Below are 105,062 nucleotides of genomic sequence, written 5' to 3'. Positions count from 1 at the left end.
GGCTGAGGTCGCGGCCGTAGGTGACATTGCCGAAGAAGCGGATGTCCCCGCGGTCCAGCACCTTGTGCAGGGCGTTCACAATGCCCTTGATGCGGGGATGGTCCGGGGCCACGCCGTAGCGGATCAACCCGTAGGGGGCCGGGTGGGCCTCAAAAATGTCAATGCTGACTTCTACGTCGCCGCCCTGGACCTCCTGGGATTTTGTCAAAATATCCGCGGCATAGACACCCGCCGGACCGGAACCAATGATGGCAACACGGAACGGGCGGGTGAGTATCGAGTTAGGCAAGAAGAAGTCCTTCCGAACTGTGAAGCGTGACACCAAGGCGGCCGGCGGTCACGGGCGGGAAAGCAATTTAGGTGCCACTTAGCCAGTCTAAATGCCCCGGCGCCACGCCGGTAAGGGCCAGCCGTAGAAAGTGACCAAGCACTCAAGACGCCCTTGACAGGGCCGGAGCAATCCAGTGGTTCCAAGGTGGTCATGGAATAATGCCCCGATCCCCGTTGTTATGGGCTTGTGCCAAGTAGCGAAACCTCCGTAGACAATATCCCGCAAACTTCCGGCACGGAACGCACAGGGCCCGTCCGGTCGGAGACCGCCACCGGCATCGTGTATGGATTTAGCGCGTACGGCCTGTGGGGCCTGCTGCCCATCTACTTCATCTGGCTCATGCCGGCCAACAGCATCGAGATTGTGGCCAACCGGGTGGTGTGGTCCGTCATCTTCTGCCTCCTGGTCATTACCGTGACCCGGGGCTGGGCCAAGGTCGGCGACGCCGTGCGGAACCCCCGCATCCTGGGGGTCCTGGCCGTGGCCGGCGCGCTCATTGTGGTCAATTGGCTCACGTACGTCTTCGCCGTGACCACCGGCAGCGCCATCGAGGCGTCCCTGGGCTACTTCATCAACCCGCTGGTTTCGGTCCTGCTCGGGGTGATCGCCCTGAAGGAAAAACTGCGGCCCCTCCAATGGGTGGCCGTCGGCGTGGGGTTCGTGGCCGTCGTCGTGCTGACCGTCAGCTACGGGAAACTGCCGTGGATCGCCCTGGTTTTGGCGCTCAGTTTCGGCTTGTACGGGTTCGTGAAGAACCGGGTGGGCGGGAAGGTCGACGCCATCACCAGCCTGAGCGTGGAAACGGCCGTGCTGACCCCGTTTGCGCTGGCCGCCATGGTGGTGCTGACCGCCATGGGCCAGGCCACGCTGACCGGTTTGGGCGCCGGGCATTTCTGGCTCCTGGCCTCCACCGGCGTGGTCACGGCCGTGCCGCTGCTCTTCTTCGGGGCCTCCGCCCGGCGCCTGCCGATGACCATGATCGGGCTGATGCAATACGTGGCACCGCTGCTGCAGTTCATCGTGGCCATCACGCTGCTGGGCGAACACATGGGGCTCGACCGGTGGATCGGTTTCGGCATAGTCTGGCTGGCGTTGGTGGTTTTGACCTTCGATTCGCTGCGCAGCCACCGCCACCTCGCCCGGCTGCGCAAGCGCGCCCTGGCGGCCGCCTAGTTTCCGCCGGTTTTCTCAGGAAGGCAATCCATGGCCATCGAAGAATTCGACCTCGTGGTGATCGGCGGGGGCAAGGCCGGAAAGTCCCTGGCCATGGACCTGGCCGCGGCCGGGCAGCGGGTGGCCATGGTGGAGCGCGGCATGATCGGCGGCACGTGCATCAATGTGGCGTGCATTCCCACCAAGACCCTCGTCAACAGCGCCCGCCTGCTCGCCGTCACCCGCCGCGCCGGAGAATTCGGCATCACCGGCGCCGACGCCCCGGCCATTGACGTGAACCTGCTGCGCGCCCGCAAGGAAGAGGTGGTCGCCACCATGGTGGCCGGCCAGCGGAAGTCGTTCCTGGCCTCGGGCATGGACCTGCTCATTGGCCGGGCCCGCTTTGTCGCACCCCGCACCGTGGAGGCAACGGACGACGACGGCGCCCGACGCTTGCTGCGCGGCACCAATGTTGTGGTCAACACCGGCATGGTCCCGTTTGTCCCGGACATTCCCGGGCTGCGCGCGGCCGGGCCCCTGACGAGCACCTCGATTTTGGCGTTGCCGACCCTGCCCGCCAGCATTGCCATCGTGGGCGGCGGCTACATCGGCTGCGAATTTGCCGGCATGCTGGCCATCATGGGCGTGGCGGTGACGCTCATCCAGCGCGGCGCCGCCCTGCTGCCGCGGGAGGACGCGGACGTCTCCGCCGCCGTCGCGGAATCCTTTGCGGCCGACGGCGTGTCCGTCCGCTTGGGCGCGGCCGTCACCGCGGTCTCCCGTGCCGAGGGCACCGCCGGAACCGTGACCGTGGAGTTGTCCGACGGCAGTTCCGTCATTGCCGAGGACATCCTGGTGGCCGTGGGGCGGAGCCCGGTCACGGCCGGGCTGGAGCTGGGCGCCGCCGGCATTGGCGTGACCGACCGCGGCACCGTGCAGGTGGACGAATTCCTGCGCACCACCGCCGACGGCGTGTGGGCGGCCGGCGACGTGGCGGGCACACCCCAGTTCACCCACGCCTCCTGGAACGACTACCGGATCCTCAAGGCCAACCTGGCCGGCGGTTCCCGGAGCACCAGGAACCGGCTCATCCCCTACTGCGTGTTCACCACGCCCGAACTGGGCCGGGTGGGCCTCTCCGAGGCGGCTGCCCGGCACGCCGGGTTGGACGTACGGATCGCCCGGATGCCCGTGGCCGCCATCCCCCGGGCCCGGACGGTGGGCCACCTGGACGGGCTGTGGAAGGCCGTGGTGGAGCGCGGCACCGACCGCATCCTGGGCGTGTCCCTGCTCGGCCACGAGTCCAGCGAGGTGATCGCCGTGGTGCAGATGGCCATGCTCGGCAACCTGAGCTACCAGCAAGTGCGCGACGCCGTCATCACCCACCCCACCATGGCCGAGGGCCTGCAGCTGCTCTTCAGCGCCGCCTTCCTGGAGCCGTAGCCCGCGAACCGGCGGCGGGTGGCATTTTCTCGGCGACTTCCCGGCCCGTTGGCCGCGGGCGGCCTGTGGGGCCTCCTTGACGTCGCCTCCGAAAACGCCACCCGCCGCCGGGACGTGCCCGGGGCCTAGATGCCTTGGCGCTGGAAGTCGCGCGGGACCACCACCATGGGAACCGGCAGCGAGCGCAGGATCTTGTTGGCGGTGGAACCGAGGAAGATCTTGCTGTTCTCGGCCAGGCGGCTGGATCCGACCACAACGAGTTCACCGGATTTCCAGCCAATGCCGTCCACGGCTTCTTCAATGTTGCGGCCGTGGGCCAGCGTCACCGTGACCTTGTTCCTGGGCAGCTTTGCCGCGGCCTCGGCGAGCACGGTGTTCACGTGTTGCCGGGCGGGGCTCAAGGCGTTGTCCAGGTCAAAGTCCTGCTGTTCGTGTTGGTCCATCTCCACGACCGAGACCAGCCGCAGCGGCACGTGGCGGCGCCCGGCGGCGGTGGTGCCGACGTCGAGCACGGCCTGCCAGCCCTCCCGCATGCCGGTCATCACGGTCAACCGGGTCAGCGGATCCTTGCGGTTGTACCCGCGCGGGGCCAAGGCGACGGGGACGGGTGAGGCATGCAGGAGCCCGTTGGCTACCGCGCCGACCGTGAAGCGCTTGAAGAGGCCGTTGCTGGCGGCACCGACCACGATCAGGGCGGCGTCGTCCTCGCGGGCCGTTTCCATGAGGCCGTTGGCGAAGGACTCCGCGATGCGCACCGAAAACGTGGCGTCGACCCCGGAGGGGACCAGGCCCAGGGCTGCGCGTTCGAGCTCGGCGGCGTCGCCGGCCTGCCTGGCGCTGTGCACCACGGTCACCAGGTGGAGGGTCGCGCCCTGCGTCTTCGCGATGACCCCGGCCAGGGCAACGGCATCGGCGCCCCGGTCGTCCGGACGGTAGCCAACCACATATGTCGTCATGGATTCAACCCTTCGCTGGGCCGGGCGGGCTCCATGGCGTGTGGAGCCCGCCGGGCCGCGGACATTTGTAGCACTGACTGTACAGCCGAAGGCGGCGGCCGCAACAGAGTCGGGGCCCGGCCCGGCCGGTGCTAGGCTGCCTTGCGGACCGCGGCGACCAGCACGTCCAGGCCGTCGTTCAGGAGTTCGTCGCTGATGACCAGCGGCGGCAGCAGGCGGATGACGTTGCCGTAGGTGCCACAGGTCAAGATGATGACCCCGACCTGCAAACACGCCGCGGCGATGGCCTTGGCGGCTTCCGGGTTCACTTCCTTGGTGGTGGCGGCGGTGCCGGGCTTGACGAGCTCAATGGCCATCATGGCGCCGCGCCCGCGGATCTCGCCGATGATGCCGGCCTCGCCGAGTTCCTCAACCAGTGCCGTGAATCGTTTCGTGACGATCTTTTCAATGTTGGCGGCGCGGGCATTGAGGTCGAGTTCCTTCATGGTGCGGATGGCCGCCAGGGACGCCGCGCAGGCGACCGGGTTGCCACCGTAGGTGCCGCCCAGCCCGCCGGGGTGCACGGCGTCCATCAGATCGGCGCGGCCGGTAATGGCGCTTAGCGGCAGCCCGCCGCCGATGCCCTTGGCCATGGTGATGATGTCCGGCACCAGGCCCTCGTGCTGGGAGGCGAACCATTCGCCGGTGCGGCAGAAGCCGGACTGGACCTCGTCGGCGATGAACACGACGCCGTTTTCCTTGGCCCAGGCGGCCAGGGTGGGCAGGAAGCCGTCGGCGGGGACGATGAAGCCGCCCTCGCCCTGGATCGGTTCGATCAGGATCGCGGCAACGCTGGACGCGCCGATCTGCTTCTCGATCATGGTGATGGCGCGGCGGGCGGCGTCCTCACCCTTGATCTCGGTTTCCTCACGGTAGGGGTAGCTCATGGGGACCCGGTAGATCTCCGGGGCGAACGGGCCGAAGTTCGTCTTGTACGGCATGGCCTTGGCGGTCAATGCCATGGTCAGGTTGGTGCGCCCGTGGTACGCGTGGTCAAAGGCCACAATGGCGTCGCGGCCGGTGGCCAGGCGCGCCACCTTGACCGCGTTCTCGACGGCTTCGGCGCCGGAGTTAAAGAGCACGGTGCGCTTCTCGTGCGTGCCCGGGGTGAGTGCGTTGAGTTCCTCGGCAACGGCGACATAGCTTTCGTAGGGACTCACCATGAAACACGTGTGGGTGAAGTGGGCCACCTGTTCCTGCACGGCGGCGACCACGTTTTGGTCCGAGGCGCCCACGGTCGTGACGGCGATGCCGGAGCCCAGGTCGATGAACGAGTTGCCATCCACGTCGGTGATGATGCCGCCGTCGGCGTCGGCAACGTACACCGGCACGCTGGAGGCGACGCCGCCGGCAACAACGGCCTTGCGGCGGGCGTCCAGCGCCACCGACTTCGGCCCGGGGAGGGAGCCCATGAGGTGCCGTTTTTGCTCGATCCGGTAGTGGATTTCAGACATGGAATTACCTTTCAAAATGTGATTGCAAAATTCTTGGGTGCGGCCSGGGCCGGCGGGGCTACGCGTCGAGGCTGCTCATGACGTGCTTGATCCGGGTGTAATCCTCCACTCCGTACATGGACAGGTCCTTGCCGTAGCCGGACTGCTTGAACCCGCCGTGCGGCATCTCGGCGGTGAGCATGATGTGGGTGTTGATCCAGACGGCGCCGAAGTCCAGGTCGCGGGAGACACGCATGGCCACGCCGTGGTTGGACGTCCACACGCTGGAGGCCAGGGCGTAGTCGACGTCGTTGGCCATCTCCACGGCCTCTTCCTCGGTCCGGAACGTTTGGACGGTGATGACCGGGCCAAACGTTTCCTTCTGCACGATGTCATCGGTTTGCCTCACCCCGTCCACCACCGTGGCCTCAAAGAAGAAGCCCTTGGTCCCGGCACGCTTTCCGCCGGTGACGACCGTGGCATAGTCGGGAATGCCTGCCACGACCTTGCTGACGGCATTGAAGTGGTTGATGTTGTTCAGCGGGCCAAAGTAGTTCTTGGAGTCGTCCTCGTGGCCGGTCTCCAGGCCCTTGGTCGCGGTGGCCAGCGCGGCGAGAAATTCGTCGTGGGCGGATTCCTCCACCAGCACCCGGGTGATGGCGGTGCAGTCCTGGCCGGCGTTGAAGAAGGAGAATTCCGCGATGGACCCGGCCGTCTTGCCCAGGTCGGCGTCGGCAAAGACGATGGCGGGCGCCTTGCCTCCCAGCTCCAGGTGGGCGCGCTTGAGCCCGGCCGCGGCACCGGTGGCCACGGCAATGCCGGCCCGCACGGAACCGGTGATGGAGACCATGGCGGGGGTCTTGTGCTCGACCATGGAGGCGCCCGTGGCCCCATTGCCGAGAATGATGTTCAGGACGCCGGCGGGGATGATGTCCCGGGCGATCCTGGCGAAGGCGAGGGTGCTTTCGGGTGTGGTGTCGCTGGGCTTGAGCACAATGGTGTTGCCGGCGGCCAGGGCCGGGCCGATCTTCCAGACCAGCATCAGGAACGGGTAGTTCCAGGGGGTCACCTGGGCCACGACGCCCACCGGCTCGCGGCGCACATAGGAGGTGAAGTTTTCCATGTATTCCCCGGCCGACCGGCCCTCCAGCAGGCGGGCGGCGCCGGCAAAGAAGCGGAACTGGTCGGCGCCGGCAGCCACCTCCTCATCGGCGATCATTTGCTTGACCTGGCCGGTGTTGCGGTGCTGCGCCTCGACGATCTCCTCGCTGTGGGCCTCGATGGCATCGGCCAGGCGCAGCAGGACGCTCTGGCGCTGTGCGGGGGTGGCGCGCTTCCAGCTCTTGAACGCGGCGGCGGCGGCGCTCATGGCGGCGTCCACATCGGCTTGGCTGGAAATCGGCGCCGTGGCGACGACTTCGCCGTTGGTGGGATTGATGATGTCCAGGGACTCGGTCCCGGTGACGGGGACAAATTCGCCGTTGATGAAGTTCTGCAAGGTTTGGACCACGGTGTTCAACCTCTTTTGGTTCGATGTGCGGGACGCGGCACCGTTTGCCGCCCAAGGTCGCTCCTGCGAGCTCGCTTAAGCTGTGTCGCTTAAGGAGAGCCTAAGCCCCGCGGCCGCCGGCGAGAATGGCCGTTTGCACACCGGGGCTCGCAATGCGTAGTGCGTTTGTATAGTTAATGCATGGCGCTTTCCCTGGCGGACCTGATCATGGTCCCGAATCTCCTGCTCAAGAACATGGGGTCAAGCCGCACGCCGCTAAATACGCCCATCGACTGGGTGGCCGTGACGGAGCTGGAAAATCCGCAGGCATTTCTTAGCGGCGGCGAGCTTGTCCTGACCACCGGGGCTCGTCAGGGCACCGCCGACGCCCAGCGGTCCTTTGTGCGCCAGATTCGTCGGGCGGGCGCGGTCGGGATCGGCTTTGGCGTGGGTTTTGAGCATGACCAGGTGCCGGCCGCGCTCATCGCCGAGGCCAACCGGTGGGCGGTCCCCGTGGTGGAGGTCCCCTACAGCACCCCCTTCATCGCCATCGGCAAGCTGGTCGCCGATGCCCGGTCATCGGATCACTATGCCAAGCTGGAGCGGCTGCTGAGCCAGCACCAAATCCTGGCCCGCTCCCTCCTGACCGGCGGCGGCCTGCCGACACTCTTGCGCAAGCTGGCGGCCATGGTCGGTTCGGACCTGGTCATCAGCCAGTACGGCGGCGAGGTTTTTGCCACCTCGCCCGGATCCGCCTTCAACGACGACGGCTGGCATGCGGTGGCGCTGTCCACCGGAAAGCGCGATGCCAGCACGCTGTGGCTGCGCAAACCGTTCCACGACGACGGCATCGTGGACTACGCCCGCGGCCTGATCAGCATTGAGCTGAACAACCTGCTGCAGCGCCGCCACACGGGACGCCAAATAGCCGGGCAGGTCCTGGCCGACGTGGTCCGCGGGACGCTGGACGCCCCGGATGCGGCCGCCCGGCTGGAAAGCCTCAACATCAATCCGGCCGCGAAGAACCTTGTGCTGCTCATCGCGGCCGAAGAGGCCAAGTTCCCCACCCTCTCCACCATGACGCTGCCGGCCGAGCTGGAGACGGCCACCGCCGCCGTCATGAAGACCGAGGACCACAACGAACTGCTGGTCATCGCCCCGGCGACGCTCGGTGACCCCGCCGTCCTGGGCCGGGCGCTAAGCCGCCGGATGAACGACGTCGGCATCACCGGTTCGGTGGGCATCGGCGGCGCGTACTCGCAGGCGAACGGGCTGCGCTGGAGCTATTTTGAGGCACGCGAGGCGGCCTCCCGCGGCCTGGACGTCAACGTGCCGGAGCGGTTGAGCCTGACCTCCCTGCTGTTGGCCAGCGAGGACGTGCCGATGGCGGACATGGCGCAGGAGGCCCTGGGTCCGCTGGTGTCCTTTGACAAGGCGCACGGGGCCGAACTGGTGGACACGTTGGATTCCTACCTGCGCCTGAACGGGTCGGTCGCCGCCGTGGCCGAGGCCCTGACGCTGCACCGCAACACCGTCCGCTACCGGCTCACCCAGATTGCCGAACTGACCGGCTATGACCCGGCGCTGACCCCCGACCGGGTCCAGCTGTGGCTGGCCCTGGCCGTGCGCCGGCTGTCCCCGCCGGCGTAGCCCGTTGGGGTCCACGCCGGCGGGGTCCGCCTATGGTTCGACGCCGGCAGCGGCCGCCGCGGGAATTCCGGCACCCGGGGCCTTGCTGCGCAGGCGCAGCAAGAGTCCGAGGCCGATCAGGAGCATCACCGCCGCGCCCTGGTAGATGGGCCAGATGCCGGTGCCGGTGTACGCCAACCGGGCCGGGCCCGCCACCGGGACTGCCACCTCACCGCCGGATGCCTGCACCGTCACCGCCTGCCCAAGGGCCACGGTGGCGGCAGGGGTGGGCACCGGGGAACCCGGCGCGGCGCCGGGCCCCGTGGGGACGCCGGGAGTCACCGGCGCGGCCGGAACGCCCGGGACGACCGGCGCGGCCGGGATGCCCGGGGTCACCACGCTGCTTTCCGGCAAGACGGCGGTGATCGCGAGGGTTGCCAGCCCGTTGGGCAAGGCGTTGAGCCCGGTCGCCGGGAGCGTGCCCAACCCGTCGCCAACGACGTCGCCCAACAGGCTGCCGGTGCCGGCCGGAGCCGGCGCCAGGAGCGCCCCGGGCACGGCCACCCGCACCGTGCCGACGGCACCGCCATCCACGCCGCCGGGCAGATAGCCGCCCAGCGTGGGCAGTGCCGGCGAAGCCGACGCCAACACGGGGACGGCTGCCGCGGGCGTTGCCTGCGCCAACACGGGGACGGCTGCCGACGGCGAAGCCTGCGCCAACACGGGGACGGCTGCCGCGGGCGTTGCCTGTGCCAACACGGTGATGGCTGCGGCCGGCTTGGCGGCCGGTGCGGCATTCACCGCGACGGCAAGTGCGGCCCGTTGTGCCGAGCCGCCAGGATTGCCGGCAACGCCGGTGGTGCCGGCGGCCTTGGCCGGGACCGGCGCCCCGAGAACCGCCGTTACGTTCGCGGTTGGCGCCTCAGCTGCGCCCGTGGCGGGCGGCATCGAATCGACGGCGCCGCCCAGGACGCCGGCAACGTTTCCGAGGATATTGCCGGGGACGGTCACCGAAACGGTGGCTTCGAGCCCTGACAAGGCGTCCGCCGCACCTGGCGTGGACTGGTCGGCGGCATTGGCCGCCCCTGCGCCGAGGGCCAAAAGGCCGCCGGCAAAGACCGCTCCATAAAGCGATCGCCGAATAATGGCATRCATGATGAATTGCTCCTGACTGGAATTTTTGACCCGTTCCGCGACTGCGGAACGGGAAATACCGTTGCCCGCGGTCCGCCGGCAGGGAGATTCCTGCTCGGGAGGACGGGGCAAACGGTCTTCTAGCCGGGGCTTGCCCCTGGATCCTCGGGCATGGACGCGGGCAGGGGCCAGTCGACATCCCCCACCGCCGCACCAGCCCCTGCCGCCTTGAACGTCCCGGGCAGGCATTCATCGGCCGCCGCGGCGCCCGACGGTCCGCCCGGACCGGCGGTCTGGCCGGACGGTGGTGCCGCCTCGGCAGCGGGCGCGCAGGTGCCGCCCGGCGCGGGTGCGGGGACAAGAATGCAGGTCACGGCGGGCGTATCCGGGTTGGCTGCGGTGGCGAGGGCCCGGCCGGCTGACCAGCCGGGCATGTCACCGCCGGCGAGCCACGAATCGGGCGCAACGCCAGATGCGTGCGCGGCGCCTGCGGGGACCGGCGCGGCAAGCCCGGGCGAGCCGGGCACGGCCGGCACCGCGGGCACCGGGGGTGTGGCAGGCACCGGGCGTGTGGCGGGGATGCTCGCCGCGCCGGGAAGGTGCGGCACGGGCGGAAGCACCGGCCGGATGATACCGCCGACGGCTCCGTCAACGCCGCCGACCACTGTATCCACATTCACCACGGGCCGAAGAATGTCTTTTACCGGATCGAGCAGCGGGGCTGCGGCGTCCGTCACCGGCTGGGCGATCCGCTCAATGGTGGCGAGCACCGGCGCCGTCGCCGCCAGGGCGGCGGTGGCTGTCGGGGTGACGACCGTGGCGGCTATGGCCCGGACCGGCGCGGCGGCAACACCGAGCCCGGCAGCCGCCACGGGAACACGCTCGATTGCCGAGTCCGCGCGGGCGGCCGGTTCGGCCAGCCGCGGCACCGCCCGCACGACGGTGTTCTCGGTTGCCCGGGCAACGGGTTTCACTAGTTGGGCCACCAGGGCGTTGCCGGCGGCGGCGCCCGGACGGGACGGGTGGCCCGGGTCCGACGATGCCGCAAAGGCACCCGTCGCACCGACCACCAGGAGGAACAGGGCCAGCAGTGAGATTCCCAGCGCCAGGCGGACGGCCCGCATGACCGGGTTGTTCGGCGGCAGCACCGAGCCGTCATTACTCACCGCCGTCACCCCCCGACGCCAACGTTGAGCCTCCAGTTGAGACCTTGGCCACACTGTACGGGGTCGCGCGGCGAACCGCCAGTGTTAAAACCAAATTCCGGTTTTTGGCAGGGAGCTAACGCACCACGGACTCTGCCCCGCGCGAGACGCTCACCATTTCCTCGCGTGCCACCACCTTCACCCGCTCGCGCCGGACGGGGCCGTTCTCGGACGCCGCGGCCCCCAACGCCCGCTCGAAGGCATCCAGCTCGTGCCAGCCCTCCCACGTGGTGAAGGCCACCCCGCGCCCGGCCAGAACGTCCACGATGGCGTCGGCGTCATGGACCGCGGCCGCCGGCAGCTCGGCGCGATCACTGAGCAGGTGCGTGACGGTCTCCAGGGCGTCGCCCTTGGTGCTGCCGATCAGGCCGACGGGGCCGCGCTTGATCCAGCCCGTCGCGTACAGGCCCGGCACCCGGGTGCCGTCGGCGCCGAGCACGCGTCCGCCGGCGTTGGTCACGACACCGCGGCGGTGGTCAAACTCCACCTCCGGCAGGGCCGAGCCGAAATAGCCCACCGAGCGGTAGACGGCCTGCACAGGGTAGGTGAGCAGCTCGCCGGTGCCGCGGGCGTTGCCGGTGCCGTCCAGCTCATTGCGCTCAAAGGTGATGGCGCTGACCTTCCCGTTTTGGCCCAGGATTTTAGAGCACGATGTCCACGTCGCGTGAATGGGACAGCTCCCSCAATTCCAGCGGCGTGAACTTCACCTGGGCGGGGCCGCGGCGGCCAAAGATGTGCACATCGGTGACGGGCGACGCCTTCAGCCCGGCGTACACGTTCTCCGGGATCTCGGTGACCAGSAGGTCATCGGCATGCTTGGACAGCACCCGCGCCACGTCCARGGCCACGTTGCCGTTGCCGATGACGGCGACCTCCGTGGCATGCAGCGGCCACTCCCGCGGCACGTCCGGGTTGCCGTCGTACCAGGCCACAAAGTCCGCCCCGCCGTAGGAGCCCTCCAGCTCGACGCCGGGAATGTTCAGATCGGCGTCCTTGASGGCRCCGGTGGCGAAGATGACGGCGTCATAGTGGGTTTGCAGATCCTCCAGCGAGAGGTCGCGGCCGTAGGTGACGTTGCCGAAGAAGCGGATGTCCCCGCGGTCCAGCACCTTGTGCAGGGCGTTCACAATGCCCTTGATGCGGGGATGGTCCGGGGCCACGCCGTAGCGGATCAACCCATAGGGGGCCGGGTAGCGGTCAAAGAGGTCGATGGCCAGGACCAGGCCGTTGCGCACGTCCTCGCTCTTGGTCAGCATGTCGGCGGCATAGACGCCGGCCGGGCCGGAGCCGATGACGGCCACGCGCAGCGGCCGCCCTTGCGTTCCGCGCGGTGAGGGGTTCGCTGCAGTCGCGGGGGTGTTCATAGACACGGCTGTGCTCATTTCTGGGTTGGTCAAGCGGGGCTTGGTACTAGTTTACGAGGGCGCGCGTGCCGCAGCGGGCGCCGGCGAATTCCGCCGGTGCCAGCGGGCTTACGCGCACCACGTCGCCGACGACGACGACCGCCGGGTTGCGCACCCGGCCGGCCTGGGCCTGGGCCACGATGGTGCCCAGGGTACCGATGGTGACGCGCTGCTCCGGGGCAAAGCCGTTTTCGATGATGGCCACCGGGCAGTCGGTGCCGCGGCCGGCCGCCGCAAGGATCGGCACGGAGCGGTTCAGGGTACCGACACCCATCAGCAGCACCACGGTGTGGTCGCTCCCGGCCGGGACGTTGTCCAGTTCCTCGTGGCCGCTGATCACGGTGAAGGCCTTCGCCAGGCCGCGGTGGGTGACCGGGATGCCGGCGGCCGCCGGGACACTGACGGCACTCGTGACGCCCGGCACCACTTCCACATCCACGCCGTTCTCGCGGCAGGCGATGGCCTCCTCGCCGCCGCGGCCCAGCACATAGGGGTCCCCGCCCTTGAGCCGGACCACGCGGTGGCCGGCCCGGGCCTCACGGACCAGGATGGCGTTGATGTCCGTTTGCGGGACGGGGTGGTGGCCGGGGGTCTTGCCCACGTCGATGACCTTCACGTCCCCGGCCAGGTCCGCCAGCAGGCCGCGCGGGCCGAGCCGGTCCGCGACCACGACGTCCGCCTCGGCCAGGAGCCGGCGGCCCCGCACCGTCATGAGATCCTCGGCCCCGGGCCCGCCGCCGACCAGGGCAACCCTGCCCCGCCGCCCGTCGGAGTCGCTGCGGTACCGGCGCAGGGGCAGGTCCCCGGTCTCCAGCGCGGCGGCCACGGCGTTGCGGACGGCGGCGGCGCGCCGCGGGTCTCCCCCGGCGTTGACCGCGATTCTCACGTCGGCGACCGTGGCGACGGCCGGCGTCCAGGCGGTCGAGTCCGCGGCATCGGAATGGTTGACGCACCACACGTGGTGGGCTTCAGCGTCGGCGGCCACCCGGGCATCGACGGCGGGGTCGTCGGTGGCCGCGACGACGAACCAGGCGCCGGCGATGTCCGTTGATTCGTAGGCCCGCGGCCGCCAGGAAAGGAGCCCGGCGATCTCCCGGGCCGGTCCGCCGAGCGCGGGAGCCACGAGCGTGACCCGGGCTCCGGCGTCGAGCAGGGCCTTGGCACGACGGGCCGCAACGGTGCCCCCGCCCACCACCAGGGCGGGGCGGCCCAGCAGCCGGAGCGAGATGGGGTAAAGATCTGCAATTTCCATGGCTTGACCTTAGGGAGGGGGAATATTCGGGTTCAAGGGGTTCGTTACCCCCGTTCACGGGGCGTCATGCGCGGACACATACGCGCCCGGCAGACCCCGGCCCGCGAGAGAGGTGCTGCCCACCGCCTTTTTCGCGGCCGCGGGTCTGCCGTGCGGGGGAGGGTCTGTTTCGGGTTAGCGCGTGCTGCCCGAAAGCAGGCCGCGGCCGCGCAGCAGCCGGCGTTCCACCGGGGCGAAGACCAGCAGTTCCACGGTGATGCCCACGAACAGGATGGTCAGGATGGCGGACATGACGATGCCCATGTCGGCGAGCTGGCGGCCCTGTTCGAGCATGGAACCCAGGCCGAAGCCGAGCGTGCCGCCCATGGCGATGATTTCCGCGGCCATGAGCGAGCGCCACGAGAACGCCCAGCCCTGCTTCAGCCCGGCCACGTAGCCCGGCAGCGCTGCGGGCAACACCACGTGCACCGCCATTTCCCACCGGGACGCGCCCAGGACCTGGCCCACGCTTCGGTATTGGGGCGGTATCTGGTCGACGCCGGCCACCAGCCCGTTGATGATCGAGGGAATGGCGCCCATGAGCACCACAAAATACACGGTGGCGTCGGTGAGCCCGAACCAGATGAYGGCCGCCGGCACCCAGGCCACGGACGGGAGCACCTGCAGTCCCGAGACCAGGGGCCCGAAGGCCCGGCGCAGCAGCCGCACCTGGGCCAGCAGCAGTCCGACCGGCGTGGCCACCGTGACACTGATGGCGAAGCCGATCAGGCCGCGCTGCAGCGACGTTGCCACCGCACCCTGGACGGTGCCGTCGTGCCACAGCCCGCCAAGCGCGCCCAGCACGTCCAGCGGCCCGGGCACCAGGTCCCGGCGGCGGAAGCCAAGGGACACGTAGACCTGCCAGGCGAGCAAAAGCACGGTGAATGCGGCCAGCGGCAACAGCACACGGGAGCCGTCAATGCCGCGCCGCGGCGGCGCCTGCGACTGCAGCGAGTCCAGGCCGGCCTCCAGCGAGCGGAGCGCGTCCGTCCCGCCATCCGGGCGGGCCGGGGTGGTGACGGGATCAGGCATGCCGGCGGATCTCCTCTCGCAGCCGGGCCGTGATGGCGCCGGTCAACTCGCCCGCGGTGGTGCGCTGCGCCTCGGACACGTCCCATTGGGCCACCACGCTCCCGGGCCGGGAGGAGAGCAGCAGCACGCGCTGGCCCAGCCGCACCGCCTCGCGGACATTGTGGGTGACAAAAATGATGGTGCGTCCCGTTTCCCGCCACACGCGCTCCAATTCATCGTGCAGCAGGTCCCGGGTGATGGCATCCAGTGCCGCAAACGGCTCATCCATCAGCAGCAGCGGCCGGTCCTGCGCCAGCGCCCGCGCCAGCGCCACGCGCTGGCGCATGCCGCCGGAGAGTTCATGCGGGCGCTTGTGCGCGGCCTGGCCCAGGTGCACCAGCTCCAGCAGCTGCGCGGCGCGGGCCCGGCGCGCCGCCCGCCCCACGCCGCGCAGCTTCAGCGCCAGCTCAACATTGCCGCGCGCGCTCAGCCACGGGAACAGCGCGGAGTCCTGGAACATGACCGCGGCGCCGTCCGCCGGCACCTCCAACGCGCCGGCGGAGGGTGTGTCCAGTCCCGCGATGACGTTCAGCAGCGTCGACTTCCCGCAGCCCGACGCCCCCAGCAGCGCCACGAATTCGCCCCGGCGCACGGTGGCGTTGACGCCCTCGAGCACCGGCGCGCCGGCCCCGAAGCGCTTGCCCACGTTTTCCAGGACGACGGCGGACTCCGGCCGCGGGTGCCCGGCGCTCCTGTCGTGCTGGTCCGGATCGGCCGTGGCCGGCCGCGTGTCGCCGAACGTTTTCGTCATTGCGTCCCCAGTCCCGCGGCCGCCACGGGATGGCGGCCGGCGGCCCGCAACACGGTGTTGAGCGGGCCCAGGTCAAAGATGCCGGCAATGTCCGCTTGTTTTGTCACCCCGACCGCCACTCCGTGGGCGAGCAGCCTGGGGAACGTGGCGGCCAGCGGGTCCGGGGAAAACGTCAGTTCGGTCAGCGAGCGCTCGATCACCTCGTGTGCCAGCGGCTTGCCGGCGGCCACCGACAACCCGGCGTTGATGACGGCGGCCTCCTGGCTTTTGTGGGCGGCGAGCCAGTCAAGGGACGCGACATGTCCCTTCAACAGGGCCCGGACGGTTTCCGGATGCGCGTCTAGGAACGACTTGTTCACAACAAGCACGGTTGTGCTAAATGCGCCGCGGTCCCAGAGGTCGGCCTCGTTGACCAGCACCCTGGCCCCGGCCTGGAGCACCAACCGGGACGCCCAGGGCTCGGGCAGCCAGGCGCCGTCGAGCTTGCCGTCCTGGAACAGCTTCAGGGTCTGGGCGTTGTCGGTGGGGTTGATGGTGACGTCGCCGCCGCCGTCGGGGGTGGTCTGGTAGCCCCGGCCGGCCAGCCACGAGCGCAGGGCAACGTCCTGCGTGCCGCCGAGCTGCGGGGTGGCCAGCACCTTTCCGCGCAGCTGGGCGGCGGAGGTGATGGACGCCTTGACGACCAGTTGGGCCCCGCCGCTGGTTGCCCCGGCCACAATCCGAAGGGACGCCCCGCGGCTCTTGACGTAGGAGTTGAGGGCCGGGTTGGGGCCCACGTACGCGGCGTCGATGGCTCCGGCGTTCAGGGCCTCGATGGCGGACGGCCCGGCGTTGAACACCTGGGTGCTCAACGCCGTGCCGGCCAGGTCCCGGGCGAAGATGCCCTCCTCCAGGCCGATAAGGGCCGGGGCGTGGGTGACGTTGCCGAAGTAGCCCAGCCTCAGCTGCGCGGCGGCGCGGGGCGGCGCGGGGGTATCGTGCTGCGCCTGGTTGCCTGCCGTGACGGAGGCGACGGCGGCACCGGCGCCAATGAGCGCCACCAGCGCCGCGACGGAGACCAGCTCCACGCCGCGCCGCCGGGGCTTCTCCCCGGCGACAATCCGGATGCTCGGGCGCTTTAACGGGTCTTGGGGATGCTGTGGCATGGTTGACGTCCTTTGGTGGGGTGAGGGGCGGCGGTCAAGCGTGCGCGAGACATCGCGGCATCCCCGCTTCGGGACTCATGCGGGGCCTCATTGCGGGCCGGACCGGGACGCCGGCGGGCCCTGCCAAAGTACTCATGGGTAAACGCTAGGGACCGCGGCGGGCGCGGCTCAACGGTTCGGACACCTTGGGTCACGGGGGTTCACGCGGCGTCACACAACGCCGGCCGCCCGGGCGTTCGGGCCCTGGATGCCGCTGCGTTTCCGGGGGTTCCGGGTCAGCCTTGTTCGTTCCGCAGCCGGCTCAGGCGGGAGCGGAGCTTGCCTTCCCGGTTGGAGTCGTTGCCCACGGCCCGGGTGGCCGTCACGTAGGACTCGCCAAGGCTCTTCAACAGGAGGTCGTCGGCTACGCGGACCTGGCCCGGGGTGAAGCGGTACCCCATCATGCGGGCCACGGTGTCCTGGTCCACGCTGGTGAGCCAGTCCTCGGCGGCGCTGACGGTGGTGACCCCGTTGGCGGCCAGGATGTCCACCAGCCAGTCATATTGGGCGGCCTTGCTGCGCGGGTATTCCGGGAACACCCGGTCCAGGACCAGTTGGAGCGAATAGGAATCCAGGACCTGCTGTTCGGCGGCCGCCCCGGCCGCGCTCTCGGATTGCAGCCGCTTGAGGATGTCGCTGATATTGACGAATTGCTGGTCCGCCAGCTCAATCAAGGTGGACGCCATGGTGAAGGCGCGGCTAATTTCGGCGTTGTCGCCACTGGTTCCCTTGAAGCGGATGTCGTGCTCAAATTCGGCCCAGGCATGTTGGAGCACGGTGCGGATCTGCACCTCAAAGCGCTGGCCCCCGTACGCCTCGCAGCCAACCGGGGGGTTGTCCGCGGGGACTTCCAGGGTCAGGTGCCGCCCGGCGTAGCCGATGCCGCCGATCTTGCGGATCACCGCCGTCTTGTCCTCGTCGTCATGGCAGATGAACTGGCTGGTGAGCGCGATCGCCACGGCGTTGATGTCGCTTTCGACGAAAAGTATGACGCGCTCACCGACCAGGTCATCAAGGTTTTCGGGGCCGCCCGGGTAGCGGCGGTTGCCATCCTCGTCCAGGCGGTCCAGCTTCTCCTGCACCGACTTGGGCGTCTTGACCCGGTGCCGGACGTCGTGGTGATTGAGGCCGTCGTCGCGCAATCGGGCGAGGATGGTGTTGCGGATGGCCTCCGCGGCGGCTTCATAGCGGGGGATGTGCCGCGAAAATTCCGCCACGTCCTGACTGAGATCAACGCTGGCCTGCCGCATGGTCACAACCCTCTTCTGGTGAGCTTGGGTATAACTCTACTGATCCCGGGAAGTGTTGTCCCGTTCTCGGCTCGCCGAAAGCACGGTGCGCCCCGCATGGAAAGCACGCATAAAGAGCACGCATAAAGAGCACGCATAAAAAGGGAAGGGCGATGAAGGGTGCTTCCTTCATCGCCCTTCGCTCATGAGAAGCGTGGGTTAGCGCAGCGTGATGACAAACGTCTTGTCCGCTCCGATGTACCACATGTCTTCCGTGCCGATGGCGTAGTCGCCAAAGCGCCAGGGGATTTCCGCCGCGCCCAGGGACCCGACGTGCAGGACGTTGTCATATCCGGGCCGGAGCTCGTTGGCGAAGGATTCCTGCTTGCCCATGAGGTGTCCGACATTTCGCTTCTTGTATTCCGAAACAAAATCCACGCCTTCGGCCAACATCCCCAGAGCTTCGAGCTGCGGGCGGATGGCGGTGAGGGCGACCATGGTCTGGGCGTGAACGTCCGAGCAAACCGCCCCCGGCCGGAGCGCCCCGACAATGTCCTCGCGGACGACCTGCGTCAGCAGGTCGTAGGCTTCCTTGCCTTCCGGCGTCAACAACAAGGAGCGGGCCATGTCCGATGTCGCCAGGACCACGCCACCGGCAGTCACCTTGACTCCGGCATCCAATTGGATGCATTTGGTGTCGAAGTCCAAGGGGAAATCGGTCGGCGGACCGGGGAATAGCATCCGGGTGGAGGAATGCAGATTCGTGAAATACGGTTCGATGCAAAAGGGAATCTGGTGCCGGTCACGGAACGATTGAATGGCCTCCAGATACTTGCGGTAGACGTCATTCTCGGTCAGCGGATTGCCGGAGCTGATTTGCACCTGGGCATATTCGAGGGCCTCTTCGATGCAGGTGACGCTCGCGCGTGCCGCAATGAATTGGAAGGACAGGTCCTCCTGGTCGCGAATGTCTCGCCAATGGCCCAGGGGAATGGAAGCATTGACCGTCTGCAGGCCGATCCCCTGCAGCTCGAGCCCAAAGCGGGCACTGATCCACTGCTCCTCAACGCCGACCGGGGCCCCGTGGAGGAAATGCGCCACCGCGTGGGCCGCCGAGTCGAAGACGCCCAGGGGGGCCCCCGGCGTATTGGTCGCCTCGGCCGGGGCAATGATCAAGACGGCATCCGAGTCGCGACGCCAGAGCGCAAAGGACTCTTCGTCCCCCGGATAGCCCGCCACCTCCGAGAAGTTGGGCGGCGAGGCGAGGATGAAGCCGGCCACCTCGAGCCGGCCGGCCAGCGCGTCCAGTCCGGTGAAGCGGGTGTCGGTCTCTGCATCGAATTCCGCATCCAGTCCCGCGAGATGCTTGATGTCGCCGGCCAGGGTGCGGGCCACCGCAACTCCGGCCTCCCGCAGTGCACGGAACTGGGCCAGGACGCCGGCGTTCTCGATCTGGTACACCCGCACCTTCTGCTGCGCAGCCGGTGGGATCGTAACCTCCACCCTGCCCGCAAGCGCGTGCAGGTGAACCAGCGGAATGCCGTCGTCAAATTCGACCGGGCCGTCCCCCGCCAGGTCCGCGACGACGTCGGCGAACTTGGGCAAGACGTCAATGCCTGCGGTGATGCGCTTGTCGATGGTGACCCAGGGTTCATACAGTTTGAGGTCGGCCAGGCGAACTCCCGCGGAGAGCAGGTTTCCCAACTCCTGTTGCCGCGCCATCAGGAAGGGCCCGGAGTCGGTCTCGACAAGGAACGGGGTGACCATTTTCCGCGAGTCGAGGCGAATGTTGGTGAAGAGTAGTTGCTTGACCGGATCCAAGCCGTACCGGTCCTGGATTGTTTCGCTGTTGCTGATCAATCGCATTGTGGTGCCTTTCAGTTCATCATGGCTGTTCAGAGGGGCGATCCCGCCTAGCTCAGGGGGCCCTGCGTGCCAATCAATGCCTCGATTTGGCGCTCGTAGGCGCCAAATTCCGCTGAGTATCGGTGTTCCCGGGTTCGCAGGCGGGGAATATCAATCTTGATATCGGCGACGATCCTCCCGGGCCGGTCGCCCACGACGATCACCCGGTCCGCCAACCAAATTGCCTCCGGAATACTGTGCGTGACAAAGAGAACGCTTTGTTTCGTCTCATGCCAAATGCGTTGGAGTTCGAAGTTGAGCGTGTCCCGGGTCATTGCGTCCAGTGCCCCGAAGGGCTCATCCATCAGCAGAATGTCCGGCCGGGAAACCAGCGCCCGGCAGATGGCCACGCGCTGTTGCATGCCGCCGCTGAGCTCGTAGGAGTACTTGGTGGCCTGGTCGCCAAGGCCCGCCATCTCCAACAATTCCAGGGCATAGGCGCGCACCTGGGGGGTAACGCTCTTGCGGAATTCCATGGGCAAGAGAACATTGTCCAAATTGTTGCGCCACGGCAGGAGCACGGGGGCCTGAAAGACCATGGCGAGCTCGCGCAGGGAGGACGATACGTCCTGGCCCTTCAGGAGCACCTGGCCGGAGGTGTTTGATATCAGGCCGGAGATGATCCGCAGCAGCGTGGTCTTGCCGCTGCCGGACTGCCCGACGACCGAAACGAACTCGCGCGGCGCGACGTCGAAGCTGCAGCCTTCCAGCGCTGCATGCGAGCGGCCATCCCTGGACTTGTAGGTCATCCCTACATCTTTGACTTCAATTACCGCGTTGGTGCCCATCACGCGTCCTTCCGGGTATTCTCAGCGATTCTCATAGGATTTTGGATCGTTTCCGCCATGGTTAGGACTGCTTGGCCGGGAGCGCAATGACGGTGCCCTTTTTGATGGGTTCAACAAATTCGTTGGTGTAGACATCGGAGGGCTTCAGGCTCTCCGGGTTCTTCAGGCCGAGGTACTTGCCGGCAAGGTCGATGGCGTGGGCCACGCCCTTATCGCTCATGGTCCCGTAGCCCTGGGCTTCGTTCTCCTGCGACCACGCCAGGCTGCATTGGCCTTCCAAGGCATTCTTCACGGCTGCCGGCTTGAAGCCGGTGATCTCCTTGAGCAGATCGGCGGCGGCCTGCTCCTGGTTCTGGCAGGACCAGAGGAAGCCCTTGGTTATGGCACGGTTGAAGCGCTTGACCAGTTCGGGATCCTTGGCAAGCTTCGCGTCGCTGGCTACGATCCCGTTCCCGTAGAGGTGGAACCCGAGGTCGGCCCACTTGAGGATGACCGGGTCTTTGTCCAAGCCGACCAGGACCGGGCCGTCGGAAACGAACAGGGCGAGGTTGGCGTCCCATTGACGGGCCAGCAGGCCGGGGATCTTTGCTTCGCCCGCGGCGTGGACGATCTTGACGTCCGACTCGGCAAATCCGAGGTGCTTCATGGCGAGGGGCCACATGGCCGTCATCGCACCGGCGCCCTCGGTCGCCACCGTCTTGCCCTTCAGGTCATCCCACTTCTTGATGCCGCTTTCCGGCAGTGCCACCGTCGCATAGGCGTCCGATGCCTGGACCAGGGCCACCTGCTTGACCCCGACGCCCTTGCCGCGGTTCAAGACGGTGACGCCGTAGTCGGCCCAGCCGAAGTCCACCTTGCCGGAGTTGACGGCCACGACGGTGTTGTTGGAGCCGGTTCCCGGCAGCAATTCAAGGTCGATTCCTTCGGCTTTGAAGAAACCCTGTTCGATCGCTGAAAAGAATGGTGCGTGCTTGGGCAGGAAGGCGACATCCGTCATAAGTGTGACTTTCTGCAGCTTCTCGCCGTCACCGCCCGCCTGGGTCGAGGGTCCACAGGCGGTCATGCCCAGCGTCATGCCCAGCACTGCAGAGACGGCAAGCCCACGGCTGATTACTTTTTTGATGCGCTTATTCGAGATCATGATGAAAGCCTTTCTGGTTCGCAGCCGAGGGCTGCAGTGAATTTCAAACGGTTAATACATCGGATGGGATTCCGCGCTACTTGCCGGCGTCGCGCCAGGGCAGCAGTTTCTTGCCTAGTCGATCAATGAAGAGGAACAGCAGCAGTGATATCGCGGCCAGGACCATAAAGGCCGCGAACATGGAGGCAAGATTCACCTGGCTGTTGGCCAACAGCACCACGTGGCCAAGTCCGGAGGAACCGGCAATGAATTCACCGACGACGGCTCCGCCGACGGCCATCGAGATGGAGATCTTCATGCCGGTAAAAAGGCTGGGCAAAGCGTAGATGAATTCAATCTTGGTCATCTGCATGAAACGGCTGGCCTTGTTGATCTTTGCCAGTTCCCTGAGCTCATTGGGGACCGATGCCAGACCGTCAAAGGTGTTGATGACCAGGGGGAAGAATGCAATGGCCATAGAAACGAATGCCTTGGATTCAAATCCAAACCCGAACCACACGATAAACAGCGGTGCCAGCGCTACCTTGGGAATCGTGTCAATGGCAATAAGTGACGGGTAAAGGAAATGGCGGATAAACGGCAGGTAGAACAGCACGGCGCCGCAAATGATGCCCAGTGCGGCACCGAGCGCAAACCCGGCCAGGGCTTCCTGGATGGTTATCCAGCTGTTCTCCAGGTAGAACAGGGGTCGCGTCGACAGCTCGGCAAAGGCCTCAATCGGGCCCACCAGCAGGTATCGGGGCATCTGGAAGATGCGCACCACGCTCTCCCAGAGCGTGAGCATGACCACCAGGCCCACGACGGCCTTGACCGCCGGGCTCAAGAGAATGTTCGATGCCGAGAATCGTTTTGCGGCCGCGGGGCGGCCGGCATTCCTTGCTGGTTCACGCATTTTTAGGTCGTCATTGACGGTTGCTTGTTTCATGGTTTTCCTCTCACACAAGACGGGGAACTCTCCCTTGCCGATAACGGCACCGCATCGTGCCGGACCACCTGGCTGGGAAAGTGTGACGTTCACCTTGGAACAGTATTGGGGACATTTCGATACCTGTCTAGAACCTATTTGGCATTCATCATGACCCAAAAGGTATTGATAAATCGACCGCAGGGGCGACTCCGACAGGCTTTTGGCGGCTACGCCAGGAGGGCGAACACGGCCTCGACCTCGACGAGGGAATTGGCGGGCAGCATGCCGACGCCCAGCGCCGTCCGGGCGTGCTTGCCCCGCTCCCCCAACACCGCTTGGAAGAGTTTGGATGCGCCGTCGATCACGACGGGCTGGCGGAAGAAGTCGGGAGCGCTGGCCACGTAGCCGTTGACCTTGAGCAAGCGGTCCACCCGCTCCAGCCCAACTGCGTTTTCCACGTGGGCAAGCACATTCAACGCGCAAAGCTCCGCGGCCCGGATCCCCTCGTCCATGTCCCGCCCGTCATCCATGGAACCGGTGAAGTCAATGACCCCGTCGCGACGGGGAATTTGTCCGGACACAAACAAAAGCGAGCCCCACTGCGTTGTGGCCTCATAGGCAAAATTGGGTGCGGTGGCGTCCGGCAGTTCAAGTCCGCGCTCTGATAAACGGGCGGAGATGTCGTCATTCATTGATTTATTCCAATGCTGTTAAGGGTGGGTTGTGGCGCGGCGACGGCCAAGATCGTAGATAAGGGAAGGACCACCCGGGTCCGGCGAGCCGATGCTGCGCCTGGCGCATGCGGGGTCGACGAGGATAGCTAAACATCAGATGGCCCGCTTGTCCAACGCGAAGCGCCCCCTGGCGGGCCCAATCCAAAGGCCGGTGATAGGGTGACTGACACTATGTATTCACTGGATCAGCTGCGCTCCTTCGTGGCTGTGGCGGAGGAACTTCACTTCGGCCGCGCCGCAGAACGACTCAACATGACGCAGCCGCCGCTCAGCCGGCAAATTCAAAAGCTGGAAAAGGACATCAAGGTCCAGCTATTCACCAGGGACAACCGTCGGGTGACCCTCACCCCGGCAGGCAGCGCATTTCTGGGCGAGGCCAAGAGCCTGCTGGCACACGCGGCCAGCGCGCCCGAGTTGGCGCGGCGCATTTCGGCTGGTTCCGTGGGCCTGATTCGCATCGGCTTTACCGCCGGATCCAGTTTCGGGCTGCTGGGCAAGCTCCTCGCCGAGATCTCCGCCGAACTGGTCGGCATCTCCATCGACCTGCGCGAAATGGTCACCAGCGAACAGCTCAAGGCCCTGGACATGGGGGAAATCGATTTGGGGTTGGGGCGCCCGCCCGCCGACGAGCATGTGTTCCAAACCCTGACGGTCGGGCGGGAGGAACTGGTCGTCGCCGTCCCTGAGGGTCATGCGCTGTGCTCCCTCCAGCGGCCGTTGACGCCGCAGGACCTCGGCACGGAGTCGATGATCATGCACTCACCCATCAAGGCCAAGTACTTTTACGACCTGACCGTCAGGGCGGTGCCCTCGAGCAGCCATAAGGTGGCCCACTCGGCCAGCCAGATCCTGACCATCATCGCCTTGGTGGCCGGCGGGCACGGCATTGCGATGGTCCCGGAATCGACGAAGATCATGGGTTATCACGGCGTCCGCTTCCTGGCGTTCAAGGGTGACGTGCAGACTCCCGTCGAGTTGCAGGCCGTGTGGAAGAAGGAGTCCGAGAATCCCGCCCTGGAACGGGTCCTGGATCTGCTCGGTCGTCGCTTCCACAGCGCTTCGGCCTTCTGAGGGCGCCCGAGGACCCATGATACCTTCCTTGCATCAATCCATACAATAATAACGTTGGACAAGCATCGAAAGCCTTAATACGGTGGGGAATAGTCAATCCCCCAATTGCCCTGACGGGCAGCAACCGCGAAGGAAGATGCAAAGTGGCGCAGTACACACCTGAGGAACTCTCGAACAAGCTCAAGGACGGCCTGCTGTCCTTCCCCGTGACGGCCTTCGATGCCGAATACAAGGTCGACGAGGCAAAGTACCGAGAGCACCTGGACTGGCAGTCCAGCTTCGATGTGGCCGGGCTCTTTGCCGCCGGCGGCACCGGAGAGGGCTTCAGCCTGTCCGTGGAGGAAGCGGCCCACGTGGTCCGCATGGCCGTGGAAGAGGCCGGGGACCGGGTTCCGGTTTTGGCCTCCGCCGGCGGCGCCACCGTGCAGGCCATCCAGAATGCCCAGGATGCGCAGGCGGCCGGCGCCGAAGGCCTGCTGCTGCTGCCCCCGTACCTCACCGAATGCGACCAGCTGGGCCTGGAGCGCCACGTCTCGGCCGTGTGTGAGAGCACCGACATCGGCGTCATTGTCTACAACCGCGCCAACGCCATCTACTCTGCCGATACCGTGGCCCGCCTCTCGGAGCGCCACACGAACTTCATCGGGTTCAAGGACGCGACCGGAGACATCGAGCACCTGACGAAGGTTTACTCCAAGAACGGCGACCGCCTGTTCTACCTCGGCGGCCTTCCCACGGCCGAGACGTTTGCCCTGCCCCTGCTGCAGCTGGGCATGAGCACCTACTCCTCGGCCATGTACAACTTCGTGCCCGAATTCGCGCTGGACTTCTACCGCGACGTCCGCCGGCAGGACCATGCCGCCGTCACCGAAAAGCTGAACCGCTTCGTCCTGCCGTACCTGGAGATCCGTGACCGGGTCAAGGGCTACGGGGTGTCCATCGTCAAGGGCGGCCTGAAGGCGGTGGGGCGCGACGGCGGCCTGGTCCGCCCGCCGTTGCAGGACCTCACCGAGCAGGACGTCGCGGACCTCGCGGACCTGATTGCCGCTGCCGGCATCCAGTCCCCAGCCCCCGCGCTGTCCGTCTAGCTGTCCACCGGGCGGCCGCCACTACGGCGGCCGCCTGTGACTTTCCCGCGGCACCCGCTGCCAAGCAAGCGGCCGGCCCCACCCCACGATGAGAAGGAGCACCCTCATGCCCACGCACCACCCAACTCTTAGCGGACACTCGATCATCGCCGGTTCCGTTGTTCCCGGCAACGGCGGAACCGTCAACGGCCACAACCCGGCCGACAATTCGTCCCTGTCGCCGGCGTATTCGCTGATCGACGCGAAGCAGCTGGCCGACGCGACCGCGGCAGCCGAAGCGGCCGTCGAGTCCTTCAGCGCCCTGGAACCGGAAACCCATGCACGGTTCCTGGAGAGGATCGCGGACAACATCGAGGCCGTCGGGGACGAACTCACCGAGCGGGCCATGCTGGAAACCGGATTGCCCAGGGCACGCCTGACGGGTGAGCGGGGCCGCACGGTCGGCCAGCTGCGCCTCTTTGCCGCCGTCGTGCGCCAGGGTGATTTCCGCGGGGTGCGGATCGACCCGGCACTTCCGGACCGCAGCCCGATGCCGCGGGCGGACATCCGCCAGCGCCGCATCCCCGTGGGGCCGGTGGCGGTGTTCGGCGCCAGTAACTTCCCGCTGGCCTTCTCCACCGCCGGCGGGGATACGGCGTCGGCGTTGGCCGCCGGGTGCCCCGTGGTCTTCAAGGCCCACAATGCGCACCCGGGCACCAGCGAGATCGTGGGGCGCGCCATCACGGAGGCGATCAGCGCGCTGGGGCTGCATCCGGGGATCTTCTCGCTGATCTACGGTCCCGGGGCCAGCATCGGACAGGCCCTGGTTTCGGACCCTGCGATCAAGGCAGTCGGCTTCACCGGGTCCCGCGCGGCCGGCACGGCCCTGGTCGCCACCGCCGGCGCGCGCCCCGAGCCGATCCCGGTCTACGCCGAAATGAGCTCCGTCAACCCGGTGTTCTTCTTCCCGGGGGCCCTGGAGGACGATGTGGCGGGGGTGGCCGCCGCCTACGCGGCGTCCGTGACCGGCTCCAGCGGCCAGCTGTGCACGGCCCCGGGACTGGTTTTCGTTCCGGAAGGTGACGCGGGGGACTCCTTCGTGGAGTCGGTGGCCCGCGCCCTGGAATCCGTCGCCGGAACAACCATGCTCACGCGCGGCATTGCGGACTCGTGGATCTCCGGGGTCGAGGCGCTCGGCGCCCAGGCGGACGTCGAACGGGTGGCCCGCGGGCAGGAGGGAGACACCGAAAACGCCCCTGCCCCGGTCATCTTCAGCGCCTCGGTTGAGACGTTCCTGCGCAACCCTGTCCTGCATGAGGAGATTTTCGGGGCGGCCTCGCTGGTGGTCAGGTATGCCGGCTTCACGGACCTCATCGACGCCGCCCGCCGCCTCGAAGGCCAGCTCACCGCCACCATGCACCTGACCGAGGCGGATCATCCCGCCGCGGCCCGGCTGCTGCCCGTCCTTGAACGCAAGGCCGGGCGCATCCTGGCCAATGCGTGGCCCACCGGTGTTGAGGTTGGGCATGCGATGGTCCACGGCGGACCCTTCCCGGCGACGTCCGATTCCCGGACCACGTCCGTCGGCACCCGGGCCATGGAACGCTTCCTGCGCCCCGTTGCCTATCAGGACATCCCCGCCGGGCTGCTGCCGGCGGCATTGCGGCCGGAAAACCCGTGGAAGCTGAACCGCCGCATCGACGGCACCCTGGAAAGCGCCGGGAGCCGCCCGCTCGCCTGATTAATCCGACGGAAAGAGGATCTTGTGTATGGGGTTTTGCTCGGCTTCGGTGTCGTCCTGGTACTCGTCTCCATTGGCTTCGCCGTCGCGAGCATGGTTCCGTCCCGGGCCCATGCGATGCAAAGCGGCCTGACCCCGGCAATCTACTACATCACCAACCCGGCACTGATGTTGATGTTGCTGGCGGAAACCGATTTGGGCTCCGTCATGGGCGTCTATACGCCGATCGCCTTGATGACGGCCGCCGCCTCGGGTGCCGCCTATGCCCTGCTGAGCTCCCTGGTGTTCCGTCGCAAGGCAGCGCAGACGGCAGTCGGGGCCATGGCCTCCTCCTATGTGAACGCCGGCAACATCGGACTGCCCATCGCCTTGTACGCGGTGGGCAGTCCGGCCCCCGTCGTCGCGGTGCTGCTGGCCCAACTATTGGTGGTCGCGCCATCCTATTTGGTCGTCTTCGCGTGGTGCCAGCGCCGCCGGGCCGCTCCCGCGGGGGCCCTGCCGCTGACCCTGATCCGATCCGTCGCCAATCCCTCGACCATGGCAACCTTTGCCGGTGCGACCCTGTCGCTGACCGGTTTCCATCTGCCCGAAGTCCTCTGGGCGCCGGTACAAATGCTCGGCAAGGCATCCATCCCGCTGCTGTTGCTGGTCTTCGGCATCAGCTTCTACGGTCAGCGGCCGTTCAAGGAGCGCGGCCTGGTCCCCGATGTGGTCCTGGCGACCACGATCAAGTTATGCCTCATGCCCGTCGTTGCCTGGGCCGCCGCGCACTTCGTGTTCCGGTTGGAGGGCGTGGAGCTTTTCGGGGTCGTCGTCATGGCCGCCCTGCCCACCGCGCAAAACGTCTTCTTGTTCTCGCAGCAGTTCGACATGCCCACCGCCGCGGCCCGAGATGTCATTTTCCTCACTTCGCTGCTGGCCTTGCCGGTGATTCTGGCGGCCTCCATCCTTTTGCAGTGACCATCCACGCCCGGCCATGCCGCCGGCATGGCAAGCCTGTTACGACGTGGTGAAGGCCTCCGGGCCCTGGGCCGCCGCCACGGGGTCCATCCACAGTGCGCTGAACAAGTTGCCGTCCGGGTCCTCAAAGTCGCGGGAGTACATGAAGCCAAGGTCCTGGGCCGCGCGGGGTTCCCTGCCGCCGGAGGCCAACGCCCTCTCGGCCAGCTCGTCCACCGCGGCCCGGCTCTCCCGGCTCACCGCCGTTTGCACCTGGATGGCCGTGGCGGGGTCAACAATGGGCTTGTCCGTGAACGTGGCCAGAAACGTCGGGGTGAGCACCATGACGTAAATGTTTTCGTCGATCAGGACGCAGGCGGCATTCTCATCGGTGAAATTTTGCTGAATCTGCCATCCGAGCCCCTCAAAGAAGGCCTTGGAACGGTTGAGGTCGTTGGTGGGAAGACTGATGAATACTTGCGTGGCCATGGTTGCTCCCTCATTCGGGCATTGCGGTGGCCGGGGTTCTTCCGGCACGTTCATGCTTTCGAACGCCGTGGCGGGTGTCAATGGATTGGGCCCGGAAAAATGCCGTCGTCCCCGGGGTGGTCCCCGACCAGGCCCGCGGCGAGGGTGTTGCCGTCCTGCGGGTCGATCACCAAGAACGCCCCGGTCCTGCGGTGGCGGGCGTATGGCTCCAGCGGCAGCGGGCTCGCCAGGCGGATCTGGGCCGAACCGATGTCGTTCAGGCCCAGGCTCGACGCCGGTGCCTGGGCAAACGTCTCCGGGTCCAGTTTGCCCGTCACGGCGCGGACCAGGCCCTGCACGGTCTTGCTGCCGTGCTTGATGCTCACCTTGGAGCCCTCGCGCAGCGGCGTGCTGGAGAGCCAGCAAAGTTCGGCAGACAGGTCCTGGCTGACCCGGCCGAACGTGCCGCTGGCGGCAATGACGTCGCCGCGGGCAATGTCAATCTCCTCGCTCAGGCGCAGCGAGACCGACTGCGGGGCCACGGCCGTCTCGAGCGAGCGCCCGGCAAAGTCAATGCCCACCACGGAGGCGGTGCGCCCGGCGGGCAGCACCGTGATCGCGTCCCCCACCGTCACCGCCCCGGAGGACACCTGCCCGGCATAGGCGCGGTAATCGCGGAAGGAGGCGCCGGCGTCGTCCGCCAGCGCCAGCCCGGGAGCCAGCGCCCCCTGTGGGCGGATCACCAGCTGCACCGGGAAGCGGAACGGCTCCAGCCCGCGCTCCAGCTCGTCGGTGGTGGGCAGGGATTCGAGGATGTCCAGCAGGCTCGGCCCCGCGTACCAGGGGGTGTGGGCGGAGCGGTCCACCACGTTGTCGCCCTCCAGCGCGGATACCGGCACCACCAGCACACCGGCGACGCCAATCCGCGCGGCCACGCCCCGGACGTCCGTCTCGATGGCGCGGAAGGCGTCCTCCCGGAAACCGACCAGGTCGATCTTGTTCACCGCGACCACCACGTTGGGCACCCGCAGCAGGCGCAGCACGGACAGGTGTCGGCGCGTCTGCTCCAGCACGCCCTTGCGTGCGTCGATCAGCACGACGACGGCATCCGCGGTGGATGCGCCGGTCACCGTGTTCCTGGTGTACTGCACATGCCCGGGGCAGTCCGCCAGGATGAAGCTGCGCCGGTCCGTGGCGAAGTAGCGGTAGGCGACGTCGATGGTGATGCCCTGCTCGCGCTCGGCCCGCAGGCCGTCGGTCAGCAGCGCCAGGTCAATTCTGGGCGCGCCGCCGTTGTCCCCGCCAAAGCCGCGCGCGGCCGAGGTGCGGGTTACGGCGTCCAGGGTGTCCGCCAGGATGGCCTTGGAGTCGTGCAGCAGGCGCCCCACCAGGGTGGACTTGCCGTCGTCAACGGAGCCGGCCGTGGCGAAGCGAAACAAGGTCCCCGCCGGCTCCCCCGCCTCGGACGGGGAACCCTGCCGGCGTGGGCCCACATTCTTCTCGGTGATCGTCATCAGAAGTAGCCGTCCTTTTTGCGGTCTTCCATGGCCGCCTCGGAGATGCGGTCATCGGCCCGGGTGGCGCCCCGTTCGGTCAGGGTGGAGGCGGCCACCTCGCGCACCACCGCGTGGGCGGTGGCGGCGTCGGAGGCCACGGCCCCGGTGCAGGACATGTCCCCGACCGTGCGGTAGCGGACCTGCTTGAGGACCACGTCCTCGCCCGGGCGGGGTTGGGAGACGGGCCCCACGGCCCGCCACATGCCGTCGCGGGCAAACACCGCCCGCTCATGGGCGAAGTACAGGCCGGGCAGCTCGATGTTTTCGCGGGCAATGTAGCGCCACACGTCCAGCTCGGTCCAATTGCTGATGGGGAACGCGCGCACATGCTGGCCCACGGTGTGGCGGCCGTTGTACAGGTTCCACAGCTCGGGGCGCTGGTTGCGCGGATCCCATTGGCCAAACTCGTCGCGCAGGGACAGGATGCGCTCCTTGGCGCGGGCCTTGTCCTCGTCCCGGCGCCCGCCGCCGAAGACGGCGTCGAAGCCGTTCCGGGAGATCGCATCCAGCAGGGGCGCCGTCTGCAGCGGGTTGCGGGTGCCGTCGGCCCGTTCAACCAGTTCGCCGGCGTCGATGAACTCCTGCACGGAGCCCACCTCCAGGCGCAGGCCCAGGCGCTCCACCGTGCGGTCGCGGAACTCGATGACCTCCGGAAAGTTGTGTCCGGTGTCCACATGCAGCACCGGGAACGGGACCCTGCCCGGCCAGAACGCCTTCGTGGCCAGGTGCAGCATCAGCACCGAGTCCTTGCCGCCGGAGAACAACAGGGCGGGCCGTTCAAACTCGGCCACCACCTCGCGGATGATGTGGATGGCCTCGGATTCGAGCAGGTCAAGGGAGCTCAGGGCGGCGTCGCGCGTCGTTTGGGTGCTCATGTGTGCAGTCCGCATTCCGTCTTGGAGGATCCGGCCCAGCGCCCGGACCGGGGGTCGGCCCCGGGGGCCACCTTTGTGGTGCAGGGGGCGCAGCCGATGGACGGGTAGCCCCGGCGCAGTAGCGGGTTGACGGGCAGCAGATTCTCCTCCGCGTGGCTCATGAGCTGCTCGTGGCTCCAGGCGGCGACCGGGTTGACCTTGACCAGCCCGTTCTTCCCGTCCCAGCCCACCAGCGGCGTGTTGGTCCGGGTGGGCGCCTCGTCGCGGCGGACCCCGGTGAACCACAGCTCGTATGCGGCGAGGGCCCGGCGCAGCGGCTCCACCTTGCGCAGCGCGCAGCACCGGCCGGGGTCGCGGGCAAAGAGGTCCCCGCCCAGCAGCGCATCCTGTTCGGCCACGGTGTGTTCGGGCACAACGTCCACGACGTTCACGCGCAGGTTCGCGGCCACCTCCCCGCGCGTGGCATATGTTTCCTCGAAGTGGTAGCCGGTGTCCAGGAACAGCACGTCGACGCCGGGCAGCTGCTCGGCCACCAGGGCCGGCAGCACGGCGTCGGCCATGGACGCGGCGACGGCGGTCGCGTGCGTGTCAAAGTTCCGCGCCACCCAGGCGATGACGTCCCGGGCGGACGCGTCCGGGGCCAGTTCGGCGGCACCGGCGGCGGCGAGGGTCCGCAGTTCGGCGCGGGTGCGGAGGCTTGGAGAGGGGCCACGGCCGCGAGGGGTCCTGGCCGAGCTTGCCGGGTTGGGGAGCGGTTGGGGATTCATTGGAGCAGCTCCTCATCGGCCCGGTGGGCAAACTCGGCAAACGTCTCACCCTCCGCGCGGTGGGCCACGTAGCTGCGGATCACGCGCTCCACGTAGTCGGGCAGGTCCGTAACCGCCACCTTCAGCCCGCGGATGGTGCGGCCCAGGCCGGCTTCCTCACGTTCCACCGAGGCCAGCCCGCCGCCCAGGTGCACCTGGAATCCTCCGGTGGTGCCGCCGTCGTCCGTGGGGACAACGATGCCTTTCAGGCCGATGTCCGCGGTCTGGATGCGGGCGCAGGAGTTGGGGCAGCCGTTGATGTACAGCCCGATCGGGTTGACCAGCGCGCCGGAGTCGATGAGGTCGGCGAGCCGGACCTCCAGTTCGGCGACCGCGTGGGCGGCCGTGTCCTTCGTATTGACGATGGCCAGCTTGCAGAACTCGATCCCGGTGCAGGCCATGGTGGCGCGGCGGAAGATGGACGGGCGGGCCGAGAGGCCGATCGCCGCCAGCTCGCCGATCGCCGCCTCCACGTCGGCGGCCGGGATGTCCAGGGCGAGGATCTTCTGGTGCGGGGTGGTGCGCAGCCGGCGGGAGCCGTGGGACTCCAGCACCCCGGCCAGGGCCAGGAGCGTGGTGCCGGAGAGCCGGCCCACGATGGGGCTGGTGCCGATGAAGAACTTGCCGTCCTTTTGCTCGTGGACGCCAATGTGGTCCCCGAGCGCCTTGGCCTGCGGCGGCACGATGCCCTCCGGGAGGGTTCGCCCCAGGTACTCGTCCTGGAGGATCCGGCGGAATTTTTCCGTGCCCCAGTCCTCGATCAAAAACTTCATGCGCGCCTTGTTGCGCATGCGCCGGTACCCGTAGTCGCGGAAGATGCCGGTGACGGCCTCCCAGACGGCCGGGCCGTCCTCCGGCGGGACGAACACGCCCACGCGCTGGGCCAGGCGGGGTGCGGTGGAAAGCCCGCCGCCCACCCAGAGGTCGTAGCCGGGGCCCAGATCCGGGTGCAGCACGCCCACGAAGGAGACGTCGTTGATCTCGTGCACCGTGTCCTGGTCCGGGTGGCCGGTGATGGAGGTCTTGTACTTGCGCGGCAGATTGGAAAAGTCCGGGTTGCCGATGAAGCGCCGGTTGAGTTCCTGGATGAAGCCGGACGGGTCCAGGATCTCATCCTTGGCGATCCCGGCCACCGGGGAGCCCAGGATCACCCGGGGCACGTCGCCGCACGCCTCGGTGGTCGAGAGCCCCACGGCCTCCAGGCGGCGCCAGATCTCCGGCACGCTTTCAATCTCCACCCAGTGCAGCTGGATGTTTTGGCGGTCGGTCAGATCGGCGGTGCCGCGGGCAAAGTCGTTGGAGATGCCGGCGATGACGCGCAGCTGCGCGGTGGAGAGCACGCCGCCGTCGATGCGCACGCGCAGCATGAGGTATTTGTCCTCGAGCTCGGCCGGCTCCAGCTGCGCGGTCCGTCCCCCGTCGATCCCCTGCTTGCGCTGCGTGTACAGCCCCCACCAGCGGAACCGGCCGTGGAGGTCGTCGTCGGCGATCGAGTCAAACCCCTTCTTGGCGTAGATCGTCTCGATCCGTTGGCGCACGCTCAGGCCGTCGTCGTCCTGCTTCCACACCTCCACCGGATTCAGCGGGGCCCGCCCGTCCACCTTCCATTGGCCGTGCGGCTTGGCCGCCGGGCGGGCGGGGCGGGGCTTCCCGGGCGCGGTGTCGGCGGTGGCCGCGGCGGTCGCTCCGGCTAGGTCTGTCTGTGTCATGAAGCGAGCCTAGGATGCCCCGCGGACCCGGTAAACGGCCGCTGCAACGCGGCTTCACCGCGGGCAATATTTCGTCACACGCCCCGTTGTGGTGGCGGGTGTGCCCTAGTTCGCCCGGGCCACGGCGGCGTCGAAATGTTCCAGCGCCAGCTGCGCCACCAGCGGGGACGGCAGCAGCGGCCCGCTCACCACGTCCGCCCCGGCCGCAGCCAGCCGGTCATGGAAGTGGCCCGGCGCCAGCAGGTACGAGGCAATGGCCACGCCGGCGGCACCCTGGGACCGCAACTGCGCCACGGCGGCCGGGACGGACGGCTCGGCGCCGGCACAATAGGCGGCCAGCACGCGCTGGGGCCGGCGCACGGCCAGGTCCGCGGCCAGTACCTCAATCTGTTCGGCGGCCTCCGGCCGGGAGGATCCCGCCGCGGCCAGCACGATGCCCCACTTCGCCGGCAGTTCCCCCAACCGCTCATGCAGCAGCCCGGCCAGGCGCGGGTCCGGGCCCAGCGGCACCGCGGCCAGGGCGCCGGGGCGGTCCGCCACGGCACCGGCGATGTCGACCCGCACGTGATGGCCGACCGTCAGCAGGAGCGGCACCACCACGGCCCGCATCCCGGCGGGCACGCCGGCCACCACATCGGCCAGCGCCGGGGCCTGCACGTCAACGTAGGCCTCCAGCACCGCCAGCCCGGGGCGCAGCGCGGCAATGTCGGCCCGGACCTGGTTGATCCGGGCCCGGCCCTCCGCGTTGCCGGTCCCGTGCGCGCAGGCGATCAGGACCGATTCCGGCCCGGTCCCCCTCTCGGCATCACTCATGTTCCCTGCTCCCACTAGTCGGTTTGTCTCCTGCGCGCATGTACGGCACTCACAAAATGGTGGGCAACGGGCCCGGGCCGCCGGGTGTCTGGCGGTCCTGGCCGCCGGGGGCCGCCGCGGCAGGCGCCACGGCCTTCGGGGCCGCCTTGTTGGTGATGCCGACCGCGGAAATGAGCCCGCCGGCCAAGAACAGCAGGGCCGTGACGGCCAGGATGCGCCGGAAGGAATCGAAGTCCAGCACGCCGCCGAGGATCACCCCGGCCAGGGCGACGGCGATCAGGCCGGCGACGCGGGCCACGGCGTTGTTGATGGCCGAGCCGATGCCGCTTTCCTCTTGCGGCACGGCCCCGAGGATGGCGGCGGTCAGCGGCGCCACGGTAATGGACAGGCCCACGGCGAAGGTGATCAGCCCCGGCAAGAGCTGGAGCCAAAAGTTGAACGGCTCGGTGGCGGTGGTCATGAGCCAAAAGCCGCCGCCGGCCACGATCGGGCCCACCGCCATGAACAGCCGGGGCCCGTGCTTGCCGGCCAGGGTGCCGAACGTGCCGGCCAGCAGCAGGGAGATGACGGCGACCGGCATGGACGCCAGCCCCGCCGCGGCGGCCGTGAAGCCGGCAATCTCCTGCAGGAACAGCGTCACCATGAGCGTGCCCAGGGACACCCCGGCGTAAATGAACGCGGTGGCCAGGTTCCCCACGCCAAAGTTCCTGATGCGGAACAGGCGCAGCGGCATCATGGGGTGGCGGCTGCGCGTCTCCCACCACACGAACGCGGCCAACGTTGCCATGCCCACGACGAACGGGATGCCGACGGCGGGGTGCCGCCAGCCCAGGCGGTTCAGTTCGATCAGGGCAAAGACGGTGCCGGCCAGGCCCACGGCGGCCAGGGCGGCCCCGGGGACATCGATCGCGGGCCGGCGGGCGGCGGCCGCCGGTGAACCGGCTGGTGAGCCGGGCGCGGCGGCCGCCACGCCGTCGTCGTCGTGCCCGACAGCGGCCCCCACAGCGTCGGCCGACTGAGGCAACAACAGGCCCCGGAGCATCCACAGCGTGACCGCGATGGGCAGGACATTGATGGCGAAGATCAGCCGCCAGGTGACCAGGTCCACGAGGAGGCCGCCCACCAGCGGCCCGGCCAGGAACGCCGTCCCCGTCCAGGCCGTCCACGAGCCGATGGCCTTGCCCTGCGCCGGGCCGCTGAACGTGGAGGTGATCAGCGCCAGCGAGCTGGGCACCAGAAGCGCCGCCCCCGTCCCCTGCACCCCGCGCGCCACGATCAACAGCAGCCCGCTGGGCGCCACGGCGCAGGCCACCGATGCCAGCCCGAAAATGAACAGCCCGGCGCGCAGGATCCGCACCCGGCCAAAGGTGTCCGACAGGGAGCCGGCGATCAGGATCAGCGACCCCAACGCCAGCAGGTAGGCGTCGACCACCCACTGCTGCGTGGTGATGCCCCCACCCAATTCCCGGATCATGGCCGGCAGGGCCACGTTGACGATGGCCCCGTCCAGGAAGGCGACGAAGGATGCCAGGATCGCCACCGCCAGGACGCGGCGCTGCACGGACGTCACCGGGCCCGCCTTTCGGGCAGGACTTTCCAGCCAAAGACGCTGCGCAGCGAAAGCTTGCGCGAGTACTCGATGGAACCGTACCGGAACAGGTGGACGGCCAGGCGCAGCGCCACGAAGCCCAGGAGGAACAGCTCGGCAATGACCAGGGCCGCCGCCCCGCCGTTGAGCGAGCCGAACCCGTTGCGCAGCATGGCCGTCACGGGTGCCGTGAACGGAAAGTAGGTGAAGATCTGGACGATGACGGAGCCGGGATCGCTGACCACCATGGTCACGATGTAAAACGGGATGAACATCATGATCATCACGGGCGCGAACACGGTGCTCGCATCCTTGGCCGTGGGCATGACCGCGCCGATCCCCACCAGCACGCCGGTGAACAGGATGAATCCGCCGATGAACAGCAGGGCGCCGACGGCCATCGGCCAGAACTGCGGCGTCAGGTGGGAGATGTCAAAGTTGGGCATGGCGAGCTGGTCGTGGAAGAAGACATAGCCAATCACCATGGGCGCCGCGAACACCGTTGCCTGCACGGCGCCGATAAGGAACAGCGAGATCACCTTGCCGACCACCAGCGTCGTGGGGTTCAGCGTGGTCAGGATCATTTCCGTGACCCGATTCTCCTTTTCCTCCAGCGTGGAGGCGAGCATCTGGTTGGCCAGCAGGATGATCGCGACGTAGAAAAGCACCAGGAACAGCAGCGGCGGGATCACCGTTTCCAGCCCGCCGGACGCCCGACCGTTCAAGAACGTCCGCGCCTCGGTGCTGAAATCCCCTTGCACGGCCGCGGACAGTTCCGCCGAACCTACCTTTCCCTGCGCCGACAACACCAGCAGCTGCTTTGCCACGGCGTCATACGTGCCGTTCTTGAAGATCCCCTGGTCCTGCCCGAAAACGCGCACGGGCTCCTTTTGCAGGTCGGCCGGAAAGGCAAAGTAGGCGTTCAGGGTGCCTTCCTGGACGCGTGCGACGGCGGTGCCCGGCTCGGTCTCCGGCTCGCCTCCCATGGCCTTGGCGATCGCGGGGTTCACCAGGTGCGAGGCATCCGAGTAGCTAAAGGCCAGCTTGTCGTTCTTTTGCGCCGCGGCCAGGGTGGACGTGGAGGAATTGCTGATGAACACGAGCCCGAAGATCACCGCCAACAGCACCGGAATGGCCAGCGTGGCGATCCAAAAGCGCCGCTTCTTCACGGTCCGGGTGAACTCGAACTGCACCACCGTGCCCAGGTTGTGCCGTGCCATCCTCAATGCACCCCCGTCCCGGCCGTGGCCGCGGCGCCATAGACCTGGAGGAAGATGTCATCCAGGCTCCGCTTGGCGGCCACAAAGCCGCGCACCACCAGCCCGTTGCCGACCAGCTCGCGCAGCACCTCCGCCTCGTCCACCGTGTCATCCAGGGCCAGTTCGGCGTAGTTGTTCTCCCGCAGGGTCACCCGGTAAAGCCGGGATTCCGGGACGGTGCCGCTGAACTTGAGCCGCACGGTTCGCCCGCCGAACTGGTTTTGCACCTCGTCAATGGTGCCGTAGGCCTCGGCCCGGCCGTCCTTGAGCAGCACGATCCGGTCGCAAAGCCGCTCCACCTCTTCCATTTGGTGGGTCACCATCATCACCGTGGCCCCGGCCCGCTTGCGTTCCTCGATGAGGTCCATGAGCAGGCGGCGGTTCACCGGGTCAAAGCCCTTGGTGGGTTCGTCCAGGATCAGCAGTTCCGGATCGTTCATGATGGTCACGCCCAGCTGGATCTTTTGCTGCTGCCCCGCGGAGAGTTTGTCGACCCGCGTGTCCGCCTTGTCCGCCAGTTCCACCCGGTCCAGGTAGGCCCGCGAAAATGCCTGGGCCTGCGCCCGGGACAGCCCCTTGAGCCGGCCAAAGTAGGTCATGACGTCCAGCACGGACTCTTTCTTATAGAGGCCGCGCTCCTCCGGCAGGTAGCCGAGCCGGGCCCCGTAGTCGTCGCTGAACACCCGGCCGTTGATTTCCAGGACGCCCGACGTCGGCCGGTAGATGCCCAGCAGGGCGCGGATCGTCGTCGTTTTTCCACTGCCGTTGCTGCCCAGGAAGCCAAACGTCTCCCCGCGGGCCACATCAAAGGAGAGCCCGTCGATGACCTGCTTCTCGCCAAATCGCATGTGGAAGTCCTCGATGTGGATCAGCGGGGGTGCAACCGCGGCGGCGATGGTCATGGTGCCAGCCTAGCCACAAATGCCCGCCGCGGCGGTGGGAATTCGCCCGCCGCCTCCCGGCCGCCGTACGCTGGAGGCGGCCCTGCCCCTGACCACAGAATGCGCCCCATGACCCTTGACGTTGCCCTGATGCTGGACCTGTTGGGCGTCTTTTTCTTTGCCGTGTCCGGATCGCTGCTGGCCGCGCGCCAGGGATTCGACCTGGTCGGCTCCCTGCTGCTGGGCTCCCTGGTGGGCCTGGGCGGGGGCGTGCTGCGCGACGTCATCCTCAACAGCGGCCCGCCGGCGGCGTTCAGCAACCCGATCTACTTCGCCCCGCCGCTGCTGGCCGCGGCCGTGGTGTACTTCTTGGCCGGCAAGGTCGAGCGCGGCAGCCGGCTGATCCTCACGTTCGACGCCGGCGGGCTGGCCTTGTTTTGCATCACCGGCACGCTCAAGGCGCTGGAATCGGGGATGAATCCGGTGGCCGCGCTGCTGCTGGGCGTCACCACGGCCGTGGGCGGGGGCGTTTTGCGTGATGTGACGGCCAACCAGACCCCGCGCCTCTTCGATCCCCGGGACCTGTACGCCATCCCGGCCCTCCTCGGCGCCGGGATCACCGCCGCGCTGTGGTATTTGGGCTGGCTGGACCTGGCCACCGGCACCGTCGCCGCCGTCCTGGTGTTCGCGCTGCGCATGCTGGGCCTGCGGTTTGGCTGGCATGCCCCGCTGGCCGCCCGGAGCTGGGCGCGCCCACGATTCCGGCGCGGCTAGGATTGACCCTGATGCCGTTGCCGAGCTGGGAGAAATGAATGTCCGACATGTTCTTGGAGAAGTTCCGCGCCCTGGTGCCCCTTTACCTGCAGGAACCATGGCAGGAGGCCGACGGGATCGCCTTGGCGGACCTCGAGGCGATCTTTGCCGAGCTGCACCTAAGCGTTCCGCAGGCGCTGCGCGAATTCCTGCACGCCCTGGGCAACTGCGAGGAACTCATGGAGGCGTACTACTACTTCTGGGATCCGGAGGAGCTGGAAATCCAGGACGGCTACCTGCTGTTCCTGGAGGACGAGGACGAGGCCTACACCTGGGGCGTCCGCGCCGACCAGGCCGACATCCCGGACCCGATCGTCTGGCGCCGCAACAACGCCACGGGTGCCTGGGTCAACGAGGAAGGCACGTTCAGCGAGTTCGTCTTCGACATGCTCGACTGGGTCTTCAACGACGACGAAGAAGACTAGCCCCGCCGCCTCAACCAACCCGCCATACCCGCCGCCATGTGACCCGCAATAGATGTCGAGAATTCCCGATTTTCGCCCATTTTTCGACATCTATCGCGGGTCAGTTGCGGCTGCGGCGGATTGTCCATGGACATCGGCGAACCGGGAATCTACCCTGAGCTAAAAGGGCTCCGACCAGGCGGCCACAAACAGGTGCGGCCCGCCCGGGGCTCCGGGGTCTAAGTGAAGACAACCCGCGATCCGTAGGATGTGATGGACGTGTTTGAACTGTTCACCGACGCCGCCGAAGCAGTCGTGCTCCGCGGCCATGAAGAGGCGTTGGGCGTGAACGCCGACCAAATCGAACCCGTCCACCTGCTGCTGAGCATCATGGACGCCGACGACGGCATCGCCGCGACGGTGCTGCAGGGCGAAGGGGTGAGCCGGCAGTCCGTCATCCGCGAACTGGGGCTCTCGGAAACTCCGCCGACCGCGCAGCGCCGCGGCAGTCTGCGCAGCCGGCTCAAGGGCAACGCCATGCAGTTCTCCGGCGCATCCCAGCAGGCGCTCACGGCGGCCGAACAGCGGGCCCGGGAACTGCAAAGCCCGGCCATCACCGCCGAACACCTGTTGCTGGGGTTGCTCGAGGCCGACGAAATGCGGGAACTGCTGGCGGCCCTGGGCGCCGGCGCCGACTCGATCACCCGCACGGTCACTGAGCGGCTCAAGAGCGCCGGCTGACACACCCGATCCCCAGCCGTACCGACGGGGCTCAGACGTCGCGGGCAACCACTGCTTCGGCAAAGCTGGCCAGGGCCGTCTTGACCATGCCCTCGGGCAGCGGGGCGAGCGAGGCGATGGCGTCGGCGGACCATTCGCGGGCCACCTGCCACGATGTCGCCGTCACGGGGTGCTCGCGCAGCGCGGCCACGGCCTCGGCCAGGCTCTCGTCGCTGCTCAGGTCCCCGTCCACCAACGCCAGCACACCGGCGGCGGAGGCGTCCCCGTCGGCGGCGGCCTTGCGCAGCAGCAGCACCGGCAGCGTGGGCACGCCCTCGCGCAGGTCCGTGCCGGGCGACTTCCCGGACACCTGCTTGAGCCCGGTGACGTCAATGACGTCGTCGGCCAGTTGGAAGGCGACGCCCACCTTCTCCCCGTACTGGATCAGCACGTCCACGATCTCCTCGGAGACCCCGGCGAAAATGGCCCCGAGTTGCCCGGAGGCGGCCACGAGCGAGCCGGTCTTGTCGGCGATGACGGACAGGTAGTGCTCCACCGGGTCCTCGTCCTCGCGCGGGCCGACCGTCTCGTGCAGCTGCCCCAGGCAGAGGCGCTCAAAGGTGCGGGCCTGGATGCCCAGCGCCTTGGCGCCCAGTTCGGAGACCAGGATGGATGCGCGGGCAAAGATCAGGTCGCCGGTGAGGATTGCCACGGTGTTGCCCCACACCTCGTGGGCGGTGGGCGCGCCGCGGCGGAAGGGCGCGGAGTCCATCACGTCGTCGTGATAGAGCGTGGCCAGGTGCGTTAGTTCCACCACGACGGCGGCCTGCACCACTTCCTTGCGGGTCGCGTCCCCGAGGTGGGCGGCCAGCAGCGTCAACAGGGGCCGGATGCGCTTGCCGCCGGCCTCCACGAGGTGGCGGCTGGTGGCATCGGCGAGCGGGTCGGAGTTGGCAATGGCCTCGCGCAGCACCTTTTCCACCTTGGCCAGGCTCATCGCGATGGACGGGCCCAGCTCGGGGTCCCCCGCGACGGCGGAGAATCCCTTGGGCAACTGCAATCCGGTGGCGATGGCCATGGTGCTGGGGTTGGGGTCGTCGGTGACGGCAAGCCCGTGTCCGGCGTGGGTCCAGCTGTGGTTCTCGGAAGTAGTCACTGCTTAACACTAACTATTGGTAGGGATTGTTGCTTGGCCAAGGGGGAACTGCGCTGGTTGCCGGTCGCGGGGACCAGGTGCTCCAGTAGATGAATCACTCTATCCTCAAATCCGCGTTCCCCCGCGTCGGTGAGGTTGGCCATCAGGCGCACCACAAAGCGCATCAGAACGGGGACGGGCATGCCGGTGCGCAGGGCCAACTTCATGACCGCCGGCTTGCCGATCAGCCCGGCAAAGATGCGGCCCAGCGTGAAGTGGCTGCCCCATTGCGCCCGGACGACGTCGCCGTAGCCGGAGAGGACGTGGCCGGCGGCCAGGCGGGAATTCGTCCCGGCGGCCCGGGCGATCAACTCGGCCGCGAACCGGGCCGATTCCATCGCGTAGGAGATGCCCTCCCCGTTGAACGGGCTGACCATGCCGCCGGCGTCGCCGAGCAACAGCAGCCCGTCGGAATAGTGCGGGGTCCGGTTGAAGCCCATCGGCAGGGCGGCGCCGCGGATGGGCCCCACCTGGTTTTCCGGCGTGAAGCCCCATTCCGGCGGCATGGCCGCGGTCCATTCGCGCAGCACCGCCCTGTAGTCCAGCTTGCCGAACTCCTTGGAGGAGTTCAGGATGCCCAGGCCCACATTGGCGGTGCCGTCCCCCACCCCGAACACCCAGCCGTACCCGGGCAGGGGCGCGCCGGGACGCCCGGCAGGGGCCGGCGCGTTGAGTTCCAGCCAGCCCTCCATCCAGTCGTCGTCGTGCCGCGGGGACGTGAAATAGGTCCGGTACGCGACTCCCATGGGCCGGTCGTCGCGTTTGTGGTACCCCAGCGAAACCGCCGTCCGGGTGGAGTTGCCGTCGGCGGCCAGCACGACGTCGGCATGAAAGTCGCGCGTTTCCCCCGTCTTGCGCCCGGCCCCGTCCAGGACGGATGCCCGGGCACCGACCACCGTGCCGGCGTCGTCCGTCAGGGCCGACGTGACCGAATGGCCTTCCAACACCACCGCGCCGGCGGCCTGCGCGTGGCGGGCCAGGGCCTCGTCAAAGCCGAGCCGGGTGCGGATGAGCCCGTAGTTGGGGAAGTTGCTCAGCTCCGGCCACGGCACTTCCACAGTGCGCCCGCCGGCGACCAGGCGCAGGCCCTTGTTGCGGCGCCAGCCGTCGGAGGGGTTGTGCGGGAGGCCCATGAGCCGCATTTCGCGCACGGCCCGGGGGGTCAGCCCGTCCCCGCACACCTTCTCCCGCGGGAACCGGGTCTTTTCCAGCACGGTGACCTCGATTCCGGCGGTGGCCAGGTGCCAGGCCGCGGTGGATCCGGCGGGACCGGCCCCTACGATCAGTACCTTCACGTCAGTCCACGGACGACTTGACGGCACGGTGCACGGCCACGATGCCGCCGCTGAGGTTGCGGTAGGCCACCTGGGACCAGCCGGATTCACTGAGCCAGGCGGAGAGCTCGTCCTGGTTGGGCCAGGCGCGGATGGACTCGGCCAGGTACACGTAGGCGGCCGGGTTGGAGGCGACCTTCTTGGCGATGGGCGGCAGCGCCCGCATGAGGTATTCGGTGTAGACCGTGCGCCACGGGGCAAACGTGGGGTGGGAGAACTCGGCGACGACCAGTTTCCCGCCGGGCTTGGTCACGCGCAGCATCTCCGCAAGGCCCTTCTTCGGGTCGATGACGTTGCGCAGGCCAAAGGAGATGGTGGTGGCGTCAAAGGAGTTGTCCGCGAAGGGCAGGTTGGTGGCGTCCCCGGCGATGAAGTCGATGTCGGGGCGGCGGCGCTTGCCCACCTTCAGCATGCCCACCGAGAAGTCGCAGGCGACGACGGCGATGCCGGCGTCGGCGTACGGCTCGCTGGAGGTTCCGGTGCCGGCGGCCAGGTCCAGGACGCGCTGGCCGCGCACGGCACCCACGGCGTCCACCACAATCTTGCGCCAGCGGCGGGTCTGCCCCATGGACAAGATGTCATTGACAAGGTCGTATTTGGGGGCCACGTCGTCAAACATGGCTGCCACTTCTTCCGGACGCTTCTCCAACGATGCACGGTTCACCCCCCTAGTCTCTCAAACTTTGCTGCGGTTCGCGCGCCGGGGCGGCTCACTCACCCGATGCCGGGCGCCGGAGCCGGGGGCGGGGACGGCACGGCGGGCGAGTAATCTTGACTCATCATGACTGCAACCCTCCCCACCCATCCGCTGCGCACCCTGACCCTGGCCCTGGACCCCGCCGCGCTGGGTGATTTTTCGCTCACCGGCCCCGCCGGCCTGCTGCCGGCCGACCCGTTCTGCTGGCTGCGCCGCGGCGAGGGCCTGGTGGGGATCGGGGAATGCGCGTCCTTTACCGGCACCGGTCCCGATCGCTTCGCGGACGCCGAACAGTGGTGGAAGGACCTGCTGGCCGGCGCCGTCGTGGTGGACCCCGTCCGCGTGCCCGGCACCGGCGCCCTCGCGTTTGGCTCCTTCGCGTTCTCCAAGACCAGCCCCCACCCGTCCGTGCTGGTGGTGCCGGCCCTGGTGGTCGGCTTCCGCGACGGCGAGGCGTGGCTGACGCAATTGAGCACCGACGGGGCCGTTCCCACCGCCGGGTCCGCCCATGCGCTGCTCCGTGAAGCCCTGCTGTGCGCGGAGATGGCCGACGCGCCGGGGGACGGGGCGGCGGCGCCCGCGGCGGACCGCACCGCTGCGGGCACCGCCCCTCGCGGCACCCTGCGGGCCGGCGCGCTGACCGAAGCAGAATGGATGGACTCGGTCACATCGGGCGTGCAGGCAATCGAGCGCGGCGGGCTGGACAAGGTGGTTTTGGCCCGCGATGTGCTGGCCACCTTCCCGGAACCGGTCTCCCGGGTCTCAATCCTGCAACGATTGGTGCAAAGCTACGACGAATGCTGGACGTATGGCGTGCGCGGGCTGGTGGGCGCCACACCGGAGATGTTGATCAAGGTGGACGGGACCACGGCCCAGGCCAGGGTCCTGGCCGGCACGCTGGACCGCGAGGACGAACCCGCCGGGTCAACGGGCTTCGCGGCCGCCGTGTTGGGCGGTTCCCTCAAGCAACGCCAGGAGCACGACTTCGCCGTGCGGTCGCTGACCCGCCAGCTGGCCCCCTTCGCCACGGACCTCTCCTTCCCCGCCGAGCCGTTCATCCTGGAGCTGCCCAACGTGTGGCACCTGGCCTCGGACGTCAGCGCCGAACTGGCCGGGCGCGACGGGCATTTGCCGACCTCCCTGGCCCTGGTGGAGGCGCTGCACCCGACGGCGGCGGTATGCGGAACGCCGCGGGAAGACGCGGGAAAGCTCATCCTGGAGCTGGAAAAAATGGACCGCGGACCCTACGCCGGGCCGGTGGGCTGGATGGACGGGGCGGGCAACGGGGAATGGGGCATCGCCCTGCGCGGCGCCGTACTGGAAACCCCCACGACGGTGCGCATGTACGCCGGCGCCGGCATCGTGGAGGCCTCCGATCCCGCCGCCGAACTGGCCGAAACGTGGGCCAAGTTCCGTCCCATGCTGCAGGCGCTGGGGTTGCACGCCTAGTCCGGCACACCCCCGGAAGCGGCCCGCCGACGGGACCTTCCGGAGCCCCTGCGCCGCGCGGGTCCGCCGGTCCGCCCACCACGCCGGGCCCCCAAATACGCCGATCTGAGCCCGCGGCGCCCCCTGCGGCGCCCGCTCGGGCCGCCGACCCGCGGGTGGGGTCTGGCATTCCAGACAGCGGGTCCGGCTTAGGACTTGCGAGCGGATCAATAAAGTTGTTCAATAGTGAAACATCGTTTACCGTGATGCAAATCACATGGCGCTACACTAGATTTCGAAGATGTGCTCCAGTTCCGAAACAAAGGGTAAAACATGCAAATTTCATCGAGGCTGACCTTTCGCCTGGCCGCAGTCGCCGCCATCGCCGGAATGGCGCTGACCGGTTGCACCACGGCGTCCCAGGAGGCAGCTCCCGGGTCCACGGTCAACACCGGAAGCGCCGCCGCTTTCGACCCCAGCACCGTGGCCAAGGACGACGCCCTCATCGCACTGCTGCCGGCAACCCTGAAGGACAAGGCCACCATCGAAGTTGGCTCCGACACTTCCTACGAGCCGGCTGAATTCCTGGACAAGGACGGCCAGACCCCCATCGGCTACGACGTGGACCTGGCCAAGGCCATCGCCGCGACCCTCGGCAAGAAGGCCGTCGTCCACACCGCGGACTTCTCCTCGATCCTGCCCAAGCTGGGCACGGTGTATGACCTGGGCATGTCCTCCTTTACGATCAACCCGGAACGCTCCAAGGCTGTGAACTTCGTCAGCTACTTCAATGCCGGCGTGCTCTGGGCGGTCCAGAAGGGCAACCCCAAGGGCATCAACATGAATGATCTTTGCGGCAAGAAGATCGGCGTGCAGACCGGCACCGTCGAGGAAGACCCCGACGTTTCGGACCGCTCCAAGGCCTGCGTCGCCGCCGGCAAGCCCGCCATCCAGGTTGTGTCGCTGAAGAACCAGACGGAGGTCACCACCCGCCTGGTGGGCGGGACCATCGACGCCATGAGCGCCGACTCCCCCATCATCAAGAACGCGCTGGCCAAGACCAACGGCCAGCTCGAAACGCTGGGCGAGGTCTATGACTCCGCCGAGCAGGGCATCGCGATCGCCAAGGCGGACACCGAGTTTGCCGGCGTCATCGAGAAAGTCATGAACAAGCTCATGACGGACGGCTCGTACACCAAGATCCTGGAAAAGTGGAACAACACGGACGGCGCCATCGCCAAGGCCGTCCTCAATCCAACGGCTAAAAGTTGAGTAGACCAACCCTCCGCAAACCCGCACTCGGCCCGGGTGCCGACCTGGAACTGATTGACGCAGTTCCGGTCCGGCACCCCGGCCGGTGGGTCGGCGCCGCCGCCATCATCTTGGTGCTGGTGCTTGTCATCCAGTCGGTGACGACGAACAAGCTGTTCTACTGGGGCACCTTCCGGACGTACCTTTTTGACGTCCTGGTCATCCAGGGCGTGGGCTGGACCCTCATCCTGACGGTCACCTCGATGGTCATGGCCATCGCGCTGGCCATCATGCTGGCGTTCATGCGCCAGTCGGAAAACCCCATCTTCCGGTATGTGGCCTGGGTGTGGGTGTGGTTCTTCCGGGGCACCCCTGTATATACCCAGCTGCTGTTCTGGGGCTCGGTCGGGGCCCTGTACCCGAAGATCGTTGTGGGGGTCCCGTTCGGGCCCGAGCTATTCTCCTGGGACACGGCCACGGTCATCAACGCCACCGTGGCGGCCATCGTCGGACTTGGCCTGAACGAGTCCGCCTACCTGGCCGAGATTTTCCGGGCCGGACTGAAGTCCGTGGACAGTGGGCAGATGGAGGCCGCCGAGGCGCTGGGCATGCGCAAGTCCAAGGTCATGTGGCGGATCATCCTGCCGCAGGCCATGCGTGTGATCATCCCCCCGACGGGCAACGAAACCATCGGCATGCTCAAGACCACCTCACTGGTTTTGGCGGTCCCGTTCACCCTGGACCTGACGTTTGTGACCAACGCGTTGGCCAGCCGGACGTTCCTGCCCATTCCGTTGCTGATGGTGGCCGCGTTCTGGTACCTGGTCATCACCTCGGTGCTGATGGTGGGCCAGTACTACATTGAACGACACTTCGGCAAGGGTGTGGACAACGTCATGAAGGCGCCGGTCCGGGCCACCGCCGCCGTGGCCGCGGCCCACGCCAAGCCGCTGGAAACCACCGATGACACAACGGAAGGTGGCGTGTCATGACCGACACCGCCTCATTGGGCACGCAAAAAACCGCCGGAGTGAAGCCGCTGGTGGACATTCAGGGCGTGCACAAGTTCTTTGGCGAGCACCACGTGCTCCAGGGCATCGACATGAGCGTCGCCCCCGGGGAAGTCTCGGTGATCATCGGACCGTCCGGATCCGGGAAGTCCACCCTGTTGCGCTGCATCAACCTGCTCGAAACCATCAGCGCCGGGCGGATCTACGTCCACGACGACCTCATTGGCTACCGCGACGTCAACGGCACGCTGCACGACTTGAACTCCAAGCAGATCGCGGCCCAGCGCCGGGAGATCGGCATGGTCTTCCAGCGCTTCAACCTCTTCCCGCACAAAACGGCGCTGCACAACATCCTCGAGGCGCCAACCCAGGTGAAGCGGCAGTCCAAGGCGGCGGCACGGGTGAAGGCGCTGGAACTGCTGGAGATGGTGGGCCTGAGCGATCACGCCAACCACTACCCGGCCCAGCTGTCCGGCGGCCAGCAGCAGCGCGTCGCCATCGCCCGGGCCCTGGCCATGGAACCGGAGCTCATGCTCTTCGACGAGCCGACGTCCGCGCTGGATCCCGAGCTCGTCGGCGACGTGTTGAACGTGATGAAGGACCTCGCCAAGTCCGGCATGACCATGATCGTCGTCACCCACGAGATCGGCTTTGCCCGTGAAGTCGGTGACACCCTGACATTCATGGACGGCGGCGTCGTGGTCGAAAGCGGCAACCCGCGCGAGATCATCGCCAACCCGCAGCACCACAGGACGCAGGAGTTCCTCAGCCGCGTCCTCTAGCCCCCTCCTCCACCCCTCTCTCCACCCCTCTCCGCCACCCCTCTCCGCCAAGTGACCCGCAATAGATGTCGAAAATTGCCCCTTTCGGGGCCATTTTCGACATCTATTGCGGGTCACTTGTTAGGGGCGGCACGTGCGGGACCCTTTAGGGGCGGCGCTTGCGGGACCCCTCTATAGGGCGGCGCGGATCTGGGCGTGCAGGGCTCGAAGTCCCTGCCGCGACGCGGTCACCTCGATGATGCCGCGCCCGAGCACCGGTGCGGCCAGCGCCGCGGCCAGTTCCGCGGGCGTGCCGGCGAGGGTGTGCCGCCAGCCGTACGCCGCGGCCAGCGCCCCCAGATTGACCGCGTGCGGCGTGCCAAAGAAGCGTTCGACGGCGGAGGCGTAGGCGGGTGCCTCGGCCAGCCGTCCGTGCTCCAGGACGGAGAAGATGCCGCCGCCGGAATCGTTGAGGACGATGATTTGCACGTCCGCCCCGCGTTCGGTGGTGCCGACCAGGAGCGCGCCGGAATCGTGCAGGAACGTCAGGTCGCCCAGGAGGACGCGGGTGGGCGCGCCGGTGCCGAGGGCGATTCCCGTGGCGGTGGCGATGGTGCCGTCGATCCCGGCCAGGCCGCGGTTGGCGAATACCCGCAGCCGGGCACCGTCCGGGCCGGGGGGCGCGGTGACGGGCCGGCCGGCAAGGTCGGCGTCGCGCACCGGGTTCGAGGAGCCAAGCATGAGGTTGCCGCCCTCATCGCGGTGCGCCCTGTCCCACACGGCGCGGGCCACGGCGGGCCCGGTCAGCCCGTCGGCGGGGGTGGCTGCGGCGAGCACGGCAGCCAGGGCGTCCTCGGCCTCCGCGGCGCGATCCGTCCAGGCGTCCAGCCAGCCGGCGGGGCCGTGGCCGGCGAAGCCAATCAGCTGGTCCCATTGGGTGAGCACCAGCTCGGGGCGCCGGCCCGCCTCAAACCAGGCGACGGGGCGCGGCAGGTACAGCGCCCGTTCGATGTCGGTGCGGGCCAGCAACTGGCTGACCGGCCGGGACAGCGTGGGGCGGCCAAAGACCACGACCCGTTCGATGGCGTGCGGGCTGCCCGGGCCGAAATGGTCCAGCAGCAGCCGGTAGGGGCCCACGGCGTTGGGGCCGAACCGGGCGTTGGAGGACGGCTCCGCCAGCAGCGGCAGTCCGAGCGCGCGGGCGAAGTACTCGGCGGACGGGCCGGCGTCGTGCCCGGCGAGCACCACGGTCCGGCGGGCGGCGGCCGGGCGCACCATGACGGGTTCGCGCGCCGAGCCCGTCCCGGCCCCCTCGGTTTCGCTCGCGGGCCCGTCCTGCGCCCCGAACGCCCCGGGCGCCCCGGCGGTCGTGGGTCCGAGCTCCGCCGCCTGCGGTCGTGCCGCCCGCGAGCCCAGGCTCTCCCAGCCCGAGCCGTCAAGGGCCGGGGTCAGGGGTTCCCGGAAGGCCAGGTTGACCTGCGCGGGGCCGGCGGGAATGCCGGCCAGGCGCCCCCGCGCGGCACTGAGCGCCGTGGCGACGGCACTGGACGGATCGACTCCCGCGGGCACGTCGGTGGCGAAGCGGACGTGCTCGCCGAAGAGGTCCATCTGCAGCGTGGTTTGGTTGGCGCCGGTGCCGCGCAGTTCCTCCGGGCGGTCGGCGGAGAGCACCAGCAGCGGTGTGCCGGAATGGTTGGCCTCCATGACCGCCGGCATCAGGTTGCCCACGGCCGTGCCCGAGGTGGTGAGCACGGCCACCGCAGACCGTGACCCCAAGGCCAGGCCCAGGGCCGTGAAGCCGGCGACGCGTTCGTCGATGCGGACATAGGCGGTCAGCCGGCCGTCCGCCTCGGCTTCGGCCAGGGCGTAGACCAGCGGCGCGCTGCGCGAGCCCGGCGCCACCACGACGTCGCGGACTCCCGCGCGTTCCAGTGCGTCCACCACCAGGCGGGCCGCGGCCAGGGAGCTAAGTATTCTCACGACCCCATCTAACCATTCGGGGCCGCCCGGATGCCTCACAGCAGCGCGTAGCACCGGCGCAGGCGCGCCAGCCACCAGTCGCGCCGCCCGGCCGGTGCGGCGAACCGGGCCAGCAGCGCCGGATCGGCGGCCACGTCGCGCACGGCGATTCCGCCGGACACCGCCACCAGGCTGTCCGCGGTCACATCCCCGGCCATGAGCGAGACGGTGCCCAGCCCGCAGGCATACGGGAGCTGCGGCAGCGCGGCCGCCAGCGCCAGCCCGGCCCGGATGCCCACCGAGGAGTCCAGTGCGGAACTGACGACGGCGGGAAGCCCCGCCTCCGCGACGATCTCCAACGCCCGGCGCACACCCCCGAGGGGCGCAGCCTTGACGATCAACAGGTCCGCGGCCCCGGCACGGGCGACGGCCAGCGGGTCGGTGGCCTTGCGCACGCTCTCATCCGCGGCGATCAACACGGACCCGCCCAGCCCGGCGCGCACCGCGGCCAGCCCGGCAATGGTCGGGACCGGCTGCTCCGCATACTCCAGGCCGAATGCCGACAACATGCGCAGGGCAGCGACCGCCTGCTCCACATCCCAGCCGCCGTTGGCGTCCACGCGGATCGCGGCCTGTGGCAGCAGGTGCCGCACGGCTCCCACGCGGGCGGCGTCCTCGGCCAGGGACTGGCCGCGCTCGGCCACCTTGACCTTTACGGTATGCAGCGCATCGAATGCGCCCAAAATACCCGGCACCTCGGCGGCGGACACGGCGGGCACGATGGCATTGACCGGCACCCACCCACGGACGGCGGCGGGGAACCCGACCCAGCCGGCCTCCACGGCTCCGGCAAGCCACCGGGCCGCCTCGGCGTCGTCGTACTCCACGAACGGCGAGAACTCGCCCCACCCGGCGGGACCGTCCAGCAGCAGCACCTCCCGCTCGAGCACTCCGCGGAATTTCACCCGCATGGGCAAGGTCACAACGTGGGCGGCGGCGAGGAGTTCGTCAAGGGGCGCGGCGGCAGGCATGTCCTCACCCTATCGCCGCCGCCAGCTTCCTCCCATGATTCTGTGGGAGCCTTGAGGGGATGAGTTCGCACCACACCCGCCCCCGCCCGGCACGCCGGACCGCCGGGCGCCCGACCGTTCACGCCGCACCGTTCCTGCTTGCGGCATTGCTCTGCGTGGCCGGATTCGTGGCCACCTACCGGTTCTTCATCAAGAGTCCACAGGGGCAGTTCATCGACGAATCCGCCCTGGTGGAGGCCGCCGTGGCCCGTCGGATCATCGGCGCGCAGACCTCCCAGGTCCTGGACTACCTGCCCGCAACATCGTTGGTCGTGGCCGCCATCGTGGTGGTGATCGTCACGTTGGCCCGGCGCCGGTGGAAGTCGGCCGGCATTGCGCTGGCCGCCATGGCCGCCGCGAACCTCACCACCCAGCTCATCAAGGCCGGCCTGCCGGACCGCCCCAACGTGGGCGTCACCACGCTGGCCCTGAATTCGCTGCCGTCCGGCCACAGCACGCTCGCCGCGAGCGCCGCGGCCGCCGTGATCCTGGTGGTGTCCCCGCGCTGGCGCCCCGCCGCCGCGTTTTTGGGCGGCAGCTACGCCGTCTTGGCCGGCGTCTCCACCCTGATCAACCAGTGGCACCGGCCGGCCGACGTCATCGCCGCGTTCTTCATCGTCTCCTTCTGGACCCTGCTGGGTGCGCTGGTGATCCTGCGCGGGGACGGTGGCACGAACGGATGGTTCGGTCCCGAGGCGCACTGGGCCTCGCGCCGCTGGTGGACGGGGATTCCCGCGCTCCTGACGCTGCTGGCGGCCGCGGCCACCGGGCTCCTGCTGCGCGCCGTGGCGGGGCATGCGCAAACCAGCACCGCGTATTTCTTCCTGGCCGGGGTGGGCCAGATTATGGTGGTCGGCTATGGTTTGACGGTGCTGGCGACCTTGTTTTTGACCCGGCAGGCACGACGCCGGTCCGCCCGTTAGGTGCGGCCCGGCGCGTACGGCTTGTTGCGCGGCACCCAGTAGCCCAGGACGGCGGCCGCGGCGAGGCCCAGCAGGCCCGTGGCCGCGATGCCAAAGGACAGCGTCACCGCGGCGGTCAGCCCGGCCAGGATGGCGGGCCCGCTGGAGCCGCCGGCATCGGAGAGGAAACGCCAGATGCCCAGGAACTGGGCGCGCCCGTGACGGGGCGAATAGTCCGCGCCCAGCGTCATGATCAGCCCGGACCCTATGCCGTTGCCGAAGCCGATCAGCATTGCGACCAGCAGCAGCGACACGGCACCGGCGGTCAGGGGCATGAGCAGCAGCGAGACCCCCATGAGCACCATGGAGGGCACGGCCACCCAAGTGCGCCCCTTGCGGTCCATGACCCTCCCGGCCGGATAGAACACCAGCATGTCCACGGCCCCGGACAAGCCGTAGATCAGCGACGTCACCGCCGGGTTCAGGCCCAGGTTGTCCGCCCACAACGGCACGACCACCTGGCGTGAGGACCGGACGGAGCTGACCAGCAGCACGCCGATGCCCACCGTCAGGAACACCCGGCGGTGCTGGGCCATCAGCGACCGCACCGTGGGCATGGGCCCGGCCGGGCCGGGGCCGTGGTCGCCCAGGAGGTCCGGCAGCCCCCAGGCCACGGCGCCGGCCGCGGCGACCGCGACGGCCGCCACCCAGTACGCCCCGGACAGTCCGAGCAGGTGGATGGCCAGGGCGCCGATGAACGGTCCGGCAAACAGCCCAATCCTGCCCACGCCGCCGAGCGTGGACATGGCCCGGGCCCGCAGGATCGGCGGCACGGCCTCGGTCAGGTAGCTTTGCCGGGCCAGGTTGAATACGGCGGCGGCGGCCCCGATCAGGAACACGCCCGCCGCAAACAGCCGGAGGTCGTGCGAGAGCTCGCACAGCAGCAGCCCCACCAGGGTCAGGCCCGCGGCCCCCACCATGCCGACCCGTTCGCCAAACCGGGCGGTGAGGATTGACGCCGGAATGTTGCTGACCAGGGACCCGACGCCAATGAGGGAGACGACCAGTGCCGCGCCGGCCAGCGTGGCGCCCATGTCCCGGGCGCTCAGGGGGATGACGGGCAGGATGGCGCCCTCGCCAATGCCAAACAACAAGGATGGCCCAAACGCCGGAACGGCGATGGACCACAGGCTGAAGTCGCCGGGATTGGCTGTTTTGTTCACTGACCCCACTGTAGACCCGCGCCCGGGCGCCGGTGCGCGCCCTGGGTGATGGGACGGATCCCCGTCATGGGGTTGAGGTGGCGGGGATCCGCCCGCTCAGCGAAGGGTCGCCAGCCGTTCGGCGAGGCTGCGGGCCGCCGCGGGCCCGTACGGGGAGTCGCTGACGGAGCGGGTCGGCAGCGCCCCGGCCATCACGTCCGCCATCCTGGCGGCAAAACCGGCCGTCACGGTGCGGCCGTGCCCGGGAACCATGAGGCGGTAGCGGCCGCCCAGGCCGGCCAGCCGGTGCAGCACCTGGATCCAGTCGGCGGGGTGGGCGTCCTCAAAGGACGGGTCCGCACCCTCCTCCAACACGTCCCCGGCAAAGAGGACGGTGGCCGTGCCGACCATCAGGTCCCCGTCCGTGTGCCCGCGGCCCAGCGTAAACAGCTCCGCGGACGTGCCGCCAAGGTCCAGCGTCACGGCGTCGCGGTCCACCACGTGCGTGGGCGGCACAAGGTCCGTGTTCACCCCGGCACCGGCCGCCATCTCCGGTTCCGTTTGGGCCACCTCGGCCCGGGCCCGCTCCCCGGACGCCGCCATACCCCGCGCGGCGGCGACGTGCGCCCAAAAGTCGGTGGCGCCGTCGCGCCGGAAGGTCGCGTTGCCAAAGAAGTGGTCCCAGTGCGCGTGGGTGTTCACCACCACCAGCGGCAGGGCGGTCACGGTGCGCACGGCCGCCAGGATTTCCGCCCCGTGCCGCGGCCCGCAGCCGGTGTCGATGACCAGGGCCCGCTCGGCGCCGACCACCAGGCCGGTGTTGAGCAGGACGCCGTCGCCCAGCGCGCCGGCGCTGCGCATTACGAAGCTGCCGCCGCCAAGGTCCCGCCACCGTGCCGCCATGATTCCTCCCGGGTTGGTCCCACCCAGCCTAGAGGTCGGCCAGCACGGCGGCGGGATTTTCCATCGCGTCGGCGATGAAGCGCAGGAATCCGGCGGCCACGGCGCCGTCGCAGACCCGGTGGTCGAACGCCAGCGTCAGCTCGGTCACCTTCCGCACGCACAGCTCGCCCTCAACCACCCACGGCTTGTCCGTGATCCGCCCGATCCCCAGCATGGCGGCCTCCGGGTAGTTGATGATGGCCGCGGACCCGTCCACGCCAAACACGCCGTAGTTGTTGATGGTGAACGTGCCGCCGGAGAGCTCCGCCGGCCCGGCCTTGCCGTCGCGGGCCGTGCCGGTCAGGGCACGAATCGCCGCGTCGAGCGCCCGGGCGCTGCGGCCCTGCGCCCGGCGCAACACGGGGACCACCAGGCCGCGGTCTGTTTGGGCGGCAAAGCCCAAGTTGATGCCGTCGAAGTCCACCAGGGAGTCCGTGCCCCCGGCGCTCACCAACTGCGCGTTCAGCTGCGGGAATCTCTCCAGCCCGGCCGTGACGAACCGCGCGACGAACGCCAGCAGGCTCGGCGCGGAGCCGTCCTTGGCCTTGAGGTCCCGGCGCAGCTCGACGAGGGCGGTGGCGTCCACGTCAACCCACACCGTGGCCTCCGGGATCTCGCGCCGGCTGCGGGTCAGCGCGGTTGCCGCCGCCTTCTTCACGCCCGTCAGCGGCGTGCGGGCCACCACGTGCAGCCCGGTCCGCGGATCGACGGCGTCCCCGCCTTCCGTCGAGCTGACAGCACCCGCGGGTGCGGTCCCGGTCGAGCTGACAGCACCCGCGGGTGCCGGCGCCAAGGCGGCTTCGACGTCGCGCCGGAGGATCAGCCCGTCCACGCCGGAGCCGGGGATCTCGGCGAGCGAGAGCCCGTGGTCGTGCGCCATCTTCCGCACGAGCGGCGAGATGACCAAGTGCGCCCGCCCTGGCCCTGCGACCGGAGCCTCCAGCTGCCCGGTGAGGTGTTGCCGCCGTCCGGGCCGGGTCCGCCCGGGTCCGCCGTGCCCGGACGTTCCGTACCCGATGAGCACGTTGCCGGAGCCGGAGGCCGCCTGGGCGCCGGCGGGGGCGGGGGAAGCAGGAGTCATAGCCGCCGCGGGCACGGCGGCCTCCACCGCGGCCGTCGCATCAGTCGTCGCATCAGTCGTCGCATCGGCCGGCGCCGCAACGGAAATCAACGGCTTGCCTACCTCGAGCGTGTCGCCTTCGGCCCCGTGGAGCGTCGCGACGGTGCCTTCGAACGGCGAGGGCACCTCGACGACGGACTTGGCCGTTTCTACCTCGGCGATGGGTTGGTCCACGTGGACGGTGTCGCCGACGTTCACCAGCCAGGTGACGAGTTCGGCCTCCACCAGGCCCTCGCCCAAATCCGGCAGCAGGAACACTTGCAGGCTCATGCCTCCTCCCACTGAAGTTCGTCGACGGCGTCCAGGATGCGGTCGACGCCGGGCAGGTAGTACTTTTCAAGCTTTGGCGACGGGTAGGGGATGTCAAAGCCCGTCACCCGCAAGACCGGTGCGGCCAGGGAGTGGAAGCAGCGCTCCTGGATGCGGGCCACAATTTCCGCGGCCATGGACGCAAAGCCGGGGGCTTCGGCGATGACGACCGCCCGCCCGGTGGACCGGACGGCGGCGCAGACGGTCTCGTCGTCGAACGGCACCAAGGACCGGACGTCAATGACCTGGAGGGAGCGGCCCTCGGCGGCCGCGGTTTCGGCGGCCGCGAGCGCGGGGGCGACGGACGGGCCGTAGGCGATCAGCGTCGCGTCGGTGCCTTCGCGGGCAATGACGGCCTTGCCGATGGTGGTGGCCGCGGCGTTGGCCCCGCCCCGGTCCGCGGCGGCGGTGTACCGGGCGCGCAGGGCGTCCAGGTCCACCGTGTCCTTGGAGAAGTACAGTTTCTTCGGTTCCAGGAACACCACCGGATCCGGGGAGGCGATGGCGTCGCGGAGCATGACGTAGGCATCGGCGACGGTGGACGGGGTGAGCACCGTCAGTCCGGGCGTGTGGACGTAGTACGCCTCGGAGGAGTCGCAGTGGTGTTCCACGCCGCCGATGCCGCCGGCGTACGGGATCCGGATGACCAGCGGCAACCGGACGCGGCCGCGGGTGCGGTTGCCCATCTTGGCCACGTGGCTGGTGATCTGCTCAAACGCCGGGTAGGCGAAGGCGTCGAACTGCATTTCCACCACGGGCTTCATGCCGTTGATGGCCATGCCGGTCGCCATGCCGATGATGCCCGACTCCGCCAGCGGCGTGTCAAAGCAGCGTTCCTCGCCGAAGCGCCTGGTCAGCCCGTCCGTCACGCGGAACACGCCGCCGAGGGTGCCGACGTCCTCGCCGAAGACCAGCACGGTGGCGTCCGCGGCCATGGCGTCGGACATGGCCAGGGTCAGGGCCTTGGCAAAGGTAATGGTCTGCAGCCCGGACAGTTCCGGTGCGGTGGCCTGGCCGGCGGGGGGCTGGGGCGTATGGGCGAGGGTGGTCATGACTGCGCTCCTTCGGGGGCGAGGTGCCCGGCGGCGGCAAGTTCCGCCCCCAGGAGCCGGCTCTGCTCGCGCAACTGCGGCGTGGGTTCGCTGTAGACGTGCCGGAAGAGGTCCAGCGGGTCCAGGGTGGTCTCGGTGTTGAGGCCGTCGCGGAGGGTCTTGGCCATGTCCTCGGCGGCCGCCGCGATCCGTTCGGCGTCGGCGGCACCGAGCGCACCGGCGTCGTCCAGGTATTTCTTCAGCCGCAGCAGCGGATCCCTGGGCACCCACTGGGCCACTTCCGCGTCGCTGCGGTACCGGGTGGCGTCGTCGGCGTTGGTGTGCGACTGCATCCGGTACGTGTGCGCCTCCACCAGGGCCGGCCCGCCGCCGTCGCGCGCCCGCTCCACGGCATGGCCGAGCACCGCCAGCAGCGCGGCCAGGTCGTTGCCGTCCACGCGCTCCCCCGGCATGCCGTAGCCGACGGCCTTGTGGGCCAGGGACGGCGCCACGCTTTGGTGGATGAGCGGGACGGAGATGGCGTATTGATTGTTTTGGATCAGGAAGACCACCGGGACGTGGAAGACGGCCGCGAAGTTCAGGGCCTCGTGGAAGTCGCCCTCGCTGCTGGCGCCGTCCCCGCACAGCGCCAGCGCCACGGTGTCTTCGCCCTTGAGCTTGGCCGCGTGTGCCACGCCCACCGCGTGCAGCAGCTGGGTGGCGAGAGGGGTGGTGGGGATGCCGGTGTTGTGGTCATGGGGGTCATAGCCGCTGTGCCAGTCGCCGCGCAGCGACTCGAAGGCCGCCAGCGGGTCGACGCCGCGGCCCAGCACGGCCACGGTGTCCCGGTAGGTGGGGAACAGCCAGTCGCCGCGGCGCAGGCACATGTCCGCCGCGACCTGGCAGGCCTCCTGCCCGTACGACGACGGATACACCGCCATCCGCCCCTGCCGCACCAGGGCGCCGGCCTGGTCGTTGATGCGCCGGCCCACCACCAGCCGCTCATAGCCCTCCACCAGGGTCTGGTGATCCGGGAGCGGGTAGCTCTCCTTGTAGTCCCGGGCCTTCGCCGGCGTGCCGTTGGCGGCAATCAGCTGGACGGGCTCGGCGGAGGGCAGCAGGTACGACTCCGCCCGGCTCCCGTTGGACTCCAGGAACTCTGGATGATTCGACATTGGTCTCTCCCCTCCCGTGGGGTGGCCGGCTTCCCTTCCCCCGGAGCGGGGCAGGCGAACGGCCGAAGCAAGTAAAGATGTTCGGTTCCTTCAGTATGGGTTTGTGATCGATTTGTATCCAGAAGATCCACAAAGTCTGGAAATCAGCGATTGATATCGGCATTCCCAAAGACATATTGTTCAAGTGACGGGTGTTACAAAAACAGCTTGCAGCCCGCGCTCGATGAGGGAGTCCCATGCCGGAACAATCGCCGGTCCCGTTGGATGACGTGGACCGCAAGATCATTGCCGAGCTGACCCGGGACGGGCGGATGTCCGTCACCACCGTGGCCGAAAACGTCCACATTTCCCGGGCGCACGCTTACGCCCGCATCTCCCGGCTCACGGCGGACGGGGTCCTGACGAAGTTCACCGCCCTGGTGGACCCGGTGAAGGCCGGCCTGAAGTCCTCCGCCTACGTGACGTTGAAGGTCAGCCAGCATTCGTGGCGCGAATTGCGCGAGGCCCTGCGCGCCATCCCCGAGGTGCAACACATAGCCCTGGTGGGCGGGGACTTCGACGTGATCCTGCTGGTCCGGGCCGAGGACAACGTGGGACTGCGCCGCGTCATCTTCGACCAGTTGCAGTCCATGGCCGGCGTGCAGGACACCCAGACGTTCCTGATCTTTGAGGACCTGGACAACCGGTGACCGCCGTGGTGGGCCCGGGTGGGCCCACGCGCCCGAGGGACCCGATCGGCATCGCGCCCGGCGCGGTGGCGATCGGGAGGGCGTGGGTGGGCCCACGCGCCCGAGGGACCCGATCGGCATCGCGCCCGGCGCGGTGGCGATCGGGAGGGCGTGGGGACTAGGCTCGAGCCATGAGCACCGCTAGCAAAGCCACCGAACTCCTGCGCCTCCACCGCGCCCCGGAAATCCTGCAGTTGGCCAATGTGTGGGACGTCATCAGCACCAGGGTCATCGCCGGGTTGCCCGGCACCAAGGCGTTGGCCACGGCCAGCCACTCGATCGCCGCCTCGCTGGGTTACGAGGACGGCGAAAAGATCCCGGTGCAGACCATGATCGAGACCGTGGGCCGCATCGCCGCCGCCACCGAGCTGCCGGTCACCGCGGACCTGGAGGCCGGTTACGGCGATCCGGGCGAGACCATCCGCAAGGCGATCGGCGTGGGCATCGTGGGCGCCAACATCGAGGACCAGATGCGCCCGCTCCCCCAGGCGATCGCCCAAATGGAGCAGGCCGCGAAGGCTGCGGCCGCCGAGGGCATCGACTTTGTCTTGAACGCGCGCACCGACGCGTTTTTGCGCGGGGCCGATCGCGACCCGCGCGAGGTCTTGGAGGCTGCGATCGAGCGCGGCCGCGCCTACCTTGAGGTGGGCGCAACGTGCATCTTCGTGCCCGGCAAATTGGACGAGCCCACCGTGAAGTCGCTCGTGGCGGGCATCGGCCGCGGTAACGTCAGCGTCATCAACGTGCCCGGCTCGCTGACCCCGTCCCGGTTGCAGGAACTGGGCGTGGCCCGCATTTCCTACGGACCGTGGATCCAGCGCGTGGCCCTGACCGCCATTGCCGACGCCGCCACCGAGCTGATGAACGACGGCACCCTCCCGGCCGGCACGCGCCCGCTGAACTGACGTCCGGGGCGCGTCAGCGGCCGGTGAACTCCGGCTTCCGCTTGGCGGTGAACGCGGCAAACCCTTCGGCGTAGTCGGCCGTTGCGGACAATGCCACCTGCGCCCCGTTTTCCCGGACGACGGCGTCCCAGAGGCCCAGCCGCTGGTCGCGGATCTCGGCCACGAGGGCCTTGCTGGCGTTGAACGCCTGGGTGGGCCCGGTCGCCGCCCTGGCGGCGGCGGCCCGCGTGAACTCGAGCAGTTCACCGGCGGGCTTGGCGCGGCTGAACAGTCCGGCCGCCACCGCCTCCGCGCCGCTGATGAGTTCGCTGGAGTAGATCAAATCCAGGGTGCGGTGCGCGCCGAGCCGTTCGGTGAAGAGCCAATGGCCGCCGGAATCCAAGGTGGCACCCAGATTGCCGAACGGCGAGCCGATCTTGGCGTTCTCCGCCACGTACACCACGTCCGTGGCGATCAGCAGGCCAAGGCCCACGCCCAGGCAGGCTCCCTGGGCGGCCGCGAACGTCGGCGCCGGAAAGGAGCTCATTTTCCGCAGCAGCGGCGTGAGCAACCCCTCCAGGTAGCCGCGGGCGTCGTCATTCGCGCCGTCCACGCCTGCAATGTCCCGGCCGGCGCAAAACGCCCGTCCCGTCCCGTGCAGGAGCAGCGCCCGGACGCTGCCCGCCGCGGCGGCGGCAGCGGCGTCGTCGTAGGCGGCGCCAAGCTCACCGAGCGCTGCCTCATTGAGCGAATTGAGCTTCTCGGGGGCGTTGAGCACAATCTCGGCAAGGCCGTCGGCGATGGTCAGCTCAATCACGGGAACTCCTCACATAAGGGGATCGGTCCCGCCGGGCGGCGGGGCCGGTGTTTTCGCAGGCGGCGGAGCCGGAATTTTTTGTAGGCGACGTAAAGGAGACGCCAAAGGCCGCCCGCGGCCGACGCGTCGGATAGTCGCCGGAAAAATGGCGGGCCGGCCCGGCCGAGCCGCGCCGGGCGCTTGGGTGGGCCGCCGGCTTGTCAGCCGTCATAGTCGACGGTGACCTCGGCGGTGGTGGGGCGCGACTGGCAGGTGAGGACGTAGCCGGCCTCCACCTCATCCGGTTCCAGCGCGTAGTTTTCCTCCATCTCCACGTGGCCGGACACCAGCTTGGCCCGGCAGGTCCCGCACACGCCGCCGGCGCACGCGAACGGCACGTCGGGGCGCACGCGCAGGGCGGCGTTAAGGATGGATTCGCGGGCGTGCGTGGGGCTGAGGATGTCCGCCTTCAGCCCGTCCAGCGTGAAGGTGATCTTGTACGTTTCCTCGGACTCATCCATCACCACGGGGCGACCGGCCTGGCCTTCCGGGCGGTCCGGGCGGCCGGTGGTGAACAGCTCAAAGCGGACCTGGTCCCGGGGCACGCCGCGGGCCTCGAGCACGTCGCGGCACAGCTGCACCAGCTCAAACGGGCCGCACAGGAACCACTCGTCGACGTCGTCGGCGTGGATGGCGGTGCCCAGCAGGGCCTCCAGCTTGTCCGCGTCCAGGCGCCCGCTCATCAGCGGAGCGATGCGCTGCTCGCGGGAAAGCACGTGGTGGAGCGCAAACCGTTGCGGGTACCTGTCCTTGAGGTCCGCCAGCTCTTCCAGGAACATGACATCCATGGTGGCCTTGTTGGCGTAGACCAGGTCAAGTCGCGTCTCGGAGTTGGCGGCCAGCAGCGACTTGGCCAAGGCCATGACCGGGGTGATGCCCGAGCCCGCCGCGATGGCCACGAACGTGCCGGCCTCGCGGTTCATGGTCTCGGGGTGGTTCATGCTGTTGAGCACATTGGCCACGTCCGGGCTTTGGGCCGCACCGCCGTCGGAATCGGCCTGGGCGGGGCCGCCGTGCTTGGAGATGAACGCGCCCATGGGGCTCATGACCTCCATGACGGCCCCGGCCGCCAGTTCGGCGTTGGCCCAGGTGGAAAATTCGCCGCCGATGTCGCGTTTGATGGCCACCCTGATCTCGGAGCTGCCGTCCTGGAATTGCACCGGGACGGCGCAGATGGAGTAGGAGCGCCGCACTTCGCGGTCCACCCCGTTGGCGTCGGGGCGGTGCACGCGCAGGGCCACGTATTGGCCGGGCAGGTAGTCGTAGTAGCCGGCGAGCTCGGCGGGCACCGCGAAGGTGACCTCGATGGCGTCCTCGGTGAGCCGGCGGACCGCCTTCACGCTGAGTTCATGGAAGGAGGCCCGACGCCGGGCGGCGGCATCTGCGGGAACGGTCATTAGAGCACCTTGAAGTAGTCAAACGGTTCCTTGCAATCCTGGCAGACGTAGAGCGCCTTGCAGGATGTGGAGCCGAAGCGGGTAAGTTCCTTGGTATTGAGCGACTGGCATTGCGGGCATTTGACCTGCAGGGCCAGTCGGACGGGGCCGCTGTGGCCGCCGGCGCGCGAGTGGCCGCTGGGCGGGGCAATTCCATACTCTTCCAGCTTGGCCCGCCCGGCCGCCGTCATCCAGTCGGTGGTCCAGGCCGGGGAGAGCACCATCAGCACGTTGACGTTCCGGTAGCCTTCCTGGCCAAAAACCGTCACGAGGTCGTCCCGGATGGCGTCCATGGCCGGGCAGCCGGAATACGTGGGCGTGATGGTGACCTGGACGGCCGGAGCCGTTCCGCCGTCGTCGTAAACATCGACGCTGCGCAAGATGCCGAGGTCGGCGATGGTGAGCACCGGAATTTCGGGGTCGCACACGCGGGCGGCGATCTCCCAGGCGCTCTCCTGCTCCGTCGGCCGGGGCAGGGTTTCCTGCGGCGCGGCCACGGCGGTCACCAGCTCGCCCCGGGGTATTCGCGCGCCAACACCTGCATTTCGGCCAGCACGTACCCCAAGTGCTCGGAGTGGCGTCCGCGCCGTCCGCCGCCGGGGACCATGGGATGTCCGGAGACATCCAGCTCCGCCTCGGCCAGGACCTCGCCGGTGGCCCGGTCAAATTCCTCGCGCAGGCTCGAGGGCACGACGCCGGCATCGCCAAGTCGCGCCGTCAGCTCATCGTCCTCAAACAGTTCGCCCACAAACGGCCACATCAGGGTCAGGCCGGCGATCATGCGGCGGCGGGACTCCTCGGTGCCGCCGGCCAGGCGCAGCACCCACTGGGTGCTGTGGTCCAGGTGGTAGTCCACCTCCTTGACGGCCTTGGCGGCGATGGCGGCCAGCATGGCATCCGAGGACCCGGTCAGGGCGCGGTACAGCAGGAATTGATAGTTGGCGGCGATGAACTGCCGGGCGATCGTGGCCGCAAAATCGCCGTTGGGCTGCTCAAAAAGGTGCGCCGAGCGGAACTCCGGCTCGCGGCGGAAGTAGGCGAGGTCGTCCTCGGTCTTGCCCCAGGCGCTGCCGGCATACGTGAGGAAGGAGCGGGCGTGGCCCAGCTGGTCCAGGGCGATGTTGCCCAGGGCCACGTCCTCCTCAAGCTCCGGTGCCCGGGAAATCCAGTGGCCCAGGCGCTGTGCCAGGATCAGGGCGTCATCGCCCAGGCGCAGCGCATACTGCGCCACGTCCTCGCTGGGGGGCGCGGCGCCCTGCTGTGCGGCCAGGGCGATGTCCTCCGGGCGCAGGGCGTTGCCGGGGGTGATCCGGGTGGCACTGGCGGAGGCGTCGCCGCCCACGGCCGCGCCGAGGTCATGGGGTGCGTTCACAGGTGCTTCACCCCTTCGCTCTTGGTGTAGTAGGTGGCGTGCCGGTAGTCCTTGCCCTGCGGGGATTCAAAGAACGCTCCCTTGGCGTCCGGATCCGAGGCGGCGATGGCATCGGCCGGGACCACCCAGATGGAGACGCCCTCATTGCGGCGGGTATACAGGTCGCGGGCGTTGCGCAGGGCCATGGACGCGTCCGGCGCGTGCAGCGACCCGGCATGGACGTGGCTCAGGCCGCGGCTGGAGCGGACAAAGACTTCCCACAGGGGCCAGCGATGGGCGCCTGTGGCGGGGGCCGCCGTCGTGCTTTCCGGTGATTCTTGGGCGCTCATCTTTAAGCTGCTACTTTCTGTGCGTTCTTGGTGCTCTGCTTTTCCTGGTAGGCGGAAGCGGCCTCACGGACCCAGGCGCCGTCGTCGTGGGCTTCGCGGCGCCGTTCCAGGCGCTGCGCGTTGCAGGGGCCGCGGCCGGCCAAGACTTCCTTGAACTCTTCCCAGTCCAGGGGCCCGTGCTCCCACTTCTTGGTGTCCTCATTGAAGCGGATTTCCTCGTCGGGCAGGGTCAGGCCCAGCACCTTGACCTGCTCGGCGAGCATGCCCACAAAGCGGGACCGGAGCTCGTCATTGCTGAACCGCTTGATGTTCCAGGCCATGGACTGCTTGGAGTTGGGGGAGTCGTCGTCCGGCGGGCCGAACATCATCAGCGACGGGGCGTACCAGCGGTTCACGGCCTCCTGGGCCATGGTCCGCTGTTCCGGTGTGCCGTTGGCCAGCTCCAGCAGGATCTCAAAGCCCTGGCGCTGGTGGAAGGACTCCTCCTTGCACACGCGCACCATGGCACGCCCATACGGGCCGTAGGAGGCCCGGCACAGCGGCACCTGGTTGCAGATGGCCGCCCCGTCCACCATCCAGCCGATCGCCCCCATGTCCGCCCACGTCACGGTCGGATAGTTGAAGATGGAGGAATAGCGGGCCTTGCCGGCCACGAGCGCATCCATCATTTCATCGCGGGTGGTGCCCAGCGTCTCCGCGGCCGAATACAGGTACAGGCCGTGGCCGGCCTCGTCCTGGACCTTGGCCATCAGGATGGACTTGCGCTTGAGGCTGGGGGCCCGGGTGATCCAGTTGGCCTCGGGCTGCATGCCGATGATTTCCGAGTGGGCGTGCTGGGAGATTTGTCGAACCAGCGAGCGGCGGTAGGCGTCCGGCATCCAGTCCTTGGGTTCGACGCGGGAATCCTTGGCGATGATCCGGTCAAAGTTTTCCTGCCCGGCAACGTCATCCGCCAGCGGGCCTTCCGCCGATGGGCTCTGGGAGGAATGCCCCCCGGACTCCATAGTCTGTGCCATGACTTCTCCTTCACTTGCTGCCTAAATTAATTACCGACCGTTCGTTCAGGATATAGTGTGACTGAGACCTCGTCAATCAATCGGGCAGGAGCACCTGGCCCCGAAGTCCGCATTGACAGACGAGCCGCAAGGGTATTACCTAATGAACATTCGGTAAGAAAAGTGAGGAGTGACACATGGCGTCAGTGGAACCGGGTGTTGACCACCCGCTCCTGTCGAACGACTATGCGTCCGAGTGGCTGGGCATCGAGGTGCTCGAGATCAAGGACGGCCATGCCACCATCGCCATGACGCTGCGCCCGGAAATGATGAACGGGTTCGGCATCACGCATGGGGGCATGATTTTCGCGTTCGCCGACTCCGCCTTCGCCCTGGCCTGCAATTCCGCCCAGGGCGACGGGCGCACCGTCACGGTTGCCTCCGGCGTCGACGTCAATTTCCTGGCGCCCACCCACGCGGGCCAACGCATCACCGCGGTCGCCAATCGCCGGCAGCAGCAGGGTCGCAGCGGGCTCTACGACGTCCAAGTTGTGGCCGAGAACGACGACGGCCCCACCGTGGTTGCCGAATTTCGCGGCCGCAGCCGGACCATACCCAACAGGCATACTACGCAAGAGAGGTCCGTCTCCCGATGACCGATTCGACAACCCATGACCCTTCCCGGCTCGATGCCGCGGAGCTGATGAGCCGCGACGAGCTGGAGGCGCTCCAGCTCTCCCGGCTCCAGCACACGGTGGCCTACGCGTACGAGCGGGTGCCGCTGTACAAGCGAAAGTTTGACGAGGCCGGCGTGCACCCGTCCGACCTTCGCGAGCTCGCGGACCTGGCCAAATTCCCGTACACCACCAAGGAAGACCTCCGGCAGGAATACCCCTTCGGCATGTTCGCGGTCCCCCAGAGCGAGGTGCTGCGCATCCATGCCAGCTCCGGCACCACCGGCCGCCCCACCGTCGTGGGCTACACGCAAAACGACATCAACGTGTGGGCGTCCCTCGTGGCCCGGTGCATGCGCGCCGCCGGCGTCCGGCCGGGCATGAAGGTCCACAACGCGTACGGCTACGGCTTGTTCACCGGCGGACTGGGCGCACACTACGGCGCCGAGGCCCTGGGCACCACCGTCATCCCGATGTCCGGCGGCCAGACCGAGAAGCAGATCCAGCTGATCCTGGACTTCGAACCCGACGCGATCATGTGCACGCCCACCTACCTGCTGACCATCATGGACGCCATGGCCCACCGCGGCATCGACCCGCGCTCCACGTCGCTGAAGTTTGCCGTGTGCGGTGCGGAGCCGTGGACCGAGGAAATGCGCCAGGAGCTCGAGCAGGGCCTGGACCTGCGGGCCTGCGACATTTACGGACTGTCCGAGGTCATGGGCCCGGGGGTGGCCGGGGAATCCGTGGAGACCCAGGACGGCAACCATATCTGGGAGGACCACTTCCGTCCCGAGATCATCGACCCGTTCGACCATACGACCGTGCTGCCGGACGGGCACAAGGGCGAGCTGGTCTTCACCTCCCTCACCAAGGAGGCCCTGCCGATCATCCGCTACCGCACCAAGGACCTCTCCAGCCTGCTGCCGGGCACGGCCCGCCCGTCCATGCGCCGCATGGCCCGGATCTCCGGGCGCAGCGACGACATGATCATCCTGCGCGGGGTCAACATGTTCCCGTCCCAGATCGAGGAGATCGCGCTGCGCATCCCCGCCCTCAGCCCGCACTTCCAGCTCGAACTGACCCGCACGGGCCGCATGGACGCGATGACCATCCACATCGAGCCGCGCGAGAACACCACGGCCGAGGAGCGCACCGCCGCCGCCGCAACGTTGAAGTCGCAGATCAAGATCCACGTCGGGTCCTCCTGCACCATCGACGTGGTAGAGCCGGGCTCGCTGGAACGCTCCAACGGCAAGATGCGCCGCATCTATGACAACCGCCCGAAAGGCTGATCCGACGGCCTGAACCGGGTCAATCACCGGCGGTCGAGACCCACATGAGAAACTAGGAGACATGCCCACCACCGCCGCCACGTCCACTTCGCCCACCAACGGCACCCGGCGCGGCCGGCCCGGCTACGACCAGCAGTCCGTGTTGCGGATCGCCGTCGAGGTCTTTAACAAGCACGGCTACGAGGCCACGTCCATGGGCATCCTGGCGGAGAACCTGGGCATCTCCAAGTCCGCCATCTACCACCACGTCCCGTCGAAGGAAGACCTGCTGCGGCTGGCGTTGGAGGAGGCCCTGGGCGGGCTGGAAGGGGTGTTGACGCTCGACGCCGCCACCTCCGGGGCGGCCGACGCCCGCCTCGAGTGTGTCCTCCGGGGCACCGTCGCGGTGCTCGTGGAAAGGCTGCCGTTCGTGACCTTGTTGCTGCGCCTGCGCGGAAACACGGAGATGGAGCGCGAGGCGCTGGCCCGGCGCCGCGCCTTTGACCGCACCCTCACCGAGCTGGTGGCGGCGGCCCAGCAGGACGGCTCGCTGCGCATCGACATGGCCCCGGGCATCATCACCCGCCTGATTTTCGGCACGATCAACTCGATCGTGGAGTGGTACAAGCCCGGCGGCCCGCTGTCGGCCGAGAAACTGGCCGACGACGTCATCACCCTGGCGTTCCAGGGCCTGCACAAGTAACCAAGGGAACGGGCTCTTCGATTCCGCGGAATCGAAGAGCCCGTTGCCCCTTTATGCGTAGAGGGTATCTTCCTTTTCCACCAGCGTCAGCACGTCGTAGGTGGCCACGGTCTCGCCGTTTTGGTTGTGCAGAATCGCGTCCCAGCAAACCTCCCCGTATTCGTCGGTGACGCGCGGGGTGATCTTCTTGGCCGTGAGCGTCACCCGGATGGAGTCCCCGGCCGCGACGGGCGTGATGAACCGCAGGTTCTCCAGGCCGTAGTTGGCCAGCACCGGGCCCGGGGCCGGTTCCACGAACAGTCCCGCCCCCCAGGCGACCAGCAGGTAGCCGTGGGCCACGATGCCCGGGAAGAACGGGTTCTTCTGGGCGGCCGCGGCGTTGGTGTGGGCGTAGAACGTGTCACCCGTGGAGTTGGCGAACGCCGTGATCTCCTCCAGCGTCACCTCCCGCAACCCCGACGCAAACGCGTCGCCGATGTGCAGTTCCGCCAGCGACTTCCGGAACGGGTGCACCGTCCCGGCCACGGCGCCAAACTCGGGATCGCCGGCCGTGACGCGGTCCGCGCCGGTGTGCCACACGCCGGTCACGGCGGTGAGCATGTTGGGCGAACCCTGGATGGCGGTGCGCTGCATGTGGTGCTTGACGGAGCGGATGCCGCCCAGCTCCTCGCCGCCGCCGGCCCGGCCGGGGCCACCGTGCACCAAGTGCGGCACGGGCGAGCCGTGGCCGGTGGACGTGCGCGCGTCTTCACGGTTGAGCACGAGCACGCGACCGTGGTGGGCGGCGATGCCCGTCACCAGCTGCCGGGCCGTGGCGGGATCGTTCGTGCACACGGTGGCCACCAGGGACCCGGCCCCGAGCGCGGCGAGCCGAACCGCCTCGGAGACGTCGCCGTCGTGCGTGTCATAGCCGATCACGCTGGAGACCGGGCCAAACGCCTCGAGGGAGTGCACCTCGGGGGCCTGGGCGTCGGCCCAGCTCAGCAGCACCGGGGACATGAACGCGCCATCGGCGACGGCGGCCACGGTCCCGTCCGCGCGCGTCACCTGGGGGGCGTCAAGGGTGCCGTAGACCAGCTCGCCGCCGGCGGCGATCATGGTCTCGACGGCGGCGCGGACATCCGCCAGCTGCTCCAGCGACGCGAGCGCACCCATGGTGACGCCCTCGGCGCGGGGATCCCCGAGCACCACGCGCTCGCTGATGCGCGCGCCGATGGCCTCGATCACGGCGTCGCGCAGCTCGTTGGGGACGATGGTGCGCCGGATGGACGTGCACTTTTGCCCGGCCTTGACGGTCATCTCCGTCACCACGGACTTGATGAACGCGTCAAATTCCGGCGTGCCGGGGACGGCGTCCGGGCCCAGGATGGCGGCGTTCAGGGAGTCGGTCTCGGCCGTGAACCGGACGCCGCCGCGGGCCACGTTCGGGTGGTTCTTCAGGAGATTGGCGGTGCTGGCCGAGCCGGTGAAGGAGACCATGTCCCGGTAGTCCAGCTCATCGAGCAGAGTGCGCGCGGAGCCGGAGATCAGCTGGAGCGCACCGGCGGGCAGGATGCCGGAGTCGATGATGGCGCGTACGGCGGCGGCGGCCAGGTAGCCGCCGGGGGTGGCCGGCTTGACGATGGTGGGCACGCCGGCGATGAACGCCGGGGCGAACTTCTCCAGCATGCCCCAGACCGGGAAGTTGAACGCGTTGATCTGCACGGCCACGCCCGGGATCCGGGTGTAGATGTGCTCACCGACGAAGGAGCCGTCCTTGGCGAGGACCTCGGCCGGGCCGTCGAGGATGACGTTGGAGTTGGGCAGTTCGCGCCGGCCCTTGGAGGAGAAGGTGAAGAGCACGCCGATGCCGCCGTCGATGTCCACCATCGAGTCGATCTTCGTGGCTCCCGTCTGGGCCGAGACGGCGTAGAGCTCCTGCCGGCGGTCGTTGAGGTATTGGGCCAGTTCGCGCAGCTTCAGGGCGCGCTCGTGGATGGTCAGCCGGCCCAGTCCGGCCTGGCCAACGGTGCGGCCGTGCTCGACGGCGCCGGCCAAATCCAGCCCGTCGCTTGAGACCCGGGCCAGCAGTTCCCCGGTGCTGGCGTCACGGGCGTCCGAGCCCGGGGCCCCGCCGGCGGGAGTCCACCAGGCGTCCCGGACGTAGCTCGGTACCGTTTCAATTAACGTTGCAGTGGTCATCGCCGCCCCGTCCTTTCCATGTTGGTCGTGGTGCGGGCCGGTCAGGCCCAGTCGAAAAATCCCTTGCCGGTCTTGCGTCCGAGCTCGCCGCGGGCCACCTTCTCGCGCAGGATCTGCGGCGGGGCAAAGCGGTCCCCGAGGGTTTCGTGCAGGTATTCGGCGATGCCCAGGCGCACGTCCAGGCCGACGATGTCGGTGGTGCGCAGCGGGCCGGTGGGGTGCTTGTAGCCGAGCACCATGGCGGCATCGATGTCCGCCGCGCTGGCCACGCCCTCCTCCACCATGCGCATGGCCTCCAGCGCGATGGCCACGCCGAGCCGGGAGGAGGCGAAGCCGGGGGCGTCCTTGACCACGACGGCGGTCTTGCCCAGCGCCGCCACCCAGTCCCGCGCCGTCGTCACCAGGGCGCTGCCGGTTTGTTTGGCGATGACGACCTCGATGAGGGTGGAGGCCGGCACCGGGTTGAAGAAGTGCAGCCCCAGGAAGTTGTGCGGGCGCTGAAGTTCGGCCGCCAGCCCGGACATGGACAGGGAGGAGGTGTTGGAGGCCAGGATCGCCGTCTCGCCCAGTTCCGCCTCGACGGCCCGCAGCGAGGCCACCTTCAGCTCCCAGATTTCCGGGACGGCCTCCACCACCAGGTCCCGGTCGGCGAAGTCGGCGTAGTCGGTGGAGACCCGCAGCCGGTCCAGGTGCCCGTCCACCGGGCCGGCCAGGCCGCGCTCGACGGACTTGGCCACGGCGGACGCCACGCGTTCGCGTGCCCCGGCGGCGGCGGCGTCGTCGCGCTCGACCACCAGCACCTGGCAGCCGCGGATGAGGAAGGCGTGGGCGATCCCGGCGCCCATCCGCCCGCCGCCCAGGACCCCGATCCGGGACGGCAGGTTCGCGGGAAGGGCCGCGGGCGGCGTCGGATTACTCATGTCTATTTCTTCTTTCGGTCGAGGAACGCCTGCATGCGCTCAAACTTCGCCGGCGATTCAAACAACTCGGCCTGGGCCAGGTTGTCCACCTCCGGGTGGGCCTCGCGCGGGGCAGCGAAGACCCGTTTGGTGGTTTGGATGGCCAGCGGGTCCTGGGCGCCGATCTGCTCGGCCAGCGCGTGGGCGGCCGTGAGCAGTTCGGCGGATTCCACCAGTTCCGTAACCAGCCCGACGCGCAGGCAGCCCTCCCCGGTGAGGATCTTGCCGGCGAGCAGCATCTGCTTGGCCACGGGTTCGCCCACGAGTTCCTTCAGCCGCCAGGTGGCGCCGGCCGCGGCCATGATGCCCAACCCGGTCTCGGGCTGCCCCATGCGCAGGGCGCGCGTGCCGATGCGGAAGTCCGCCGCGTACGCCAGCTCCGCGCCGCCGCCGAGCGCGTACCCGTCGAGGGCCGCGATGACGGGCATGGGCAGTTTCGCGATCCGGTCGAACAGGGCCGAGTTGATGCCGGCCAGTGCGTCCGCGCGGCGGCGCTCGCGCAGTTCGGCAATGTCCGCCCCGGAGGCGAAGATCCCCCTGGTGCCGGCGGCCTCATCGGCCGGGATGCCCGAGAGGATCAGGATCTTCGGGGTGCGCTCCAGGTACGTGCAGACGGCGTGCAGCTCCTCCACCATGGCCTGGTCGATGGCGTTGCGGACCTCGGGCCGGTACAGCTGGACGGCCAGGCGGTCCGCCGCCTCGGTGACCAGCAACGTGGTGAAAGTCGCCGAATCCAGGCCGGACCCGGCGTCGGGCCCGGCCTCCTGCCCGGCACCGGACCCGGGAGTGGACGCCATCACAGGCCCTCCACCAGCAGGGCCGCGCCCTGGCCCACGCCGATGCACATGGTGGCCAGGCCCAGCCCGCCGGGCGCCTCGCGTTCCAGCCGGCCCAGCAGCGTGATCACGATCCGTGAGCCGGAGGAGCCCAGCGGGTGGCCAAGGGAAATCGCCCCGCCGTCGTTGTTGACAGTGCCGGGATCGAGTTTCAGCTCGCGCATGCTGGCCAGCGACTGGGAGGCGAACGCCTCGTTGAGTTCGACGGCGCCCAACCGGGCGACGTCGATCCCCTGCCGCTCGAGGACCTTGCGCGTGGCCGCAACCGGTCCCATGCCCATGATCTCCGGGGCCAGGCCGGCCGCGGCGCCGTCCAGAATGCGGGCGCGGGCCACCAGGCCGTACTTTTTGAGGGCGCGTTCGGAGGCGACGATGATGGCCGAGGCGCCGTCGTTTAGGGTGGAGGCGTTGCCGGCCGTGACCACGGTGCCGCCGGCCACGACCGGGCGCAGGCCGGCCAGGACCTCCGCGGTGGTGCCCGGGCGGGGGCCCTCATCGGTGTCCACGACGGTGGCGCCCTTGCGTCCCTTGACCGTGACGGGGACAATCTCCTCGGCGAAGCGCCCGGCCGCGATGGCCGCCAGGGCGCGCTCGTGGGAGCGGACGGCGAAGGCGTCGCAGTCCTCCCGCGAGGTGCCGTACACGCGGGCCACCTCCTCCGCCGTTTCCGGCATGGAGAACGTCATCTTGCCGTTGCGCGAGAGCTCCCCGGAGAGAAAGTTCGGGTTCGGGAATCGCCAGCCGATGGACGTATCAAAGGACGCGCCGGGCTTCGCAAACGCCTTCTCCGGCTTCGCCATCACCCAGGGCGCCCGGGACATGGACTCCACGCCGCCGGCCACCACGATGTCCGCCGCCCCGGCCTTGATCATGTGACCGGCCATGGTGATCGCGCTCATGCCGGAGGCGCACAGCCGGTTGACCGTGATGCCCGGAACGGTGTCCGGGAAACCCGCCAGCAGCCACGCCATACGCGCCACGTTGCGGTTTTCCTCCCCGGCCCCGTTGGCGTTGCCCAGAATCACCTCATCCACATCCGCCGGGTCAATGCCGCTCCTGCGGACCAATTCGGCGATGGTCAAAGCGGCAAGATCGTCCGGGCGGACGGAACTCAGCGCTCCGCCGTAGCGTCCCACCGGCGTGCGGACGCCGCCCACCAGGTATGCCTGCGGTGTTTCAGTGGCCATGAACGTACCCTTCGAACGTGCTGTGCGGCGTGGCAATTGCCGCCCGCCAAGGACCCGGCCGCCAATTTACCGACCGTTCGTTCTATAAATATTCCATGTGCGGGGCACACGGTCAACCGCCACGTCACGGCAAGCCGCTTTTGCCGCTCCGCTGTGGGCATACTCGGGCGCCGGGGAGGGCCATCGTCTATACAGTGGAAGCCATGACCACTTCCGATGCGCTCGCCCTCCCGTCCGCCCCGCAGTCGCCCCCGGCCGGTGCCCTGCCGGCCCCGCCGGTGGCCAAGAGGGTGCCTGTTGCCCGCACGCACCACGGGGATACGTTCATGGACAACTACGAGTGGCTGCGCGAGAAGGACAACCCCGACGTCCTGGCGCACCTTAAGGCCGAGCAGGCCTACACGGATGCCGTCACTGGCGGCCAGGAACAGCTGCGCCAGGACATCTTCACCGAGATCAAGAACCGGACGCAGGAAACGGATCTGTCCGTCCCCAGCCGCAAGGACGGCTGGTGGTACTACTCGCGCATGGTGGAGGGCCAGGCCTATTCCATCCAGTGCCGGGTGCGGGCCGACGGCGACGGCAGCGCCGTCGAGGACTGGACTCCGCCGGTGGTTGAGCCCGGCGTCGAGGTGCCGGGGGAGGTTGTCCTCCTTGACGGCAATGCCGAGGCCGAGGGCCGACCGTTCTTCTCCCTGGGCGGCGCCGCCGTGACGCGCGACGGAAACCTCTACGCCTATGCCGCGGACTTCGCCGGCGATGAACTCTTCACGGTCAAGATCCTGGACCTGCGCACGGGCGAGCTGCTCCCGGACGTCATTGAAAACGTCTTCTACGGACTGGCCTTCTCCCCCGACGGCGGCACGCTGTACTACATGGTGGCCGACGACGCCTGGCGCCCGTACCAGCTCAGGGCCCACGTCCTGGGCACCCCCGTGGCGGACGATGCGATCCTCTACCAGGAGGACGACGTCGCCATGTGGACCGGCTTCGGGCTCTCCGCGGACCGCCGCCACCTGGTCGTGAGCATCGGCTGCTCCGAGTTCAGCGAAACCCGCATCCTGAACTTCGCGGACCCGGACGGGGGCCTGCGAACCTTGATCCCGCGCGGCGAACGCATCCTCTACGACGCCGAACCGTTCCTGCACGGCGGCGTCGAAAAGGTGCTCCTGACCCACAACCTGGACGCCGTGAACTCCATGGTCTCCCTGGTCGAAACGGCCGAATTCGCCAAGCCCGTGGCCGGGCAGCGGTGGGCCACGGTGATCCCCCACGACGACTCCGTGCGGATCAACGGCGCCACCGTCACGGCCACGCACATGGTGGTCTCGCTGCGCAAGGACACGATCGAACGCATCCAGGTGAGCGGGCTGGCAGGTTTGGGCACCGCGGAGCAGCCGGCCGCCGTCGAGCCGGTCTTTGCGGAGGAGCTGTACACGGCGTCCATGGGTGGGAGCGAGTTTGAGTCCCCGGTGATCCGGCTGGTGTACACGTCCAACTTCACGCCGCCGCGCGTCTACGACTACGTTCTGCCCACGGGCGCTTCGCCCACGGCCGCCGCGGGCGGGGAGCTGCTGCTGCGCAAGGAAACGCCGGTGCTTGGCGGCTACCGGGCCGCGGACTATGTGGCCACCCGCGAATGGGCCGTGGCCGCGGACGGCACCCGCGTTCCGCTGTCGGTGCTGCGCCGCGCGGACCTGGCCCAGGACGGCACGAATGCCGGTGTGGTGTACGGCTACGGCTCCTACGAGGTCAGCATGGACCCGGGCTTTGGCGTGCCCCGGCTCTCGCTGTTGGACCGCGGCGTGGTGTTTGTCATTGCCCATGTGCGCGGCGGCGGCGAGATGGGCCGGCACTGGTACGAGGACGGCAAGAAGCTGAACAAGAAGAACACGTTCTCCGACTTTGTGGCGGCCACGGACTGGCTGGCGGCGTCGGGCTGGGTGGATCCGGCCCGGATCGCCGCCATGGGCGGATCGGCCGGCGGGCTGCTGATGGGCGCCGTGGCGAACCTGGCCCCGGAAAAGTACGCCGCCGTCGTGGCGCAGGTGCCGTTCGTGGACGCCCTGACCACCATCTTGGATCCGCAGCTGCCGCTGTCGGCGCTGGAGTGGGAGGAGTGGGGCAACCCCATCACCGACCCGCAGGTGTACCGGTACATGAAGGAGTACACGCCGTACGAAAACGTGCGCGCCGTCGCCTACCCGAAGATCGCCGCCGTCACGAGCTTCAACGACACCAGGGTGCTGTATGTGGAGCCGGCCAAGTGGGTGCAGGCGCTGCGCTCGGTGTCCACCGGCACGGCGCCGATCGTGTTGAAGATCGAGATGGACGGCGGCCACGGCGGCGCCTCCGGCCGGTACGAAGGCTGGAAGACCCGCGCCTGGGACTACGCGTTTTTGGCGGACGCGATCGGCGCGACGCGACTGCGGCAAGCGGGCTAGCGGTTCAGGCTGACCGTGAACGTGTTGGGCCCGCTGCAGGTGACCGCGATGTGGTGCTTGGGGGCGTTGGTTCGGGTGGCAAGGTCGTGAACCGCCGCGTCCAGCGTGCGCTCAAGGGCGGACCGGTCCCAGATTTTCAGCGATACGGAGTCGGTGGATTCGAACGTCGTCATTCGGTGCCTCATTCATCAAGTCGCGGCCATCGCGTCGTTGCGAGGGCCGGGCCTACTGGTGTGGCCTCGTTGCGTCCACCAGCTTGGTGCTTCGTTCCATGATGCCCGGGCGGGCCCGGAGATCTCAAGCCGATATCCGATCATTGCGCGTGAGTCCCATCACGTTGTTCCGGGACAGTGGTCCCGGCACAGCCGCCGGGCGGGGCGGCGGGTCAGCCGCGCACCACGGCATAAATGGCCTCGGACGTCCATTCGCCCTTGAGGTACATGTTGTCGCGCAGCACGCCTTCGCGCTGCATGCCGAGCCGTTCACAAATGGCCGCGGAGGCGCTGTTGCGGGCATCGAGGCGGGCCTCCACCCGGTGGAAGCCCAGCCCGTCCATGGCCAGCTGGAGCACGGCCAAGGCCGCCTCCGTCGCCAGGCCCTGGCCCCGTGCCTGGGGCGCCAGCGTCCAGCCGATCTCCCCGACGCGCTCGGGCCCAACCCCGTCCTGGGACATCCAGCCGGCGCTCCACTTCAACGCGATCTCCCCCACGACCCCCGGCGTGTCGGTACGCTCAATCGCAAAACTGGCCCAGTGGCCCTCCCGGTCAAACGGCGCATCAACATACATGGCGATCCGCCCCATGCATTCGGCATAGCTGCGGGCCTCGTTGAGCAGGTACCGGGCAGTCTCTGGAAGCCGCTGATAGGCGTAGTAGTCGTCCAGGTCGCCCACGGAAAATCGTCGCAACACCAGCCGCTCGGTCGTCAGCGGGTACGGGATTTCAGCCATGAATCGAGCTTACGACAGCGGCCGTCGCTTCTGCTATGGCCCGCTCCTCGTCCGTGGGCACCACCAGGACCGGGATCGCCGATCCGGCCGCGCTGATCACCCGGGCCGAGCCCGAGCGCCCACGGTTCGCGCCGGCGTCGAGCGTGACGCCCAAGGCACCCAGGCGGGAGACCACCAGCGCTCGGAACGCCGCGGAATTCTCGCCGATCCCGGCCGTAAACACGAGGGCCTGCGCGCCGCCCACGGCCACGTGGTAGCCGCCAATGTATTTCGCCAGCCGGTAGGAGGCGACCGCCAGCGCCATCTGCGCGCGCTGGTCCCCGGCGTCGGCGGCGTCGACAATGGCGCGCATGTCATTGATGCCGGCGAGCGCCTTGAGCCCGGATTCGCGGTTGAGCAGGGTGTCAATCTCATCCGCGTCCAGCCCGGTGCGCTGGAGGTAGATGAGGATGGACGGATCCAGGTCGCCGCTGCGGGTGCCCATGACCAGCCCCTCCAGGGGGGTGAACCCCATGGACGTGTCCACGCTGGCCCCGCCGTGGATGGCCGTGAGGGAGACCCCGTTGCCCAGGTGCGCCACCACGGCGTTGAACCTCTCCAGCGGGACGCCCAGGAGTTCGGCGGCCCGGGTGGTGACAAATTCGTGCGAGGTTCCGTGGAAGCCGTACCGCCGGATCCCGTACCGCCGGTACAGCGAATCCGGCACCGCATAGCGCCACGCATGCTCGGGCAGCGTGCGGTGGAACGCGGTGTCAAAGACGGCCACCTGTGGCAGGTGCGGCCATTTTGCCGTGATGGCGCGGATGCCCAGCACGTTCGCCGGATTGTGCAGCGGCGCCAGCGGGTTCAGCCGCTCGATGGCGCGGGTGATCTCATTGTTGATCAGCACCGGCTCGCCGAAGCGTTCCCCGCCGTGCACCACCCGATGCCCGACGGCGTCCAGCGGCTTCCCGGCCGGCGCGCCTTCCAGCTCGGCCGCCACCTGGTCCATGGCCGCGCCGTGGTCGGCCGACCCGCCGGCACCCTCGCCGATGCGCTCGATCAGTCCGTGCGCCTCGATGGTGTTGGTGCCCGTCTCCCGCACCTGGTACTTCAGTGAGGAGGACCCGGAGTTGATGACCAGCACCCGCATTAGGATTCCTTCGGCTCGGTGGCTGCGTCCGGGAGGGACGTCCCCTGCGCCTGGATGGCGGTGATGGCCACGGTGTTGACGATGTCCTCCACGGTGCAGCCGCGGGAGAGGTCGTTGATGGGTTTTCGCAGGCCCTGCAAAACGGGTCCGACGGCCACGGCGCCGGAGGACTGCTGCACGGCCTTGTAGGTGTTGTTGCCGGTGTTCAGGTCCGGGAAGATGAACACGGTCGCCTGCCCGGCCACGGCGGAGGCGGGCAGCTTGGAGGCGGCGATGGAGGCATCCACGGCGGCGTCGTATTGGATGGGGCCCTCGATCGGCAGGTCGGGGCGGGCCGCGCGGACCAGCTCCGTGGCCCGGCGCACCTGGTCAACGGCGGTGCCCGTGCCGGAGCCGCCGGTGGAATAGGAGAGCATGGCGATGCGCGGCTCGACGCCGAACCGGGCGGCCGTTTCGGCCGAGGCGATGGCAATGTCCGCCAGTTGTTCCACGTTGGGCTCGGGGTTGACGGCACAGTCCCCGTACACCAGTACCCGGTCGGCCAGCAGCATCAGGAACACGGAGGAGACTATGCGCACGCCCGGGCGGGTTTTCACAAATTCCAGGGCGGGGCGGATGGTGTTTGCCGTGGTGTGCGCCGCCCCGGACACCATTCCGTCCACCTGGCCCAGCTGGACCATCATGGTGGCGAAGTAGGAACCATCCGCCATCACCTCCCGGGCCCGGGCCAGCTCCACGCCCTTGTGCGCCCGCAGCCTCTGGTACTCGGCCGCGAAGCGTTCGCGCAGCTCCGAGGTTTCCGGGTTCAGGATCGCCACACCGTTGAGGTCGATGCCGTGGGCGGCGGCCCGTTCCAGGATGTCCTTGGCATCGCCGAGCAGCGTCAGCTCACATACGTCGCGGCGGTGCAGGATTTCAGCGGCCCGCAGCACCCGGACGTCGGTGCCTTCGGGCAGGACGATGTGCTTGCGGTCGCTGCGGGCCCGCTCGATCAGCTCGTGCAGGAACCGCAGCGGCGTCATGGTGGCCGGGCGCGGCAGCGAAACCCGTTCCAACAGCTCGGCCTCGTCCACATTGCGCGCCCACGCCCCCATGGCCGCGGCCACCTTTCGCCGCTGTCCGGAATGAATTTCGCTGCGCACCTCGCTGACGGCCCGCGCGACGGTGAACGTGTCCTCCGGGGATGCGAAAACGGGGAACGGGGCATGCGCCAGGAAAGGGAGCACGTGCGAGTCCGGGGCCAACCCGCCGGTGAGGATCATGGCGCTGGGCACCGGGAAATCGGGCGAGAACGCCGAGGCCAGGCTGGCCACCATGATGTCCGCCCGGTCGCCGGGGACGATGACCAGGTCCTTGGCCTCGAGCAGGTGCAAGAAGTTGCCCACGGTCATGGCGGCGACCTTGATGGCGTGGATGTCACGCTCCAGCTCCGGGCTGCCGGCCAGTTGGTGCAGTGTCAGCGCGGCAGCGACCTCCCCGACGGTGGGGCGGGCAATCTCGGCAATTTCGGGAATGACATACACGGGGCGGTTGCTGGCGCCGGGGCGCACGGCGGCCTTGATGGCGGCGACGGCGGCGGGGTCGGCCCGGTTGACCATCATGGCCAGCAGCGAACACTTGGCCGCCACCAGCTCCCTGCGGGCCACATCGACGGCGTCGGCCGTTTCCGCGGGACTGAGCCCCCGGGCGCCAACGACGGCCAGCACCGGCAGCCCCAGGTTGTTGGCCAGGCGGGCGTTGAGGTCGAACTCCACGGCGGCGTCCTGGCCGGTGAGGTCCGTGCCTTCCACGATCACGACGTCGCAGGCCTTGGCGATCCGGCTGTAGGTTTCCACGCAGCGGGCATCGATCTCGGCCCGGTTGCCGGCGGCCAGCAGCGCCCGGGCCTCGGCCCCCGTCAGGGCGCTGCGGCACACTTCCGGCGCCAGCTTGAACATGCGCCGGAGCATGGTGACGGTGGGGTCCCGTTCCGGGTCGGTGCCGGAGGTGATGGGCCGAAAGAAGCCGATCCTGTCCGCGTGCCGGTGCAGGGCGTCGGCCAGCCCCAGAGAGACCAGCGTTTTCCCGGAACCGGGCGTAGTGGCACTGACGTAAATTCCACGGGTCATCCTGGCGAACCGCCTTTCGAGCGTCTGCTTCCATCCAAGCACGGCGCACCCCGAACCGGGGTGGAAAGCGTGAAATTCCATCATTGACGGGTCGGCCCCGACCGTGATCAGATGGCTGTGCTTGCATGTTTCCCGGTTCGCCCGATTCGATCCCAAGGAGGACACCATGAATGCTTTTGCAGCTTTTCGCGCCCAAAACATCACCTTGTCCTGCCACAGGAGTCGAGTCACCCATGAAGAATTCTGCTGACCAGCAGCACCTCGAACCGCCCTCCGTTGCCACCCAGAAGTCCATCCGGCGCAGCCGTGCCATGAAGGGGACCGACTGGAACATCCTCGACGACTCACTTGCCGAGAACCAGCGCTGGTCCACCTGGCCGGAGCTTGAGAAGCTCATGCGCGGCCCCAAGCCCTATCCGGACCTTGTCATCGAGGACGCCGGCGCCATCGACACGGAGCTGGGCGTCTTGAAAACCGGCAAGGAGGCGGACGTCTTTCTCCTCGAGCGGGCCACCGAAACCCGCCGTTCCCTGCTGGCCGCGAAACGGTACCGCGGCGCGGACCAGCGCCTCTTCCACCGCTCCTCCGCGTATACCGAAGGCCGCTCGGTGCGCCGCTCCCGGGATGCCCGCGCCCTCAAGAACGGCAGCAGCTACGGGAGGGAGGTGGAGGCGTCGCGCTGGGCCGACGCCGAGTGGACGTTCCTGTGCATGGCCCACCAATGTGGCATCCCCGTGCCCTATCCGGTGCAGATTGCGGGCACGGAGATCCTGATGGAGTTCATTTCGGACCCCGCAAATCCGGGCGTTGCCGCGCCGCGCCTGCAGTCCGTCCACCCCGGCCCGGACCAGCTGCAGGACTACTGGGCCCAGATGGTCGAGGCAATGACGGCGTTTGCCCGGATGGGCTTCGCCCACGGGGACCTGTCCCCGTACAACGTCCTGGCCGCCGGGGACCGCCTGGTGGTCATCGACCTGCCCCAGCTCGTGGACCTCGCCGGCAATCTGCAGGCCGCGGACCTGCTGGCCCGGGACTGCCGCAACATGTGCGCCTGGTTCACCGCCCGCGGCCTGGCGGTCGACGACGGGGAACTCCTGGGCGAACTTCTCGCGGCCGCCACCAAGTCCGCCTCATCCCCGGCGCTCAACCCGGCGCCCAGCTGCCGGCCGGCCCACGGCTCCTCCGACGCGATGATGTCCCGAAACGTTTCCACGAGCGGTCGCCGGACCAGTCCCAGCCGCAGCGCCCGCGCGTCGGAGCGCCGGGCAAACCCGAAGTAGTCCTGACCGGGCGGCAGCACCAGCGGCAGCGAGCGCGGACCGCTCCAGGGGGAAACGTCGTCGTCCGTCATGGCGTCCAGGGGATAGGGGGCAAGCCGGGGATTGGTGCTGGCCGCCACCCGCGCCGCCGTCAGCGCGTCCGCCAGCGACATGCCGGGGCCCACCGCATTGACGGCACCGCCATGCCCGGCCAGGCCGGCGTCGAGGATGAACGCGGCCAGGTCCCGCACATCGACGACTTGCACCTGTGGGTCCCGGGCGGCTCCGGCGTCGACGGGGACCAGCACCGGCTCGCGCGGATCGGCCAGGCGCAGCGGCCAGTAGGTGCTGCGGCCGGTGGGGTCGCCGGGGCCGCCGATCAGGCCCGGCCGGACCAACAGGGCCGCCTCGCCGCGGGTTGCCGTGGTCGCCCGCTCGCAGCCGGACTTTGCTTCGCCGTACAGCTCGGGCGAGTACGGCTCTTTGGCGCCCAGGGGCGTCAGCAGCGGCGCATCCTCGCGCGCCCCGGGGTTGGACTGGTCCGCGTAGACGGAACAGGAGGAGACGAACACCCAGTTCCTGGCCTGCAGCGCCTGCGCCGCCGCCCGGGCATGGGCCGGAAGGCGGGTCAGTTCCACCACCAGGTCCCAGTGCGTCCCGGCGGCCCGGGCGTAGGCGCCCGGCCCGTTCCGATCCGCCACGACGGTGGCCGCACCCTTGGGGAAGCCGCCGGATTCCCCACGGGCCAGGCAGGTGACGGCGTCGCCGCGGTCCAGGGCCAGCGCCGCGATGGTCCGGCCCAGCCATGCGGTGCCGCCGAGGATCAGGATGTTTGCCATGCGCTCCAGCCAACCCGCGGAGTCGCCCGGTGGCAAGGAGTTTCACGCTCGGCGCAGGAAGTCCCGGCGTTTTCGCATAGGCTTCGAGGCGTGTTGACTGCAGAACTTCTTGGAGCCGTGTCCGACTGGTGGCGGGCCGTGCTGGCCGGCTTTGCCCGCACCGACGCGCCCGCGGTGCCCGTCCCGGTGCTGGCCGGCATTTTGGCGGGGGCCATCGTGCTGAGCATCCCGCGGGCCACCTGGCGCTGGTTTGGGCTGTATGTGACATTTGTGCACGAGTTGGGCCACGCGTTTGCCGCGCTCATGACGGGGCGGGTGGTCCACGGGCTCCGCATCGGGCTGGACCACTCCGGGCAGCTGACCAGCAGCGGCCGCCGCGGGTTCGGCGCCGCATGGTCGGGTTTTKGGGGCTACCCGACGCCGGCCGTGGTGGGCGTTGCATTGGTGTGGTCGGTGTCCGCCGGGTGGGCGGGGGCGGCCATGTCCATCGGGGCATTGCTGCTGCTGGCCGCACTCATCTTCCTGCGCAACCTCACCGGGATTGTGGTGGCCCTGTGCAGTGCCGCCATCGCGCAAACCCTGGTGATGTTCGCCGACGCCCGCACGCTCAGCTATGTGGTCCTGGGCCTGGGCATCGCCCTGGGCGTGGGTGCGGTGCGCGACTGGGTCAAGGTGGCCGCCGTGCACACACGCCGGCGCGAGCAGCTGGCCAATTCCGACGCCTACATCCTGTCCCGAGCCACCGGCGTGCCGTCGTTTTTCTGGCTCACCGGCTTTGCCCTGGTCATCGCCGCCGCGACGGCCGCCTCGGCGTATCTGTTGTGGGGCCTGCCCGCCCGTTAGCCCGTCACCGCATAGTGGAGATGGACGACGCCGTTGCCGAACGTGCGCTGGTCCAGCAGTTCCAGCCCGGTCCGGACACCGGCCGGCAGGGCCGGCTTGCCGCCGCCGAGGATGATGGGCGAGAGGAACAGGTGGAGCTCATCCACCAAACCCGCCTCGAGGGCCTGCCCCGCCAGTCCCGCCCCGCCCACGGAGAGGCTTTCCTGCGCCGCGGCCTTGAGTTGGCGGACGGCGTCCGGATCAAAACGGCGTTCCAGGCGGGTCCTGGCGGTGGGTGCCTGGTGCAGGGTGGCCGAATACACCACCTTCTGGGCACGGTGCCAGATGTTGGCGAAGTCACGCACCACCCGGAGCTGGTCGGCCTGGCCGTACATTGTTTCCCAGGCCATCATCACCTCGTAGAGACGCCGGCCGTAGAGGTAGGTGCCAATCCTGCGCTCCAGGTCGTTGATGAACGCGTGCACCTCCTCATCCGGCACGCCCCAGTCGAAGCTGCCGTCGGCGTCCGCCACGTAGCCGTCCAGCGACGTGATGGCCGCATAGATGAGTTTGGCCATGGCGATGCTCCTTCCCGCTCCCAGTATTCCCCCCGCACCGTCCCGGCACTAGAGGGTACCCGGGTCATCGGCACCTGGCCACGACCGCCGCAACCTCCGCGGCGCTGACCCCGTGGGCCAGCAGGAACGCGCGCACGTCCAGTCCGTCCACAAACCCCGCGAGCGCCCGGCCGCGATCGGCCACCACCTCCGCCAGCTCGCCGGCGGCCAGGTAGTGCTCGTACGGGTGCTTGGCGGGCGCCACCAAATGCCAGTCGTTGATGCCGCGGGCGGCCTTCTCGTCTTCCGGCACCGCCCGGTCCGCCTGCCCCAGCAGCGCCAGCAGCAGCGAGGCAATCAGTCCCGTCCTGTCCCGACCCGCGGAGCAGTGAATCACCACCTTGCCCCGCGCGGCCGCCAACTCCTTGAACACCGCGGCCACCCGGTCCGGGAACAGCCGCAGGATGTCCGCATACAGGTTGGGATGGTTCATGTACGGGCGGCACAGGGCCTGGTATTCGACGTTGTTCGGATCCTCCGTGGGGACATTGACCACCACGAACCCCGCCATCGCCTCCGGCCCCACCACCGGGTCGGTCGGCCGGCGCGCCCGCTCCCCGGGGTTCCGCAGGTCGATCACGGTCCGCACGCCGTCGCGGTGGACTTGCCGCCAGCCGTGCTCGGTGAGCCACTCACTGCGGCCCATCCGGTAGATGTCGCCCGCGAGGAGGCGGGCGTTGACGGCGCCCTCCCAGTGCGGATCCGGGCTCGCCCTCATGTGCGCCGTTTGGCGACGCGCAGGTCCAGGCCGTTGCGGACCTGCGGCCACTCGGCGGCGAGGATGGAGAAGACCACGGTGTCGCGCAACGAGCCGTCCGCCATGCGCCGATGGGAGCGCAGAACACCGTCCTGCTTGGCGCCGAGGCGGGCAATCGCCTCACGCGAGGGCATATTCATCCAGTGGGTGCGGAACTCCACGGCCACGCAGCCAAGGGTTTCAAAGGCGTGCCCGAGGAGCAGCCGCTTGCTGTCCGGGTTGGTGCCCGAGCCCTGCACGCCGGCCGCGTTCCAGGTGTAGCCGATTTCCACCCGCGGCAGCTCCGCGTCGATGTTGCAAAAACTTGTCATGCCGATGATCCGCCCGGGCGCGGCGTTGAGCCGGGCGGCGAACGGGAGCATCGTCCCGGCCTCCTGCAGGGCCAGGCGGCGCCGGATCTCGGCGCGCATCTCCTCGGGCCGCGGGACCTGCGTGTACCAGAGGTTCCACAGCTCACCGTCGGAGGCCGCCTCCACCAACCCGTCATGATGGTCCTCGGTCAAGGGCTCGAGGGTGACGTACTTTCCGTGCAGGGTGACCGGTTCAATGACTGCCATGGGAAAAACACTAGCGGATGCCGCAAAACTGCCGCTGGACGGCCGGCGGACCTCTCCGGCAGACTTTTTCCCATGGCCTATTCACTGCAAATCGTCGTCGACGCCTTCAAGCCCCACGACCTTGCCGACTGGTGGGCGGAAACCATGGGCTGGAGCGTGGAGCCCTCGGACGAGGCATTCATCCGGTCCATGGTGGCCCAGGGATTTGCCGCCGAGGACCAGACCCTCCGGCACAACGGCGTCCTGGTCTGGAAGGACGGCGCCGCGATCACGGCCGGCCGGGACGCCGGCAGCGGCCAACCCCGGATCCTCTTCCAGTCCGGGGATCGGGAGAAGGCCGGCAAGAATCGCGTGCACTGGGACGTGCGGCTCGGCGGCGAGGACAAGTCCGCGGTGCGGGCCCGCCTGGAAGCGCGCGGGGCGAGGTTCCTGTGGGAGGCCAGCCAGGGCCCGCATGCCTGGTTCACCATGGCCGACCCCGAAGGAAACGAGTTCTGCATCAGCTGACGCCGGCCCGCGCCGCCCCGCCAGCTAAGATCGTGAGGGTGAGCGCAGAGAATCTCCCCGAGCAGGTATCCGACATTTTCGACCCCACCCGCTGGCGCGTGGTGGAGGGCTTCGACTTCACCGACATGACCTACCACCGCCAGGTGGAACGGGCCGACGACGGGACGATCGTCCGCGACCTGCCCACCGTGCGCATCGCCTTCAACCGCCCGGACGTCCGCAACGCGTTCCGCCCGGGCACCGTCGACGAGCTGTACCGGGCCATGGACCATGCCCGCATGACTCCGGACGTGGCCACCGTGCTGCTCACCGGCAACGGCCCCTCCCCCAAGGACGGCGGGCACAGTTTTTGCTCCGGCGGCGACCAGCGCATCCGCGGCCGCGACGGCTACAGATACGCCAACGGGGACACGCAGGAAACCATCGACCCCGCCCGCGCGGGCCGCCTCCACATCCTGGAGGTCCAGCGGCTCATGCGCACCATGCCCAAGGTGGTCATCGCGGTGGTCAACGGCTGGGCGGCCGGCGGCGGGCACTCCCTGCACGTGGTCGCCGACCTCTCCATCGCCTCCCGCCAGCATGGGAAGTTCAAGCAGACCGACGCCACGGTGGGTTCCTTCGACGCCGGTTACGGCTCCGCGCTGCTGGCCCGCCAGATCGGGCAAAAGGCGGCCCGTGAAATCTTCTTTCTGGCCCGTGAATATTCCGCCGAGGACATGGTCCGCCGGGGCGCCGTCAACGAGGCCGTCGACCACGAACGCCTCGAGGAGGTGGCCCTCGAGTACGCGGCGGACATCGCCCGCCAGTCCCCCCAGGCCATCCGCATGCTCAAGTTCGCGTTCAACCTGGCCGACGACGGGCTGGCCGGCCAGCAGGTCTTTGCCGGGGAGGCCACCCGCCTGGCGTACATGACCGACGAGGCCGTGGAGGGCAAGGAGGCCTTCCTGGAAAAGCGCGACCCCGACTGGTCCAGCTTCCCGTACTACTTCTAAGGCGCCCATGACCATCGAACCCCTCCTGAAGGCCCTCGCCGCGGCCCTGGCCGGCGAGGGCCCGGCCGTCCAGATCATGGCCGGGCCCGCCGGCGCGGCCGAGTTCAAACTCATCCCGGACGCCGAGCTGGGACTGCCGGCCGGGCACGCAGCCGACATCGCCGCCGTCGTGCTGACCTCCGGCAGCACCGGCCAACCGAAGCGCACCCTGCTGAGCGTGGATGCGCTGGCGGCGTCCTCGATGGGCACGGCCATTGCGCTCGGCGCGGAGGGCCAGTGGCTGCTCGCGCTGCCCGCGCACTATGTGGCCGGGCTGCAGGTTCTGGTGCGCAGCCTGTTCGCCGGAACGCGCCCGTGGGTCATGGACTTGCGCGGCGGCTTCACCGCGGAGGCGTTCACGGCGTCCGCCGGCGAGCTCACCGACACGGTCCGCTACACCTCCCTGGTCCCCACCCAGCTCACCCGCCTGCTCACCGATCCGAGCGCCGCGACCCTGACCGCGCTGCGCCGCTTCAACGCCATCCTGCTCGGCGGCGCGCCGGCCAGCCCGGTGCTCCTGGAGGCCGCGCGCGGGGCCGGCATCAACGTCGTCACCACCTACGGCATGAGTGAGACCTGCGGGGGCTGCGTGTACGACGGCGTCCCCCTGGACGGCGTGCACGTGGCCCTCCGCGACGGGCGGATCCGGCTGGGCGGGGACGTCGTGGCCGCCGGGTACCTGGGCGATCCGGCCCTGACGTCCGCCGCGTTCTTTGACGAGGAGCTCGACGGCGGGCCCGTCCGCTGGTACCAGACCGGGGACCTGGGTGAATGGGACGGCGAGGGGCGCCTGCGCGTGCTCGGCCGCGTCGATGACGTCATCATCAGCGGCGGGCTAAAGATTTCCGCCGCCGCCGTTGAGCGCGGGCTGCAGCGGGTCCGCGGCGTCCGCGAAGTGTTTGTGGGCGGCGTGGACGACGCCGAATGGGGGCAGCGGGTCGCCGCCATGGTTGTCGCCTCCTGCACCCCGGAGGAAGTGCGTGCCGGGGCGGCCGCCGTCCTTGAGCCGCACCTGGTGCCCAAGACCGTGGTGCTTGTGCCCGAGCTGCCCGTGCTCTCGACCGGGAAGCCGGACCGGGCGGCGATCCTGGCCCGCCTGGCCGACGCCGCCGCGGAGGCAGCACCAACGCAAACCCGCGCACGACCGCGCACAACAAGCTAGGAGCACACCTGTGGCCACAGCTGGTCAGTGGATTGAGGGGGCCCGGCTGCGGACCCTGCCGATGGCGGTTGCCCCGGTGATCATTGGAACCGCCGCGGCCTTCGATCTGGGCGCCCTCCATTGGGGCCGAGCCGTCCTGGCCGCGCTGGTGGCCCTGCTGTTGCAGATCGGCGTGAACTACGCCAACGACTACTCCGACGGCATCCGCGGCACGGACGAGGTCCGGGTGGGTCCGCTGCGCCTGGTGGGCTCCGGCGCCGCCGCGCCGCAGCACGTGAAAATGGCGGCCCTCGGCGCGCTGGGCCTGGCCATGCTGGCGGGGCTGGCGCTGGTGATCCTCTCCCAGGCCTGGTGGCTGCTGCTGGTGGGCGCCGGCGCCGTCCTGGCCGCATGGGGCTACACGGGCGGGAAGAACCCGTACGGGTACATGGGCCTCGGCGACGTTTTCGTGTTCATCTTTTTCGGCCCGGTGGCCACGCTGGGCACCACGTTCACCCAGGCCGGGGCGGTGAGTGCGGCGGCGGTCCTGGGCTCCGTCGCCACGGGGCTGATCGCCGTCGCACTGTTGATGGCCAACAACGTCCGGGACATTCCCACGGACCGCGACGTGGGCAAGCGCACCCTCGCCGTGCGGCTGGGGGACGCGAATGCGCGGCGCAGCTATGTGGTGATGCTGGCGCTGGCGGTGGCCGCCATGTTGGTCCTGGTGCCGGCGAAGCCGTGGCTGCTGCTGGTGCTGGTGCTGGTCCCGTTCATGGTCCGGCCCAGCTGGCTGATGCTCACGGGCAGGAAGCGCAAGAGTTTGATTCCGGTGCTCAAGCAAACCGGGCTGATCAACCTCGGCTTCAGTGTCCTGTTTGCCGCGGCCATGGTGTTGACCGGGCGGTAGGGCGTCGGCAGCCCCGGGGGTTCGCGCCGCTAGCCTTCCCGCGTGACGGGCGGGCGGTGCGCCGGACGGTCCGCGTCCACCCAGACATCGGGGTTGCCGTCCACCAGCGTGTCTTCGGCGTTGGCGTCGGCAATGGCACCCGTGGACTGGGTGGTGTCCGCGTTGGGGGCGAAGCGGTCGGCAATGATGGCCGTGGCGCCGTCGCGCTGCCTGCGCAGGAAGATGAAGCTGACCACGAAAGCACACAAGGCGGCGATCAGGGCCGCGGTGAGCGGAGTGAAGTTCAGCGCCATCTTGGCAACGAGGAAGAACGCCAGGAACAGCACGCCGCGGATCAGGGAGTATTTGAAGAAAGCCACGCATCCAGTTTAGAGGGTCAAGCTGAATGCCGCCCGATCGTGCCGATTAGGTGGAAAACGTTAGAATGGAGCATGCGTTATATCCCAGTGATCTTCGTTGTGGTTCTCTTCATCTACGGACTGATTGATTGCCTCCGCAGCGCGCCCGCGGATGTGCGAAGCATCCCCAAACCCGCTTGGATACTGGTCATTATCCTGCTCCCCTTCATCGGCGTGCTCCTCTGGTTCTTCCTGGGCCGGCCGCAATATGCCGCCATGGCGGGCTCCGGCACCTCAGTGCGCGTCGGCGGATCGGCCCCCGGGCCCTCGTATTCCCCACGCCCCAGCCGCTCCACCGCCCCCGACGACGACCCCGCCTTCCTGCGCAATCTCGAGGTCACCCGGGCGCAGAAGGCCGAGGCCGAGCGCCTGCGCAAGCTCAAGGAGGAACTCGACGCCCGCGAGGCCAGGCTGCGCGACCAACACCCGAACGACGAGACCAAGCACTAGCCCGCACGCGTCGAGTGCGTAGATAAGGCGGTTCCCACCGATGGGAACCGCCTTATCTACGCACTCGGGGCACGGGGCCCGATTTTTCCGCGGCGTTCAGGGCTAATCGGGCGCGGTTATCCACAAAATGGCCGCTTCCTGGCACAAGGCCACCCGCCGCGTGCGCCACTGGGCGCTAATGGACTCATGAGAGAGCCCGCACCCCTGCCCCTGCACCTGCACCTGGCCCAGCGGCCGTTCACCCTGGAGCAGGCCCGGGCGGCGAAGGTGTCCAGGGGGCGTACGCGCTCCCCCGACCTGTGGACGCCCAGCCGCGGGATCCGGGTACCCCGGGACGCCGTGTTTAGCCTGCTGGACCGGTGCCGTCCCCACACGGCCGTGACGGATTCCGGTGTCATCAGCCACCTCACGGCGGCGAGAATCCATGGCCTGTACCTGCCGTCGTGGTGTGAAGGGGAACGGCCGATTGACCTGTCCCGTCCCAAGGGAGCCAGCGCACCCCTCCGGAAGCATGTTGTGGGACACCGGCTGGATCTGGGGCCCTCGGATGTGGTCGTGATGGGCGGGGTGCCCGTGACGTCCCTGCCGCGCACCTTCTTGGACCTGGCCCCGCTGCTGGGCCTGGATGCGTTGGTGGCAATCGGAGACCAGATCGTGTGCGAACACGACCGGCATTTTGGCCAACGGAAGCTCGCCAGGGTGCCACTGGAGGCCCTGAACACGTACATCGCGGCGCATCGGGGCGGCCGCGGGCTGAAGAAGTTGCGCCAGGCCATGGATTTGGTCCGCGTGGGCGTGGACTCCCCCCGGGAGACGCGGCTGCGCCTGATCATCGTCCGCTCCGGCCTGCCCGACTTCGAACCGAATCTCACGCTGCTGGATGCGGCCGGGTGCCCCGTCGTTTGCCCCGACCTGGTCTGCAAGGAGTACAAGACGTGCGCGGAATACGACGGCGACCACCATTTCAGCGCCGAACAGCAGGCCAAGGACCACGACCGGGACTTCATCACCGAATCGTTGGGGTGGCACCAGGTGAAGATCAACAAGGAAGACCTGCGGATGGGCGAGGCTGTGGTTGTCACCAAGATCGCCCGCATGCTGGTCAGGGGCGGCTGGGCGGATCCGCAAAACCTGGCCGGCCGGTCGCTCCGCGGGGTTCTGGGCGTGCGAAAGGACTTCCACTGAGCCCAGTGCGTAGATAAGGCGGTTCCCGTCCCCGGGAACCGCCTTATCTACGCACTCGAGGGGCCGTGACCCCTAGCCGCCCACGCCTGCGTAGGAGTGCAGGCCGGAGAAGTAGATGTTCACGATTGTGAAGTTGAAGACCACGCACAAGTAGCCGACGATCGACAGCCAGGCCGCGCGGGTTCCGGTCCAACCGCGGGTGGCGCGGGCGTGCAGGTAGCCGGCGTAGACCACCCAGATTACAAACGTCCACACTTCCTTGGTATCCCAGCCCCAGAACCGTCCCCACGCCTTTTCGGCCCAGATGGCGCCGAACATGAGGGTCAGCGTCCAGCCCACAAAGGCGATGCCGTTGATCCGGTAGGACAGGTTTTCCAGGCTCAGGGCGTTCGGGACCATCCGCATGAACGGCAGCCGGTCCGCCCTGCCGCCGCCGATGGCAGCCTCCCGCCGCGACTGCAGCAGCTGCAGCACGGACATGGCAAACGTGAGCGTGAACAGGGCCGAGGACAGCACGGCGATGGAGACGTGGATGACCAGCCAGTAGCTTTGCAGGGCCGGCACCAGGTGGCCCACGGGGGTCCAGAAGGACACGGACGCGGCGGTGAGCATGACCAGCACCAGGCCGATGACAAATGTGCCCAGGAAGCGCAGGTCGCGGCGGGTGAGCACAATCAGGAACACGACGGCCACGGCCAGCCCGCCGGTGGTGCAGAATTCGTACATGTTGCCCCACGGCACGCGCCCGGCGGCCAGACCGCGGAAGAGCACGGCCAGGGCGTGGACGACGGCGGCCACCACCGTCAGTGCGACCGCCACCCTCGCCACGACCCGCCTTTGGCGCCCGTAACGCATGGTGTCGCCGGCGGTGATGCCGTCCGAGCCGGAGTGGGTCTTGCTGCTGGGGCGCTCGCCGCGGCCCTCGGGACCGGCGCCGAGGCCCAGGCCCGAGCCCGCCTCCAGGCCGGCGGCCTGCGCCCCGGCGCCCACCAGCTGGTGCGCCCCGGCCCCCTGCTGCGATGCGCCGGCGGCCAGGCCCTGCCGGATGGCCTTGTTGTAGGTCACCAGGTCCCACGTGTAGGCGCAGAACGCGACGACGTAGGCCAGTGCGGCCATCAGCATGAATTGCTCGCTGAGCACGCCAAGGCCTTCATTAATCTGTGGCATTACTGGTCCTTACTTGCCATGGTGGCGCCGGAGCCGGCGTCGGAGTTGGGAGCGTCTAGGTCATTGGAGGCGGCCCGGTTACCATCATGCACCGTCGGCTCGGTGGGCACCACCCATTTGGCGTGCAGGGCCTTGTCGATGGCGGCGGATTCGCCGGCCAGCCGATGGTCCTCTCCGCGGGCCAGCAGGCCGTATTCGACCATGGTGCGCCCGTCCGGGTGGTTGCCGGTGCGGATCCACACGCGGCGCCGGTTCAGGAACAGCGAGCCGATCAACCCGGCCAGGGCCAGCACGGAGAAGATGAGCACATACACCTGGCCGGGGTCGTGGCGGACGTCCAGGGCGGCAAAGCGCTTGATCCCGTCAAAGCTGATGGAGCCGTTGCCGTCGGGGAGTTGGTACGTGTTCCCGGGCGCCAGCACGATGCCGCCGGCCTTGAGGTCGCGGCCGTTGATTTGCTTGAGCTTGGAGGTGTCCAGCGTGTAGACGTTGCGCGGGATGCCGTTGTCCAGGCCGAGGTCGCCGGTAAACGCGTTCAGGTTCAGCTGCGGGTTGAACGGGTCCGGGTCGGAGCCGTACGCCACGCCCTTCTCATCCACGAGGGCCGTGGGCAGGAAGAATCCGACAAATCCCAGCTGCCGGGGCCTGGCGTCGGGAACCTTCAGGACCATCAGGGAGGTGTAGGCCCCGTCGGTGGGCACGGCGATGACGGGCCCCTGGAAGGCCACCTTGCCCTGCCCGTCCTTGACGGTGATGACCGGCGCGTAGCCGTTGCCCACCAGGTACAGGTTGGTTCCGCCCAGGGCGACGGGGTCGTTGACCTTCAGGATTTGCTTCCTGGCGTCCGCCCCGGGCCCGTCCTTGGTGGTCAGGGTGGCGGTGAAGTCCAGGGGCTGGCCGTAGTGGGCCTTGGACTCGCGGTCGTACTTGACCTCCAGCTTGTCCAGCTGCACCGAGTACGGCGCCAGCCGCCCATCCTTGAAATATGCGCCGGGCTTGAACGTGTCATACCCGACCAGCGTGTTGACGAAGGTGTCGCCCTCCACCAGCACGCGCTGGCCGCTGTAGCCGAAAAGTCCGCTGAAGGCGATGGCCGCCAGCACACCGATCATGGCGGTGTGGAAGAGCAGATTTCCCACTTCCTTCAGGAAGCCGATTTCCGCGCCAACGGAGGGGCGGTCCGTGTCCAGGTCCCGCACGTCCACCCGGTAGCCGCGCGATTTCAGCACGGCCGCGGCATCCTGGACGGCGGTTGCGGCGTCGACGCCGCGGCCCGCCGGGATCTGCACGGTGCCGTACTCGGCCAGCCGGGACAGGCGCCGCGGGGTCCGCGGCGGGGCCGAGCGGATGGCCTTGTAGTGGATCTTGGCGCGCGGGATCACGCAGCCGATCAGGGAGGCGAACAGCAGCAGGTAGATGGCGGCAAACCACGGCGAGGAGTAGACGTCGAAAAGCTTGAACCAGTCCAGGATGGGTCCGGACACCGGATTGTCCGCCAGGTACTTGGTGACCTCGGCCGGCTTGGAGGCCCGTTGCGGGAACAGCGACCCCGGGACCGCGCCGACGGCCAGCAGCAGCAGCAGGAACAATGCCGTGCGCATGCTGGTCAGCTGCCGCCACGACCACCGGAGCATGCCGACAAATCCCAGCCGGGGCACCTCGACGTCCTCCGCGGACGGCTTCTTGCTTTGCGCTTCTTGCACCGAGTCTTCCCTCATCAGATTGGCAGTCTCACTTCACCGGCAAACCAGAATTGCAGCTGGTTGATCCAGGCGCCCCACTGCCCGGTGACCATCAACAACCCCAACACAATCAACATGCCCCCGCCGAACCATTGCAGCCCGCGGCGGTGCCGGCGGAAGAACGCCAGCGCGCCCAGGCCGCGGCGCACGCCCAGGGCGATCAGCAGGAACGGGACGCCCAGCCCCAGGCAGTAGACAAAGGTCAGGAACGCGCCCTTGGCGGCGGAGGCGCCGTCGGAAAGCACCAGGGTCTGCACGGCGCTGAAAGTGGGTCCGATGCACGGCGCCCACCCCAGTCCGAACGTGATGCCCAGCACCGGGGCGCCCCACAGCCCGGCCGGCGGTTTCGCATGCACCTTGGCCTCATTTTGGAACCAGCCCATGCCGCCCAGGAACACGACGCCCATCAAGATCACCACCAGGCCCAGCACCTGCGTCACCCAGGCGGCGTCGGCACCCTTGAGCCAGGCACCGAGTTGGCCAAAGACGGCCCCGATGAGCATGAACACGGCCGAAAACCCCACGACAAACAATCCGATGCCCGCGAACATCCGCCCCCGGCGCTGGTTTTGCAGGTCGGCCCCGGCCAGCCCGCTGACGTAGCCCAGGTATCCCGGGACCAGCGGCAGCACGCAGGGGGAGAGAAACGACACCAACCCGGCCAGCAGGGCGACCGGTATGGCCAGCAGCATGGAGCCGCCGATGATGGTTTCCGCGAATGGGTTGTTGACCAAGGCCGTTACTTCACGGCCAGGGCGGTGGTGATCAGGGCCTTCAGGGTACCCTTGTCCGCGGTGCCCAGGATCCGGGCCGAAACCCGTCCCTGCTTGTCCAATACCAAGGTGGTGGGGACGGCRGCCGGCGGGACAAATTTGGTCAGCGCCAGCAGTACGCCGCCGTCCTTGTCCATCAGGCTGGGATAGCTCAGCTTGAAGGTGCGCTCAAAGGCCTCGGCCGTCGCTTTTTCGTCCCGCACGTTCACGCCGTAGAAGTTCACGCCGTTGGGGGCAAATTCGGTGTGCAGGGCCTGCAGGTCCGGCGCCTCCAGCCGGCACGGGGAGCAGGCGGCGTACCAAAAGTTCAAGATGGTGACCTTGCCGCGCAGCGCCGCCGCATCCACGGTGGTGCCGTCAAAGAGCTTCCCGGAAAATTCCACCGGCTGGGACCTGTCGTGCGCGGCGTATTCGGTCACGGAGCCGTCCCCGGCAATGTAGTTCTTGTTGTCCCCGGCGTTGGCCTGCCGGGCCAGCGGGTCGTTGGCCGTGCAGGCCGCCAGGGCGACCGCCAGCGCGGCACCGGAGGCGGCCAGCAACGATCTACGGCTCATCGAGGAAGTCACAAGGAAAAGTCTTTCATCTAGGGGCGGGGCCAACGGCACCGCAGAATTGCCTATCGGTTTTCTACACTACGTCGAAGAGGGTGGTTTCGACCACCCGGCGCCCTTTATGCCCCCGGCGTGGTCGCCGCGCCGGGCAACAGCACCGCCGCGGGCTCGCGGTAGCTCACGTCCACCACGTCGTCGCCGTCGAACGTGAGGGTGGTCAGCGACGCCAGCGTGCATTCCCGGTTGCGGGGATCGTGCCACAGGCGCTTGCCCTCGGCGCTGCGCCGCGCCGCCCAGATGGGGAGCTGGTGGCTGACCATGACGGCCTGTGCGCCGTCCCCGCCGATTTCCCACGCCCGACGCCGGGCGTCCCGCGCCGCCGCCAGCATGCGTTGCGCCTGGGCCGCGTATGGTTCGCCCCAGGACGGGCGCAGCGGGTTGAGAAAATAGCGCCAGTGCCGGGGTTTGATCAGCTCCGACTTGCGGACCTTCATGCCCTCGAAATGGTTTTCGGCCTCGATGATGCGCGGGTCGGTGACGATCTCCAGGCCGAGCGCGACGGCGGTTGGCTGGGCCGTCTCCTGGGCACGGGTCAGCGGCGAGGCGACCAGGTAGACGGGAGCGCCGGCGTCGTCCGCCGCCGCCGCAAAGTGCTCGGCAACCAGGTCCGCCATGGCGCGGCCGCGCTCGGAGAGGTGGAAGTTGGGCAGCCGGCCGTACAGGACGGCGTCGGGGTTGAATACCTCACCGTGGCGCAGAAGATGAACAGTGACTCGGGGCATGTAGCCAAGTTTCTCAAAGTTACGCGGGAACAGGTTAATCAGGCAATTCCCAGCCTTCTTGGGCAGGCTGTAAAAAAATTGTCAAAGTTTTTTTGGCCCGCCGGGAATATTACATGCAAACGCATGCTTATATCCGGTGAAGGACCGCCGGAAGGTGTCCTGACCCCCGTATCGCACCACCCATGAGGAGAACCGCCATGACCGCAACCGCCATTGAAACCACCGGACTGACCCAGGGCACCTGGACCTTTGACGCCGCACACTCCGAGGTTGGCTTCACCGTCCGCCACGCCGGCATCAGCAAGGTCCGCGGGAAGTTCACGGCGGTTGAAGGCACGCTGACCCTGGGCGAGACCATCGCCGACTCCGCCGTCACCGCCACCGCCCAGGCCGCCAGCTTCAACTCGGGCGACGAAAACCGCGACGGCCACGTCCGCAGCGCCGACTTCCTGGACGTCGAGACCTACCCGACCCTGACCTTCACCTCCACGTCGGTCTCCGGCGACCAGGGCTCCTTTGAGCTGACCGGCGAGCTGACCATCCGCGGCATCGCCAAGACGGTGACGTTCACGGGCGAATTCAACGGCGTTGCCGTTGACCCGTTCGGCGCCACCCGCGCAGGCTTTGAGGCCAAGACCGTCATCAGCCGCAAGGACTTCGGCCTGACCTGGAACGCCGCACTCGAGGCCGGCGGCGTGCTGGTCAGCGACAAGGTCACCATCACCTTGGACATCGCCTTCGTGAAGGCCGCATAAGCACCCTCACGCAGCAGGCACGGTGCCGGTCCGCCACGTGGCGGGCCGGCACCGTGCGTTGAGGCCGGTCTAATGCGGGCGCGTGCCCGCCTCAAAGCGGCGCCGGATTCAGGGAGGTCGCGTAGGGTTGAACTCACACTCTGCGCGGCCTCCTCCGCCGTCCCTGCGCGTACCGGACGGCAATTCCCACTGAAAAGGATTTTCCATGACCACTCCTGACGAACAGCCTCAAGAGCGGCCCACCCCCGGTCCCCGGCCCGGGCACTATGGCGAGATCTCCCCCGGCGTGCCGCGCTACGGCCAGTACGCGCCGCAAGGATGGGCACCGCCGTCCCACGATGCCCAGGCTCCGGGCGCCAAGGGGACCTCCGACGCCGGGACCTCCGACGCCGGGACCTCCTTTGGCCTGCCCCCCGCCGCCGCGTATCCCGGCTTCCAGGGCGGCGCCCGCCCCGGCCCGGTGCCGCCCGGAACGCCCCTGATCGCACCGCGGCAGGTGGTGCGGGCCACCCGGCTCATCGCCCTTGCCGGACTGATCCAGGCCGGTTCCGGACTGTTGCTGCTGGCGGTGTTGTTCCTGCCGGCCGGCCGGAGCATCATGGTCGATGCCATGAAGTCCGCCATGCCCAAGGACCCCGCCTACGATTCGTTGTTTGCCGATCCCGGCCTGGTCACCACGCTGCTGGTGCTGGCCATGCTCGTCAGCCTGGTCGGCGCCGCCGCGTACTTTTGGTTGGCCGCGAAGATCCGCAGGGGCCGCAACTGGGCGCGCACCACGGCCGCGGTGCTGGCCGGGGTTTCCCTGCTGGGCCTGGTGCAGCCCAATTTCCTGGCCATGTTGCAGGTCGGGCTGGGCGTGATCGCCATGATCATCTTGTTCCGGTCCCCGGCGAAGGAATACTTCGCCACGCCACACCCCGGAGGGGGCCCGCGCGGGTACTGAGCCGCGCGCCGGCCCTTAGGCGCCGGCCCTTAGGCGCCGGGGCGGTCCTCGGCAAGGCCCGGAACCTGCAGGCGCTGGGCGTGGTAGGCCAGTATTTGCAATTCGGTGGCCATGTCCACCTTGCGCAGGTTGACGAAGTCGGGCACCTGCAAGGCGACGGGGGCAAAGCTGAGGATGCTGTGGACCCCGGCCTCCACCACGCGGTCGCAGACGTCCTGGGCCGCGCCGGCGGGCAGCGCCAGCACCACCATGTTGGCCCGCGTCTTCTCCAGCACGGCTTCCAGGTCCACGACGTCGGAGACCCGCAGCCAGCCGATCTCGGTGCCCACCAGCATTTGGTCGGCGTCCAGCAATGCCACCACGTCAAAGCCGCGGGATTCAAACCCGGCATACCGGGCCAGGGCCCGCCCCAGGTTGCCGGCACCCACGATGGCCACGCGCCATTCATGCGTCAGGCCCAGCGCCTGGGCGATCTTCCGGCTCAGGTGGGCGACGTCGTACCCCACCCCGCGCGTCCCATAGGAGCCCAGGTAGGACAGATCCTTGCGAACGTTGGCGGAGCCGACGCCCGCCGATTCCGCCAGGGCCTCGGAGGACACCCGTTCGGTTCCCTCGGCGAGCAGCCCGTTGAGGGTGCGCAGGTACAGGGTCAGCCGGGAGACGGTGGCGGGCGGAAGCTGCCGGGGCGCCGCGTCGGGCGCCGGCACGTCCGGGGACTTCGCTGAGGTCACGGTACTGCTCCAAGTTCTGCCAATGACCGCGCGGCGACGGGAATCAAAGTTGCCCCGGTGCGCCGTCGGCCTGATTCAACTCTAGGACCTGCCGGGGCGCCGGCCAAAGCGGTCCACACAGCGGTCGGCGAACTCAGGGCCGCGCGCCCATGGCCCGGACCAGGATGGTCCGCAGCCGGACCGGGTCAATGTGCCAAAAGTCGCGCTGGACGCCGTCCACCAACACCACCGGAATTTCCTCGCCGTACCGGGCTCTCAGGGCCTCGTCGTCGTCAATGGAGAGCTCCCGCCAGGGAAGGCCCAATTCCTCGGCGACCCCGGCCACCACCGCCCGGGCGTCGGCGCACAGATGGCAATCGGATTTCGTGACCAGGTCCAGCCCGGGGAATGCCGGGGCGCTTGCGGCGTTGTCCATGCCCTACAAACTACTGCGCGCGGGAGCCCAGACCCAACTTTGCCCGTTGTTAACCGTCCCGCGATGTGGCGCGGCAGGCAACGATGAGCCGGATTGACTAGACTTGTTTCATGCCCGACGTGACTACCACCAGTGCCGAGGCCGCCTCGGATACTGTCACTCACCGGGGCGAGGCCGCATTCTTCGACGTGGACAACACGCTGATGAAGGGTGCCAGCCTCTTTCACGTGGCCCGGAAGATGTACCAAAAGAAGGCGTTCACCATGGGCGACGCCGCCGGCTTCGCGTGGAAGCAGGCCAAGTTCATTTTCCGCGGCGAGAACCTCAACGACGTCCATTCCGTGCAGGATTCGGCCCAAAAGCTCGCCGCCGGCATCAGCACCGACTTCGTGCGCCAGCTGGGCGAAGAAGTCTATGACGAGATGATCGTCTCCAAGATCTGGCCCGGGACGCGGGCGCTGACGCAGGAACACCTGCGCTCCGGCCGCCAGGTGTGGCTGGTGACGGCGACGCCCGTGGAGGTGGCCAGCGTCATTGCCGATCGCCTGGCGCTGACAGGCGCGTTGGGCACGGTGGCCGAGATCGAGGACGGCCTCTACACCGGCAAGCTGGTGGGCGAGATCCTGCACGGACCGGCCAAGGCCCGCGCCGTCCAGGCCCTAGCCATTGAACAAGGACTGGACCTGGGCCGGTGCTGGGCCTACAGCGACTCCTACAACGACATCCCGCTGCTGACGGCCGTGGGCAACCCGGTGGCCATCAACCCGGACACGCGGCTGCGCGCGCACGCCCGCGATCACAACTGGCCCATCTATGACTTCCGCTCCGGCCGCCGCGCCGCCACCCTGGGACTGCGGGCCGCCACGGGCGTCGGCGTCGTGTACGGGCTGTGGAAGGGCATCGCCATGGTGCGCCGCCGCTAAGGGCGCAAACAACAAGGCACCCGCCACCAATGCGGTGACGAGTGCCTGTCCGGCAAGAAGTCTTACTTCTTGTTGCGGCGCTGGTGGCGAGTCTTGCGAAGCAGCTTGCGATGCTTCTTCTTCGCCATCCGCTTGCGGCGCTTCTTAATAACTGAACCCATGAAAGTCCTCACAAACTACATAGAACGGCCTCGAGTGAGGCCGAAATCGATTAGGTCGACCGATCGCAGGAATCGGTCAAAGCCGAAATGGATCTTTCCTAGGGTACCGCCTCTAACCGGTATGCGCCGAACCGGAGGCGCCCTCGGTGCCCGTGCGATCCACCACTGCCGATTTCAAGAAACCCTCCACGGCGTTTTGCGGCACACGGTAGGACCTGCCAAAGCGCACCGCCGGCAGCTCCCCGGCGTGCACCATCCGGTACACGGTCATTTTCGACACACGCATGAGCTCGGCCACCTCTTGAACCGTCAAGAAGTTCACATTGGAGAAGTTTTGCTCCGGCGCCATGGTTCCAGTACTCATTTCCGTGGTCATGAGCCGGCCCGCGGCCGGCAAATGGGGTGGACAAATCGGCTGCTGGACCCCGCCAACCCATCAACCCTTTAGCGATAACTGTAGGGGCTGATGGGGCCAATGTGAAAGTCCCAGCGGCGAGCAAACTCCAGCCGCCCCGCCGCGGGCTCCCGGCGGGCACGGCAATGCCCGCCGTTTGCCCGACCAAAGTCACCGCGCCGGGGCTTGGCGCGTGCGGCGGGCGCGGGAGCTGCGCGCCAGATTCGCCAACACCTCGGCGGTGACGTTCCACTCCATGCAGGCGTCCGTGACGCTTTGGCCGTACGTCAGCTCCGCGGTGCCCGCCGCGACGGCGTCCACGTCCAGGTTCTGCGCCCCGCCCACCAGGAAGCTTTCGAGCATGACGCCGGCAATGGTGTCCGCGGACGGGGCGTCGGCCTCCAGCTGGGCACCGATTTCCAGGGCAACCTCGGCCTGGCGGTGGTGGCTCTTGCCGGAATTGGCGTGGCTGGCATCGACGATCAGGCGCGGGTTCACCCCGGCCGCGGCCGCGGCGGCAGCGGCGGCGGCCACGTCGACGGCCGCGTAATTGGGCCCCTTGCGCCCGCCGCGCAGGATCATGTGGGTGTCCCGGTTGCCGGCCGTGCTCACCAGGGCGGCCCGGCCGTCGGCGTCGATGCCCAGGAACGACTGGGCGGCCCCGGCGGCGGCGCAGGCGTCCAGCGCCACCTGCAGTCCGCCGTCGGTACCATTCTTGAACCCGACGGGCATGGACAGGCCGGAGGAGAGCTGGCGGTGGATTTGGCTTTCGGTGGTGCGAGCCCCAATGGCACCCCAGGAGATCAGGTCCGCCGTGTATTGCGGGCTGATCGGTTCGAGGAATTCGGTGCCGGCGGGCAGTCCGAGGCGGGCCACCTGGAGCAGGAATTCCCGGGCCAGGCGCAGGCCGGCGCCTATGTCGTGGCTGCCGTCCAGCAGGGGGTCGTTGATCAGGCCCTTCCAGCCCACCGTGGTGCGCGGCTTTTCAAAGTAGGCGCGCATGACGATGAGCAGATCCTCGCTGTGGGCCTGCGCCGCGGCGGCCAGGCGGCGGGCGTAGTCCAGGCCGGCGGCGGGGTCATGGATGGAGCACGGCCCCACGATCACCAGCAGGCGGTCGTCCACCCCGTCCATGACGGCCCGGACCTGGTCCCGGCCGCGTTCGACGACGCTGCGCGCCACCGTGTCCAGCGGCAGATCCGCGGCGATCGTCGATGGCGTCGGCAGGGCGGTGAAGCGGCTGACGCGCAGGTTGGAGGTGGTGGTGGTTTCAGGTGTTGCGGTGGTGGTCACTGGCTGGGTCCTTGGTTCTGAGGCCGGCAGCGAGCCCTTTTCAGAAACCCGCCCGGAAATGGCGAAGGACAGGGGATGATCCCTGTCCTGTTGGCTCTGAAGGTGTGTGGATGCGTGTCAGTTAGACGCGGGCCCCTCCAGAGCCAACGAAAAATACGCATACCAACGGTTTGTCATGCTCACACCCTAACCGGCTTGCGGCGCGGCCACAAATCCGCGTGACCCTCCCCGGTCCGCGCTGTCTTCACCCGCCGACGGCTGGGAGCCGCCCGGCAAGCGAAGAAAGCGCGGACCGGTTGCCGGAGCGCCCGCGGATCAGCGCAGCGGATTGAAGTGGCGCATGACGGCCGGGGTGGTGTCGCCGCTCATCTGGGCCGCGAGCATCTTGCCGGTGAGCGGACCCAGGGCGACGCCCCACATGCCGTGTCCGCCGGCCACGTGGACCCGGGAGGACTTGGTGGCGCCGATCAGCGGGAAGCCGTCCGTGGTGCACGGGCGGGCACCGACCCATTCCTCGGCCCGGTCATCCCAGTCGATGCCGGTGAACATCGGGGCGGCCGCGTCGATGATGGCCTTGATGCGGCGCGGGTCCAAGGGGGCGTCGGCGTCGCGGAACTCCATCATGCCGGCCACGCGCAGGCGGTCGCCCAACGGGGTGCACGCCACGCGCTGTGCCGGGAAGTAGATGGGGTTGCGCGGCAGCACCTCCGGGACCACGGTGAAGCTGTAGCCGCGGCCGGCCTGGACCACGCGGCGCACGCCGAACCGGCGGGCCAGCCGGCCCAGCCAGGCGCCCGTGGCGACGACGACGGCGTCGGCCGCCAGCAGCCGGCCCTCGGAGCCGATGACCTCCACGCCGGCACCGGTGTCGCGGATGTCGACCACATTGAAGGCGCCGACGATCTCCGCGCCCCGGGCCGTGACGGATTCGGCGAGCGAGTCCATGTAGACGGGAGGGTTGAGGAAGCGCTGGTCGCGGATCGCCACCCCGGCCACCACGCCGTCGCCAAGCGTGGGCTCCAGCGTGCGGATCTGCTCACCGCTCATGAGGCTGAAGTCCACCTGGCCGCCCTGCTGGCGGATGACGTCGAATTCCTTCACGAGGGCGTCGCGGTCCTTCAGCGAGGCGAAGCCGGTGAGGAACGGGTCGGCCACCTTGGTGGGCTCGGCCACGGGGTTCAGGCCCTGGGCGATCTCATCGAACGCGTCCAGCCCGGTGCGGCTGATCTCGGCGAAGACTGACATGGCGGCGCGCCACTTGCCGGGGGTGCAGTTGCGGGCAAATCCGGCCAGGAACTTCAGCAGGGTGGGATTGGCCGACAACGGGATGTAGAGCGGCGAGGCCGGGTCCAGCATGGCCTTGAGCCCGTAGGTGAGCACGGACGGCTCACTCAACGGCAACGTCAGTGCCGGGGTCAGCCAGCCGGCATTTCCCCAGGAGGACCCCGAGGCGACCCCGCCGCGGTCCACGACGGTGACCTTGATGCCGCGTTCCTGCAGGTACCAGGCGGTGGACAATCCGATGAATCCGGCGCCAACCACAACCACATGACCAGGCGACTTTGCACCGACCACGATTCACTCTCCTTCGTCATTGGCCGGCTACCTTGTGACCGACGCAACCTTTAGAGTAGCCGCAGTGATGGCCGGCGCCGGAATTCGAGGGGTCCGCGGCCGCCCCCAAGGGTCCGCCTAGTCGCGGACCGGGTGCTCCGCCACCAGCTCGGAGTCGGCACGCACCGGTTCATTGTCCCCGGCTTGGGCACCGGCATGGAACAGCCCGCCCCGGCGGTACCGGTACACGCCGATCGCCACGACCAGTGCGGCCAGGGCGGTCGAGAGCAACAGTGCCTCGCGGGTCTCGGGCACGATGACCATTCCGACCAGCAGCGCCACGATGGTGATGATGGACAGCCACGTCAGGTACGGGAAGAACCACATCTTCAAGGTGAGATCCCTCGCCTCGGCGCCCATCCGGCGTCGCAAGATCAGCTGCGAGATGGCGATGACCAGCCACACGAACAGCGCAATGGCCCCGGAAGTGTTCACCAGGAACAAGAACACCGAGTCCGGCGCCAAATAGTTCAGGCCCACGGTGATGAACCCGACCACCGTTGAGGCAAGCACCGCGGTGGCCGGAACGCCCCGCCTGGAGATCTTTCGCCAGGACTTGGGGGCATCACCGCGCGCGGACAGGGAAAACACCATGCGACTGGCCGTGTAAAGGCCGGAATTCAGGCAGGACAGCACGGAGGTCAGGACCACGATGTCCATGATGACCGCCGCTCCGGGAATGCCGAACAGTTCGATGACGGCAACATAGGGGCTCTTGGCAACCGAGGCGTCGTTCCACGGCAGCAGTGTCACCACGACGGCGATGGAGCCGATGTAGAAGATCAGGATGCGCCACACCGTGGACTTGACGGCCTTCTTGACGGCGTCGACCGGGTTCTCGGACTCACCAGCGGCAATGGTGGCGATCTCGGCCCCGAAAAAGGAGAAGACAACGACCAGGATGCCGCCCAGGACCGCCCCGTAGCCGTTGGGGAAGAAGCCGCCGTTGCCGGTGAGGTTGCTCAACCCGGGGGCCGGAACACCGGGCATGAAGCCGAGGATGGCCACGACGCCCAGCAGGAGGAAGAGAATGATCGCCGCGACCTTGACCGAGGCAAACCAAAATTCAAATTCCCCGTAGGACTTGACCGAGGCCACGTTGGTCATCGTCAGCAGGACCATCAAGATCAGCGCCCAGACCCACTGGTCCACGCCGGGTACCCAGCGGTGCATGATCGCCGCCCCGGCGGTGGCTTCGACGCCGAGCACGATGATCCAGAACCAGGCGTACAGCCAGCCAATGCTAAAGCCCGCCCACCGTCCCAGGGCCTTGTCCGCGTACGTGGAGAAAGATCCGGTCTCGGGGTTCGCCGCGGCCATCTCCCCCAGCATCCGCATCACCAGGATCACCACGACGCCGGCCGCCGCGTACGCCACCAGGATCCCGGGGCCGGCCTGGCCGATGGCGACGCCCGAGCCGACAAAGAGACCGGCGCCGATGACGCCGGCGATGGCGATCATGGACAAGTGTCGAGGCTTGAGGGTTTTGGATAATTGTTGATCTGTTGGCATTGGCAATACTTCCTCTTGGTTGCCCACGCCGCGGCGTCAGCGCCACGGCCACCCATGACTTCGCTCACAGAGACAATTCATCGTAAAACGACTCATTTTGAACATGTTTGGTCAGCTGTACAAAATGTCTTCCCCGTATCTAGAGAAATGCACGCAAAGCCCCCGGGGACCACCCAAAAGTTTGCTATTGGTAAACTCTAGGGCGAAAAGAAAACCCCGAGCGATCGGGGTTTTCGCTTCGTGCGCCGCCTCGGCTTAGCTTGCCTAGATCAGGCCCTGGGCCAGCATGGCGTCGGCCACCTTGACGAAGCCGGCGATGTTGGCGCCCACCACGTAGTTGCCCGGCGAGCCGTAGGTGTCGGCGGTTTCGGCGCACCGGTCGTGGATGCCGACCATGATCTGCGTCAGGCGGTTCTCGGTGTGCTCGAACGACCACGCATCCCGGCTGGCGTTCTGCTGCATCTCCAGGGCGGAGGTGGCGACGCCGCCGGCGTTGGCCGCCTTGCCGGGGCCAAAGAGGATGCCGGCCTCCTGGAAGACGGCAACGGCGCCGCTGGTGCACGGCATGTTGGCGCCTTCGGCGATGGCAACCAGGCCGGTCTTCACGAGCCGGGTGGCGGCCTCGGTGTTGAGTTCGTTTTGCGTGGCGCACGGCAGGGCGACGGCGGTGTCCACGTCCCAGACGGAGCCGCCTTCCACGTAGCTGACGGAGGCGCCGCGCCGCACGGCGTATTCCTTCAGGCGGCCGCGCTCCTTCTCCTTGATCTGGCGCAGCAGCGCGACGTCAATGCCGTTCTCGTCCACGACGTAGCCGGAGGAATCCGAGCAGGCCACCACCGTGGCGCCAAACTGCTGGGCCTTGGCGATGGCAAACGTTGCGACGTTCCCGGAGCCGGAGACCACCACGCGCTGGCCATCGAAGGACGTGCCGCGGGTCTTGAGCATCTCCTGCGTGAACAGGACGGTGCCAAAGCCGGTGGCCTCCGGGCGGACCAGCGAACCGCCCCAGCCAATGCCCTTGCCGGTCAGGACGCCGGATTCGTAGCGGTTGGTGATCCGCTTGTACTGGCCGAACAGGTAGCCGATCTCGCGCCCGCCCACGCCGATGTCGCCGGCCGGGACGTCGGTGTACTCGCCAATGTGGCGGTACAGCTCGGTCATGAACGACTGGCAAAAACGCATCACTTCGCCGTCGGACTTGCCGCGCGGATCAAAGTCGGAACCACCCTTGCCGCCGCCGATCGGCATGCCGGTGAGCGCGTTCTTGAAGATCTGCTCAAAGCCGAGGAACTTCACGATGCCCAGGTAGACGGACGGGTGGAAGCGCAGGCCACCCTTGTACGGGCCAAGGGCCGAGTTGAACTCGACGCGGAAGCCGCGGTTGATCTGCACGCGGCCGGCATCATCGGTCCACGGCACCCGGAAAATGATCTGGCGCTCCGGTTCGCACAGGCGTTGCAATACGGCGGCGTCAACAAATTCCGGATGCTTGTCCAGCACGGGCCCGAGGCTTTCGAAAACCTCCAGGACGGCCTGGTGGAATTCCTTTTCCCCGGGGTTGCGGGCCAAAACTTGCTCCCGAATGGCTTCGAGCCTGGTGTCCATGAGTCTCCGTAAAAAGGGTGGGGCGCCGGTCCGCGGCGCGAAATGTTCTCCCCTGCAGTTTTCCAGCCGCCCGTGGGGTTAAGCGACTTCCTCTTGCATTTCGAGACCAGATGCACGATCATGCACATTCACGCGGGGCGGCGGCACGTCCCGCGCCCTTTTGCGGTTCCTCAGTCCCGCCGGCGGCGGAACGCGGGCAGGTTGGCCAGGAGGTCGGCGGCCTTGTTGGCGGCCCGCCCCATGCCGCGCGTGATTTGTGCCGGCACCGAGGCGTCGTGCTCACCCTGCCGGACGACGACGTGGGCCGGGGCGGCGGGGGTCTCCGGGACGGGTGACCCGGCGGGGAACGGCACCCGCAGGGCCTGGCCCCTGCCTCCGCCGGCACCCGCGAACCGCGCCGAGGAGGCTCGGCTTCCGTCCACGGCAACCGTGGCGGCACCGGCTGCGGACGCCCCCGGGCCGGCCCCGAGGCCGTCCAGCCACTCGGAGACCAGCATTAGCGGGGCGGTGTTAATGCTGTAGAAACGCTTCTGGCCCTGCGCGCGCATGGTCACCACGCCGGCCTCGCGCAGCACCCGCAAATGCTTGGACACGGTGGGCTGTGAGACGCCCAGCTCGTCCACCAGCTGGCCGACGGCCTTTTGGTCCTCCGCCAGGGCCTCGAGGATGTCCCGGCGAGTCGCTTCGGCAATGACGGCGAATACTTCCTCTATGACCATGCCACCACCCTAACGACATATGCGTTCCACGGCATCTTCGACCCGCCGGGCCCGTGTTGCCGGGCCCGGAGCCGGTGGGGTCAGTCAAACCAGGGGTCCAGTCCGTACAACGGGAACACGGCCTTGCGCGTGGCCATGACGGACCTGTCCA

At 68.4% G+C, this 105,062-nt stretch carries 99 protein-coding genes and 3 pseudogenes (1 of these 102 cut by a window edge); 32 read left to right on the top strand and 70 right to left on the bottom strand.

Features of this window, described 5'->3' with window-relative positions; translation table 11 throughout:
- Positions 1-289, bottom strand: a pseudogene (locus AB4Y80_RS03120) (pyridine nucleotide-disulfide oxidoreductase); the annotation flags it as partial.
- Positions 290-517: 228 nt separating this feature from the next.
- Between AB4Y80_RS03120 and rarD the strand changes: the two are divergent.
- Positions 518-1,504, top strand: a complete 987-nt coding sequence (rarD, locus tag AB4Y80_RS03115) for an EamA family transporter RarD (RefSeq protein WP_442211864.1) — start codon at positions 518-520, stop codon at positions 1,502-1,504.
- Between the two features lie 30 nt (positions 1,505-1,534).
- The gene (locus tag AB4Y80_RS03110) at positions 1,535-2,926 is read left to right on the top strand and encodes a dihydrolipoyl dehydrogenase family protein (RefSeq protein WP_442211862.1); all 1,392 of its coding nucleotides are present in this window, start codon (positions 1,535-1,537) and stop codon (positions 2,924-2,926) included.
- Between the two features lie 125 nt (positions 2,927-3,051).
- On the opposite strand, the gene AB4Y80_RS03105 is transcribed toward AB4Y80_RS03110, so the two are convergent.
- The 3 genes from AB4Y80_RS03105 to AB4Y80_RS03095 all read right to left on the bottom strand — a co-directional run bounded on the left by AB4Y80_RS03105 (position 3,052) and on the right by AB4Y80_RS03095 (position 6,864).
- Positions 3,052-3,882: a universal stress protein gene (locus tag AB4Y80_RS03105; RefSeq protein WP_442211861.1), complete on the bottom strand. Its 831-nt coding sequence runs from the start codon at positions 3,880-3,882 to the stop codon at positions 3,052-3,054.
- Between the two features lie 131 nt (positions 3,883-4,013).
- Entirely contained in the window at positions 4,014-5,375 is a 1,362-nt protein-coding gene (gabT, locus tag AB4Y80_RS03100; protein ID WP_442211860.1) for a 4-aminobutyrate--2-oxoglutarate transaminase, read from the bottom strand.
- 58 nt (positions 5,376-5,433) lie between these two features.
- On the bottom strand, positions 5,434-6,864 hold the full coding sequence (locus AB4Y80_RS03095; protein WP_442211859.1) for a gamma-aminobutyraldehyde dehydrogenase: 1,431 nt from the start codon (positions 6,862-6,864) through the stop codon (positions 5,434-5,436).
- Positions 6,865-7,044: 180 nt separating this feature from the next.
- Between AB4Y80_RS03095 and AB4Y80_RS03090 the strand changes: the two genes are divergently transcribed.
- A complete protein-coding gene (locus AB4Y80_RS03090) occupies positions 7,045-8,493 on the top strand; it encodes a PucR family transcriptional regulator (RefSeq protein WP_442211858.1) in 1,449 nt (482 codons plus the stop codon).
- A gap of 30 nt (positions 8,494-8,523) precedes the next feature.
- Here AB4Y80_RS03090 and AB4Y80_RS03085 read toward each other — a convergent pair whose 3' ends face one another.
- The 13 genes and pseudogenes from AB4Y80_RS03085 to AB4Y80_RS03025 all read right to left on the bottom strand — a co-directional run bounded on the left by AB4Y80_RS03085 (position 8,524) and on the right by AB4Y80_RS03025 (position 23,173).
- Complete coding sequence (locus AB4Y80_RS03085) at positions 8,524-9,627, bottom strand: hypothetical protein (protein ID WP_442211857.1); 1,104 nt, start codon at positions 9,625-9,627, stop codon at positions 8,524-8,526.
- A 119-nt stretch (positions 9,628-9,746) separates the two neighbouring features.
- On the bottom strand, positions 9,747-10,781 hold the full coding sequence (locus AB4Y80_RS03080; protein WP_442211856.1) for a hypothetical protein: 1,035 nt from the start codon (positions 10,779-10,781) through the stop codon (positions 9,747-9,749).
- Positions 10,782-10,887: 106 nt separating this feature from the next.
- Positions 10,888-12,175: pseudogene (locus tag AB4Y80_RS03075) on the bottom strand (FAD-dependent oxidoreductase).
- A 46-nt stretch (positions 12,176-12,221) separates the two neighbouring features.
- Positions 12,222-13,466: a uroporphyrinogen-III C-methyltransferase gene (gene cobA, locus AB4Y80_RS03070; protein WP_442211855.1), complete on the bottom strand. Its 1,245-nt coding sequence runs from the start codon at positions 13,464-13,466 to the stop codon at positions 12,222-12,224.
- 174 nt (positions 13,467-13,640) lie between these two features.
- Entirely contained in the window at positions 13,641-14,537 is an 897-nt protein-coding gene (locus AB4Y80_RS03065; RefSeq protein ID WP_442211854.1) for an ABC transporter permease, read from the bottom strand.
- Entirely contained in the window at positions 14,530-15,327 is a 798-nt protein-coding gene (locus AB4Y80_RS03060) for an ABC transporter ATP-binding protein (protein ID WP_442211853.1), read from the bottom strand. Before AB4Y80_RS03060 ends, AB4Y80_RS03065 begins: the two co-directional genes overlap by 8 nt.
- Complete coding sequence (locus tag AB4Y80_RS03055; RefSeq protein WP_442211852.1) at positions 15,324-16,472, bottom strand: ABC transporter substrate-binding protein; 1,149 nt, start codon at positions 16,470-16,472, stop codon at positions 15,324-15,326. Before AB4Y80_RS03055 ends, AB4Y80_RS03060 begins: the two co-directional genes overlap by 4 nt.
- 275 nt (positions 16,473-16,747) lie before the next feature.
- A complete protein-coding gene (locus AB4Y80_RS03050) occupies positions 16,748-17,761 on the bottom strand; it encodes a GTP pyrophosphokinase (protein WP_442211872.1) in 1,014 nt (337 codons plus the stop codon).
- A 198-nt stretch (positions 17,762-17,959) separates the two neighbouring features.
- On the bottom strand, positions 17,960-19,606 hold the full coding sequence (locus tag AB4Y80_RS03045; RefSeq protein WP_442211850.1) for a M24 family metallopeptidase: 1,647 nt from the start codon (positions 19,604-19,606) through the stop codon (positions 17,960-17,962).
- 47 nt (positions 19,607-19,653) lie between these two features.
- A complete protein-coding gene (locus tag AB4Y80_RS03040; RefSeq protein ID WP_442211849.1) occupies positions 19,654-20,394 on the bottom strand; it encodes an ABC transporter ATP-binding protein in 741 nt (246 codons plus the stop codon).
- 100 nt (positions 20,395-20,494) lie between these two features.
- Positions 20,495-21,574 (bottom strand): ABC transporter substrate-binding protein, encoded by a 1,080-nt coding sequence (locus AB4Y80_RS03035; RefSeq protein ID WP_442211848.1) that lies wholly within the window; start codon positions 21,572-21,574, stop codon positions 20,495-20,497.
- Between the two features lie 76 nt (positions 21,575-21,650).
- On the bottom strand, positions 21,651-22,592 hold the full coding sequence (locus AB4Y80_RS03030; RefSeq protein ID WP_442211847.1) for an ABC transporter permease: 942 nt from the start codon (positions 22,590-22,592) through the stop codon (positions 21,651-21,653).
- A 116-nt stretch (positions 22,593-22,708) separates the two neighbouring features.
- Positions 22,709-23,173: a RidA family protein gene (locus tag AB4Y80_RS03025; protein WP_442211846.1), complete on the bottom strand. Its 465-nt coding sequence runs from the start codon at positions 23,171-23,173 to the stop codon at positions 22,709-22,711.
- Between the two features lie 201 nt (positions 23,174-23,374).
- Here AB4Y80_RS03025 and AB4Y80_RS03020 point away from each other — a divergent pair, with 201 nt between their 5' ends.
- The 4 genes from AB4Y80_RS03020 (at position 23,375) to AB4Y80_RS03005 (ending at position 28,054) form a co-directional block, all read left to right on the top strand.
- A complete protein-coding gene (locus tag AB4Y80_RS03020) occupies positions 23,375-24,286 on the top strand; it encodes a LysR family transcriptional regulator (RefSeq protein WP_442211845.1) in 912 nt (303 codons plus the stop codon).
- A gap of 143 nt (positions 24,287-24,429) precedes the next feature.
- Entirely contained in the window at positions 24,430-25,374 is a 945-nt protein-coding gene (gene kdgD / locus AB4Y80_RS03015) for a 5-dehydro-4-deoxyglucarate dehydratase (protein WP_442211844.1), read from the top strand.
- Positions 25,375-25,480: 106 nt separating this feature from the next.
- Positions 25,481-27,094 carry an aldehyde dehydrogenase (NADP(+)) gene (locus AB4Y80_RS03010; protein ID WP_442211843.1) on the top strand — a complete coding sequence of 538 codons (1,614 nt, stop codon included), beginning with the start codon at positions 25,481-25,483 and terminating at the stop codon, positions 27,092-27,094.
- Positions 27,095-27,118: 24 nt separating this feature from the next.
- Complete coding sequence (locus tag AB4Y80_RS03005) at positions 27,119-28,054, top strand: AEC family transporter (protein WP_442211842.1); 936 nt, start codon at positions 27,119-27,121, stop codon at positions 28,052-28,054.
- Between the two features lie 39 nt (positions 28,055-28,093).
- On the opposite strand, the gene AB4Y80_RS03000 is transcribed toward AB4Y80_RS03005, so the two are convergent.
- From AB4Y80_RS03000 to AB4Y80_RS02960, 9 genes are all read right to left on the bottom strand, one after another.
- On the bottom strand, positions 28,094-28,522 hold the full coding sequence (locus AB4Y80_RS03000) for a VOC family protein (RefSeq protein ID WP_442211840.1): 429 nt from the start codon (positions 28,520-28,522) through the stop codon (positions 28,094-28,096).
- Positions 28,523-28,599: 77 nt separating this feature from the next.
- Positions 28,600-30,015 carry a sulfate adenylyltransferase subunit 1 gene (locus tag AB4Y80_RS02995; protein ID WP_442211839.1) on the bottom strand — a complete coding sequence of 472 codons (1,416 nt, stop codon included), beginning with the start codon at positions 30,013-30,015 and terminating at the stop codon, positions 28,600-28,602.
- Entirely contained in the window at positions 30,015-30,932 is a 918-nt protein-coding gene (gene cysD / locus AB4Y80_RS02990; RefSeq protein ID WP_442211838.1) for a sulfate adenylyltransferase subunit CysD, read from the bottom strand. The genes AB4Y80_RS02995 and cysD overlap by 1 nt, the downstream gene beginning before the upstream one ends.
- Entirely contained in the window at positions 30,929-31,699 is a 771-nt protein-coding gene (locus tag AB4Y80_RS02985) for a phosphoadenylyl-sulfate reductase (protein ID WP_442211836.1), read from the bottom strand. Before AB4Y80_RS02985 ends, cysD begins: the two co-directional genes overlap by 4 nt.
- Entirely contained in the window at positions 31,696-33,447 is a 1,752-nt protein-coding gene (locus tag AB4Y80_RS02980) for a nitrite/sulfite reductase (RefSeq protein WP_442211835.1), read from the bottom strand. The genes AB4Y80_RS02985 and AB4Y80_RS02980 overlap by 4 nt, the downstream gene beginning before the upstream one ends.
- A 105-nt stretch (positions 33,448-33,552) precedes the next feature.
- A complete protein-coding gene (locus tag AB4Y80_RS02975) occupies positions 33,553-34,260 on the bottom strand; it encodes a sirohydrochlorin chelatase (RefSeq protein WP_442211834.1) in 708 nt (235 codons plus the stop codon).
- Positions 34,261-34,309: 49 nt separating this feature from the next.
- Positions 34,310-35,830, bottom strand: a complete 1,521-nt coding sequence (locus AB4Y80_RS02970) for an MFS transporter (RefSeq protein ID WP_442211832.1) — start codon at positions 35,828-35,830, stop codon at positions 34,310-34,312.
- A complete protein-coding gene (locus AB4Y80_RS02965; RefSeq protein ID WP_442211830.1) occupies positions 35,827-37,068 on the bottom strand; it encodes an ABC transporter permease in 1,242 nt (413 codons plus the stop codon). Before AB4Y80_RS02965 ends, AB4Y80_RS02970 begins: the two co-directional genes overlap by 4 nt.
- Positions 37,069-37,070: 2 nt before the next feature.
- Positions 37,071-38,009: an ABC transporter ATP-binding protein gene (locus tag AB4Y80_RS02960; protein ID WP_442211829.1), complete on the bottom strand. Its 939-nt coding sequence runs from the start codon at positions 38,007-38,009 to the stop codon at positions 37,071-37,073.
- A 108-nt stretch (positions 38,010-38,117) separates the two neighbouring features.
- Here AB4Y80_RS02960 and AB4Y80_RS02955 point away from each other — a divergent pair, with 108 nt between their 5' ends.
- The 3 genes from AB4Y80_RS02955 to AB4Y80_RS02945 all read left to right on the top strand — a co-directional run bounded on the left by AB4Y80_RS02955 (position 38,118) and on the right by AB4Y80_RS02945 (position 39,946).
- Entirely contained in the window at positions 38,118-38,762 is a 645-nt protein-coding gene (locus AB4Y80_RS02955) for a trimeric intracellular cation channel family protein (RefSeq protein WP_442211828.1), read from the top strand.
- 38 nt (positions 38,763-38,800) lie between these two features.
- Positions 38,801-39,226: a hypothetical protein gene (locus AB4Y80_RS02950; protein ID WP_442211827.1), complete on the top strand. Its 426-nt coding sequence runs from the start codon at positions 38,801-38,803 to the stop codon at positions 39,224-39,226.
- A gap of 252 nt (positions 39,227-39,478) precedes the next feature.
- Complete coding sequence (locus tag AB4Y80_RS02945) at positions 39,479-39,946, top strand: Clp protease N-terminal domain-containing protein (RefSeq protein ID WP_442211826.1); 468 nt, start codon at positions 39,479-39,481, stop codon at positions 39,944-39,946.
- Positions 39,947-39,977: 31 nt separating this feature from the next.
- On the opposite strand, the gene AB4Y80_RS02940 is transcribed toward AB4Y80_RS02945, so the two are convergent.
- Genes AB4Y80_RS02940 through AB4Y80_RS02930 form a run of 3 tightly spaced genes read right to left on the bottom strand, consistent with a single transcriptional unit; the run spans position 39,978 to position 43,118 of the window.
- Complete coding sequence (locus AB4Y80_RS02940) at positions 39,978-41,081, bottom strand: polyprenyl synthetase family protein (protein WP_442211825.1); 1,104 nt, start codon at positions 41,079-41,081, stop codon at positions 39,978-39,980.
- Complete coding sequence (locus AB4Y80_RS02935; protein ID WP_442211824.1) at positions 41,078-42,415, bottom strand: geranylgeranyl reductase family protein; 1,338 nt, start codon at positions 42,413-42,415, stop codon at positions 41,078-41,080. The genes AB4Y80_RS02940 and AB4Y80_RS02935 overlap by 4 nt, the downstream gene beginning before the upstream one ends.
- A gap of 1 nt (position 42,416) precedes the next feature.
- Positions 42,417-43,118, bottom strand: coding sequence for a demethylmenaquinone methyltransferase (locus AB4Y80_RS02930; protein ID WP_442211822.1), 702 nt, complete (start codon positions 43,116-43,118; stop codon positions 42,417-42,419).
- A gap of 117 nt (positions 43,119-43,235) precedes the next feature.
- Between AB4Y80_RS02930 and AB4Y80_RS02925 the strand changes: the two genes are divergently transcribed.
- The 4 genes from AB4Y80_RS02925 (at position 43,236) to AB4Y80_RS02910 (ending at position 47,622) form a co-directional block, all read left to right on the top strand.
- Complete coding sequence (locus AB4Y80_RS02925) at positions 43,236-44,600, top strand: isochorismate synthase (RefSeq protein ID WP_442211821.1); 1,365 nt, start codon at positions 43,236-43,238, stop codon at positions 44,598-44,600.
- A gap of 312 nt (positions 44,601-44,912) precedes the next feature.
- On the top strand, positions 44,913-45,851 hold the full coding sequence (locus AB4Y80_RS02920) for an ABC transporter substrate-binding protein (RefSeq protein WP_442211820.1): 939 nt from the start codon (positions 44,913-44,915) through the stop codon (positions 45,849-45,851).
- Positions 45,848-46,822: an amino acid ABC transporter permease gene (locus tag AB4Y80_RS02915; protein ID WP_442211819.1), complete on the top strand. Its 975-nt coding sequence runs from the start codon at positions 45,848-45,850 to the stop codon at positions 46,820-46,822. The genes AB4Y80_RS02920 and AB4Y80_RS02915 overlap by 4 nt, the downstream gene beginning before the upstream one ends.
- Complete coding sequence (locus tag AB4Y80_RS02910) at positions 46,819-47,622, top strand: amino acid ABC transporter ATP-binding protein (protein ID WP_442211818.1); 804 nt, start codon at positions 46,819-46,821, stop codon at positions 47,620-47,622. Before AB4Y80_RS02915 ends, AB4Y80_RS02910 begins: the two co-directional genes overlap by 4 nt.
- A gap of 171 nt (positions 47,623-47,793) precedes the next feature.
- Here AB4Y80_RS02910 and menD read toward each other — a convergent pair whose 3' ends face one another.
- Complete coding sequence (menD, locus tag AB4Y80_RS02905) at positions 47,794-49,581, bottom strand: 2-succinyl-5-enolpyruvyl-6-hydroxy-3-cyclohexene-1-carboxylic-acid synthase (protein WP_442211817.1); 1,788 nt, start codon at positions 49,579-49,581, stop codon at positions 47,794-47,796.
- A 35-nt stretch (positions 49,582-49,616) separates the two neighbouring features.
- Positions 49,617-50,591: an o-succinylbenzoate synthase gene (locus AB4Y80_RS02900; protein WP_442211816.1), complete on the bottom strand. Its 975-nt coding sequence runs from the start codon at positions 50,589-50,591 to the stop codon at positions 49,617-49,619.
- Between the two features lie 59 nt (positions 50,592-50,650).
- On the opposite strand from AB4Y80_RS02900, the gene AB4Y80_RS02895 reads away from it, so the two are divergent.
- A complete protein-coding gene (locus AB4Y80_RS02895; protein ID WP_442211815.1) occupies positions 50,651-51,553 on the top strand; it encodes a phosphatase PAP2 family protein in 903 nt (300 codons plus the stop codon).
- Here AB4Y80_RS02895 and AB4Y80_RS02890 read toward each other — a convergent pair.
- The 5 genes from AB4Y80_RS02890 to AB4Y80_RS02870 all read right to left on the bottom strand — a co-directional run bounded on the left by AB4Y80_RS02890 (position 51,550) and on the right by AB4Y80_RS02870 (position 57,311).
- A complete protein-coding gene (locus AB4Y80_RS02890) occupies positions 51,550-52,755 on the bottom strand; it encodes an MFS transporter (RefSeq protein WP_442211814.1) in 1,206 nt (401 codons plus the stop codon). The two genes, AB4Y80_RS02895 and AB4Y80_RS02890, sit on opposite strands and share 4 nt — an antisense overlap.
- 96 nt (positions 52,756-52,851) lie before the next feature.
- A complete protein-coding gene (locus AB4Y80_RS02885) occupies positions 52,852-53,637 on the bottom strand; it encodes an MBL fold metallo-hydrolase (RefSeq protein WP_442211813.1) in 786 nt (261 codons plus the stop codon).
- A gap of 28 nt (positions 53,638-53,665) precedes the next feature.
- Positions 53,666-55,066 carry a dihydrolipoamide acetyltransferase family protein gene (locus AB4Y80_RS02880; RefSeq protein ID WP_442211812.1) on the bottom strand — a complete coding sequence of 467 codons (1,401 nt, stop codon included), beginning with the start codon at positions 55,064-55,066 and terminating at the stop codon, positions 53,666-53,668.
- Positions 55,063-56,052 carry an alpha-ketoacid dehydrogenase subunit beta gene (locus AB4Y80_RS02875; RefSeq protein WP_442211871.1) on the bottom strand — a complete coding sequence of 330 codons (990 nt, stop codon included), beginning with the start codon at positions 56,050-56,052 and terminating at the stop codon, positions 55,063-55,065. The genes AB4Y80_RS02880 and AB4Y80_RS02875 overlap by 4 nt, the downstream gene beginning before the upstream one ends.
- Before the next feature lie 101 nt (positions 56,053-56,153).
- Positions 56,154-57,311, bottom strand: coding sequence for a thiamine pyrophosphate-dependent enzyme (locus AB4Y80_RS02870; protein ID WP_442211810.1), 1,158 nt, complete (start codon positions 57,309-57,311; stop codon positions 56,154-56,156).
- A gap of 236 nt (positions 57,312-57,547) precedes the next feature.
- Here AB4Y80_RS02870 and AB4Y80_RS02865 point away from each other — a divergent pair, with 236 nt between their 5' ends.
- The gene (locus AB4Y80_RS02865; RefSeq protein WP_442211809.1) at positions 57,548-58,000 is read left to right on the top strand and encodes an Lrp/AsnC family transcriptional regulator; all 453 of its coding nucleotides are present in this window, start codon (positions 57,548-57,550) and stop codon (positions 57,998-58,000) included.
- A gap of 170 nt (positions 58,001-58,170) precedes the next feature.
- Positions 58,171-58,944, top strand: coding sequence for an isocitrate lyase/PEP mutase family protein (locus AB4Y80_RS02860; protein WP_442211808.1), 774 nt, complete (start codon positions 58,171-58,173; stop codon positions 58,942-58,944).
- A gap of 13 nt (positions 58,945-58,957) precedes the next feature.
- Here AB4Y80_RS02860 and AB4Y80_RS02855 read toward each other — a convergent pair whose 3' ends face one another.
- The 6 genes from AB4Y80_RS02855 to paaA all read right to left on the bottom strand — a co-directional run bounded on the left by AB4Y80_RS02855 (position 58,958) and on the right by paaA (position 63,920).
- Positions 58,958-59,740, bottom strand: a complete 783-nt coding sequence (locus AB4Y80_RS02855) for an enoyl-CoA hydratase/isomerase family protein (protein ID WP_442211807.1) — start codon at positions 59,738-59,740, stop codon at positions 58,958-58,960.
- 200 nt (positions 59,741-59,940) lie between these two features.
- Positions 59,941-61,176: a 1,2-phenylacetyl-CoA epoxidase subunit PaaE gene (gene paaE, locus AB4Y80_RS02850; protein ID WP_442211805.1), complete on the bottom strand. Its 1,236-nt coding sequence runs from the start codon at positions 61,174-61,176 to the stop codon at positions 59,941-59,943.
- Positions 61,176-61,721 (bottom strand): 1,2-phenylacetyl-CoA epoxidase subunit PaaD, encoded by a 546-nt coding sequence (paaD, locus tag AB4Y80_RS02845; RefSeq protein ID WP_442211804.1) that lies wholly within the window; start codon positions 61,719-61,721, stop codon positions 61,176-61,178. The genes paaE and paaD overlap by 1 nt, the downstream gene beginning before the upstream one ends.
- Positions 61,718-62,587 (bottom strand): 1,2-phenylacetyl-CoA epoxidase subunit PaaC, encoded by an 870-nt coding sequence (gene paaC, locus AB4Y80_RS02840; protein WP_442211803.1) that lies wholly within the window; start codon positions 62,585-62,587, stop codon positions 61,718-61,720. Before paaC ends, paaD begins: the two co-directional genes overlap by 4 nt.
- Positions 62,584-62,916, bottom strand: coding sequence for a 1,2-phenylacetyl-CoA epoxidase subunit PaaB (gene paaB / locus AB4Y80_RS02835; protein ID WP_442211801.1), 333 nt, complete (start codon positions 62,914-62,916; stop codon positions 62,584-62,586). Before paaB ends, paaC begins: the two co-directional genes overlap by 4 nt.
- Positions 62,917-62,918: 2 nt before the next feature.
- Positions 62,919-63,920 carry a 1,2-phenylacetyl-CoA epoxidase subunit PaaA gene (gene paaA / locus AB4Y80_RS02830; RefSeq protein ID WP_442211869.1) on the bottom strand — a complete coding sequence of 334 codons (1,002 nt, stop codon included), beginning with the start codon at positions 63,918-63,920 and terminating at the stop codon, positions 62,919-62,921.
- A 188-nt stretch (positions 63,921-64,108) separates the two neighbouring features.
- Here paaA and paaI point away from each other — a divergent pair, with 188 nt between their 5' ends.
- From paaI to AB4Y80_RS02815, 3 genes are all read left to right on the top strand, one after another.
- Complete coding sequence (gene paaI, locus AB4Y80_RS02825) at positions 64,109-64,567, top strand: hydroxyphenylacetyl-CoA thioesterase PaaI (RefSeq protein ID WP_442211799.1); 459 nt, start codon at positions 64,109-64,111, stop codon at positions 64,565-64,567.
- Positions 64,564-65,880, top strand: a complete 1,317-nt coding sequence (gene paaK, locus AB4Y80_RS02820) for a phenylacetate--CoA ligase PaaK (RefSeq protein WP_442211798.1) — start codon at positions 64,564-64,566, stop codon at positions 65,878-65,880. The genes paaI and paaK overlap by 4 nt, the downstream gene beginning before the upstream one ends.
- Before the next feature lie 61 nt (positions 65,881-65,941).
- Complete coding sequence (locus AB4Y80_RS02815; RefSeq protein WP_442211797.1) at positions 65,942-66,562, top strand: TetR/AcrR family transcriptional regulator; 621 nt, start codon at positions 65,942-65,944, stop codon at positions 66,560-66,562.
- Positions 66,563-66,613: 51 nt separating this feature from the next.
- On the opposite strand, the gene paaZ is transcribed toward AB4Y80_RS02815, so the two are convergent.
- Genes paaZ through AB4Y80_RS02795 form a run of 4 tightly spaced genes read right to left on the bottom strand, consistent with a single transcriptional unit; the run spans position 66,614 to position 71,725 of the window.
- On the bottom strand, positions 66,614-68,743 hold the full coding sequence (gene paaZ / locus AB4Y80_RS02810) for a phenylacetic acid degradation bifunctional protein PaaZ (RefSeq protein ID WP_442211795.1): 2,130 nt from the start codon (positions 68,741-68,743) through the stop codon (positions 66,614-66,616).
- Positions 68,744-68,784: 41 nt separating this feature from the next.
- Positions 68,785-69,663 (bottom strand): 3-hydroxyacyl-CoA dehydrogenase family protein, encoded by an 879-nt coding sequence (locus AB4Y80_RS02805; RefSeq protein ID WP_442211794.1) that lies wholly within the window; start codon positions 69,661-69,663, stop codon positions 68,785-68,787.
- A 2-nt stretch (positions 69,664-69,665) separates the two neighbouring features.
- The gene (locus AB4Y80_RS02800; RefSeq protein ID WP_442211793.1) at positions 69,666-70,499 is read right to left on the bottom strand and encodes an enoyl-CoA hydratase/isomerase family protein; all 834 of its coding nucleotides are present in this window, start codon (positions 70,497-70,499) and stop codon (positions 69,666-69,668) included.
- Complete coding sequence (locus tag AB4Y80_RS02795; RefSeq protein ID WP_442211792.1) at positions 70,499-71,725, bottom strand: thiolase family protein; 1,227 nt, start codon at positions 71,723-71,725, stop codon at positions 70,499-70,501. Before AB4Y80_RS02795 ends, AB4Y80_RS02800 begins: the two co-directional genes overlap by 1 nt.
- A 203-nt stretch (positions 71,726-71,928) precedes the next feature.
- On the opposite strand from AB4Y80_RS02795, the gene AB4Y80_RS02790 reads away from it, so the two are divergent.
- Entirely contained in the window at positions 71,929-74,169 is a 2,241-nt protein-coding gene (locus AB4Y80_RS02790; RefSeq protein ID WP_442211791.1) for a S9 family peptidase, read from the top strand.
- Here AB4Y80_RS02790 and AB4Y80_RS02785 read toward each other — a convergent pair.
- The 4 genes from AB4Y80_RS02785 to pta form a co-directional block, all read right to left on the bottom strand.
- Positions 74,166-74,342, bottom strand: a complete 177-nt coding sequence (locus tag AB4Y80_RS02785) for a hypothetical protein (RefSeq protein ID WP_442211790.1) — start codon at positions 74,340-74,342, stop codon at positions 74,166-74,168. The two genes, AB4Y80_RS02790 and AB4Y80_RS02785, sit on opposite strands and share 4 nt — an antisense overlap.
- A 212-nt stretch (positions 74,343-74,554) precedes the next feature.
- Positions 74,555-75,118 carry a GNAT family N-acetyltransferase gene (locus AB4Y80_RS02780; RefSeq protein WP_442211789.1) on the bottom strand — a complete coding sequence of 188 codons (564 nt, stop codon included), beginning with the start codon at positions 75,116-75,118 and terminating at the stop codon, positions 74,555-74,557.
- Entirely contained in the window at positions 75,111-76,250 is a 1,140-nt protein-coding gene (locus AB4Y80_RS02775; protein ID WP_442211788.1) for an acetate/propionate family kinase, read from the bottom strand. The genes AB4Y80_RS02780 and AB4Y80_RS02775 overlap by 8 nt, the downstream gene beginning before the upstream one ends.
- A complete protein-coding gene (gene pta, locus AB4Y80_RS02770) occupies positions 76,250-78,358 on the bottom strand; it encodes a phosphate acetyltransferase (protein WP_442211787.1) in 2,109 nt (702 codons plus the stop codon). Before pta ends, AB4Y80_RS02775 begins: the two co-directional genes overlap by 1 nt.
- A gap of 233 nt (positions 78,359-78,591) precedes the next feature.
- On the opposite strand from pta, the gene AB4Y80_RS02765 reads away from it, so the two are divergent.
- Positions 78,592-79,638 carry a serine protein kinase RIO gene (locus AB4Y80_RS02765; protein ID WP_442211786.1) on the top strand — a complete coding sequence of 349 codons (1,047 nt, stop codon included), beginning with the start codon at positions 78,592-78,594 and terminating at the stop codon, positions 79,636-79,638.
- A 257-nt stretch (positions 79,639-79,895) separates the two neighbouring features.
- Here AB4Y80_RS02765 and AB4Y80_RS02760 read toward each other — a convergent pair.
- Positions 79,896-80,456: pseudogene (locus tag AB4Y80_RS02760) on the bottom strand (NAD-dependent epimerase/dehydratase family protein); the annotation flags it as partial.
- Positions 80,457-80,546: 90 nt separating this feature from the next.
- Between AB4Y80_RS02760 and AB4Y80_RS02755 the strand changes: the two are divergent.
- The gene (locus tag AB4Y80_RS02755; RefSeq protein WP_442211785.1) at positions 80,547-81,299 is read left to right on the top strand and encodes a M50 family metallopeptidase; all 753 of its coding nucleotides are present in this window, start codon (positions 80,547-80,549) and stop codon (positions 81,297-81,299) included.
- On the opposite strand, the gene AB4Y80_RS02750 is transcribed toward AB4Y80_RS02755, so the two are convergent.
- The 3 genes from AB4Y80_RS02750 to AB4Y80_RS02740 all read right to left on the bottom strand — a co-directional run bounded on the left by AB4Y80_RS02750 (position 81,296) and on the right by AB4Y80_RS02740 (position 83,209).
- The gene (locus AB4Y80_RS02750; protein WP_442211784.1) at positions 81,296-81,856 is read right to left on the bottom strand and encodes a dihydrofolate reductase family protein; all 561 of its coding nucleotides are present in this window, start codon (positions 81,854-81,856) and stop codon (positions 81,296-81,298) included. The two genes, AB4Y80_RS02755 and AB4Y80_RS02750, sit on opposite strands and share 4 nt — an antisense overlap.
- A 64-nt stretch (positions 81,857-81,920) precedes the next feature.
- Positions 81,921-82,613: a tyrosine-protein phosphatase gene (locus AB4Y80_RS02745; RefSeq protein ID WP_442211783.1), complete on the bottom strand. Its 693-nt coding sequence runs from the start codon at positions 82,611-82,613 to the stop codon at positions 81,921-81,923.
- Positions 82,610-83,209, bottom strand: a complete 600-nt coding sequence (locus AB4Y80_RS02740) for a GNAT family N-acetyltransferase (RefSeq protein WP_442211782.1) — start codon at positions 83,207-83,209, stop codon at positions 82,610-82,612. The genes AB4Y80_RS02745 and AB4Y80_RS02740 overlap by 4 nt, the downstream gene beginning before the upstream one ends.
- Positions 83,210-83,281: 72 nt before the next feature.
- Between AB4Y80_RS02740 and AB4Y80_RS02735 the strand changes: the two genes are divergently transcribed.
- Genes AB4Y80_RS02735 through AB4Y80_RS02720 form a run of 4 tightly spaced genes read left to right on the top strand, consistent with a single transcriptional unit; the run spans position 83,282 to position 86,798 of the window.
- Positions 83,282-83,716: a VOC family protein gene (locus AB4Y80_RS02735; RefSeq protein ID WP_442211781.1), complete on the top strand. Its 435-nt coding sequence runs from the start codon at positions 83,282-83,284 to the stop codon at positions 83,714-83,716.
- Positions 83,717-83,754: 38 nt separating this feature from the next.
- Complete coding sequence (locus AB4Y80_RS02730; RefSeq protein WP_442211780.1) at positions 83,755-84,708, top strand: 1,4-dihydroxy-2-naphthoyl-CoA synthase; 954 nt, start codon at positions 83,755-83,757, stop codon at positions 84,706-84,708.
- Positions 84,709-84,715: 7 nt separating this feature from the next.
- The gene (locus AB4Y80_RS02725) at positions 84,716-85,909 is read left to right on the top strand and encodes an AMP-binding protein (RefSeq protein ID WP_442211779.1); all 1,194 of its coding nucleotides are present in this window, start codon (positions 84,716-84,718) and stop codon (positions 85,907-85,909) included.
- Positions 85,910-85,919: 10 nt separating this feature from the next.
- Positions 85,920-86,798: a 1,4-dihydroxy-2-naphthoate polyprenyltransferase gene (locus tag AB4Y80_RS02720; protein ID WP_442211778.1), complete on the top strand. Its 879-nt coding sequence runs from the start codon at positions 85,920-85,922 to the stop codon at positions 86,796-86,798.
- Between the two features lie 29 nt (positions 86,799-86,827).
- Here AB4Y80_RS02720 and AB4Y80_RS02715 read toward each other — a convergent pair whose 3' ends face one another.
- Positions 86,828-87,157, bottom strand: coding sequence for a DUF4229 domain-containing protein (locus AB4Y80_RS02715; RefSeq protein WP_442211777.1), 330 nt, complete (start codon positions 87,155-87,157; stop codon positions 86,828-86,830).
- A gap of 72 nt (positions 87,158-87,229) precedes the next feature.
- On the opposite strand from AB4Y80_RS02715, the gene AB4Y80_RS02710 reads away from it, so the two are divergent.
- The gene (locus tag AB4Y80_RS02710; RefSeq protein WP_442211776.1) at positions 87,230-87,646 is read left to right on the top strand and encodes a PLD nuclease N-terminal domain-containing protein; all 417 of its coding nucleotides are present in this window, start codon (positions 87,230-87,232) and stop codon (positions 87,644-87,646) included.
- 186 nt (positions 87,647-87,832) lie between these two features.
- The gene (locus AB4Y80_RS02705; RefSeq protein WP_442211775.1) at positions 87,833-88,831 is read left to right on the top strand and encodes a DUF559 domain-containing protein; all 999 of its coding nucleotides are present in this window, start codon (positions 87,833-87,835) and stop codon (positions 88,829-88,831) included.
- Between the two features lie 72 nt (positions 88,832-88,903).
- On the opposite strand, the gene ccsB is transcribed toward AB4Y80_RS02705, so the two are convergent.
- The 5 genes from ccsB to AB4Y80_RS02680 form a co-directional block, all read right to left on the bottom strand.
- Positions 88,904-89,998 (bottom strand): c-type cytochrome biogenesis protein CcsB, encoded by a 1,095-nt coding sequence (gene ccsB, locus AB4Y80_RS02700; protein ID WP_442211774.1) that lies wholly within the window; start codon positions 89,996-89,998, stop codon positions 88,904-88,906.
- Positions 89,998-91,716 carry a cytochrome c biogenesis protein ResB gene (gene resB / locus AB4Y80_RS02695; protein WP_442211773.1) on the bottom strand — a complete coding sequence of 573 codons (1,719 nt, stop codon included), beginning with the start codon at positions 91,714-91,716 and terminating at the stop codon, positions 89,998-90,000. The genes ccsB and resB overlap by 1 nt, the downstream gene beginning before the upstream one ends.
- Positions 91,716-92,432: a cytochrome c biogenesis CcdA family protein gene (locus tag AB4Y80_RS02690; RefSeq protein ID WP_442211868.1), complete on the bottom strand. Its 717-nt coding sequence runs from the start codon at positions 92,430-92,432 to the stop codon at positions 91,716-91,718. Before AB4Y80_RS02690 ends, resB begins: the two co-directional genes overlap by 1 nt.
- 47 nt (positions 92,433-92,479) lie before the next feature.
- Positions 92,480-93,067, bottom strand: coding sequence for a TlpA family protein disulfide reductase (locus tag AB4Y80_RS02685; RefSeq protein ID WP_442211772.1), 588 nt, complete (start codon positions 93,065-93,067; stop codon positions 92,480-92,482).
- A gap of 116 nt (positions 93,068-93,183) precedes the next feature.
- Entirely contained in the window at positions 93,184-93,846 is a 663-nt protein-coding gene (locus AB4Y80_RS02680; protein WP_442211771.1) for a histidine phosphatase family protein, read from the bottom strand.
- A 197-nt stretch (positions 93,847-94,043) separates the two neighbouring features.
- On the opposite strand from AB4Y80_RS02680, the gene AB4Y80_RS02675 reads away from it, so the two are divergent.
- Positions 94,044-94,601: a YceI family protein gene (locus tag AB4Y80_RS02675; protein WP_442211770.1), complete on the top strand. Its 558-nt coding sequence runs from the start codon at positions 94,044-94,046 to the stop codon at positions 94,599-94,601.
- Positions 94,602-94,806: 205 nt separating this feature from the next.
- Positions 94,807-95,544, top strand: a complete 738-nt coding sequence (locus tag AB4Y80_RS02670) for a hypothetical protein (RefSeq protein WP_442211769.1) — start codon at positions 94,807-94,809, stop codon at positions 95,542-95,544.
- Between the two features lie 29 nt (positions 95,545-95,573).
- Here the strand turns inward: AB4Y80_RS02670 and AB4Y80_RS02665 are convergent, their stop codons facing one another.
- Together AB4Y80_RS02665 and AB4Y80_RS02660 are read right to left on the bottom strand one after the other, a co-directional pair.
- On the bottom strand, positions 95,574-96,275 hold the full coding sequence (locus AB4Y80_RS02665) for a redox-sensing transcriptional repressor Rex (RefSeq protein ID WP_442211768.1): 702 nt from the start codon (positions 96,273-96,275) through the stop codon (positions 95,574-95,576).
- 133 nt (positions 96,276-96,408) lie between these two features.
- On the bottom strand, positions 96,409-96,690 hold the full coding sequence (locus AB4Y80_RS02660) for a glutaredoxin family protein (protein ID WP_442211767.1): 282 nt from the start codon (positions 96,688-96,690) through the stop codon (positions 96,409-96,411).
- Positions 96,691-96,800: 110 nt separating this feature from the next.
- Between AB4Y80_RS02660 and AB4Y80_RS02655 the strand changes: the two genes are divergently transcribed.
- Positions 96,801-97,613: an HAD family hydrolase gene (locus AB4Y80_RS02655; protein WP_442211765.1), complete on the top strand. Its 813-nt coding sequence runs from the start codon at positions 96,801-96,803 to the stop codon at positions 97,611-97,613.
- Positions 97,614-97,675: 62 nt separating this feature from the next.
- Here AB4Y80_RS02655 and AB4Y80_RS02650 read toward each other — a convergent pair whose 3' ends face one another.
- From AB4Y80_RS02650 to AB4Y80_RS02615, 8 genes are all read right to left on the bottom strand, one after another.
- Entirely contained in the window at positions 97,676-97,774 is a 99-nt protein-coding gene (locus AB4Y80_RS02650) for a 30S ribosomal protein bS22 (protein ID WP_003792170.1), read from the bottom strand.
- A gap of 112 nt (positions 97,775-97,886) precedes the next feature.
- Positions 97,887-98,123: a helix-turn-helix domain-containing protein gene (locus AB4Y80_RS02645; protein ID WP_442211867.1), complete on the bottom strand. Its 237-nt coding sequence runs from the start codon at positions 98,121-98,123 to the stop codon at positions 97,887-97,889.
- 216 nt (positions 98,124-98,339) lie between these two features.
- On the bottom strand, positions 98,340-99,461 hold the full coding sequence (locus AB4Y80_RS02640) for a 3-deoxy-7-phosphoheptulonate synthase (RefSeq protein ID WP_442211764.1): 1,122 nt from the start codon (positions 99,459-99,461) through the stop codon (positions 98,340-98,342).
- Between the two features lie 315 nt (positions 99,462-99,776).
- Positions 99,777-101,036, bottom strand: coding sequence for an NAD(P)/FAD-dependent oxidoreductase (locus tag AB4Y80_RS02635; RefSeq protein ID WP_442211763.1), 1,260 nt, complete (start codon positions 101,034-101,036; stop codon positions 99,777-99,779).
- Positions 101,037-101,153: 117 nt separating this feature from the next.
- On the bottom strand, positions 101,154-102,587 hold the full coding sequence (locus AB4Y80_RS02630; RefSeq protein WP_442211761.1) for an amino acid permease: 1,434 nt from the start codon (positions 102,585-102,587) through the stop codon (positions 101,154-101,156).
- Between the two features lie 264 nt (positions 102,588-102,851).
- Positions 102,852-104,192, bottom strand: coding sequence for an NADP-specific glutamate dehydrogenase (gene gdhA / locus AB4Y80_RS02625; protein ID WP_442211760.1), 1,341 nt, complete (start codon positions 104,190-104,192; stop codon positions 102,852-102,854).
- 170 nt (positions 104,193-104,362) lie between these two features.
- Positions 104,363-104,911 carry an ArsR/SmtB family transcription factor gene (locus AB4Y80_RS02620; RefSeq protein ID WP_442211759.1) on the bottom strand — a complete coding sequence of 183 codons (549 nt, stop codon included), beginning with the start codon at positions 104,909-104,911 and terminating at the stop codon, positions 104,363-104,365.
- An 80-nt stretch (positions 104,912-104,991) separates the two neighbouring features.
- Positions 104,992-105,062, bottom strand: the 3' portion of a protein-coding gene (locus tag AB4Y80_RS02615) for an acetoin utilization protein AcuC (RefSeq protein WP_442211758.1). The gene runs 1,141 nt beyond the window's last position; the window shows 71 of its 1,212 coding nt (coding positions 1,142-1,212); its start codon lies off the right edge, out of view — the gene reads right to left on this strand; it ends in the stop codon at positions 104,992-104,994.

This window comes from Specibacter sp. RAF43 (assembly GCF_052114065.1).
Classification (GTDB): domain Bacteria; phylum Actinomycetota; class Actinomycetes; order Actinomycetales; family Micrococcaceae; genus Specibacter.
Note: the sequence above shows the minus strand (reverse complement) of the source record. Positions and strands in the feature narration are given on the sequence as shown.

Bases quoted from the DNA above. Each gene is read 5' to 3' on its own strand.
- paaZ (WP_442211795.1), bottom strand. From the start codon at position 68,743: ATGACCACTGCAACGTTAATTGAAACGGTACCGAGCTACGTCCGGGAC.
- AB4Y80_RS02945 (WP_442211826.1), top strand. From the start codon at position 39,479: ATGGACGTGTTTGAACTGTTCACCGACGCCGCCGAAGCAGTCGTGCTC.
- AB4Y80_RS02620 (WP_442211759.1), bottom strand. From the start codon at position 104,911: ATGGTCATAGAGGAAGTATTCGCCGTCATTGCCGAAGCGACTCGCCGG.
- AB4Y80_RS03025 (WP_442211846.1), bottom strand. From the start codon at position 23,173: ATGAATGACGACATCTCCGCCCGTTTATCAGAGCGCGGACTTGAACTG.
- AB4Y80_RS02885 (WP_442211813.1), bottom strand. From the start codon at position 53,637: ATGGCGGCACGGTGGCGGGACCTTGGCGGCGGCAGCTTCGTAATGCGC.
- AB4Y80_RS03090 (WP_442211858.1), top strand. From the start codon at position 7,045: ATGGCGCTTTCCCTGGCGGACCTGATCATGGTCCCGAATCTCCTGCTC.
- pta (WP_442211787.1), bottom strand. From the start codon at position 78,358: ATGACCCGTGGAATTTACGTCAGTGCCACTACGCCCGGTTCCGGGAAA.
- AB4Y80_RS03040 (WP_442211849.1), bottom strand. From the start codon at position 20,394: ATGACCTACAAGTCCAGGGATGGCCGCTCGCATGCAGCGCTGGAAGGC.
- AB4Y80_RS02670 (WP_442211769.1), top strand. From the start codon at position 94,807: ATGACCACTCCTGACGAACAGCCTCAAGAGCGGCCCACCCCCGGTCCC.
- paaA (WP_442211869.1), bottom strand. From the start codon at position 63,920: ATGGAGTCCGGGGGGCATTCCTCCCAGAGCCCATCGGCGGAAGGCCCG.
- AB4Y80_RS02790 (WP_442211791.1), top strand. From the start codon at position 71,929: ATGACCACTTCCGATGCGCTCGCCCTCCCGTCCGCCCCGCAGTCGCCC.
- paaB (WP_442211801.1), bottom strand. From the start codon at position 62,916: ATGAGCGCCCAAGAATCACCGGAAAGCACGACGGCGGCCCCCGCCACA.
- gabT (WP_442211860.1), bottom strand. From the start codon at position 5,375: ATGTCTGAAATCCACTACCGGATCGAGCAAAAACGGCACCTCATGGGC.
- AB4Y80_RS02710 (WP_442211776.1), top strand. From the start codon at position 87,230: ATGCGTTATATCCCAGTGATCTTCGTTGTGGTTCTCTTCATCTACGGA.
- AB4Y80_RS02655 (WP_442211765.1), top strand. From the start codon at position 96,801: ATGCCCGACGTGACTACCACCAGTGCCGAGGCCGCCTCGGATACTGTC.
- AB4Y80_RS02750 (WP_442211784.1), bottom strand. From the start codon at position 81,856: ATGGCCAAACTCATCTATGCGGCCATCACGTCGCTGGACGGCTACGTG.
- AB4Y80_RS02800 (WP_442211793.1), bottom strand. From the start codon at position 70,499: ATGGCGTCCACTCCCGGGTCCGGTGCCGGGCAGGAGGCCGGGCCCGAC.
- AB4Y80_RS02880 (WP_442211812.1), bottom strand. From the start codon at position 55,066: ATGAGCCTGCAAGTGTTCCTGCTGCCGGATTTGGGCGAGGGCCTGGTG.
- AB4Y80_RS02805 (WP_442211794.1), bottom strand. From the start codon at position 69,663: ATGAGTAATCCGACGCCGCCCGCGGCCCTTCCCGCGAACCTGCCGTCC.
- AB4Y80_RS02650 (WP_003792170.1), bottom strand. From the start codon at position 97,774: ATGGGTTCAGTTATTAAGAAGCGCCGCAAGCGGATGGCGAAGAAGAAG.
- AB4Y80_RS02680 (WP_442211771.1), bottom strand. From the start codon at position 93,846: ATGCCCCGAGTCACTGTTCATCTTCTGCGCCACGGTGAGGTATTCAAC.
- AB4Y80_RS02740 (WP_442211782.1), bottom strand. From the start codon at position 83,209: ATGGCAGTCATTGAACCGGTCACCCTGCACGGAAAGTACGTCACCCTC.
- AB4Y80_RS02705 (WP_442211775.1), top strand. From the start codon at position 87,833: ATGAGAGAGCCCGCACCCCTGCCCCTGCACCTGCACCTGGCCCAGCGG.
- paaK (WP_442211798.1), top strand. From the start codon at position 64,564: ATGACCGATTCGACAACCCATGACCCTTCCCGGCTCGATGCCGCGGAG.
- AB4Y80_RS03110 (WP_442211862.1), top strand. From the start codon at position 1,535: ATGGCCATCGAAGAATTCGACCTCGTGGTGATCGGCGGGGGCAAGGCC.
- AB4Y80_RS02775 (WP_442211788.1), bottom strand. From the start codon at position 76,250: ATGCGGGTGCTGGTCATCAACTCCGGGTCCTCCTCACTGAAGTACCAG.
- AB4Y80_RS02735 (WP_442211781.1), top strand. From the start codon at position 83,282: ATGGCCTATTCACTGCAAATCGTCGTCGACGCCTTCAAGCCCCACGAC.
- AB4Y80_RS02965 (WP_442211830.1), bottom strand. From the start codon at position 37,068: ATGGCACGGCACAACCTGGGCACGGTGGTGCAGTTCGAGTTCACCCGG.
- AB4Y80_RS03050 (WP_442211872.1), bottom strand. From the start codon at position 17,761: ATGCGGCAGGCCAGCGTTGATCTCAGTCAGGACGTGGCGGAATTTTCG.
- AB4Y80_RS02955 (WP_442211828.1), top strand. From the start codon at position 38,118: ATGACCCTTGACGTTGCCCTGATGCTGGACCTGTTGGGCGTCTTTTTC.
- gdhA (WP_442211760.1), bottom strand. From the start codon at position 104,192: ATGGACACCAGGCTCGAAGCCATTCGGGAGCAAGTTTTGGCCCGCAAC.
- AB4Y80_RS03060 (WP_442211853.1), bottom strand. From the start codon at position 15,327: ATGACGAAAACGTTCGGCGACACGCGGCCGGCCACGGCCGATCCGGAC.
- AB4Y80_RS02985 (WP_442211836.1), bottom strand. From the start codon at position 31,699: ATGAATCCCCAACCGCTCCCCAACCCGGCAAGCTCGGCCAGGACCCCT.
- paaI (WP_442211799.1), top strand. From the start codon at position 64,109: ATGGCGTCAGTGGAACCGGGTGTTGACCACCCGCTCCTGTCGAACGAC.
- AB4Y80_RS02815 (WP_442211797.1), top strand. From the start codon at position 65,942: ATGCCCACCACCGCCGCCACGTCCACTTCGCCCACCAACGGCACCCGG.
- AB4Y80_RS02795 (WP_442211792.1), bottom strand. From the start codon at position 71,725: ATGGCCACTGAAACACCGCAGGCATACCTGGTGGGCGGCGTCCGCACG.
- AB4Y80_RS02645 (WP_442211867.1), bottom strand. From the start codon at position 98,123: ATGGCGCCGGAGCAAAACTTCTCCAATGTGAACTTCTTGACGGTTCAA.
- AB4Y80_RS02725 (WP_442211779.1), top strand. From the start codon at position 84,716: ATGACCATCGAACCCCTCCTGAAGGCCCTCGCCGCGGCCCTGGCCGGC.
- AB4Y80_RS02765 (WP_442211786.1), top strand. From the start codon at position 78,592: ATGAAGAATTCTGCTGACCAGCAGCACCTCGAACCGCCCTCCGTTGCC.
- AB4Y80_RS02960 (WP_442211829.1), bottom strand. From the start codon at position 38,009: ATGACCATCGCCGCCGCGGTTGCACCCCCGCTGATCCACATCGAGGAC.
- AB4Y80_RS02675 (WP_442211770.1), top strand. From the start codon at position 94,044: ATGACCGCAACCGCCATTGAAACCACCGGACTGACCCAGGGCACCTGG.
- AB4Y80_RS03010 (WP_442211843.1), top strand. From the start codon at position 25,481: ATGCCCACGCACCACCCAACTCTTAGCGGACACTCGATCATCGCCGGT.
- AB4Y80_RS02975 (WP_442211834.1), bottom strand. From the start codon at position 34,260: ATGAGTGATGCCGAGAGGGGGACCGGGCCGGAATCGGTCCTGATCGCC.
- AB4Y80_RS03045 (WP_442211850.1), bottom strand. From the start codon at position 19,606: ATGCGATTGATCAGCAACAGCGAAACAATCCAGGACCGGTACGGCTTG.
- AB4Y80_RS02860 (WP_442211808.1), top strand. From the start codon at position 58,171: ATGAGCACCGCTAGCAAAGCCACCGAACTCCTGCGCCTCCACCGCGCC.
- AB4Y80_RS03035 (WP_442211848.1), bottom strand. From the start codon at position 21,574: ATGATCTCGAATAAGCGCATCAAAAAAGTAATCAGCCGTGGGCTTGCC.
- AB4Y80_RS03000 (WP_442211840.1), bottom strand. From the start codon at position 28,522: ATGGCCACGCAAGTATTCATCAGTCTTCCCACCAACGACCTCAACCGT.
- paaE (WP_442211805.1), bottom strand. From the start codon at position 61,176: ATGACCGTTCCCGCAGATGCCGCCGCCCGGCGTCGGGCCTCCTTCCAT.
- resB (WP_442211773.1), bottom strand. From the start codon at position 91,716: ATGAGGGAAGACTCGGTGCAAGAAGCGCAAAGCAAGAAGCCGTCCGCG.
- AB4Y80_RS02920 (WP_442211820.1), top strand. From the start codon at position 44,913: ATGCAAATTTCATCGAGGCTGACCTTTCGCCTGGCCGCAGTCGCCGCC.
- AB4Y80_RS02980 (WP_442211835.1), bottom strand. From the start codon at position 33,447: ATGACACAGACAGACCTAGCCGGAGCGACCGCCGCGGCCACCGCCGAC.
- cysD (WP_442211838.1), bottom strand. From the start codon at position 30,932: ATGAGCACCCAAACGACGCGCGACGCCGCCCTGAGCTCCCTTGACCTG.
- AB4Y80_RS02910 (WP_442211818.1), top strand. From the start codon at position 46,819: ATGACCGACACCGCCTCATTGGGCACGCAAAAAACCGCCGGAGTGAAG.
- AB4Y80_RS02865 (WP_442211809.1), top strand. From the start codon at position 57,548: ATGCCGGAACAATCGCCGGTCCCGTTGGATGACGTGGACCGCAAGATC.
- AB4Y80_RS03105 (WP_442211861.1), bottom strand. From the start codon at position 3,882: ATGACGACATATGTGGTTGGCTACCGTCCGGACGACCGGGGCGCCGAT.
- AB4Y80_RS02660 (WP_442211767.1), bottom strand. From the start codon at position 96,690: ATGGACAACGCCGCAAGCGCCCCGGCATTCCCCGGGCTGGACCTGGTC.
- AB4Y80_RS02925 (WP_442211821.1), top strand. From the start codon at position 43,236: ATGACTGCAACCCTCCCCACCCATCCGCTGCGCACCCTGACCCTGGCC.
- AB4Y80_RS02995 (WP_442211839.1), bottom strand. From the start codon at position 30,015: ATGACGATCACCGAGAAGAATGTGGGCCCACGCCGGCAGGGTTCCCCG.
- AB4Y80_RS02950 (WP_442211827.1), top strand. From the start codon at position 38,801: ATGTCCGACATGTTCTTGGAGAAGTTCCGCGCCCTGGTGCCCCTTTAC.
- ccsB (WP_442211774.1), bottom strand. From the start codon at position 89,998: ATGCCACAGATTAATGAAGGCCTTGGCGTGCTCAGCGAGCAATTCATG.
- AB4Y80_RS02870 (WP_442211810.1), bottom strand. From the start codon at position 57,311: ATGTCGAATCATCCAGAGTTCCTGGAGTCCAACGGGAGCCGGGCGGAG.
- AB4Y80_RS02900 (WP_442211816.1), bottom strand. From the start codon at position 50,591: ATGCCTGCCGCCGCGCCCCTTGACGAACTCCTCGCCGCCGCCCACGTT.
- AB4Y80_RS03055 (WP_442211852.1), bottom strand. From the start codon at position 16,472: ATGCCACAGCATCCCCAAGACCCGTTAAAGCGCCCGAGCATCCGGATT.
- AB4Y80_RS02875 (WP_442211871.1), bottom strand. From the start codon at position 56,052: ATGTCCGACGCCATGGCCGCGGACGCCACCGTGCTGGTCTTCGGCGAG.
- cobA (WP_442211855.1), bottom strand. From the start codon at position 13,466: ATGGAAATTGCAGATCTTTACCCCATCTCGCTCCGGCTGCTGGGCCGC.
- AB4Y80_RS02630 (WP_442211761.1), bottom strand. From the start codon at position 102,587: ATGCCAACAGATCAACAATTATCCAAAACCCTCAAGCCTCGACACTTG.
- AB4Y80_RS02780 (WP_442211789.1), bottom strand. From the start codon at position 75,118: ATGGCTGAAATCCCGTACCCGCTGACGACCGAGCGGCTGGTGTTGCGA.
- AB4Y80_RS02895 (WP_442211815.1), top strand. From the start codon at position 50,651: ATGAGTTCGCACCACACCCGCCCCCGCCCGGCACGCCGGACCGCCGGG.
- AB4Y80_RS02745 (WP_442211783.1), bottom strand. From the start codon at position 82,613: ATGAGGGCGAGCCCGGATCCGCACTGGGAGGGCGCCGTCAACGCCCGC.
- AB4Y80_RS02785 (WP_442211790.1), bottom strand. From the start codon at position 74,342: ATGACGACGTTCGAATCCACCGACTCCGTATCGCTGAAAATCTGGGAC.
- AB4Y80_RS02690 (WP_442211868.1), bottom strand. From the start codon at position 92,432: ATGCTGCTGGCCATACCGGTCGCCCTGCTGGCCGGGTTGGTGTCGTTT.